The 110,913-nt window shown below is 65.7% G+C and carries 116 protein-coding genes, 1 tRNA gene and 3 other RNA genes (2 of these 120 only partly in view); 74 read left to right on the top strand and 46 right to left on the bottom strand.

Annotated elements, in window-relative coordinates; all coding sequences use genetic code 11:
• Window positions 1–865, top strand: partial view of an alanine--tRNA ligase gene (alaS, locus tag NYR55_RS03185; protein WP_260019795.1) — the 3' end only. It extends 1,796 nt beyond the left edge of the window; only the last 865 of its 2,661 coding nucleotides appear in the window; the start codon falls outside the window, past its left edge; its stop codon occupies window positions 863–865.
• 9 nt (window positions 866–874) lie between these two features.
• On the opposite strand, the gene NYR55_RS03180 is transcribed toward alaS, so the two are convergent.
• From NYR55_RS03180 to NYR55_RS03160, 5 genes are read right to left on the bottom strand one after another with little or no spacing between them, the layout of a single operon-like run.
• On the bottom strand, window positions 875–1,273 hold the full coding sequence (locus NYR55_RS03180) for a DUF4174 domain-containing protein (RefSeq protein WP_260019794.1): 399 nt from the start codon (window positions 1,271–1,273) through the stop codon (window positions 875–877).
• Window positions 1,274–1,288: 15 nt separating this feature from the next.
• Window positions 1,289–2,191 (bottom strand): acyl-CoA thioesterase II, encoded by a 903-nt coding sequence (locus NYR55_RS03175; RefSeq protein ID WP_260019793.1) that lies wholly within the window; start codon window positions 2,189–2,191, stop codon window positions 1,289–1,291.
• 13 nt (window positions 2,192–2,204) lie between these two features.
• Window positions 2,205–3,317 carry an acyl-CoA dehydrogenase gene (locus tag NYR55_RS03170; RefSeq protein ID WP_260019792.1) on the bottom strand — a complete coding sequence of 371 codons (1,113 nt, stop codon included), beginning with the start codon at window positions 3,315–3,317 and terminating at the stop codon, window positions 2,205–2,207.
• Between the two features lie 31 nt (window positions 3,318–3,348).
• On the bottom strand, window positions 3,349–4,533 hold the full coding sequence (locus tag NYR55_RS03165; protein ID WP_260019791.1) for an acyl-CoA dehydrogenase family protein: 1,185 nt from the start codon (window positions 4,531–4,533) through the stop codon (window positions 3,349–3,351).
• A 43-nt stretch (window positions 4,534–4,576) separates the two neighbouring features.
• Complete coding sequence (locus NYR55_RS03160; protein ID WP_260019790.1) at window positions 4,577–6,616, bottom strand: 3-hydroxyacyl-CoA dehydrogenase NAD-binding domain-containing protein; 2,040 nt, start codon at window positions 6,614–6,616, stop codon at window positions 4,577–4,579.
• A gap of 237 nt (window positions 6,617–6,853) precedes the next feature.
• On the opposite strand from NYR55_RS03160, the gene NYR55_RS03155 reads away from it, so the two are divergent.
• A complete protein-coding gene (locus NYR55_RS03155; RefSeq protein ID WP_260021534.1) occupies window positions 6,854–8,554 on the top strand; it encodes a class I adenylate-forming enzyme family protein in 1,701 nt (566 codons plus the stop codon).
• Here NYR55_RS03155 and NYR55_RS03150 read toward each other — a convergent pair.
• Window positions 8,551–10,605 carry a TonB-dependent receptor gene (locus NYR55_RS03150; RefSeq protein WP_260019789.1) on the bottom strand — a complete coding sequence of 685 codons (2,055 nt, stop codon included), beginning with the start codon at window positions 10,603–10,605 and terminating at the stop codon, window positions 8,551–8,553. The two genes, NYR55_RS03155 and NYR55_RS03150, sit on opposite strands and share 4 nt — an antisense overlap.
• 98 nt (window positions 10,606–10,703) lie before the next feature.
• Complete coding sequence (locus NYR55_RS03145; RefSeq protein ID WP_260019788.1) at window positions 10,704–11,234, bottom strand: cytochrome b; 531 nt, start codon at window positions 11,232–11,234, stop codon at window positions 10,704–10,706.
• Window positions 11,235–11,317: 83 nt separating this feature from the next.
• Here NYR55_RS03145 and NYR55_RS03140 point away from each other — a divergent pair, with 83 nt between their 5' ends.
• The 3 genes from NYR55_RS03140 (at window position 11,318) to NYR55_RS03130 (ending at window position 12,703) form a co-directional block, all read left to right on the top strand.
• Entirely contained in the window at window positions 11,318–11,761 is a 444-nt protein-coding gene (locus NYR55_RS03140) for a hypothetical protein (protein ID WP_260019787.1), read from the top strand.
• A 74-nt stretch (window positions 11,762–11,835) separates the two neighbouring features.
• Window positions 11,836–12,186: an arsenate reductase gene (locus tag NYR55_RS03135; RefSeq protein ID WP_260019786.1), complete on the top strand. Its 351-nt coding sequence runs from the start codon at window positions 11,836–11,838 to the stop codon at window positions 12,184–12,186.
• A 79-nt stretch (window positions 12,187–12,265) separates the two neighbouring features.
• On the top strand, window positions 12,266–12,703 hold the full coding sequence (locus NYR55_RS03130; RefSeq protein ID WP_260019785.1) for a sugar transporter: 438 nt from the start codon (window positions 12,266–12,268) through the stop codon (window positions 12,701–12,703).
• A gap of 9 nt (window positions 12,704–12,712) precedes the next feature.
• Here the strand turns inward: NYR55_RS03130 and NYR55_RS03125 are convergent, their stop codons facing one another.
• Complete coding sequence (locus NYR55_RS03125) at window positions 12,713–12,931, bottom strand: helix-turn-helix transcriptional regulator (protein ID WP_260019784.1); 219 nt, start codon at window positions 12,929–12,931, stop codon at window positions 12,713–12,715.
• Window positions 12,932–12,933: 2 nt separating this feature from the next.
• Window positions 12,934–13,350, bottom strand: coding sequence for a hypothetical protein (locus tag NYR55_RS03120; protein ID WP_260019783.1), 417 nt, complete (start codon window positions 13,348–13,350; stop codon window positions 12,934–12,936).
• Between the two features lie 124 nt (window positions 13,351–13,474).
• On the opposite strand from NYR55_RS03120, the gene panB reads away from it, so the two are divergent.
• The 6 genes from panB (at window position 13,475) to NYR55_RS03090 (ending at window position 18,570) form a co-directional block, all read left to right on the top strand.
• The gene (panB, locus tag NYR55_RS03115) at window positions 13,475–14,341 is read left to right on the top strand and encodes a 3-methyl-2-oxobutanoate hydroxymethyltransferase (RefSeq protein WP_260019782.1); all 867 of its coding nucleotides are present in this window, start codon (window positions 13,475–13,477) and stop codon (window positions 14,339–14,341) included.
• Window positions 14,342–14,414: 73 nt separating this feature from the next.
• Window positions 14,415–15,164, top strand: coding sequence for a tetratricopeptide repeat protein (locus NYR55_RS03110; RefSeq protein ID WP_260019781.1), 750 nt, complete (start codon window positions 14,415–14,417; stop codon window positions 15,162–15,164).
• The gene (locus NYR55_RS03105; RefSeq protein ID WP_260019780.1) at window positions 15,161–16,489 is read left to right on the top strand and encodes a PQQ-binding-like beta-propeller repeat protein; all 1,329 of its coding nucleotides are present in this window, start codon (window positions 15,161–15,163) and stop codon (window positions 16,487–16,489) included. The genes NYR55_RS03110 and NYR55_RS03105 overlap by 4 nt, the downstream gene beginning before the upstream one ends.
• 22 nt (window positions 16,490–16,511) lie before the next feature.
• Entirely contained in the window at window positions 16,512–17,873 is a 1,362-nt protein-coding gene (gene der / locus NYR55_RS03100; protein WP_260019779.1) for a ribosome biogenesis GTPase Der, read from the top strand.
• The gene (locus NYR55_RS03095; protein ID WP_260019778.1) at window positions 17,870–18,070 is read left to right on the top strand and encodes a sulfurtransferase TusA family protein; all 201 of its coding nucleotides are present in this window, start codon (window positions 17,870–17,872) and stop codon (window positions 18,068–18,070) included. Before der ends, NYR55_RS03095 begins: the two co-directional genes overlap by 4 nt.
• 65 nt (window positions 18,071–18,135) lie before the next feature.
• A complete protein-coding gene (locus tag NYR55_RS03090) occupies window positions 18,136–18,570 on the top strand; it encodes an Hpt domain-containing protein (RefSeq protein ID WP_260019777.1) in 435 nt (144 codons plus the stop codon).
• Between the two features lie 30 nt (window positions 18,571–18,600).
• On the opposite strand, the gene bfr is transcribed toward NYR55_RS03090, so the two are convergent.
• The 4 genes from bfr to NYR55_RS03070 all read right to left on the bottom strand — a co-directional run bounded on the left by bfr (window position 18,601) and on the right by NYR55_RS03070 (window position 23,426).
• Window positions 18,601–19,080: a bacterioferritin gene (bfr, locus tag NYR55_RS03085; RefSeq protein ID WP_260019776.1), complete on the bottom strand. Its 480-nt coding sequence runs from the start codon at window positions 19,078–19,080 to the stop codon at window positions 18,601–18,603.
• A gap of 76 nt (window positions 19,081–19,156) precedes the next feature.
• A complete protein-coding gene (locus tag NYR55_RS03080; RefSeq protein ID WP_260019775.1) occupies window positions 19,157–19,354 on the bottom strand; it encodes a (2Fe-2S)-binding protein in 198 nt (65 codons plus the stop codon).
• 85 nt (window positions 19,355–19,439) lie between these two features.
• Entirely contained in the window at window positions 19,440–20,672 is a 1,233-nt protein-coding gene (locus NYR55_RS03075; protein WP_260019774.1) for a DUF418 domain-containing protein, read from the bottom strand.
• A gap of 114 nt (window positions 20,673–20,786) precedes the next feature.
• Window positions 20,787–23,426: a TonB-dependent receptor gene (locus tag NYR55_RS03070; RefSeq protein ID WP_260019773.1), complete on the bottom strand. Its 2,640-nt coding sequence runs from the start codon at window positions 23,424–23,426 to the stop codon at window positions 20,787–20,789.
• 224 nt (window positions 23,427–23,650) lie between these two features.
• Between NYR55_RS03070 and folE the strand changes: the two genes are divergently transcribed.
• Window positions 23,651–24,277, top strand: a complete 627-nt coding sequence (gene folE / locus NYR55_RS03065; RefSeq protein WP_260019772.1) for a GTP cyclohydrolase I FolE — start codon at window positions 23,651–23,653, stop codon at window positions 24,275–24,277.
• A 40-nt stretch (window positions 24,278–24,317) separates the two neighbouring features.
• Here folE and leuA read toward each other — a convergent pair whose 3' ends face one another.
• Together leuA and NYR55_RS03055 are read right to left on the bottom strand one after the other, a co-directional pair.
• On the bottom strand, window positions 24,318–25,985 hold the full coding sequence (leuA, locus tag NYR55_RS03060) for a 2-isopropylmalate synthase (protein ID WP_260021532.1): 1,668 nt from the start codon (window positions 25,983–25,985) through the stop codon (window positions 24,318–24,320).
• 298 nt (window positions 25,986–26,283) lie between these two features.
• Complete coding sequence (locus NYR55_RS03055) at window positions 26,284–26,916, bottom strand: YceI family protein (protein ID WP_260019771.1); 633 nt, start codon at window positions 26,914–26,916, stop codon at window positions 26,284–26,286.
• Window positions 26,917–27,103: 187 nt separating this feature from the next.
• On the opposite strand from NYR55_RS03055, the gene NYR55_RS03050 reads away from it, so the two are divergent.
• Entirely contained in the window at window positions 27,104–27,502 is a 399-nt protein-coding gene (locus tag NYR55_RS03050; RefSeq protein ID WP_260019770.1) for a BLUF domain-containing protein, read from the top strand.
• Window positions 27,503–27,547: 45 nt separating this feature from the next.
• On the opposite strand, the gene ilvC is transcribed toward NYR55_RS03050, so the two are convergent.
• The 5 genes from ilvC to miaA all read right to left on the bottom strand — a co-directional run bounded on the left by ilvC (window position 27,548) and on the right by miaA (window position 32,177).
• Window positions 27,548–28,567, bottom strand: coding sequence for a ketol-acid reductoisomerase (gene ilvC / locus NYR55_RS03045; protein ID WP_260019769.1), 1,020 nt, complete (start codon window positions 28,565–28,567; stop codon window positions 27,548–27,550).
• 133 nt (window positions 28,568–28,700) lie between these two features.
• Complete coding sequence (gene ilvN, locus NYR55_RS03040) at window positions 28,701–29,216, bottom strand: acetolactate synthase small subunit (protein ID WP_260019768.1); 516 nt, start codon at window positions 29,214–29,216, stop codon at window positions 28,701–28,703.
• On the bottom strand, window positions 29,216–29,398 hold the full coding sequence (locus NYR55_RS03035; protein ID WP_260019767.1) for a hypothetical protein: 183 nt from the start codon (window positions 29,396–29,398) through the stop codon (window positions 29,216–29,218). The genes ilvN and NYR55_RS03035 overlap by 1 nt, the downstream gene beginning before the upstream one ends.
• The gene (locus NYR55_RS03030; protein ID WP_260019766.1) at window positions 29,398–31,161 is read right to left on the bottom strand and encodes an acetolactate synthase 3 large subunit; all 1,764 of its coding nucleotides are present in this window, start codon (window positions 31,159–31,161) and stop codon (window positions 29,398–29,400) included. Before NYR55_RS03030 ends, NYR55_RS03035 begins: the two co-directional genes overlap by 1 nt.
• A gap of 80 nt (window positions 31,162–31,241) precedes the next feature.
• Complete coding sequence (gene miaA, locus NYR55_RS03025) at window positions 31,242–32,177, bottom strand: tRNA (adenosine(37)-N6)-dimethylallyltransferase MiaA (protein ID WP_260019765.1); 936 nt, start codon at window positions 32,175–32,177, stop codon at window positions 31,242–31,244.
• Here miaA and serB point away from each other — a divergent pair.
• Entirely contained in the window at window positions 32,170–33,054 is an 885-nt protein-coding gene (serB, locus tag NYR55_RS03020) for a phosphoserine phosphatase SerB (protein ID WP_260019764.1), read from the top strand. The two genes, miaA and serB, sit on opposite strands and share 8 nt — an antisense overlap.
• Before the next feature lie 6 nt (window positions 33,055–33,060).
• Here serB and NYR55_RS03015 read toward each other — a convergent pair whose 3' ends face one another.
• From NYR55_RS03015 to bioB, 6 genes are all read right to left on the bottom strand, one after another.
• Window positions 33,061–35,076, bottom strand: coding sequence for an acetyl/propionyl/methylcrotonyl-CoA carboxylase subunit alpha (locus NYR55_RS03015; RefSeq protein ID WP_260019763.1), 2,016 nt, complete (start codon window positions 35,074–35,076; stop codon window positions 33,061–33,063).
• Complete coding sequence (locus NYR55_RS03010) at window positions 35,076–35,900, bottom strand: alpha/beta hydrolase-fold protein (RefSeq protein ID WP_260019762.1); 825 nt, start codon at window positions 35,898–35,900, stop codon at window positions 35,076–35,078. The genes NYR55_RS03015 and NYR55_RS03010 overlap by 1 nt, the downstream gene beginning before the upstream one ends.
• On the bottom strand, window positions 35,897–38,035 hold the full coding sequence (gene scpA, locus NYR55_RS03005; RefSeq protein ID WP_260019761.1) for a methylmalonyl-CoA mutase: 2,139 nt from the start codon (window positions 38,033–38,035) through the stop codon (window positions 35,897–35,899). The genes NYR55_RS03010 and scpA overlap by 4 nt, the downstream gene beginning before the upstream one ends.
• Window positions 38,035–38,454 (bottom strand): methylmalonyl-CoA epimerase, encoded by a 420-nt coding sequence (gene mce / locus NYR55_RS03000; protein WP_260019760.1) that lies wholly within the window; start codon window positions 38,452–38,454, stop codon window positions 38,035–38,037. Before mce ends, scpA begins: the two co-directional genes overlap by 1 nt.
• Before the next feature lie 94 nt (window positions 38,455–38,548).
• A complete protein-coding gene (locus tag NYR55_RS02995) occupies window positions 38,549–40,075 on the bottom strand; it encodes an acyl-CoA carboxylase subunit beta (RefSeq protein ID WP_260021531.1) in 1,527 nt (508 codons plus the stop codon).
• Window positions 40,076–40,081: 6 nt separating this feature from the next.
• Window positions 40,082–41,083 carry a biotin synthase BioB gene (gene bioB, locus NYR55_RS02990; RefSeq protein ID WP_260019759.1) on the bottom strand — a complete coding sequence of 334 codons (1,002 nt, stop codon included), beginning with the start codon at window positions 41,081–41,083 and terminating at the stop codon, window positions 40,082–40,084.
• A 190-nt stretch (window positions 41,084–41,273) separates the two neighbouring features.
• Here bioB and trxB point away from each other — a divergent pair, with 190 nt between their 5' ends.
• The gene (gene trxB, locus NYR55_RS02985) at window positions 41,274–42,239 is read left to right on the top strand and encodes a thioredoxin-disulfide reductase (RefSeq protein WP_260019758.1); all 966 of its coding nucleotides are present in this window, start codon (window positions 41,274–41,276) and stop codon (window positions 42,237–42,239) included.
• A 4-nt stretch (window positions 42,240–42,243) separates the two neighbouring features.
• Here the strand turns inward: trxB and NYR55_RS02980 are convergent, their stop codons facing one another.
• From NYR55_RS02980 to NYR55_RS02970, 3 genes are read right to left on the bottom strand one after another with little or no spacing between them, the layout of a single operon-like run.
• The gene (locus NYR55_RS02980) at window positions 42,244–43,038 is read right to left on the bottom strand and encodes a hydrolase 1, exosortase A system-associated (RefSeq protein ID WP_260019757.1); all 795 of its coding nucleotides are present in this window, start codon (window positions 43,036–43,038) and stop codon (window positions 42,244–42,246) included.
• Window positions 43,026–43,799 (bottom strand): hypothetical protein, encoded by a 774-nt coding sequence (locus NYR55_RS02975; protein WP_260019756.1) that lies wholly within the window; start codon window positions 43,797–43,799, stop codon window positions 43,026–43,028. Before NYR55_RS02975 ends, NYR55_RS02980 begins: the two co-directional genes overlap by 13 nt.
• A complete protein-coding gene (locus tag NYR55_RS02970) occupies window positions 43,796–44,068 on the bottom strand; it encodes an acyl carrier protein (RefSeq protein WP_260019755.1) in 273 nt (90 codons plus the stop codon). Before NYR55_RS02970 ends, NYR55_RS02975 begins: the two co-directional genes overlap by 4 nt.
• A 130-nt stretch (window positions 44,069–44,198) precedes the next feature.
• On the opposite strand from NYR55_RS02970, the gene NYR55_RS02965 reads away from it, so the two are divergent.
• The 12 genes from NYR55_RS02965 to NYR55_RS02910 all read left to right on the top strand — a co-directional run bounded on the left by NYR55_RS02965 (window position 44,199) and on the right by NYR55_RS02910 (window position 59,502).
• The gene (locus NYR55_RS02965; protein ID WP_260019754.1) at window positions 44,199–45,710 is read left to right on the top strand and encodes an acyl-CoA ligase (AMP-forming), exosortase A system-associated; all 1,512 of its coding nucleotides are present in this window, start codon (window positions 44,199–44,201) and stop codon (window positions 45,708–45,710) included.
• Window positions 45,707–46,933, top strand: a complete 1,227-nt coding sequence (locus tag NYR55_RS02960; RefSeq protein WP_260019753.1) for a pyridoxal-dependent decarboxylase, exosortase A system-associated — start codon at window positions 45,707–45,709, stop codon at window positions 46,931–46,933. The genes NYR55_RS02965 and NYR55_RS02960 overlap by 4 nt, the downstream gene beginning before the upstream one ends.
• A gap of 113 nt (window positions 46,934–47,046) precedes the next feature.
• Window positions 47,047–47,691: an XrtA/PEP-CTERM system exopolysaccharide export protein gene (locus NYR55_RS02955; protein ID WP_260019752.1), complete on the top strand. Its 645-nt coding sequence runs from the start codon at window positions 47,047–47,049 to the stop codon at window positions 47,689–47,691.
• Window positions 47,692–47,701: 10 nt separating this feature from the next.
• Window positions 47,702–49,246: an XrtA system polysaccharide chain length determinant gene (locus NYR55_RS02950; RefSeq protein WP_260019751.1), complete on the top strand. Its 1,545-nt coding sequence runs from the start codon at window positions 47,702–47,704 to the stop codon at window positions 49,244–49,246.
• Window positions 49,247–49,256: 10 nt separating this feature from the next.
• Complete coding sequence (locus tag NYR55_RS02945; protein WP_260019750.1) at window positions 49,257–50,231, top strand: AAA family ATPase; 975 nt, start codon at window positions 49,257–49,259, stop codon at window positions 50,229–50,231.
• Window positions 50,228–51,838: a hypothetical protein gene (locus NYR55_RS02940; protein WP_260019749.1), complete on the top strand. Its 1,611-nt coding sequence runs from the start codon at window positions 50,228–50,230 to the stop codon at window positions 51,836–51,838. Before NYR55_RS02945 ends, NYR55_RS02940 begins: the two co-directional genes overlap by 4 nt.
• Window positions 51,839–51,870: 32 nt before the next feature.
• Window positions 51,871–52,935 carry an AAA family ATPase gene (locus tag NYR55_RS02935; protein ID WP_260019748.1) on the top strand — a complete coding sequence of 355 codons (1,065 nt, stop codon included), beginning with the start codon at window positions 51,871–51,873 and terminating at the stop codon, window positions 52,933–52,935.
• A gap of 16 nt (window positions 52,936–52,951) precedes the next feature.
• On the top strand, window positions 52,952–53,824 hold the full coding sequence (locus tag NYR55_RS02930) for an XrtA system polysaccharide deacetylase (RefSeq protein ID WP_260019747.1): 873 nt from the start codon (window positions 52,952–52,954) through the stop codon (window positions 53,822–53,824).
• Window positions 53,821–54,894, top strand: coding sequence for a FemAB family XrtA/PEP-CTERM system-associated protein (locus NYR55_RS02925; protein ID WP_260019746.1), 1,074 nt, complete (start codon window positions 53,821–53,823; stop codon window positions 54,892–54,894). Before NYR55_RS02930 ends, NYR55_RS02925 begins: the two co-directional genes overlap by 4 nt.
• The gene (locus NYR55_RS02920) at window positions 54,894–56,093 is read left to right on the top strand and encodes a TIGR03087 family PEP-CTERM/XrtA system glycosyltransferase (protein ID WP_260019745.1); all 1,200 of its coding nucleotides are present in this window, start codon (window positions 54,894–54,896) and stop codon (window positions 56,091–56,093) included. The genes NYR55_RS02925 and NYR55_RS02920 overlap by 1 nt, the downstream gene beginning before the upstream one ends.
• Window positions 56,090–57,616 (top strand): exosortase A, encoded by a 1,527-nt coding sequence (gene xrtA, locus NYR55_RS02915; RefSeq protein ID WP_260019744.1) that lies wholly within the window; start codon window positions 56,090–56,092, stop codon window positions 57,614–57,616. Before NYR55_RS02920 ends, xrtA begins: the two co-directional genes overlap by 4 nt.
• Window positions 57,616–59,502 (top strand): XrtA/PEP-CTERM system amidotransferase, encoded by a 1,887-nt coding sequence (locus NYR55_RS02910; RefSeq protein ID WP_260019743.1) that lies wholly within the window; start codon window positions 57,616–57,618, stop codon window positions 59,500–59,502. The genes xrtA and NYR55_RS02910 overlap by 1 nt, the downstream gene beginning before the upstream one ends.
• 14 nt (window positions 59,503–59,516) lie before the next feature.
• On the opposite strand, the gene NYR55_RS02905 is transcribed toward NYR55_RS02910, so the two are convergent.
• The 4 genes from NYR55_RS02905 to NYR55_RS02890 form a co-directional block, all read right to left on the bottom strand.
• The gene (locus NYR55_RS02905) at window positions 59,517–60,503 is read right to left on the bottom strand and encodes an alpha/beta hydrolase (RefSeq protein ID WP_260019742.1); all 987 of its coding nucleotides are present in this window, start codon (window positions 60,501–60,503) and stop codon (window positions 59,517–59,519) included.
• Window positions 60,504–60,519: 16 nt separating this feature from the next.
• Window positions 60,520–60,963 carry an MAPEG family protein gene (locus tag NYR55_RS02900; protein ID WP_260019741.1) on the bottom strand — a complete coding sequence of 148 codons (444 nt, stop codon included), beginning with the start codon at window positions 60,961–60,963 and terminating at the stop codon, window positions 60,520–60,522.
• 62 nt (window positions 60,964–61,025) lie between these two features.
• Window positions 61,026–62,078 (bottom strand): deoxyhypusine synthase, encoded by a 1,053-nt coding sequence (locus NYR55_RS02895; RefSeq protein ID WP_260019740.1) that lies wholly within the window; start codon window positions 62,076–62,078, stop codon window positions 61,026–61,028.
• Between the two features lie 112 nt (window positions 62,079–62,190).
• Window positions 62,191–63,381 carry a type III PLP-dependent enzyme gene (locus tag NYR55_RS02890; protein ID WP_260019739.1) on the bottom strand — a complete coding sequence of 397 codons (1,191 nt, stop codon included), beginning with the start codon at window positions 63,379–63,381 and terminating at the stop codon, window positions 62,191–62,193.
• A gap of 152 nt (window positions 63,382–63,533) precedes the next feature.
• Between NYR55_RS02890 and NYR55_RS02885 the strand changes: the two genes are divergently transcribed.
• Window positions 63,534–64,502 (top strand): threonine/serine dehydratase, encoded by a 969-nt coding sequence (locus NYR55_RS02885; RefSeq protein ID WP_260019738.1) that lies wholly within the window; start codon window positions 63,534–63,536, stop codon window positions 64,500–64,502.
• A gap of 17 nt (window positions 64,503–64,519) precedes the next feature.
• Window positions 64,520–64,714 (top strand): hypothetical protein, encoded by a 195-nt coding sequence (locus tag NYR55_RS02880; RefSeq protein ID WP_260019737.1) that lies wholly within the window; start codon window positions 64,520–64,522, stop codon window positions 64,712–64,714.
• 21 nt (window positions 64,715–64,735) lie between these two features.
• On the opposite strand, the gene NYR55_RS02875 is transcribed toward NYR55_RS02880, so the two are convergent.
• The gene (locus NYR55_RS02875) at window positions 64,736–65,392 is read right to left on the bottom strand and encodes an alpha/beta hydrolase (RefSeq protein ID WP_260019736.1); all 657 of its coding nucleotides are present in this window, start codon (window positions 65,390–65,392) and stop codon (window positions 64,736–64,738) included.
• Between the two features lie 107 nt (window positions 65,393–65,499).
• Between NYR55_RS02875 and NYR55_RS02870 the strand changes: the two genes are divergently transcribed.
• The 8 genes from NYR55_RS02870 (at window position 65,500) to NYR55_RS02835 (ending at window position 71,438) form a co-directional block, all read left to right on the top strand.
• Window positions 65,500–66,606 carry an aminotransferase class V-fold PLP-dependent enzyme gene (locus NYR55_RS02870; RefSeq protein WP_260019735.1) on the top strand — a complete coding sequence of 369 codons (1,107 nt, stop codon included), beginning with the start codon at window positions 65,500–65,502 and terminating at the stop codon, window positions 66,604–66,606.
• Window positions 66,603–67,697: a cysteine desulfurase family protein gene (locus tag NYR55_RS02865; protein WP_260019734.1), complete on the top strand. Its 1,095-nt coding sequence runs from the start codon at window positions 66,603–66,605 to the stop codon at window positions 67,695–67,697. Before NYR55_RS02870 ends, NYR55_RS02865 begins: the two co-directional genes overlap by 4 nt.
• On the top strand, window positions 67,694–68,029 hold the full coding sequence (locus tag NYR55_RS02860) for a 2Fe-2S iron-sulfur cluster-binding protein (RefSeq protein WP_260019733.1): 336 nt from the start codon (window positions 67,694–67,696) through the stop codon (window positions 68,027–68,029). The genes NYR55_RS02865 and NYR55_RS02860 overlap by 4 nt, the downstream gene beginning before the upstream one ends.
• Before the next feature lie 14 nt (window positions 68,030–68,043).
• Window positions 68,044–68,913, top strand: coding sequence for a class A beta-lactamase (gene bla / locus NYR55_RS02855; protein WP_260019732.1), 870 nt, complete (start codon window positions 68,044–68,046; stop codon window positions 68,911–68,913).
• Window positions 68,914–68,978: 65 nt separating this feature from the next.
• Window positions 68,979–69,076, top strand: an RNA gene (gene ffs, locus NYR55_RS02850) — signal recognition particle sRNA small type.
• A gap of 47 nt (window positions 69,077–69,123) precedes the next feature.
• Window positions 69,124–70,785: a DNA polymerase III subunit gamma/tau gene (locus tag NYR55_RS02845; RefSeq protein WP_260019731.1), complete on the top strand. Its 1,662-nt coding sequence runs from the start codon at window positions 69,124–69,126 to the stop codon at window positions 70,783–70,785.
• Between the two features lie 26 nt (window positions 70,786–70,811).
• Window positions 70,812–71,135, top strand: coding sequence for a YbaB/EbfC family nucleoid-associated protein (locus NYR55_RS02840; RefSeq protein ID WP_260019730.1), 324 nt, complete (start codon window positions 70,812–70,814; stop codon window positions 71,133–71,135).
• 60 nt (window positions 71,136–71,195) lie between these two features.
• On the top strand, window positions 71,196–71,438 hold the full coding sequence (locus NYR55_RS02835; protein WP_260019729.1) for a hypothetical protein: 243 nt from the start codon (window positions 71,196–71,198) through the stop codon (window positions 71,436–71,438).
• 3 nt (window positions 71,439–71,441) lie between these two features.
• Here the strand turns inward: NYR55_RS02835 and NYR55_RS02830 are convergent, their stop codons facing one another.
• Window positions 71,442–72,089, bottom strand: a complete 648-nt coding sequence (locus NYR55_RS02830; protein WP_260019728.1) for a CAP domain-containing protein — start codon at window positions 72,087–72,089, stop codon at window positions 71,442–71,444.
• The gene (gene mtgA, locus NYR55_RS02825) at window positions 72,086–72,736 is read right to left on the bottom strand and encodes a monofunctional biosynthetic peptidoglycan transglycosylase (RefSeq protein WP_260021530.1); all 651 of its coding nucleotides are present in this window, start codon (window positions 72,734–72,736) and stop codon (window positions 72,086–72,088) included. Before mtgA ends, NYR55_RS02830 begins: the two co-directional genes overlap by 4 nt.
• A gap of 198 nt (window positions 72,737–72,934) precedes the next feature.
• Here mtgA and NYR55_RS02820 point away from each other — a divergent pair, with 198 nt between their 5' ends.
• Together NYR55_RS02820 and NYR55_RS02815 are read left to right on the top strand one after the other, a co-directional pair.
• Window positions 72,935–73,753, top strand: coding sequence for a sterol desaturase family protein (locus tag NYR55_RS02820; protein ID WP_260019727.1), 819 nt, complete (start codon window positions 72,935–72,937; stop codon window positions 73,751–73,753).
• Complete coding sequence (locus tag NYR55_RS02815) at window positions 73,750–74,928, top strand: acyltransferase family protein (RefSeq protein ID WP_260019726.1); 1,179 nt, start codon at window positions 73,750–73,752, stop codon at window positions 74,926–74,928. Before NYR55_RS02820 ends, NYR55_RS02815 begins: the two co-directional genes overlap by 4 nt.
• Window positions 74,929–75,025: 97 nt before the next feature.
• Here NYR55_RS02815 and rpoH read toward each other — a convergent pair whose 3' ends face one another.
• Window positions 75,026–75,928 carry an RNA polymerase sigma factor RpoH gene (gene rpoH, locus NYR55_RS02810; RefSeq protein ID WP_260019725.1) on the bottom strand — a complete coding sequence of 301 codons (903 nt, stop codon included), beginning with the start codon at window positions 75,926–75,928 and terminating at the stop codon, window positions 75,026–75,028.
• Between the two features lie 77 nt (window positions 75,929–76,005).
• Window positions 76,006–76,953 carry an RluA family pseudouridine synthase gene (locus NYR55_RS02805; protein ID WP_260019724.1) on the bottom strand — a complete coding sequence of 316 codons (948 nt, stop codon included), beginning with the start codon at window positions 76,951–76,953 and terminating at the stop codon, window positions 76,006–76,008.
• A 39-nt stretch (window positions 76,954–76,992) separates the two neighbouring features.
• On the opposite strand from NYR55_RS02805, the gene NYR55_RS02800 reads away from it, so the two are divergent.
• From NYR55_RS02800 to rnpB, 9 genes are all read left to right on the top strand, one after another.
• A complete protein-coding gene (locus tag NYR55_RS02800; RefSeq protein ID WP_260019723.1) occupies window positions 76,993–77,376 on the top strand; it encodes a M67 family metallopeptidase in 384 nt (127 codons plus the stop codon).
• A 63-nt stretch (window positions 77,377–77,439) separates the two neighbouring features.
• Entirely contained in the window at window positions 77,440–78,081 is a 642-nt protein-coding gene (locus NYR55_RS02795; RefSeq protein WP_260019722.1) for a histidine phosphotransferase family protein, read from the top strand.
• A gap of 56 nt (window positions 78,082–78,137) precedes the next feature.
• Window positions 78,138–80,477, top strand: a complete 2,340-nt coding sequence (locus NYR55_RS02790) for a chemotaxis protein CheW (protein WP_260019721.1) — start codon at window positions 78,138–78,140, stop codon at window positions 80,475–80,477.
• Window positions 80,477–80,905 carry a chemotaxis protein CheW gene (locus tag NYR55_RS02785; protein ID WP_260019720.1) on the top strand — a complete coding sequence of 143 codons (429 nt, stop codon included), beginning with the start codon at window positions 80,477–80,479 and terminating at the stop codon, window positions 80,903–80,905. The genes NYR55_RS02790 and NYR55_RS02785 overlap by 1 nt, the downstream gene beginning before the upstream one ends.
• 81 nt (window positions 80,906–80,986) lie before the next feature.
• Window positions 80,987–81,352, top strand: coding sequence for a response regulator (locus NYR55_RS02780; RefSeq protein WP_260019719.1), 366 nt, complete (start codon window positions 80,987–80,989; stop codon window positions 81,350–81,352).
• Between the two features lie 25 nt (window positions 81,353–81,377).
• The gene (locus NYR55_RS02775; protein WP_260019718.1) at window positions 81,378–82,457 is read left to right on the top strand and encodes a chemotaxis protein CheB; all 1,080 of its coding nucleotides are present in this window, start codon (window positions 81,378–81,380) and stop codon (window positions 82,455–82,457) included.
• Entirely contained in the window at window positions 82,454–83,284 is an 831-nt protein-coding gene (locus NYR55_RS02770; RefSeq protein ID WP_260019717.1) for a protein-glutamate O-methyltransferase CheR, read from the top strand. Before NYR55_RS02775 ends, NYR55_RS02770 begins: the two co-directional genes overlap by 4 nt.
• A gap of 58 nt (window positions 83,285–83,342) precedes the next feature.
• Window positions 83,343–84,032, top strand: coding sequence for an N-acetylmuramoyl-L-alanine amidase (locus tag NYR55_RS02765; RefSeq protein WP_260019716.1), 690 nt, complete (start codon window positions 83,343–83,345; stop codon window positions 84,030–84,032).
• A gap of 11 nt (window positions 84,033–84,043) precedes the next feature.
• Window positions 84,044–84,438: RNase P RNA component class A (gene rnpB / locus NYR55_RS02760), an RNA gene on the top strand.
• A 2-nt stretch (window positions 84,439–84,440) separates the two neighbouring features.
• Here the strand turns inward: rnpB and NYR55_RS02755 are convergent.
• Both NYR55_RS02755 and NYR55_RS02750 read right to left on the bottom strand, forming a co-directional pair.
• The gene (locus tag NYR55_RS02755) at window positions 84,441–85,088 is read right to left on the bottom strand and encodes a carbonic anhydrase (RefSeq protein ID WP_260019715.1); all 648 of its coding nucleotides are present in this window, start codon (window positions 85,086–85,088) and stop codon (window positions 84,441–84,443) included.
• Complete coding sequence (locus tag NYR55_RS02750) at window positions 85,085–86,671, bottom strand: SulP family inorganic anion transporter (protein ID WP_260019714.1); 1,587 nt, start codon at window positions 86,669–86,671, stop codon at window positions 85,085–85,087. The genes NYR55_RS02755 and NYR55_RS02750 overlap by 4 nt, the downstream gene beginning before the upstream one ends.
• A gap of 183 nt (window positions 86,672–86,854) precedes the next feature.
• Here NYR55_RS02750 and NYR55_RS02745 point away from each other — a divergent pair, with 183 nt between their 5' ends.
• Entirely contained in the window at window positions 86,855–87,394 is a 540-nt protein-coding gene (locus NYR55_RS02745) for a J domain-containing protein (protein WP_260019713.1), read from the top strand.
• Window positions 87,391–87,708, top strand: coding sequence for a DUF1636 domain-containing protein (locus NYR55_RS02740; protein ID WP_260019712.1), 318 nt, complete (start codon window positions 87,391–87,393; stop codon window positions 87,706–87,708). Before NYR55_RS02745 ends, NYR55_RS02740 begins: the two co-directional genes overlap by 4 nt.
• Here NYR55_RS02740 and NYR55_RS02735 read toward each other — a convergent pair.
• On the bottom strand, window positions 87,705–89,195 hold the full coding sequence (locus NYR55_RS02735; RefSeq protein ID WP_260019711.1) for a glycerol kinase: 1,491 nt from the start codon (window positions 89,193–89,195) through the stop codon (window positions 87,705–87,707). The genes NYR55_RS02740 and NYR55_RS02735 overlap by 4 nt on opposite strands.
• A gap of 54 nt (window positions 89,196–89,249) precedes the next feature.
• Between NYR55_RS02735 and NYR55_RS02730 the strand changes: the two genes are divergently transcribed.
• The 3 genes from NYR55_RS02730 (at window position 89,250) to NYR55_RS02720 (ending at window position 91,075) form a co-directional block, all read left to right on the top strand.
• Window positions 89,250–90,455, top strand: a complete 1,206-nt coding sequence (locus NYR55_RS02730; RefSeq protein ID WP_260019710.1) for an AI-2E family transporter — start codon at window positions 89,250–89,252, stop codon at window positions 90,453–90,455.
• A 45-nt stretch (window positions 90,456–90,500) separates the two neighbouring features.
• Window positions 90,501–90,577, top strand: a tRNA-Asp gene (locus NYR55_RS02725).
• A 141-nt stretch (window positions 90,578–90,718) separates the two neighbouring features.
• Entirely contained in the window at window positions 90,719–91,075 is a 357-nt protein-coding gene (locus tag NYR55_RS02720; RefSeq protein ID WP_260019709.1) for a PRC-barrel domain-containing protein, read from the top strand.
• 43 nt (window positions 91,076–91,118) lie between these two features.
• Here the strand turns inward: NYR55_RS02720 and NYR55_RS02715 are convergent, their stop codons facing one another.
• The 5 genes from NYR55_RS02715 to NYR55_RS02695 form a co-directional block, all read right to left on the bottom strand.
• Window positions 91,119–91,337, bottom strand: coding sequence for a DUF2842 domain-containing protein (locus NYR55_RS02715; RefSeq protein WP_260019708.1), 219 nt, complete (start codon window positions 91,335–91,337; stop codon window positions 91,119–91,121).
• The gene (locus tag NYR55_RS02710; RefSeq protein WP_260019707.1) at window positions 91,334–91,894 is read right to left on the bottom strand and encodes a 5-formyltetrahydrofolate cyclo-ligase; all 561 of its coding nucleotides are present in this window, start codon (window positions 91,892–91,894) and stop codon (window positions 91,334–91,336) included. Before NYR55_RS02710 ends, NYR55_RS02715 begins: the two co-directional genes overlap by 4 nt.
• A gap of 28 nt (window positions 91,895–91,922) precedes the next feature.
• A non-coding RNA gene (gene ssrS, locus NYR55_RS02705) (6S RNA) lies at window positions 91,923–92,080 on the bottom strand.
• A gap of 11 nt (window positions 92,081–92,091) precedes the next feature.
• Window positions 92,092–92,394, bottom strand: a complete 303-nt coding sequence (locus NYR55_RS02700) for a cell division protein ZapA (protein WP_260019706.1) — start codon at window positions 92,392–92,394, stop codon at window positions 92,092–92,094.
• Entirely contained in the window at window positions 92,394–92,594 is a 201-nt protein-coding gene (locus NYR55_RS02695; protein ID WP_260019705.1) for a hypothetical protein, read from the bottom strand. The genes NYR55_RS02700 and NYR55_RS02695 overlap by 1 nt, the downstream gene beginning before the upstream one ends.
• 186 nt (window positions 92,595–92,780) lie before the next feature.
• Here NYR55_RS02695 and tkt point away from each other — a divergent pair, with 186 nt between their 5' ends.
• The 21 genes from tkt to nuoI all read left to right on the top strand — a co-directional run.
• Complete coding sequence (gene tkt, locus NYR55_RS02690; protein ID WP_260019704.1) at window positions 92,781–94,748, top strand: transketolase; 1,968 nt, start codon at window positions 92,781–92,783, stop codon at window positions 94,746–94,748.
• A gap of 32 nt (window positions 94,749–94,780) precedes the next feature.
• Entirely contained in the window at window positions 94,781–95,785 is a 1,005-nt protein-coding gene (gene gap / locus NYR55_RS02685; RefSeq protein ID WP_260019703.1) for a type I glyceraldehyde-3-phosphate dehydrogenase, read from the top strand.
• Window positions 95,786–95,790: 5 nt separating this feature from the next.
• Window positions 95,791–96,258: an MOSC domain-containing protein gene (locus NYR55_RS02680; protein ID WP_260019702.1), complete on the top strand. Its 468-nt coding sequence runs from the start codon at window positions 95,791–95,793 to the stop codon at window positions 96,256–96,258.
• A 48-nt stretch (window positions 96,259–96,306) separates the two neighbouring features.
• The gene (locus tag NYR55_RS02675) at window positions 96,307–97,500 is read left to right on the top strand and encodes a phosphoglycerate kinase (RefSeq protein WP_260019701.1); all 1,194 of its coding nucleotides are present in this window, start codon (window positions 96,307–96,309) and stop codon (window positions 97,498–97,500) included.
• A gap of 93 nt (window positions 97,501–97,593) precedes the next feature.
• The gene (locus tag NYR55_RS02670) at window positions 97,594–98,496 is read left to right on the top strand and encodes a fructose bisphosphate aldolase (RefSeq protein ID WP_260019700.1); all 903 of its coding nucleotides are present in this window, start codon (window positions 97,594–97,596) and stop codon (window positions 98,494–98,496) included.
• A gap of 71 nt (window positions 98,497–98,567) precedes the next feature.
• Window positions 98,568–99,263, top strand: a complete 696-nt coding sequence (gene thiE, locus NYR55_RS02665; RefSeq protein WP_260019699.1) for a thiamine phosphate synthase — start codon at window positions 98,568–98,570, stop codon at window positions 99,261–99,263.
• Window positions 99,256–99,669 carry a low affinity iron permease family protein gene (locus tag NYR55_RS02660; RefSeq protein ID WP_260019698.1) on the top strand — a complete coding sequence of 138 codons (414 nt, stop codon included), beginning with the start codon at window positions 99,256–99,258 and terminating at the stop codon, window positions 99,667–99,669. The genes thiE and NYR55_RS02660 overlap by 8 nt, the downstream gene beginning before the upstream one ends.
• Window positions 99,670–99,945: 276 nt before the next feature.
• Window positions 99,946–100,509 (top strand): elongation factor P, encoded by a 564-nt coding sequence (gene efp / locus NYR55_RS02655; protein ID WP_260019697.1) that lies wholly within the window; start codon window positions 99,946–99,948, stop codon window positions 100,507–100,509.
• Window positions 100,510–100,573: 64 nt separating this feature from the next.
• Window positions 100,574–101,395, top strand: a complete 822-nt coding sequence (locus NYR55_RS02650; protein ID WP_260019696.1) for an inositol monophosphatase family protein — start codon at window positions 100,574–100,576, stop codon at window positions 101,393–101,395.
• A 139-nt stretch (window positions 101,396–101,534) separates the two neighbouring features.
• Complete coding sequence (ndhC, locus tag NYR55_RS02645; protein ID WP_260019695.1) at window positions 101,535–101,909, top strand: NADH-quinone oxidoreductase subunit A; 375 nt, start codon at window positions 101,535–101,537, stop codon at window positions 101,907–101,909.
• Between the two features lie 27 nt (window positions 101,910–101,936).
• Complete coding sequence (locus NYR55_RS02640) at window positions 101,937–102,461, top strand: NADH-quinone oxidoreductase subunit B (RefSeq protein WP_260021529.1); 525 nt, start codon at window positions 101,937–101,939, stop codon at window positions 102,459–102,461.
• A gap of 5 nt (window positions 102,462–102,466) precedes the next feature.
• Window positions 102,467–103,384 (top strand): NADH-quinone oxidoreductase subunit C, encoded by a 918-nt coding sequence (locus NYR55_RS02635; RefSeq protein ID WP_260021528.1) that lies wholly within the window; start codon window positions 102,467–102,469, stop codon window positions 103,382–103,384.
• The gene (locus NYR55_RS02630) at window positions 103,384–104,613 is read left to right on the top strand and encodes an NADH-quinone oxidoreductase subunit D (protein WP_260019694.1); all 1,230 of its coding nucleotides are present in this window, start codon (window positions 103,384–103,386) and stop codon (window positions 104,611–104,613) included. The genes NYR55_RS02635 and NYR55_RS02630 overlap by 1 nt, the downstream gene beginning before the upstream one ends.
• Window positions 104,610–104,858, top strand: coding sequence for a hypothetical protein (locus NYR55_RS02625; protein WP_260019693.1), 249 nt, complete (start codon window positions 104,610–104,612; stop codon window positions 104,856–104,858). Before NYR55_RS02630 ends, NYR55_RS02625 begins: the two co-directional genes overlap by 4 nt.
• Window positions 104,851–105,522: an NAD(P)H-dependent oxidoreductase subunit E gene (locus NYR55_RS02620; RefSeq protein ID WP_260019692.1), complete on the top strand. Its 672-nt coding sequence runs from the start codon at window positions 104,851–104,853 to the stop codon at window positions 105,520–105,522. Before NYR55_RS02625 ends, NYR55_RS02620 begins: the two co-directional genes overlap by 8 nt.
• Window positions 105,513–105,686 carry a hypothetical protein gene (locus NYR55_RS02615; RefSeq protein ID WP_260019691.1) on the top strand — a complete coding sequence of 58 codons (174 nt, stop codon included), beginning with the start codon at window positions 105,513–105,515 and terminating at the stop codon, window positions 105,684–105,686. Before NYR55_RS02620 ends, NYR55_RS02615 begins: the two co-directional genes overlap by 10 nt.
• Complete coding sequence (gene nuoF, locus NYR55_RS02610) at window positions 105,683–106,984, top strand: NADH-quinone oxidoreductase subunit NuoF (protein ID WP_260019690.1); 1,302 nt, start codon at window positions 105,683–105,685, stop codon at window positions 106,982–106,984. Before NYR55_RS02615 ends, nuoF begins: the two co-directional genes overlap by 4 nt.
• Window positions 106,981–107,631, top strand: coding sequence for a hypothetical protein (locus tag NYR55_RS02605; RefSeq protein WP_260019689.1), 651 nt, complete (start codon window positions 106,981–106,983; stop codon window positions 107,629–107,631). The genes nuoF and NYR55_RS02605 overlap by 4 nt, the downstream gene beginning before the upstream one ends.
• A 3-nt stretch (window positions 107,632–107,634) precedes the next feature.
• The gene (nuoG, locus tag NYR55_RS02600; protein ID WP_260019688.1) at window positions 107,635–109,638 is read left to right on the top strand and encodes an NADH-quinone oxidoreductase subunit NuoG; all 2,004 of its coding nucleotides are present in this window, start codon (window positions 107,635–107,637) and stop codon (window positions 109,636–109,638) included.
• Complete coding sequence (nuoH, locus tag NYR55_RS02595) at window positions 109,635–110,693, top strand: NADH-quinone oxidoreductase subunit NuoH (RefSeq protein WP_260019687.1); 1,059 nt, start codon at window positions 109,635–109,637, stop codon at window positions 110,691–110,693. The genes nuoG and nuoH overlap by 4 nt, the downstream gene beginning before the upstream one ends.
• Window positions 110,690–110,913, top strand: the beginning of a protein-coding gene (nuoI, locus tag NYR55_RS02590; protein ID WP_260019686.1) for an NADH-quinone oxidoreductase subunit NuoI. 262 nt of this gene lie beyond the right edge of the window; only the first 224 of its 486 coding nucleotides appear in the window; its start codon is at window positions 110,690–110,692; the stop codon falls past the right edge of the window. The genes nuoH and nuoI overlap by 4 nt, the downstream gene beginning before the upstream one ends.

The following is a 110,913-nucleotide window of genomic DNA, read 5'->3' as shown; positions in this document are numbered from 1 at the left end:
CTCGCACCCCTCGGCGCTCAGCCCTCAGGAAATCGCGCTGATCGAGGCGGATGTGAACGCCGAAATCCGCGCCAACGAAACGGTCAGCACCCGGCTGATGACCCCCGACGACGCCATCGCCGCCGGTGCCATGGCGCTGTTCGGTGAGAAATATGGCGACGAGGTCCGCGTGCTGTCCATGGGCCGGCTGACCGACCGGCATTATTCGGTCGAGCTGTGCGGTGGCACTCATGTCCGCGCCACGGGCGACATTGCGGTGTTCAAGATCGTCAGCGAAAGCGCGGTTTCCTCTGGCGTCCGCCGGATCGAGGCGCTGACCGGGGAGGGCGCTCGTCTCTGGCTCGCCGACCGCGATGCCAAGCTGCGTGAGGCTGCGGCTGCGCTGAAGGCCGCGCCGGACGAGGTGCCCGCCCGCGTCGTCAGCCTGATGGAGGAACGCAAGCGGCTTGAGCGCGAGCTTGCCGAGGCGAAGAAGGCACTGGCGCTGGGCGGTGGCGGTGCGGCTGCGCCTGCCGGTCCCGAACAGGTTGCCGGTACCAGCTTCATCGGTCAGGTGCTCGACGGCCTCGACCCCAAGGCGCTGCGCGGTGCGGTGGACGAGGCAAAGGCGCGGGTCGGCAGCGGTGTTGTCGCGCTGGTCGCGGTCAATGACGGCCGCGCCTCCATCGCGGTTGGCGTCACGGACGATCTGGTCGGCCGGTTGAGCGCCGTCGATCTGGTCAAGGCGGGCGTGGCTGCGCTCGGCGGTCAGGGTGGCGGTGGCCGTCCCGACATGGCTCAGGGCGGCGGACCCGACGGGACCAGGGGCGCGGATGCGCTGGCAGCGGTAAAGTCTGCGATGGAGGGGGTCGCCGCGGCGGCCTGATCCGCCGGGTTAGAACGGGCTCTGGCGGACCTTTCCTTCGCTGGCCCGCATCGGCATGGCGTCGATCGTCTGGAACAGCTGGCGGGCGCTGACCGGCTCGGCCGAGCGGAGCTTTACGCCGCCGTCCTTGCCGATCAGGATCAGGGTGAACGGCCCCTCCGGTTTCAACCGGCGGCGCAGATCGTCCGCCGGCGTGCTGGTGCCGCTGACCCGATCACCGATCACCTCGATCAGGTGCAGGTCACGCTCCGCCATGCCCATCCGGTCGCTCAGCATCCCCCGCTGTCGCGCCGCGCTGCCTTCGTCGTCGGCAAACAGGACGATGACCCGCTTCTCCCACCGCATCGCCTCCAGCGTCGGGGCGGACTGCAGGGCGAGCGCGGCGATCAGGGTGGGAAGAGCGGTCATGGCGTCTTGAACGCCTCAGCCCGCCTGAGGCTCCGCATTGCGCATCCGGATCAGCCCTTCCTGGCTGACGCTGGCCACCATCCGTCCGTCGCGGGTGAAAATCTGCCCCCGGTTGAACCCCCGCGCCGCGCCTGCCCATGGACTGTCGCAGTCATAGAGCAGCCAGTCATCGGCGCGAAACGACTGATGAAACCACAGGGCGTGATCCAGGCTCGCCGTTTGAAACCCCTGCGTCATCCAGTTGACCCCGTGCGGCAGGGTACAGGTGCCCAGCAGCGTCATGTCGCTGGCATAGGCCAGGATCGCCCGGTGCAGCGCCGGATCGTCGGGCAGGGCAGTCGCGGTCTTCAGCCAGCTTGCCTGACGCGGCGGCCTGGGATCGGGGCGGAACCAGTCACGCGGCTGGCACGGGCGGATCTCGATCGGCCGGGCACGCAGAAAAAAGCGGCGCAGCTTTTCCGGCACCTGCGCCTCGATCTCGGCGCGCAATTCCCGCTCGGATCGCAGCGCCTCCGGCATCGGCACGTCGGGCATTGCATCCTGATGCGCCATGCCCGCTTCCTCGATCTGGAAGGATGCAATCATGTTCAGGATCGGCTGCCCGCCCTGCGATGCGATCACCCGGCGATTGGCGAAGCTGCGCCCTTCGAAATCGCGGACGACGCGATAGATGATCGGGTGCCGCTCGTCGCCGGGCCGCATGAAATAGGCGTGGAGGGAATGGCAGACCTTGTCCTCCACCGACCGCTGGGCAGCCTGCAAGGCCTGCGCGATCACCTGCCCGCCGAACACGCGGCCGACGCCCTCGGGCTGGCGCGCACCCCGATACAGGTCGGTGTCGATCCGTTCGACATCGAGCAGCGCGATCAGCTGGGCGACCAGCCCCTCGGCCGTATCAGCGCGCCGTTGGTCCGTCATGTCCGGTCCATGTTCAATATCCCTCAGCCTCGGCAAGGGCATTGGCATGGAAATTCGCATCGCCGAACAATTCGGCCAGCACGCGGGCGCGCTTCATGAAAAAGCCGACATCATATTCGTCGGTCATGCCAATGCCGCCATGCATCTGAACCGCCTCCTGCACCGACAGGGTGGTTGCCATGCCGGTCATTGCCTTGGCAACGGCGATGGCGTTTTCCGACTCGTCCGACCCGGTGTCGAGCAGCTGCTGCGCTTTCAGCACCGCGGCCCGCGCTACTTCCATCTCGGCGTAAAGATGTGCCGCGCGGTGCTGAAGCGCCTGAAAACTGCCGATCAGGGTGCCGAACTGCTTGCGCTGCTTCAGATAGTCGACGGTCATGTCCATCGCCCCTCCGCCCACACCGATCAGCTCGGCAGAGGCACCGGCGCGGCCGGCGGCGAGCAGGCGACGAAGCGGTCGATCGTCATCCACTTCGCCCACCACCGCGTCCGCATCCACCTCGACTCCGTCCAGCGTCAGGCGGCTGGCCAGGCTGGCATCGGCAAGCCGTTGGGGGTCGATGGTCAGTCCCGCCGCCTTTGGATCGACCACGAACAGCGTCGGCGCCGCGTCCTCCGCCGTGGTAGCGGCGATCAGCAGCAGGTCGGCGGCATGGGCGTGGTGGACAAACTGCTTGGTGCCCTTCAGGCGAAAGCCGTTGCCCGATCGTTCGGCGCGCATGGCGACCCGCCCTGTGAACTTTGCCCCTTCGTCCACGGCGATGGCAGCCACGGTCTCCCCCGCCACGATGCCGGGAAACCAGCGATCCGCGTGCGCCGAGCCTTTCATCGCCTCGACCGCGGCAACCGCAGTGGTCAGAAAGGGGGAGGGCGTCAGATTCCGCCCGATTTCCTCCAGCACCACGCCCGCCTCGACATGGCCCAGGCCCAATCCGCCCTGCGCCTCCGGCACCAGCATCCCGGCAAAGCCCATCTCACCGAACTGCCGCCACAGATCGCGGGAAAAGCCGGTCGCATCCTGTGCATCGCGCAGCGCCCGAAGGTGACTGACCGGCGCGGTTTCGCTAACGAACTGGCGTGCGGTATCGGCGAGCATCGCCTGTTCTTCGTTCAGAAACAACGGCATGGATCAGTTCCCGTGCATCCCGTCGCCCGGATCAGGCGCCGGGCAATTCCAGTATCCGCTTGGCGACGATGTTCAGCTGAATCTCGCTGGTGCCGCCCTCGATCGAATTGGCCTTGCTGCGCAGCCAGCCCCGCGCCTTTGCGCCGCCTGCCGATCGCTCGCTTTCCCATTCCAGCGCGTCGCTGCCGCCGGCCGACATCACCAGTTCCTGCCGCCGCTTGTTCAGCTCGGTACCGACATATTTCATCATGCTCGGCTGGGCAGGGTGAGCGCGCCCAGCCTTCAGCTCGTCGATGAAGCGTTCGGACATGGCGGAAAAGGCATGGGTCCGCACCCGGAACTCGGCGATGGCCGCCCGCAGCAGCGGATCGGCCAGCCGCCCGCGATCGTCCAGCCCGATGGTCGCGATCGCCCCGGCGATCAGCGGGTCGTCGCCGCCCGACTGGCCCAGGCCCATGCCGGAAATCATCTCCCGCTCATGGCCCAGCAGATATTTGGCGACGTCCCATCCCTTGTTCAGCGCGCCGACCAGATTGGCCTTTGGCACGCGCACATTGTCGAAAAAGGTTTCGCAGAATGGCGAATTGCCGCTGATCAGCAGGATGGGCTTGGTCGAAACGCCCGGCGTGTCCATGTCGAACAGGACGAAACTGATGCCGCCCTGCTTGCTGTCCCGAGACGTGCGAACCAGGCAGAAAATCCAGTCCGCCTGATCGGCATAGCTGGTCCACACCTTTTGTCCGTTGACGATGAAATGATCGCCCGCATCCTCCGCGCTGGTGGCAAGGCCGGCCAGGTCGCTGCCCGCGTTCGGCTCCGAATATCCCTGGCACCACCGGATTTCACCGCGCGCGATTTTGGGCAGGTGCTCCAGCTTTTGCGCCTCGGTCCCGTATTTCAGCAGCGCCGGGCCAAGCATGGATATGCCGAAACTGCGCAGCGGCAGTCGGCAGTTCAGCGCAGCCATTTCCTCGCGGAGCACCTTGGCCTCTGCGGGCGACAGGCCCCCGCCGCCATATTCGGTCGGCCAGTCCGGCACGGTCCAGCCGCGCGCGGCCATCGCATCCAGCCATTCCCGCTGACCCGGCTGATAAACCGCGCGGCGGCCGCCCCAGCAGATATCCTTTTCGGATCGCACGGGCGCACGCATTTCCGCCGGACAATTCGCCTCCAGCCAGGCACGAGTATCGGCGCGGAACTGGGTCAGGTCGGTCATGGACAGTCTCCCGGTCATATCCTGCAGGGGGATGGGCGATACCTCAGCGATTGAACCGCTCGCCCTTCTCCGCCTTTTCGCGCAGCAGCGGGGCGATCTCGAAGCCATGCTTTTCCATGCCGGCGACGATCTTTTTCGCGCCCTCCAGATCGGCCCAGAACATCGGTCCGCCGCGATAGGGGGGCCAGCCATAGCCATAGACCCAGACGACATCGATGTCCGACGCCCGCTGCGCCTTGCCCTCGGCCAGGATCAGCGCGCCTTCGTTCACCATCGGATACAGTGTCCGCTCGACAATTTCCTCATCGGTCACGTCGTGCTGCGGCGTGCCGGTCTTGTCGCGCCATTCCTGAATGATCTCGGCAACGCGCGGGCTGGGCGACGGATTGCGCTTGTCGTCATAGTCATAGAACCCGGCGCCTTTTTTCTGGCCCCAGCGTTCCTCGGCGCACAATTGGTCGCGAATATCCTCGATCCGGGTCGGGTCGCGGTGCCAGCCGATATCGACGCCTGCCAGGTCGGCCATCTGAAACGGCCCCATCGGCATGCCGAATTCGACATGGACCCGGTCGATCTGTTCCGGCGTCGCGCCTTCCAGCAACAGGCGGTTGGCCTCGATCTGGCGCGGCATCAGCATCCGGTTGCCGATAAAGCCGTGACAGACGCCGGCGACGACCGCCACCTTGCGGATCTTCTTGGCCACCGCCATCGCCGTTGCCAGCACATCGTCCGCCGTCTTGTCGCCGCGCACGACCTCCAGCAGCTTCATGATATTGGCGGGGGAAAAGAAGTGCAGGCCCAGCACATCCTGCGGCCGCGACGTGCTGGCCGCAATCTCGTTGACGTCCAGATAGCTGGTGTTGCTGGCTAGGATCGCGCCCGGCTTGGCAATCCGGTCCAGCTTGCCGAAAATGTCCTTCTTCACGTCCATGTTTTCATACACGGCCTCGATGATCAGGTCGCAATCGGCCAGGTCTTCCAGCGACAGGCTGGGCTTCAACAGGCCCATTGCGCCTTCCACCTGTTCGGCGGTCATCCGGCCCTTGGCGGCGGTCGCCTCGTAATTCTTGCGCATCGTGCCCGTGCCGCGATCCAGCGCGTCCTGCTGCATTTCCACGATGGTCACCGGGATGCCGGCGGACAGGAAGTTCATCGAAATGCCGCCGCCCATCGTGCCTGCGCCGATCACGCCGACGCGGTTCACCGGGCGCAGGGCGATATCCTCGGCAATGCCGTCGATCTTTGATGCCTTGCGCTCGGCAAAGAAGATGTGGCGCAGCGCCGCCGACTGCACGCCGAACATCAGCTTCATGAACGACTGGCGTTCGATCTGCACACCCTCGGCATAGGGCATCTTGGTCGCCGCCTCGACACAGGCGATGTTCGCCTCTGGCGCATCCAGGCCGCGGAAGCGCCGGGCATTGGCCTTGCGAAAGCCCTCGAACACCGCCGGGTCGTGCGCCAGCGGATTTTCGGAAACCCGCGGGATCGGGCGCACGTCCTTGACCTCATTGGCCAGCGCCAGGGCATCGGCGATAAGGCTGTCCTCGCCCGCCAGCAGATCGACCAGCCCCGCCTTGTGCGCATCGCCGGCCGAGATCGGATCACCCTTCGTCACCATTTCCAGGGCAAGTTCAACGCCCGCCGCACGCGGCAGCCGCTGCGTGCCGCCGGCACCGGGCAACAGGCCCAGCTTGACCTCTGGCGTACCCAGCTTGGCCGAAGGGACGGCGATCCGGTAATGGCTGGCCAGCGCAACTTCGCAGCCGCCGCCAAGCGCCGTTCCGTGGATCGCCGCGATCACCGGCTTGTCCAGCGCCTCGATCCGGTCGACCAGTTCGGGCAACAGGGGCTGGACCGGCGGCTTGGTGAATTCGGTGATGTCGGCACCGGCGAAAAACGTCTTGCCGCGACAGGCGATGATCACCGCCTTTACCCCATCGTCGGCCGCTGCCGCCTCGATCCCTTCGGCCAGGCCGATCCGCACCGCCGCGCCAAGGGCGTTCACCGGCGGATTGTCGGACCACAGCACCAGCACATCGCCATGCCGTTCCTGGGTGATGGGGGATGATTCGGTGGTCATGCACGCTCTCCGGTCAAAGGTCCCGCAGTCCGTAGCGTCAGCATACCCCGAATTCGAAAGGGCGTGTCGCGCCAACTGCGAAGTTGCATCATCTATCGCCTTGAGCTTGCCTAAAATCAACACTAGCCTTGGGTTGATAGGGCGAAAACGCCCATCGGCCCGATGGACTGGCAATGAAGTGGAGAGCGTGCCGTGCATTCCGAAACGCCGATTGCGATTCCCGATGGCTGGCCCCGCATGTCGCTGGATCAGGTCCGCGCACTGCTGACTGCGCCGGGTCAGAAGTTCGAGATGGCGACGGAGGTGATCCGCGGCGTGGAAACGCGCGTGTGGAAACAATGCCCGCCATCGCTGCCGATGCTGCTGCATTTTTCGCGCAGCCATGGCGCGCGGGAATGTGCGATCCTGAATGACGAACGGGTCACCTATGACGCGATGTTCCGCGCCTCTGCCCATCTGGCCACGCAATTGAAGGCGATGGGCGTGGAAAAGGGCGACCGGGTCGCCTTTGTCATGCGCAACCTGCCCGAATGGATCGCCATCTTCTTTGCCGTGACGGCCATCGGCGGTGTCGCCGTGCCGCTCAACGCTTGGTGGACGGGGACCGAGCTGGAATATGGCCTGACGGATTGCGGGGCAAAGGTCGCGATTACCGACGGTCGGCGGCACCGCGTGCTTGCCCCGCATTATGCGCACTGCCCGGATCTGACCCACGTCATCGTCACCCGTGCCAAGGATCCGCTGGTCCATGGCGAACTGGCGATGGAAACCCTGATCGGTGCGCCGAACGACTGGGCGGCGTTGCCCGATGTTCCGTTGCCGTTGGCCGATCTTCACCCCGATGACGACGCCACCATCTTTTACACCAGCGGCACCACCGGCGCGCCAAAGGGGGCGCTGGGCACGCATCGCAACATCCTGACCAACATCCATTCCACCTTTTATTCGGCGGCCCGCGCAATGCTGCGTCGGGGCGAAGTGCCGCCGCCGGTGCCGGAGCCAAAGACCGGCCTGCTCGTCATCCCGCTATTCCATGTCACCGCCTGTTCGGCGTTCCTGATGGCGAATATGGCGCTGGGCGGCACCATCGTGATGATGCGCAAATGGGATGCAGGCGAGGCGCTGGCCCTGATCGAGCGGGAGCGGATCCACGCGACGGGCGGCGTGCCGACCATCGCATGGCAGTTGCTGGAACATCCTGACCGCGACCGATATGATCTCTCCACGCTGGAGGGCATTTCCTATGGCGGGGCGCCTGCCGCGCCCGAACTGGTCCGCCGCATCCATGCCGAATTCGGCGCGCTGCCCGGCAATGGCTGGGGCATGACCGAAACGATGGCGACGGTGACCAATCATCAGGGGGAGGAATATCTGGCCCGGCCGGACAGTTGCGGCCTGCCGGTTGCCGTCGCGGACCTCAAGATCATGGCCCCGGACGGCAGCGCCGAACTGCCGGTGGGCGAAGTCGGCGAGCTGTGGGCGCGTGGCCCGATGATCGTAAAGGGATATTGGAACAAGCCGGAGGCGACGGCCGAAACCTTTGTCGATGGCTGGGTGCGCACCGGCGATCTTGCCCGGCTGGATGCCGATGGGTTCTGCTACATCGTGGACCGGGCCAAGGATATCGTCATCCGGGGCGGTGAGAACATCTATTCGACCGAGGTGGAAAGCGTGCTGTATGCCCATCCGGCCGTCACCGACTGCGCGCTGGTCGGCGTGCCGCACCGGACGCTTGGCGAGGAACCGGCAGCGGTCGTGCACCTGTGCCCCGGATGCACCGCAAGCGAGGCGGAGCTTCAGGCTTGGGTGCGTCAGCATCTGGCCGGGTTCAAGGTGCCGGTGGCGATCCGCTTTGTCGACGATGTCCTGCCCCGCAATGCGCAGGGCAAGATCCTGAAAACGGAACTGCGCGGCCTTTTTGCGCCGGCCGCCGCCTAAAGCCGTGCGGTAAATCCGGCCCAGAGCTGGCGGGGACGCGCCCGTTCCAGCGCCGCGCCGCTGAAGCCCGTTGGCACCAACGCGTCGAACAGGTTTTCGCCCCGCAGCCTCAGGCTCAGGCTGGGCAGCAGCGGCACGTCGACCACCGCGTCCACCGTCGTTGCCGCATCAAGCGAGCGGCTGTTCTGATCATCCTCGAACGCCGCGGCGACATGGCGCAGCGTTGTCGATATCATCGCCCCGCCGCGCTGCCAGCTGATCGTGCCGCTGAACTGATGCGGCGGCACCTGTGCCGGGGCCAGGCCATCCAGCGGCGCCGACAGGTCCGCCCCGCGGACCTCCGCATCGACATAGGCATAGGATAGCCGGGCGCCGAATGCGCCGAACCGGGCGCTGGCGTCCACCTCCACCCCCCGGCTTTCAATCGCGTCCAGATTGTCGCGGCGGCGATAAAAACCGGCGGCCGACACGAACCCGACGCCCGGGAAATTGCCCGGCCCGCGCGCCACCGTCACATTGGCGATGGCGTTATCGAGCCGGTTGGAAAAGGCGGTGGCCGACAATGTCACCCCCGCCGCGGGGCGAAGGTCGATCCCGGCTTCCACGCCCTCCAGCACTTCGGGATCAAGCAGCGCGTTGGCGGCCGTCGCGTCGGCGCCCGCACGAAACGGGCGATACAGCTCATTCGGGGTCGGCAAACGCCATGCGCGATACGCCGCGGTGCGCAGCGTGACGGCCTCGACCGGCAGCCAGGCAAGGCCGATCCGGCCCGTCGTCTGCGTGCCCGACCGGTCGGCGAACCGCGTGTCGGTCAGCGCCGGGCCGGTTGTGCCCAGCGTACGTTCGGTCAGCCGCCCGTTTTCGATCCACCAGCCATCGATGCGGGCATCGCCCTCGATCCGGACCGGGCCAAGGCGCGCGCCCAGCGTGACGAAACCGCCCAGCGTCTGCGTCCGCCCACCGGCAACGCGGCGGCGCGTCGGCGACCCGGCGACATAGGTGAACAGTTCCTGCGTCTCGCCGTCGATCGAGCGGACATCGGCACCCAGCGCCAGCGTGACGGCATCGCCCAGCGGGGGCAGGATTTCAATGCGACCGCCAAGGCCGGTGGCCGGCGTATTCGCCTGATCCAGCGTCTGCGTCACGGTGGTGCGCGCATCATTGACGCTGGCAAACTGGCTGGAAAAGCGCCGCGTCTGCAAATAGGCGAGCGCGGACCATCGCCATGCACCCCGGCCGACCAGGCGCAGGCTGGCATCCGCCCCGTCGCTGCCGATCGCGGTGAAATCCAGTCCCCGGTCGCGCCGGTCGATAAAGGCCTGAACCGTGCTTTGCAGTTCGACGGATGGCACAACGGCGATCACGCCGCGCAGCGCGACGTTGGCCTGTTCGAACGGCGCGGCGCGGTCCACTGGTCCCCGCTGATCCTCGACAATCGGGATAAAGCCGTCCCCGCGCGCATAGGCCGCGGACAGGGTGGCAAAGCCGGTGCCACCGCGCAGCAATGCGCTGGCGCTGGCATCCACGGCATTGCGCTCGCCATAGGCGATGTCGGTGGTCAGGGACGAAAGCTGATCGGGTGCCGCGCTTTCCATCTCGATCACGCCGCCGATCGCACCGGAGCCCCAGGTGCCGCTGCCGCCGCCGCGCGTCACCCGGATCGCGCCAATCCGGTCGCTGGCATAGGCGGGAAAGGCGATCCACCCGCCGAACGGGTCGGCCTGCGGCACGCCGTCCAGGATCAGCAGCGCCCGGCTGGCCGCATTGCCGCCAAGCCCGCGCAGTGTGATCCCCTGTGCCGTCGGATTGGCCGATCGCGAATCGGCACGGCGAAAGGATTGCAGCCCGGCAATATCGGCCAGCGCATCCTCCAGCCGCCCGCTGGCCGTCGCCTCGATCCGGCCCCGGTCGATGGTCGTTTCCGCATCGCTGTCGCGCTCGTCCAGGCGCAGGCCGCGCCCGGTGACGACGATATCCTGATCTGCGGGCTGCGGTGCAGCCTCCGGCGAACCGATCGCCAGGGCAGGGGCGGTAAGAAGCAGGGTAAGCATGACAGGGCCTGTTCGATGCCGCACGGGGCGGGGCTGGGACGGAATGCCCCATGGATTGCGCGGCGGCGGTTTGGCAAGCGCCAACCGGCGCTACCGGGTCAACCGATCATGCGGCGAAGCACGCCATCCTTCAGAATGAAATGATGACGCAGCGCCGCCAGGATATGGCCGATGGCCAGCGCACCCAGCGTCAGGCCCAGAATCTCGTGCCCCTCATGCGACAATTCGTACAACAGGGTATCGCGGGTGACGGGCAGCTTGGCGACCGGGAACAGGCCGAACCAGTCGAGCGGCCGATTGCCCGCCGACGACATGGCATAACCCGTCAACGGCACCAGGATCATCAGCGCATAGAGCGCCCAGTGAATGACGGGCGCAACGCGGCGCTCCAGCGCGCCCATGCCGGCAGGTTCGGGCGGGGCAGGGTGGCCCAGCCGCCAGACCAGCCGCGCAATGCTGAGCGCCAGCACGGTCAGGCCGATCGACTTGTGCGTCGGCATCACCGGCCCGGTCACCTGCTGGATCGCATCGCCGAACAGGCCGAGTGGCAGGTTGATCAGGATCGCCACGGCAATCGCCCAGTGAAAGGCGCGGGCGACGGAGCCATAACGGGCGGTTGCGATCGACATCGTGCGATGATGCACGGCGACGGGGTCCCGGTAAAGCGCCGATGCGGTGGCAATGACGCGGCTTGCCCGTTAGAGATGACGTCATGCGTATCCATCCTCTGCTCATCGCCCTGATCCTGCCGCTTGCCGCGTGTGACGGCGGAACGCCCGCTGCCGATAATGGGGTTGATCCCGCTGCCAATGAAGCGACACCCGCGCCGCCCGCCGCGGCTGCGCTTTCTCCTCAGATTCCCGATGCCTTTCAGGGGATGTGGGACAGCGATGCACGCGCCTGCGCCCAGGATGTCAGCGAAATGCGCTTGACCGTCGCGGCGGACGGACTGCGCTTTTACGAAAGCGTGGCCAAGGTCGATGCCGTCGGCCGGCCCGATCCCCGCCGGATCGAAGTGGATGCCGCGGTGGAGGCAGAGGGCATGACGCAGGGACGGCATTTCACGCTCGAACTGCGCGGCGACGACCGGCTGGCCACCACCATCGACGGTGCGACGGCAGTGCGGGTCCGCTGCGACGATGGCGGACCGAAATAGGGCCAGTGCAATAGGGCCAGCGCGCCCGCTTCGACGATCACCAGACAATTGGGCGAAAGGGCCTGTATCCCACAATGACTGACATCACCCTGTATGGCATCCCCAACTGCAACACTGTTAAAAAGGCGCGGTCGGCGCTGAACGCGCAGGGCACTGCCCATGATTTTCACGATTACAAGAAAGCAGGCGTTCCTGAGGACCATCTGCGGCAATGGGTCGCGGCGAGGGGCTGGGAAACGCTGCTGAACCGGGCGGGCACGACCTTTCGCAAGCTGCCGGACGCAGAGCGCGAAGGGCTGGATGCAGAGCGCGCCATTGCGATCATGCTGGCCCACCCCTCCACCATCAAGCGGCCGGTGATCGAGCATCCTGGCGGCCTGATCGTGGGGTTCGACGCGGCGGCAATCGCTGCGCTGAACGGCTGACGACCGATTCATCCCCCTCGGCAACGCGCCGCCCTGAGGTTATGCTGCGCGCAGGGGAACGGAGAGGGGAGAATGCAGCATGATCAAGGTCGCATCGCGGGCACCGGCCTGGTTCTGGCTGACGGCAGCAATCCTGCTGGTCTGGAATCTGTTCGGCGTCATGGCCTTTTACATGGATATCACTGTCGGTCCGGAGGAAAGGGCGGCCATGCCTGATTATGACCGGATGCTGATGGATGCACGGCCGGCATGGCAGCTCTGGGCCTATGGCACCGCGGTATGGGGCGGGTCGTTCGGCGCCGTGGCGCTGCTGCTTGGTCGCCGGATTGCGCTTGGCTTGTTCATTATCTCCGCAATCGGGGTCGTGTTTTCGATGGGCTGGGCGCTGGTCGCCACCGATCTGATTGCGGTCAAGGGCGTGGTGACTGCTGCGGCATTTCCGGCCTTCATCCTGGCCGTAGCGCTGGCGTCGATCTGGTTGGCACGATCTGCGGCTCGTCGCGGCTTTCTGAAATAGCGCCGGAGCCTAATCTGCGCGCCAGTGAAAGACCTCCTCCAGCGGCTTGCCGAACACTTCGGCGATGCGGAACGCTGCTTCCAGGGTGGGGGAATACCGGCCCTGTTCGATGGCGGCGATCGTCTGGCGCGTCACGCCGATCCGCTCGCCCAGTTCGGCCTGCGTCATTTCGCCGGCCATGAAGCGCAGCGTGCGGATATGGTTGGACAGGCGCGGCTGGTCGGCCATGCTCAGACGCCCCGGCGAAAGGCGATGGCGGCGCTGCCATACCGAACCGCCTCGGCCAGGATGAACGCCCCGGCCAGCGCAAAGATGACGTCCGGCCCGTGCAACCCGATGTGCAGACCGACGATGGTCGCCACCAGCCCGACGACCAGCACCAGATAGGCGGTTGCCGTCGCGCGGTTGCCGATCGCCTTTTCCCGCTCATCGGCCGGGGCGCTTGCCTCGTCCGGCGCGCGGATCGACCAATAGGCGGTCATCGCGATCATCACCGCCACCTGCACCAACACGGCCAGGATGAACGGCCCGATCATCGCCATGCCGCGCGCACTGTGCGGGCTGCCCAGCAGATAGAGGAAGAAGCCGCCCCAGACGATAACGGTGCTGACCAGGGACACCCAGGCCAGCTTTTCCCGAAACGACATTTCACCCTCCATGTTCAACTTATAACACGCGATGTTATATATATCTAACATGAAGTCAATCGGAAATAACGTTACCGGCGCTCATCCCTTGGCGGCGGTCGCAATGCCGCCTAAGGCGCGGGCCATGTCCACGACCTTCACGATCGACACGGCAACCAGCCGCGCCAATCCGACGCCGGCCCCGATGAAGCGGTTGACGGTGCCCGCGATCCGCAAGCGCAAGGGGCCGGATGCCGAACCGCTCGTCATGCTCACTGCCTATACGGTGCGCATGGCTCAGCTGCTCGATCCGCATTGCGACATGCTGCTGGTCGGCGACAGCCTGGGGCAGGTGATCTATGGCTTGCCCTCGACCGTCCCGGTCACGCTGGACATGATGGCGGCTCATGGGGCAGCGGTGGTGCGCGGCAGCTATCACGCGCTGGTCGTCATCGACATGCCGTTCGGCAGTTATGAAGCATCCCCCGAACAGGCCTTTGCCAGCGCAGCGCGGCTGATGAAGGAAACGGGTGCGGCGGCGGTGAAGCTTGAGGGCGGGGTGGCCATGGCCCCGACGGTGCGGTTCCTGACCGAACGGGGTATCCCGGTAATGGGTCATGTCGGCTTGACGCCTCAGGCGGTGAACCTGCTCGGCGGCTATGGTGCGCGCGGTCGCAGTGCAGCGGAAGCGGCCAAAATCACGGGTGATGCTCAGGCGGTGGCCGATGCCGGTGCCTTTGCGGTGGTGATCGAAGGGGTGATGGAATCGATCGCCATCGACATCACCCGCGACATTGCGTGCCCGACGATCGGCATCGGCGCATCGGCCCAATGCGATGGCCAGGTGCTGGTGGCCGAGGATATGCTGGGCATGTTCGACCGCGTTCCCCGTTTCGTAAAGCGGTTCGACGATGTCGCCGGCCGCATTTCCGCCGCCGTTGAAGGCTATGCCGCCGATGTCCGGGCCCGCCGTTTTCCCGGCGAGGAACAGATTTACCGACCAAAGGATTGAGCGGCTTTCGTTTGGCGGTCCGCGCGGCTAAGGTCCGCCGCCACCGGGCATTCCCGACGTTATGGAGCATCACTTGGCGCTGACACCTCAGAATAATGACGCTTTCCTGCGCGAAGTGGACGAAGAGCTGCGGCGCGAGCAGGCCGCCGCCATTTTCCGTCGTTGGGGCAAGATCATCATTGCCGTCGTGGTGCTGAGCCTGGCCGCCTTTGGCGGCTGGCTGTGGTGGCAGCATTATCAATCGACCCAGGCGGCGGAACAGGGCGTCGAGCTCAGCAAGGCGCTCGATTCGCTGGCCAAGGGCAAGGCGGACGAGGCGACCAAGCCGTTGGCGGAATTGGCCGGATCGAATGTCGATGGCTATCGCTTTGCGGCGGTGTTCACCCAGGCCGACATCATGCTGGCCAAGAATGACCTGAAGGGCGCGGCGGCAAAGTTTGCCGCAGTGGCCAACGATACGGATCAGCCAGAGGCGGTGCGCAACCTTGCCCTGCTGCGTCAGACGCTGGCCGAATATGACACGCTGAGCCCGGATCAGGTCATCAACCGGCTGAAACCGATGGCGACCAAGGAAAGCCCCTATTTCGGCACCGCCGGCGAACTGACCGCGATCGCGCTGATGAGCATGAAGCGAGAGGCAGAGGCGGGGCGTATCTTTGGCGAACTGGCCAAGTCCGAGGATGTGCCGGAAACCATCCGGCAACGCGCGGTTCAGATGGCGGGGCTATTGGGCGTCGATGCCATCGACCAGAGCGCCGCCCAAAAGGCCGAAGGCGATGCGCCGGCCGCTCCCACCCAGTCCGAGGAAAAGAACGCGAAATGAAGATGACGGGCAAGGTTCTGCTTGCGGCGACGGCGCTGGCGCTGTTGAGCGGCTGCGGCGTTTTCGGCGGCAAGGGCAAGAAGCGGACGCCGGTGGTGGGCCAGCGCGTCCCCATTCTGGTCAGCGAGAATGAGGTGAAGGCCGATCCGACGATTGCCGCCATCGAGATACTTGTGCCGCCCGCGGCGACCAACGCGTCCTGGAATCAGCCGGGCGGCAATGCGTCCAAGTCGATGGGCCACCCGGCATTGGGTCAGAGCCTGACCCGCGCTTGGTCGGTCACGATTCCCGGCACGACCAAGTTCGTCCGTCTGGCCGCCGCGCCGGTTGTGGTGGATGGCCGTCTGTATGTGATGGACAGCGATGCCGTGGTGCACGCCTTTGCCGCGGATACGGGTACCAAGGTCTGGTCGCAGCAGACCTCGACCGAGGATGCCAACAAGCGGTCGCGCTTTGGCGGCGGCGTGAGCGTCGATGGCGGCCGCGTCTATGCGACCAACGGTATCGGCGAAGTGGTGGCGATGGATGCCACCAATGGCGCCCAGGTCTGGCGGTCCAAGCCGGGCGGCCCGCTGCGCGGTGCACCGACGCTGGCCAATGGCAATGTCTATGCGCTCAGCCAGGACAATCAGCTGTTCGCCCTGTCGCAGGCGGATGGCTCCGTCGTGTGGACGCAGGCCGGGTCGCTTGAGCCGCAGGGCGTGTTCGGCGTGGCTGCGCCTGCCGTAGCGCAGGGAACGGTCGTCACCGGCTTTTCCTCCGGCGAACTGAACGCCTATCGCTATGAAAACGGCCGCTCGCTTTGGGCCGACACGCTTTCGCGCACCACGATTTCCACGTCGGTTTCGGCACTGGTCGATATCGATGCCGAACCAGTGATCGATCAGGGCCGCGTTTATGCGGTCGGGCAGGGCGGGCGGATGGTCGCCGTCGAAATCCTGAACGGCCAGCGGTTGTGGGAACAGAATATCGGCGGCATCGCCACGCCCTGGGTTGCCGGCGAATGGATTTTCGTCGTGACCAGCGAGGCGCGTCTGGCCGCCGTTGCGCGGGCCAATGGCAAGGTCCGCTGGATCACGCAGCTTCAGCGGTATCGCAACGAAAAAAGCCGCAAGGGACCGGTCAACTGGGTCGGGCCGGTGCTGGCCGGCGGTCGCCTGATCCTGCTCAATTCGCGCGGCGAAATGGCGCAGGTGTCACCCACGGACGGCAGCGTGATTTCGACGACCGAAGCGGACAAGGGCGGATATACCCTGCAGCCCGTCGTCGCCGGCGACACCCTGTACACCCTGTCCGATGACGGTCGCCTGACCGCCTGGCGCTGAACCCGGCGCAAAGGCAGCAATCATGGCGCATCTTTTGCCCGTCGTGGCCATCATCGGTCGGCCCAATGTCGGCAAGTCCACGCTGTTCAACCGGCTGGTGGGCAAACGGCTGGCGCTCGTCGATGATCAGCCGGGCGTGACCCGCGACCGGCGTGAGGGCGAGGCGAGCCTGCTTGGTCTCGACTTCATGGTCATGGACACCGCGGGCTATGAAACCGAGGATGCGGCAACGCTTCCCGGCCGGATGCGCGCGCAGACCGAGGCGGCGGTGCGCGATGCCGATGTCGCCCTGTTCATGATCGATGCCCGTGCCGGCCTGACCCCGCTGGACGAGGAAATCGCGCGCTGGTTGCGCGTGTCCGACACCCCCGTCGTGCTGATCGCCAACAAGGCGGAGGGGCGAGCAGGCGAATCCGGCGTGATCGAGGCGATGGCGCTGGGCATTGGCGACCCGATCCCGATGTCCGCCGAACATGGCGAAGGCGTGGTCGACCTGTTCGAGGCGCTGCGCCCCTATTGCGAGCGGCCGGACGAGGATGGCGAGCCGGAGGAGCCGGAAGATCCCGATTCCGCGCCGCTGAAGCTGGCGATCGTCGGCCGCCCGAACGCCGGCAAATCCACGCTGATCAACCGCATCCTGGGCGAGGACCGCCTGATCACCGGGCCGGAGGCAGGGATTACGCGCGATTCCATTGCCGTGGACTGGTCATGGCAGGGGCGGCCGGTTCGCCTGATCGACACGGCGGGAATGCGCAAAAAGGCGCGGGTTCAGGAAAAGCTGGAAAAGCTGTCCGTTGCCGATGCGCTGCGGGCGATCGATTTTGCCGAGGTCGTCGTGCTGCTGCTCGACGCGACCAAGGGGCTGGAGCTTCAGGATCTGAAGATCGCGGACCGCGTGCTTCAGGAAGGACGCGCGCTGATCATCGCCCTGAACAAATGGGACGTGGCGGACGATGCCTCCAGCCTGTTCAACGGGGTGAAGGCTGCGCTGGACGAGGGGCTGGCACAGGCAAAGGGTATTCCGCTGCTGACCGTGTCGGCAGTGACGGGCAAGGGTATCGATACGCTGATCAAGGTGGCGTTCGAAACGCGTGAGGCATGGTCGCGCCGCGTCTCCACCGGCCAGCTTAACCGCTGGTTCGAACGGGCGATCGATGCCAACCCGCCGCCTGCACCGGGCGGCCGCCGGATCAAGCCGCGCTACATCACCCAGAACAAGACGCGCCCCCCGGCGTTCGTGCTGTTCGGGACGCGTGTCGATCAGTTGCCGGAAAGCTATCGCCGCTATCTGGTCAATGGCCTGCGCCGCGAATTCGGCTTTGGTGCCGTGCCGGTGCGCCTATCGCTGCGCGCGCCGAAGAACCCGTTCGACGACAAGGGATGACCCACCGGATCGACGCGCGCGGGCTGCGCTGTCCGTGGCCCGCGATCCGGCTAAGCCGTGCGCTGCGCGACGGCATGACCCCGCCCATCGAGATCGAAGCCGACGATCCCGCGGCAGAGGGCGAGATCCGGCTGGTCGCCAATCAGCATGGCCATGCAGTTGAAAAGATCGCAACCGGGCATTTCCGCCTGCCCTGATCCGTTGCCCTTAACCGTCTGATTACGCTTTTGGCGTTACACCGGCTGAGGTTTTAGACACGCGGATGGAGTATCCGATGGGGGAAAACGGGCCGGACGCCCTGGTTGACTGGACCGCCTTTTCTCAGGCGCGGACGGAACTTGGCGCCAATTTCGTCCGCATCCTCGGCTATTTCCGTGAAGACGGGACCAAGTCCGTCGCGGCGATCGAAGCGGCGATGCGGGCGCAAAATGCCACCGCCATGGTCATCCCCGCCCACACGCTGAAGGGAGAATCCCGTCAGTTTGGCGCAGAGCCGCTGGGCGAGCTTGCCGAAACGATCGAATCCATCGCCCGGCTCAGCGTCGAAAACCAGGACAGCCCGACTGCGGCGCTGGAACATATCGTCCAGCTGCGCCCACTGTTCGAGGCGACGCTGGCCCTGCTGGAGCGAGAGGCCAACCCGCTCGTCATGCGCAAGCCGCAGGGGTTCGGGCGGCGGGCGATGCCCACCGCCTGATCGTTCGGGGCCTTTACCGGGTCTGCCGGTTCAAGCTTCTTCCGCCTTTGAATTGAGCTGAATGTAATTCTGAAGCCCCATGCGTTCGATCATCTCGAACTGGGTTTCCAGCGTGTCGATATGCTCTTCCTCGCTGTCGAGGATGCGGCGGAACAGGTCGCGGCTGACATAATCGCGGACGCTTTCGGAATGTTCGATCGCGTCCTTCAAATCCTTGACCGCATCATATTCCAGCGCAAGGTCGGCCTTCAGGATTTCCTCCACCGTCTCGCCGATGCGCAGCCGGCCGAGCATCTGGAAATTGGGCAGGCCGTCCAGGAACAGGATGCGTTCGGACACCCAGTCAGCGTGCTTCATCTCGTCGATGGATTCGTGCCGCTCGTAATCAGCCAGCTTCTTGACGCCCCAGTGCGACAACAGCCGGTAATGCAGCCAGTACTGGTTGATCGCGGTCAGCTCGTTCTTGAGCACCGTGTTCAGAAATTCGATGACCTTGGGATCACCCTTCATTGCGCCGATATCCTTGCTGTTACGGCGCGTATCCTAGCGGCGATGTCGGGCAAAAAACAGCCCGAAAATGGCGGATTCAAGCCACTTTCTGAAGCTGAGACTGGCAATCAGTTGCACGCGCGCAATCGATAATCTGACGTGCGAAGCAAGTGCATTGACCGCATTTCGCCTGCTTGCCCAGCGCGCGATAGGCCTGTGCAACCGTTCCGGCACCCATCCGGGCGACCTGTTCCAGTTCGGTTTCGCGGATGACATTGCAGACGCAGACGATCATCGAATCCCTCGCTTGTTGAGGGAACGCTAACGCTACTGCGATCTTCTCGCAAGAAGAAATGAGAGGCGTTATCAATAATTCCGGCTCAGGCGATGGCTGGTCCGCGCATCGGCTGAACCTGCCAGCGCGCCAGGCTGCGCCACGCCCATTCGAACGGTCCGAACCGATACCGGCTAAGCCAGAGCGGCGACCAGATCAGCATGGCTGCCCACATGCCCAGCACGGGAATATAGATCTGCCAGCGGTTCAGATAGCCGAACAGGCCAAAGCCATAGCCATAGAACAGCGTCGTCATCACGATGCTGGTCATCAGGTAATTGGTGAACGCCATCCGGCCGGTGGCAGCCAGGCGGCGGGTCAGCGGCCCGTCACGGCTGGTCAGGTCGACGATGACACAGGCCCAGCCCAGGATCATCAGGGGGCGGAACGGCACCGTCAGCACGTTCGCCGCGCCGATCACGGGCACCATGCCGAAATCATAATGCACCATGATGTAGGCAATGCCGACATACGCGGGCAGGCCGATGCCAAAGCCGATCAGCGCCGTGCGCCGCAGCCGCGATGCGGGCCATTCGCCGGTCAAAAGGCCGGATTTGAACGCCGCCATGCCGAACATCATATAGGCCAGCGTCTCCCAGCCGAATTGCAGCAGGCCGCCGATGGGGGTGAACAGGAACTTGTCGATCCGATAGGCGATCAGGCCGGCATAGCTGCCCCGGTTAAGCGCAAGGGCATCGGCAATCTCGCCAGGCAGCGGGACGCCGAAAGACTGGCGCAGTTCGCCTGCAACCTTGGCCACTTCCGGTGCGGCGTCAGGCTGGGTGACGGCCGCTGCAATCCCGAGCAGCAGCAGAACGACGAGCAGCTGGACGACCAACAGGCCGACGCCGCCCCAGATCAGCCGCCGCACGCTGAAATAGCGCATCAGAAAGGCGATGCAGCCGATCAGCGCATAATGGTTCAGAATATCGCCCCACCAGATCAGCAGCAGATGCGCCATGCCAAAGGCGAACAGCCACGCCATGCGCAGATAATGGGTGCGAGCGGCGCTACCACCGGTTTCGGCAGCGCGTTTGGCGATCAACAGCATCGACGCGCCGAACAGGAAAGAGAACAGACCGCGCATCTTGCCATCGAACAGCACGAAATTGACGAGATAGACGCCCAGGTTGACCGGATCCGTCCCGCCATAGGCATAGGGGTTGAAATAGGCCGCCTGAGGCATGGAAAAGGCGACGATGTTCATCAAAAGGATGCCCATCACCGCGACACCGCGCACGGCATCCAGCCCAGAATAGCGCGCTGCGCCCGTCGTCATTCCACCATCCCCCCGTAATGCGGGGTCGAATTACGCACTAATCAGGGATGGATACAAGAGAGGGCGCGCCGCAGTGGCGCGCCCTTCCTGTCTGGTCGGTGCTGACTGCCCGGTTCAGAAGCCGAAGCGAGCCTGGATCCCGTAAAAGCGGGGCAGGCCGGGATAGCCGGCGATATTTCCCGTCTGCTCCGGCACGGGGAAGCTGGTGATGTAGTAGAATTCGTTCGTCAGGTTCTCGACAAAGAATTCAAGGCCGCGCGAGCCATCGCTGTTCTGGATGCCAAGGCGGGCATTGATCAGCGGATAGCCCTGATTGCGCAGCGCCGTCTCGCCCGTCACCGGGTTGGGCGCGGTCGAATTCAGGTTCACCTCTGAATTATAGCGCATGTCGGCATGGACCAGAGCGTGAACGCCATTGCCGATCTCCGGGGTCCAGGTGGTGGCGATGGTCACCGTATGCTTGGGCTGGTTGAGCAGCTGAAGCCCTTCCTGACCCTGCAACGGGGTGCCGGCGAAATCGTTGCTCTCGTCATACTTGGCATCGATATAGCTGTAGCCCCAGCGGATCAGCAGGTTGCGATCGGGCTGGATCGTGGTTTCCACCTCGACGCCCTTGCTGGTCGTGCTGTCGACATTCTGGACGACGAAATTGTTGCCGCTGAACACCAGCGACTGCAGGTTGTTGAACTTGGAATAAAAGCCCGCGATGTTGAAGGTCAGGCCGCGCAGCGGCGATGTCTTCAGGCCGATTTCATAGGCATCGACGGTTTCCCCGTCGAACTGCAGGTCGCTGGCCTGCGCGCCGTTGCCGCCCAGCTGCACGCTGTCGAACGTGGCCTGATCCATGTTGTAGCCGCCGGATTTGAACCCGCGGTCATAACCACCGTACAGCAGGACATCGTCGTTGATCTTGTACGCCAGCTTGGCCGTACCCGTGATCTGGCTGTCGCTGAAATCGTCGCTGTAGGTGCCGTTGAATTCGCTGTTCAGCGCCGGGTTGCAGCTCAGCAGGAACAGATTGTTGTACACGCCCAGCTGGCGCAGCACGAACGCATAGGCATTGGCGGCTGCGTTGCCGCTACGCACCTGATTGAAAAAGCCGCAGCTGCCCGTGTTGCTGTTGATCGTCGCGTCCAGCTCCTTCTTTTCATAATTCCAGCGCGCGCCGAGCGTCAGCGACAGCTTGTCCGTGAAATTGATGATATTGTGGGTGAACAGCGCGACGGCGTTGGTCTTGACGCGGAAATCGTCATTGTTGTTGCCCTGACCGGCAACGGCGGCGGGCAGGGGCGATGTCGCCAGCGCCAGCAGGCCGGGGATCGGCGTTACGCCGGGCACCGCCTGAACGCCCGCCTGCCCCTTGAACAGGGTGACCAGCGGCTGCAGCGCGGCGGGGAAGTTGCCGGTCGGCGTGCCGAGCAGCGCCTGGCCGAGCAGCGGCGTGCCCGGAAGCGATCCATAGAATTGCAGCGGCGTGCCAAAGCTGGCGCGCAGGCCGTTGGCAAAGATCGAATCGACATATCGATTGGCGTCGTTGCCGACCCGCACCGTATCGCGCAGCTTGTTGGTTTCGTTCAGATAAAAGCCGCCGACCAGCCAGTCGAGGCCGCCGTCGAATGCCGAACCCTGCAGGCGCAGTTCCTGCGTGATGGTGCCCAGTTCGTTGAGATAATCCTCACGATAGGCGCGATCGATGCCGGAGAAATCAATGTCCTGATCGCGCAGCGCCCGCCACTGGCGATAGGCGGTGATCGAGGTAAGCGATACGCCGCCCAGATCCCAGTTCAGTTCGCCGGAAACGCCATAGTCGCGGACCTTTTCGGTAAAGGCGCGGTTCGGCGACACGGCCATGCGGCGTTCCGACGGATCGCCGGTGTACACGCCGTCCAGCCCCTGTGCCCCGGCGATCGCGTCGATCAGCGGGGTCGGGTTGGCCGCCCCGCCGACCCGTGCTGCACTCACGGCGCCGCAGCAATTTTCATCGGTTTCGTAATAATCGCCGATCAGGCGGAAAGTGACGTCGGTCGTTTCGAACAGGGCCTGACCGCGGACATAATAGCGATTGATGTCGTTGATCGACCGGTCGCTGTTCACATCCTCGATATACCCGTCGCGCTTGCGATAGCCGCCATCGATGCGCAGGGCGATCGTTTCCGAAATCGGCCCGGTGACGGCGCCTTCCAGTTCGATCTGGTTGTAATTGCCATAGGTCGCCTGAGCATAGCCACCCAGGTCAAAGCTCGGCTTGGCAGTAAAGATGGAGAGAGCGCCGGCAGAGGTGTTGCGGCCGAACAGCGTCCCCTGCGGTCCGCGCAGCACCTCGACCCGCTCCAGCTGCGGTAGTTCGGACACGGCGACGCCGGCCCGCGCGCGATAGACGCCGTCGATGAACACGCCGACCGCCGGTTCGAACCCCGGATTGTCGCCTGCCGTGGTGATGCCGCGGATGAACAGGGTGGTGCCGGTGGCCGATGACTGGCCGGTCGACGACTGGATGGATGGGGCAAGCTGCTCCAGCCCGCGAATATCCTGAACGCCCGCATTCTGCAGCAGCGATTGCGGGACGGCGGTCACCGCGATCGGGATTTCCTGGATCGACTGCTCGCGGCGCGTCGCCGTGACGATGATGTCGCCGGCGGATTCAAATTCCTCTTCCTGCGGCACGGGGGCGGTTGCTTCCTGTGCAGCCGCAGGGGCTGCGGCGAATGCGAGCAGGGCCATCGTGCTGACTGCGACATAATGACGGGTTTTCATGCGGCGTCCTCTCTGCTGTCGGCCGCCTGGGATCTGTCGCCCGGTCGGCTGCTTCTGGTGATTGTCGCGCAGCTAACGCGCGAAAAATTGACAGGTCAATGGAATTTAGCATGTGGAAAATACGACGTTTTCCCGATGTTTCCCGGTCGCGACAGTTGCATTTGCGAAACCACTGCCCATCTGCCGCCCTGCCGTAGCGGCAGTTGCCAGCAGGAGTGCATAATTTGGCGGATCATGATGAAGACGGTTTTGGCAACGGCGATCTGGTCGCTTCGCCGCCCAAGATTCCCGTACCGGACGATGTCGCCGCGGCGGTCGCCACGCTGATTCGCTGGGCTGGCGACGATCCGACCCGTGAAGGCCTGCAGGATACGCCGAAACGGGTGGCCCGTGCCTGGCGGGAATATTGCGCCGGTTATGCCGAGGATCCGGCCCATCACCTGTCGCGGGTGTTCGAGGAAGTGGGCGGCTATGACGATATCGTGCTGCTGCGGGACATCCCGTTTCAGTCGCATTGCGAGCATCACATGGCCCCGATCATCGGCAAGGCGCACATCGCCTATCTGCCCCAGAACTGGGTGGTCGGGATTTCAAAGCTTGCCCGCGTCCTCCACGGCTATGCCCGGCGGCTTCAGGTGCAGGAACGCCTGACTGCCGAGGTCGCGGACTGCATCTGGAACAACCTGAAACCGCGCGGCGTCGCCGTGGTGATCGAGGCGACCCATGCCTGCATGACGGCGCGGGGCGTACGCACCCCCGGCGTGTCGATGAGCACGAGCCGGATGATGGGCGTGTTCCGCGACGACGAGCGCAGCCGCAAGGAAGTGCTCGCACTGATGGGCCAGGGTTAAGGGATGGTAGCCGGGCGGATCGGCCCGGCGATCGCCCCGGTTATTCGCGGGCAGCGTTCGCGGCGGAAATGACCGCGCGGACGCTGGCCGTTGCGATATCCTCGTCCACACCGACGCCCCAATGGGTACGGCCATCGGCGTCGACGCATTCGACATAGGCGGCAGCGCGGGTGCCCGACCCCTTGCCGATGGCGTGCTCGCTGTAATCCGCAACATCCAGCGACAGGCCGGCCGCTTCGTTCAGCGCCGCGACGACGGACGAGATCAGGCCATTGCCCCGGCCGCTGACCGACCGCAATTCGCCGCCCATGCCGACATGGCCGGCAAATACGCGGTCGCCATTGGGGGCGCGCGTTTCCTCATACGCTTCCAGCGTGAAATGCTGCGGCCCGGTCAGGCGATAGCTGTTCTGGAAACACCCCCAGATGTCGGCGGCGTTCAATTCGCGGCTGGTGGCATCGGCCAACGCCTGGACATGGCGGCTGAAATCGGCCTGCAGCCGCTTGGGCAGTTTCAGCCCCTGATCCTGTTCCAGCACCCACGCAACGCCGCCCTTGCCCGACTGGGAATTGACGCGGATCACCGCTTCATAACTGCGTCCCAGATCGGCCGGATCGATGGGCAGATAGGGCACTTCCCACAGGCCGTCGTTGCGCGCTTCCTGAGCCGCAAACCCTTTCTTGATCGCGTCCTGATGGCTGCCGGAAAAGGCGGTGAACACCAGGTCACCGGCATAGGGCGTGCGGGGGTGCACCGGGATGTTGGTGCAATATTGCACCGTGTTCACGATGGTATCGATGTCGGACAGGTCTAGCGCCGGATCGACACCTTGCGTGTAGAGGTTCAGCGCCACCGTCACCAGATCGCAATTGCCCGTCCGCTCGCCATTGCCCAGCAGGCACCCCTCGACCCGGTCGGCCCCGGCCATCAGCCCCAGCTCTGCCGCTGCCACCCCTGTGCCGCGGTCGTTATGGGTGTGCAGCGAAATGACCGCCGCATCCCGGTTGGGCAGGTTCCGGCAGAACCATTCGATCTGGTCGGCATAGACGTTCGGTGTTGCACATTCGACCGTGGCGGGCAGGTTGAGGATCAGCGGGCGATCCACCGTCGGCCGGATAACGTCCATCACGGCTGCGCACACCTCGACACTGAATTCCAGTTCGGCGGTCGAAAAGGTTTCGGGCGAATACTGAAAATGCCAGTCGGTGCCGGGGCGCGCTGCGGCATTGTCGACCAGCATCCGAGCGGCATCGACGGCGATCTGCTTCACCTGTGCGCGGTCCATGTTGAACACGATCCGCCGCCACGCGGGGCTCACCGCGTTATACACATGGACGATGGCGCGATGCACGCCGTCCAGGCTGTCGAAGCTCGCCTCGATCAGGTCGCGCCGCGCCTGGGTCAGCACCTGCACCGTCACATCGTCCGGGATGCGGCCCGAACGGACCAGCCCGGCGATGAAATCGAACTCGGTGGCACCGGCGCTGGGGAAACCGACCTCAATCTCCTTCAGTCCGATCCCGACCAGCAGGTCAAAGAAACGCTGCTTCTTCTCGCTGTCCATCGGATCGATCAGCGCCTGATTGCCGTCCCGCATGTCGGTGGACAGCCAGCGCGGGGCGCGGGTGATCGTCCGGCCCGGCCATTGCCGGTCGGGCAGGTCGATGGTGGGGAAGGGGCGGTATTTCGTCGAAGGATCGCGGAGCATGGTCATGGTGTTCCGTCATTGGCACGCGGCTGCGCCGTGCGAATGCGTTGCGGCTGATTGGCTCTTTCGATCATCCCCCAGGCGGCGCGACAGCGCGCGAAAACACACCGCCTAAGGGCGGATAAGTCGTAGGAGGGTGTTGAGCCGTGCCGCGATCATGCTCCGCGCTATGACGTGCGGGGGGCATTATTGTCCAGCCCGAAAATCTATCGGTGGGCAATTTTATGACGTCGATCCGTCATTTGGCGACATGATTTGAAACAGGGGGGTGGCGAAACGATCGCCACCCCCGATCCGATTACTGCTTTTCGAATGCGATCGAGATGTCCAGTTCAACCTCGTCCGACACGACCGGAAGCGCGTAGTTCACGCCGAAATCGCTCCGCTTGATGCTGGTTTCAGCTTCAAAGCCGATCGTTTCCTTCTTGTTGAACGGGTTGTTGCCGGCCCCGGTGAACTCGGCTTCGAACGTGACGGGCTTGGTCACGCCGTTCAGCGTCAGGTTGCCGGTGATCGTGGCCGACTTGCCATCGGCGCCCGGCACGACCTTGGTCGACACGAACTTGGCGTCGGCGGGATTGGCACCGAAGAAGTCCGGCTTGCCCCCGTCCTTGCCGGCGCGCAGCAGATGCCCGGTCAGGCCGGCACTGGCGGTCGTCACCTTGGACACCGGAATGGTCACGTCCACCTTGGCGGCGGCGGGGTTCTTGGGATCAAGCGTCAGCGTGCCCGACACATCACCAAAGATGCCGAAATAGTCGTTGAAGCCGAAGTGATTGACTTCCCAGCCGATCAGCGAATGGCCGGGATCGGCGGCATAGGTGCCCCCGGTGACGCGCGATGCGTCGACGGCGCCGGGCAGCTGCGGCGCGGACTGCGCCATCAGCGGGGCGGACGCGGCGAGCGCCGCAAGGATCAGGACTTTACGCATGGGGGAGCCTCTTGTTGATGAACCAGAAATCGGTATGTGTGGCACGCCATCCCATCCGTCCAGCCATGCCTTGGAAACTTGCTGTTTTCCGTCGTAGGCAATCGGTCGAATCCGCCGATCAACATGGTTTATTAACCGGTCGTCTGGCTAAATGCCTGGGCTGCGTTTAGTGCAAGGTCGGCCAGTCATGCTTCAGATCGTCTATGTCAGTTCGGTTCGCGCCAACCTTGGTACTCGCGACATTTCGGACATCCTGACGGTTTCGCGCAGAAACAACGAGCGCGATGGCATCACCGGCCTGCTCTATTCCGATGGCGGTCGATTTCTGCAGGTGCTGGAAGGGCCACAGGCCGCGGTAGAGGCCACCTTTGCCCGGATCAGTAAGGACGCGCGGCACCGCGCCACGGTCATCCTTGCCCGGGCTACAATCAGCGAACGCCAGTTTGGCAACTGGGCAATGGCGCATCTTCACGACAGGGTTGCCCGCGACGTGTTCGTCGAACGGGTCCATGCCATGGTCGCTCCGGCCTCACCCGCCGTCCGGGCGACGTTCGAGGGCTTTGCCCAGGCCCGCCGCGCCGCCTGATCCCAGCGGGGACAGGAAGGGCACGGCGAGCCAAGCTGCTTTTCCTCAGTTCTTGGCCTGATCGACCAGCTTGTTCGCACCGATCCACGGCATCATGCCGCGCAGCTTGCTGCCCACTTCCTCGATCTGGTGCCGACGGGCCGCGCCGCGGCTGGCCTTCAGCTCCGGCTGACCGGCGCGGTTGTCCAGCACGAAGTCGCGGACGAACCGGCCCGACTGAATATCGGCCAGCACGCGCTTCATTTCCTTCTTCGTCTCTTCGGTGATGATGCGCGGGCCGGTGCGGATGTCGCCGAACTCGGCGGTGTTGCTGATCGAATAGCGCATATTGGCGATCCCGCCTTCATACATCAGGTCGACGATCAGCTTCAGTTCGTGCAGGCACTCGAAATACGCCATTTCCGGGGCGTAACCGGCCTCGACCAGCGTTTCGAACCCGGCCTGGACCAGCGCGGTGGTGCCGCCGCACAGCACGGCCTGTTCGCCGAACAGGTCGGTTTCACATTCCTCGCGGAAATTCGTCTCGATGATCCCCGAACGCCCACCGCCGACGCCGCTGGCATAGGCAAGGGCGACGTCATGGGCATTGCCCGACACGTCCTGATGAATGGCAATCAGGCAGGGGACGCCGCCGCCCTTCAGATATTCGCCGCGCACGGTATGGCCGGGGCCCTTCGGCGCGATCATGATGACGTCCACATCGGCGCGCGGCTCGATCAGGCCGAAATGCACGTTCAGGCCATGGGCAAAGGCAAGCGCCGCGCCCGGCTTCAGATTGGCGTGCAGGTCCTTGGCATAAATGTCCGCCTGATGCTCGTCGGGCGCCAGGATCATCAGGATATCGGCCCATGCGGCGGCATCGGCATTGGCCATCACCTTGAACCCGGCGGCCTCCGCCTTCACCGCGCTCGGCGATCCGGGGCGCAGCGCAATGGCGACGTTGGGCACGCCGCTGTCGCGCAGGTTCTGCGCATGGGCGTGACCCTGTGATCCATAACCCAGGATAGCGATATTCTTGCCGGTGATCAGGTTCAGATCGGCGTCGGCATCATAATAGACACGCATTTGAAGTCAGTCCCCTTTGTGATGCCGTCATGCTGAACGTGTTTCAGCATCCATCGGTCCGCAGCGGCACAGCCGCATATGGCGGGATGGACCCTGAAACAAGTTCAGGGTGACGGCTGGTTTCAACAATAGATCAAGCCGCCTCTTTTCCCCGGGCGATGGCGACGATGCCGGTACGGGCAATCTCGACCAGGCCAAGCTCGCGCATCAGCTCCACGAACTTGTCGAGCTTTTCGGTGCCGCCCGTCACCTCGAACACAAAGCTTTCGGTCGTCGCATCGACCACGCGGGCACGATAGACTTCGGCGAGGCGCAGTGCCTCGATCCGGTGATCGCCCGTGCCGCGCACCTTTACCAGCGCCAGCTCGCGCTCGACGTGTGGGCCTAGCGCCGACAGGTCGGTCACCTTATGCACCGGCACCAGCCGGTCGAGCTGGGCGATGATCTGCTCCATCATCGGCGCCGACGCGCTGGTGACGATCGTGATCCGGCTGATCGCGTCGTCGTCGCTGATCTCGCTGACCGTCAGGCTTTCGATATTATAGCCGCGCGCGGTGAACAGCCCGGCGATCCGCGCCAGAATCCCCGGCTCGTTATCGACAATGACGGCGAGCGTGTGCCGCTCGGCAATTTCCTGTTTGATGTGCATCAGTTGCTCGGCAGTGTAATGGTGACGACCTGCTTCGGGAACGGGGCGGTCAAGATTCCCAATGCGCCAACGAACGCAGCACTCGCCCACCAGAAGCGTCGGGAACGCAATTCGACATAAGTTCGTACGACGCAGAGCACGAGCGCGACGAACAGTGCAAAGAACGACAGTAGCTCGAGCATCACACCAGCGCCTTCGCTTCGTCGTCCATGGTGCCCGACACCTCTGCCGCCTGCAGCAGCATTTCGGTGTGCGCCGCGCCCGACGGGATCATCGGGAAGCAGTTGGCGAGTTTTGCCACGCGGCAATCGACGATCACCGGACCGTCATGGTCCAGCATCGCGGCGATGCCGTCGTCCAGCTGATCCGGCCGTTCGATCAGGATGCCCTTCCAGCCATAGGCTTCGCCCAGCTTCACGAAATCGGGCAGGCTGTCCGAATAGCTCTCCGCATAGCGGCTTTCATAGGTCAGTTCCTGCCACTGGCGGACCATGCCCATATATTCGTTGTTCAGGATGAAGATCTTGACCGGCAGGCGATACTGCGTCGCCGTCGCCAGCTCCTGAATGTTCATCTGAATGGACGCCTCGCCCGCAATGTCGATGACGAGCGCGCCCGGATTGCCCAACTGCGCCCCGATGGCCGCGGGCAGACCATAGCCCATGGTGCCAAGGCCGCCACTGGTCAGCCATTTGTTCGGCGCGTCGAACCCGAAATGCTGGGCGGCCCACATCTGGTGCTGGCCCACCTCGGTCGTGATGATCGGCTGGCGCGCCTTGGTCGCCTCGTACAGCGCGCGGATCGCGTGCTGCGGCATGATCTCTTCGCGCGAAGCGGGGAAATCGAGGCAGCGGACCGCCCGCCATTCGGCAATGCGCGCCCACCATGCCGACAGGTCGGGTTTCGGCGTCTGCCGCGCCTTCCACACCTTCAGCATGTCTTCCATCGCCAGTCCGACATCACCGACGACGGGCAGGTCGACCCGGACGGTCTTGTTCATGCTCGACCGGTCGATATCGACATGGATCTTCTTGCTATTCGGCGCAAACGCGTCCAGCCGACCGGTCACCCGGTCGTCGAACCGCGCGCCCAGGCACAGGATCAGGTCCGCCTGGTTCATCGCCCAGTTGGACTCATAGGTGCCGTGCATGCCCAGCATGCCCAGCCACTGCTCGCCCGTCGCGGGATAGGCGCCCAGGCCCATCAGCGTGGAGGTGACCGGCGCACCGGTGATCCGGGCCAGTTCGCGCAGCAGCTGCGTTGCCGCCGGGCCGGAGTTGATGACGCCGCCGCCGGTATACAGGATCGGCCGTTCCGCCGCCGCCAGCATCTCGACCGCCGTCTCGATCAGGGCGGGATCGGCCTTCACCTGCGGGCGATATGTCTTGTGCTGGATCGGTCCGGGCTTGCGATATTTCGCCGTGGCGACCTGAACGTCCTTGGGAATGTCGATCACGACCGGGCCGGGCCGACCCTGGGTGGCGATGTGAAACGCCTCATGCACCACGTCGCCCAGCTTTGCCGGGTCCTTGACCAGATAATTGTGCTTCGAACAGTGGCGCGTGATGCCGACGGTATCGGCCTCCTGAAACGCGTCCGATCCGATCAGCGTCGTCGGCACCTGACCGGTGATGACGACCATGGGAATGGAATCCATCAGCGCGTCGGCAATGCCGGTCACCGCATTGGTCGCACCGGGGCCGGACGTGACCAGCACGACGCCGGGCTTGCCGGTGGACCGGGCATAGCCCTCTGCCGCGTGGGTGGCGGCCTGTTCGTGGCGGACCAGGATATGCTTGATCTGACGCCGGCCGGGGGCCGCATTCTGCTTGAACAGCGCATCATAGATGGGAAGCACCGCCCCGCCCGGATAGCCGAACACGACCTCCACGCCGAGGTCGATCAGCGCCTCGACCAGGATGTCGGCTCCACTCTTCTCGGTCACGGTACGCCTCCACAATTTCGCAGTTGCAATATCAGATGTGAGACCGCGCTGCTAATGACATAAAAAAAACGCGTCAACCTCTAAACGTGTAATTTAGTTTCAAAATAGCCAATGGCGACAGTTTTTTCATTCGTTTCGAGCCGATCCCACCCGGCGGGCGGCTGATTCCGGAACCAGGTATATTGCCGCTTGGCATATTGGCGGGTGGCCAGCATGGCGCGGTCCATCGCCTCTGCCCGGGTCATCGTGCCGTCCAGCATCGCGGCGATTTCCGGCACGCCGATCGCGCGCATGACGGGCAGGGCAGGGTCCAGCTGGCGCAGGCGCAGCCGCTCCACCTCGTCCACGCCGCCGCCATCGAACATCGCTGCCAGCCGGGCATCGCACCGTGCGGTCAGCCATTCCCGGTTGGGCAACAGGACGGCGGCGATCAGGGCGATGTGGCCCCCGATCCCGCCCTCCCGCTGCGCCTGCCATTCCGCCAGCGTCCGGCCGGTGGACAGTTTTACCTCCAGCGCGCGCGCGACCCGCGTCGTGTCGCCGGGGTGAAGGCGCGCCGCCGCGTCCGGGTCCGCCGCGGTCAGCCGGTCATGCGCCGCCGCAACGGACATGGCGCGCACCTCCGCCCGGATGGCGGCGTCGATCTCCGGCACCGGTGCTATCCCGTCGATCAGGGTACGCAGGTACAGCCCTGTGCCACCGACCAGGATCGGCAATCGACCGGCGGCGACCGCCTGGTCGATCGCCGCGCGCGCATCCGCGGCATAGCGCGCCGCGCTATAGGCATCCGCCCCGTCGACATGGCCGAACAGCCGATGCGGCGCCTGTGCTTCCTCGGCCTCGGTCGGTCGGGCGGACAGGATACGCAGATCGGCGTAGACCTGGCTCGCATCGGCGTTGATGACGACGCCGTTATGCCGCCGTGCCAGTTCCAGCGCGATTGCGCTCTTGCCGCTGGCGGTCGGCCCTGCGATGAGCGCGACGCGGGGAAGGGAAGGGCCGGAAGACATGTTCATCGCCACGCTGATAGCATCGGATCGTCTGAGCGAGGGGGATTTTTCCGCTGCGATGGATCGGCTGGCGGGGGCCGGCTGCGCTCCGTCCGTCCGGCAATGGATTGACGAGGGCGTGGCGGGTGACATCCGCTTCATGGTCAATCCCCATGCCGCGCGCCTGAACCTGGAACTTGCCTTTCCCGGCATCGACATCGCGGTGCAGCCCGATGGTCCGGACCGGCGCAAGCGGCTGATCGTCGCCGACATGGATTCCACCATGATCACGGTCGAGTGCATCGACGAACTGGCCGATTATGCCGGGATCAAGCCGCAGATTGCCGAAGTGACCGAGCGGGCGATGCGCGGCGAACTTGATTTTGCCGAGGCACTGGACGCGCGCGTCGCCCTGTTGGCCGGGCTGTCCGAAAGCGCCATCGAACAGTGCCTCGCCGAACGGGTGCGGATCATGCCCGGCGCACAGCAACTGGTCCGCACGATGCGCGGCTGGGGCGCGACGGCCATCCTTATCTCCGGCGGCTTTACCCGCTTTGCCGGGCCGGTGGCGGAGCGGATCGGGTTCAACCGGATGATCGCCAACGAACTGCTGATCGCGGACGGCAAGCTGACCGGGGCGGTGGCCAAACCCATCGTGGATTCGGCGACCAAGGAAGCGACCTTGGCCGCCGCGACGGCCGAACTGGGACTGAAGCCCGAACAGACGCTGGCCGTGGGCGACGGGGCGAACGACCTAGCGATGATCAAGCGGGCGGGGCTGGGCGTCGCCTATCATGCCAAGCCGGTGGTCGCTGCCGCCGCGCAGATGCGCGTCGATGCCGGTGACCTCACCGCCCTGCTTTATGCTCAGGGGGTCAGCCGGTGGGAATGGGCCGCCGGCTGAACCGGCCTATTCGAACTCCAGGATCGCGGCGTCGACGGCCAGGCTGTCGCCCGGCGCGAAGTTCGCAGCCTTCACCACCGCGCTTTTTTCGGCGCGCAGGATATTCTCCATCTTCATCGCCTCGATCACCGCCAGCGGCTGACCGGCCTCCACCTTGTCGCCGGGCGCGACGTGCAGCTGGGTCAGCAGGCCCGGCATCGGGCACAGCAGGAACCGGCTCATGTCCGGCGGGACCTTTTCGATCATGTGCCGGCGATAGGGGGCGATATGCGCGGGCAGCACCTCGACCCGGTGAACGGCACCGCGCGTCGTCAACAGCCATCCGGTGCGCGTGCGCTTGACCCTCACCGACAGTGTGTCGCCATTGGCCGTGGCGGTCACCATCCGGTCGCCCGGTTGCCAGTGCATCGTGCCTTCGACCCGTTCGCCATCGACCGTCGCATGGCCCTCAGCCAGGGTGACGGCGTGATCCTCCCCGCCGATCCTGACGGTCCAGTCGGATGAGGGCAGCGGCGCAGTGCCAAGCTGTCCCGAAATCTGTCGCGCGCGGCCCGCAGTCGTGAACGAAAGCCCAGCCGCAACCGCCGCCAGCGCGCGGGTCAGTTCGGCCGAAGTCGGTGCACCCGAGAATCCCTCCGGATACTCCTCTGCGATGAACCCGGTGGTCAGCGCGCCCGACCGGAATCGGGGATGCTGCATCAGCGCGGACAGGAAATCGATGTTCTGGCCCAGCCCCTCGATCTGAAACCCGTCCAGCGCCTGCACCTGCAGGTCGGCGGCCTCGTTGCGCGTGGGGGCCCAGGTGATCAGCTTGGCGATCATGGGATCATAGAACATCGATACCTCGCCGCCCTCGGCCACGCCGTCATCGACGCGGATATAGGCGCCGGCGGAATCCGGAGCGCCATAGGGCGTGGTGGATGCCGATGGCGGGGCATAGCGGACCAGCCGCCCGGTCGACGGCAGGAACCCGCGATACGGATCCTCGGCATAGACGCGGTTCTCGATCGCCCAGCCATTCAGCCGGATATCGTCCTGACCGAACGCCAGCCGCTCGCCGGCCGCAACGCGGATCATCTGTTCAACAAGGTCGATACCCGTCACCGCCTCGGTCACCGGATGCTCCACCTGAAGCCGGGTGTTCATTTCCAGGAAGTAGAAGCTCTTGCCGCTGGTATCCGCGCCGCTGACGATCAGTTCGACCGTCCCGGCCGAAAAATAGCCGACCGCGCGGGCCAGCGCGACCGCCTGTTCGCCCATCGCCCGGCGCATCTCCGGCGTGACAAAGGGGGAGGGCGCTTCCTCCACCACCTTCTGGTGCCGCCGCTGGATCGAACATTCGCGCTCGCCCAGATACAGGATGTTGCCATGCTGGTCGCCCAGTACCTGAATTTCGATGTGGCGCGGGCTTTCGATGAACTTTTCGATGAACACACGGTCGTCGCCGAAACTGGCCAGCCCCTCGCGCTTCGTCGCCTCGAACCCGTCGCGGACATCCTGTTCGGACCAGGCAAGGCGCATCCCCTTGCCGCCGCCGCCCGCCGATGCCTTCATCATCACCGGAAAGCCGATGTCGCTGGCGATCCGCACCGCCTCTTCGGTATCCGCGATCTCGCCCAGATAACCGGGCACGACGTTGACGCCCGCCGCCTTGGCCAGTTTCTTGGATTCGATCTTGTCGCCCATCGCCGCGATGGCGCCCGGCGGCGGCCCGACAAAGGCGATGCCCGCATCGGCGCAGGCGCGGGCAAAGCTTTCCCGCTCCGACAGAAAGCCATAGCCGGGATGGATGCAGTCCGCGCCCGTCGCCTGCGCCGCGGCCAGGATCAGGTCCGCCTTCAGATAGCTTTCGGCAGCAGGCGCCGGGCCGAGCCGCACTGCCTCGTCCGCCATCAGCACATGGGGGCTGCGTGCATCGGCATCGGAATAGACCGCGACCGTCGCAATCCCCATCCGCTTGGCCGTGCGGAACACCCGGCACGCGATTTCGCCGCGATTGGCGACCAGGATCTTCTTGAACATCATTCAGCCTCGGCTTGTGCAAACAGTTGGCGCAGCGCGATCATCGACGCGCCGTGATAAATGGTGGCATGGGTTTCGCCCGGCATCGGCGCGAACGTCCATGTCAGACCCTTTGGTGCGTTGGCGCGGAGCAGGTCGGCAAAGGGCGCAACGCCCATTCCCTGTTCATTGGCAACGCTCAGCCACAGGGTTTTGCCCGCCGTGCCCGGCAACATCGGCAGGGCGGCGGCCAGCAGCGACTGGTTGTCCCACCACAGGCTGGGGCTGATCGCGATATACTGATCGAACAGCGCGGGCTGACGCAGCAGCGTTTCGACGACGAACAGGCCGGCAAGCGATTCCCCCATCACCGTGTCCATGCCATCGGTCCGAAAGCTGCGCTCGACCCAGGGATTGACCTCCGCGGCGATGAACCGGCGGAACCGCGCGCTGTCTCCGGCGGTGGGATAGTCCGCCTTCAGCTTGGCATCCGTCGTGGGAAAGGCGAGTTCGTTGCGCCGGTCGACAGTCTCGATCCCCACGACAATGACGTCCCGCGTCGTCCCGTTGACGGAACCCAGCTGGACCAGCCCCGTGATGTGGTGGAAATCCTGATCAACCCCGCCGTCGATCAGATAGAGGACGGGATAGCGCCTGTTCCCGGCGGCATAGGATGGTGGCAGCCAGACATTGATCGTGCGCGGCGTGGGCATTGCCCGGCTGTCCAGCCGATAGGACTGACCGATGACGATCGGCGTCGCTGCCGGTTGCGTCTGCGCGTTGGCGGACGAGGCGCAGCAGGCCAGCGCCAGCAGCCAGAACGCATGGCGCAACGGGGCAATCACGCATCGACCTCCGCCGGCGGCATGTTGTGGCCCAGCAGGCGCAGGACATCGGCCGCACATTCGACGACGTTGCTGCCCGGGCCATAAATGCCCTGAACCCCCGCATCGCGCAGATAGTCGTAATCCTGGGGCGGAATGACGCCGCCGGCGATCACCTTGATATCGCTACGCCCCGCCTCGCGCAGTCCGGCGATCAGTGCGGGGATCAACGTCTTGTGGCCGGCCGCAAGGGATGACGCGCCGACCACATCGACCCCGCTGTCGAGTGCCAGGACGACGGTTTCCTCCGGCGTCTGGAACAGGGGGCCACTGACCACCTCGAACCCCAGATCGGCAAAGGCGGATGCGATCACGTTCGCGCCGCGATCATGCCCGTCCTGCCCCATCTTGGCGACCAGCAGACGGGGGCGGCGCCCCAGCCGCCGGGCGACGGCATCCACGCCCGCCGTCACCTGTGCCCAGCGGTCATCCTCCGCATAGGGCGCGGCATAGACGCCGCGAACCGGGGTCGGAACGGTAGCGTAGCGGCCGAACACATCCTCCATCGCGGCAGAGATTTCGCCAAGCGTCGCCCGCGCGCGCGCCGCCGTGACGGCGAGTGCCAGAAGGTTTCCATCGCCCCGCGCGCCGTCCCGAATGGCATTTAGCGCAGCCTCGACCGCCGTTTCGTCGCGCTTCGCCTTGACCGTGTTGATCCGGGCGATCTGCGATTCCCGCACCGCGGCGTTATCGACCTCCAGCGTTTCCAGCAGGTCCTCGTTCGCCAGCCGGTATTTGTTGACGCCGACGATCACATCCTCGGCCCGGTCGACCCGCGCCTGCCGGGCGGCGGCCGCTTCCTCGATCATCGCCTTGGGCCATCCGGCGGCAACCGCTTTCGCCATGCCGCCTTCCGCCTCGACCCGCTCGACGATTTCCCATGCCTTGTCGGCCAGTTCGCTGGTCAGCGCCTCGACATAGTAACTGCCGCCCAGCGGGTCGACCACGCGGGTCATGCCGGTTTCTTCCTGCAACACGATCTGGGTGTTGCGGGCAATACGGGCCGAAAAATCGGTGGGCAGCGCGATGGCTTCATCCAGCGCGTTGGTGTGCAGGCTCTGCGTCCCGCCCAGCATCGCCGCCATCGCCTCCACCGTCGTGCGGATGACGTTGTTGTACGGGTCCTGCTCGGTCAGCGAAACGCCGCTGGTCTGGCAATGCGTGCGCAGCATCTTGCTCCGCTCGTCCTTCGCCCCCAGCATCGTCATCGCCCGGTGCCACAACAAGCGGGCGGCGCGCAGTTTCGCCACCTCCATGAAGAAGTTCATGCCGATCGCGAAAAAGAACGAAAGCCGCCCGGCGAACGCATCGATATCCAGCCCGCTTTCCACCCCGCGCCGGACATATTCGATGCCGTCGGCGATGGTGAAGGCAAGCTCCTGCACCTGCGTCGCACCGGCCTCGTGCATGTGATAGCCGCTGATCGAGATCGAATTGAACTTCGGCATATGCGCCGAAGTATAGGCAAAGATGTCCGCAATGATCCGCATCGATGGCTCTGGCGGATAGATGTACGTGTTGCGGACCATGAACTCCTTGAGGATGTCGTTCTGGATCGTTCCGTCCAGCAGCCGCTGATCGACGCCCTGTTCCTCCGCCGCGACGATGAAGAAGGCGAGCACGGGGATCACCGCGCCGTTCATCGTCATGCTGACCGACATCTTGTCGAGCGGAATGCCGTCGAACAGGATCTTCATGTCCTCGACCGTGTCGATGGCCACGCCCGCCTTGCCGACGTCGCCGGTGACGCGCGGGTGATCGCTGTCATAGCCGCGATGGGTGGCCAGATCGAAGGCGACGGAGAGCCCCTTTTGCCCGGCGGCAAGGTTGCGGCGGTAAAAGGCGTTGGATTCCTCGGCCGTCGAAAATCCCGCATATTGCCGGATCGTCCATGGCCGGCCGGCATACATGCTGGCCCGCACCCCGCGCGTGAACGGCGCAAAGCCGGGCAGGCCGGGATCGATGCCGGCCACATCCTCGGCAGTGTAGAGCGGCTTGACCGCAATCCCCTCTGGCGTCTGCCAGGTGAGGTCGCGGCCCTTCACTTCCTTGTCGGCCAGCGCGGCCCAGTCGGCGGGGGTGGGTTTATCGGTCATCAATGATCGCCTTTCGGCGTCTCCATGATTTCGGTCAGCACGCCGCCCATGTCGCGCGGGTGGACGAAAAAGATCGGCGTGCCATGCGCGCCGATGCGCGGTTCGCCCAGCACGCGGGCGCCCTTCGCCTCGAACCATGCCTTGGCTTCGTGAATGTCGGGCACTTCATAGCACAGGTGATGCTGCCCCCCGGCCGGGTTCTTGGCCAGAAACCCGTGGATCGGCGAATCCGCGCCCAGCGGTTCGATCAGCTCGATCTGGGTATTGGGGGTGTCGACAAAACACACCTTCACCCCCTGTGCGGGCAGGTCGAAGGGTTCGTGGATCCGGCTCGCGCCCATCACCTCGCGGTAGAACGCGATGCTGTCCGCGATGGACGGCGTCGCAACGCCGATATGGTTCAGGCGACCGAGGATCATTCGACGGGGTCTCCGTGCATAAACATTCCGCTGTAAAACATCCGCGCAAAGGCCGCCGCGGTAAACAGCCTTACAATCAAACAACTGCGCTTATTCACAGCGGAATATTGTCATGCTTCTTCCACGGGTTTTCGAGGCTCTTGCCCCGCAGCTTGCGTAGCCCCAGCGCGATGCGCCGCCGTGTGGAGTGGGGCATGATCACCTCGTCGATGAACCCCTTGCTCGCCGCGACGAACGGGTTGGCGAAGCGGGCCTCGTACTCCGCCGTCCGCTCCGCGATCTCCTCCGGCGTTCGCCCGCGGAAGATGATCTCCACCGCGCCCTTTGCGCCCATCACTGCGATTTCGGCGGTGGGCCAGGCATAGTTGAGGTCCCCGCGCAGGTGCTTGGACGCCATCACGTCGTACGCGCCGCCATAGGCCTTGCGCGTGATGACGGTGATCTTGGGCACGGTCGCCTCGGCATAGGCGAACAGCAGCTTTGCGCCATGCTTGATGATGCCCGAATGTTCCTGACCCACGCCGGGCAGGAATCCGGGCACGTCGACAAACGTAACGATCGGGATTTCGAACGCATCGCAGAAGCGGACGAACCGTGCCGCCTTTTTGCTGGCGTTGATGTCGAGCACCCCGGCCAGCACCATCGGCTGATTGGCGACGATGCCCACCGTCCGCCCCTCGATCCGGCCGAGACCGATGATGATGTTGGCGGCATGCGCAGGCTGAAGCTCGAAAAACTCGCCCTCATCGACCGTCTTGGCGATCAGTTCGTGCATGTCATAGGGCTGGTTGGCTGATGGCGGGATCAGCGTGTCCAGGCTGTCCTCGATCCGGTCCCACGGGTCCGCGCACGGGCGCACCGGCGGCTCTTCGCGGTTCGATGCCGGCAGGAAGTCAAAGAAATCGCGCGCCGCCAGCAATGCCTCGATGTCATTGTCCAGCGCCAGGTCGGCGACCGCGCTCTTGGTCGTGTGCGTCACCGCGCCGCCCAGTTCCTCCTGCGTCACCACCTCGTTGGTCACCGTCTTGACCACGTCCGGGCCGGTGACGAACATGTAGCTTGAATCCTTCACCATGAAGATGAAGTCGGTCATGGCGGGCGAATAGACCGCACCGCCCGCGCATGGCCCCATGATCAGCGACAGCTGCGGCACGACGCCCGATGCCAGCACGTTGCGCTGAAACACCTCAGCATAGCCGCCCAGGCTGGCCACGCCCTCCTGAATGCGTGCCCCGCCCGAATCATTCAGGCCGATGACCGGCGCGCCGACCTTCATCGCCATGTCCATGATCTTGCAGATCTTTTGCGCATGGCGTTCGGACAGCGATCCGCCGAACACGGTGAAATCCTGGCTGAACACAAACACCAGCCGGCCGTTGATCGTACCCGATCCGGTCACCACGCCGTCGCCGGGGATCACCGTGTCGGGCATCCCGAAATCGACGCAGTTATGCTCGACATACATGTCCAGCTCTTCGAAGCTGCCGGGATCGAGTAGCACGTCCAGCCGCTCGCGCGCAGTCAGCTTGCCCTTGGCATGCTGGGCCTCGATCCGCTTCTGGCCGCCGCCCATCCGCGCGGCCTCCCGCCGGCGTTCCAGTTCCTCGATGGTGGAGGGCATTGCCACTTACTCCGCTGCCTGCAGTTCAGCCTTGGTTTCGGCCGCCATGGGCGTGACGCCCAGCCGGGCAAACAGGGCCGCGTCGCGATCATCCCCCGCATTGGCCGTGGTCAGCAGCCGGTCGCCGGTAAAGATGCTGTTCGCGCCCGCCATGAAACACAGCGCCTGCGCAGCATCGCTCATGCTCTCGCGCCCGGCGGACAGGCGGACCATGCTTTCCGGCATGGTGATGCGCGCCGCCGCCACGGTGCGGACGAACTCGATCTCGTCGATCCGGGCCAGCGGCGTATCGGCCAGCATATCGCCCAGCACCGTGCCCTTTACCGGCACCAGGGCGTTTAACGGCACGCTTTCCGGATGACGGGGCAGGGTAGCCAGCGCATGGATGAACCCGACCCGGTCGTCCCGCGTCTCGCCCATGCCGACGATCCCGCCGCAGCAGACATTGATGCCTGCACTGCGGACGTGCTCCAGCGTGTCCAGCCGGTCCTCGAACGTGCGGGTGGTGATGACGTCACCATAACGCTCGGGCGAGGTGTCGATATTGTGATTGTAATAATCGAGGCCCGCATCGGCCAGCATCGCCGCCTGGGCGGGGGTCAGCATCCCCAGCGTCATGCACGTTTCCATGCCCATCGCGCGCACGCCCTTCACCATCTCGACAATGGCGGGCATGTCGCGGTCCTTGGGATTGCGCCACGCCGCGCCCATGCAGAACCGGGTCGAGCCATGATCCTTTGCCTGCGCCGCGGATTGCAGCACGGCGCGCACGTCCATCAGCTTGGTCGCCTTCAGCCCCGTTTCGGCATGGGCGGACTGATTGCAATATCCGCAATCCTCGGGACAGCCGCCGGTCTTGATCGACAACAGGGTCGACATCTGGACCGTGTCGGGCTGGTGATGGGCACGGTGCACGGTCTGGGCGCGGAACAGAAGCTCGCCAAAGGGCAATTCGAACAGCGCGGCGATTTCCTCGCGGGTCCAATCGGTGCGGACGGATTCAGGCATGGGGGAAATGGGGGGTCTCCTCTCTTGGCGCCCTCTCTATCGGATCACGCGGACTTGTGAAGGGTGGGGGCAGCCGTGCTTTGGCCCGGAGCAGAAAAGCTATGGCTGAATGCAGGCGGTGCCTATCCCATGTTGCGCCGATGCCCTGCGTCACCCTAGATGCCGTCCAAACGAATCCGAAGGCGTGACGATGACAACTCATTCGACCCAGATGCTGATCCTTGGTTCCGGCCCCGCCGGCCTGACCGCCGCCATTTACGGCGCGCGCGCCAGCCTGAACCCCATCGTGGTGCAGGGCATCCAGCCGGGCGGCCAGCTGACCACGACTACGGATGTCGAAAACTATCCGGGCTTTGCAGAGGTCATTCAGGGCCCCTGGCTGATGCAGCAGATGCAGGCTCAGGCCGAACATGTCGGCACGCGGATGATGTACGACACCATCGTCGATATCGACCTGTCGCAGCGGCCGTTCCGCCTGATCGGCGATTCGGGCGATGTGTATGAGGGCGAGACGCTGGTCATCGCCACCGGCGCACAGGCAAAATGGCTGGGGCTGGAGAGCGAGGACCTGCTGAAGGGCAAGGGCGTGTCCGCCTGTGCTACCTGTGACGGGTTCTTCTATCGCGGCAAGAAGGTTGCGGTGATCGGCGGCGGCAATACCGCGGTCGAAGAGGCGCTGTACCTGACCAACCATTCGCCGGATGTCACGCTGATCCACCGCCGCGACAGCCTGCGCGCGGAAAAGATCCTGCAGCAGCGCCTGTTCGCCAGCGACCGGATCACGACCTTGTGGAACAAGGAAGTGGTTCGCTTCATCGACGGCGGCGGCATGGCCGGGCTGGTCGGCATGGAATTGCGCGACACCGTGACGGGTGAGCTGTCCACGATCGAGGTTGATGGCGGCTTCGTGGCGATCGGGCACAAGCCGGCAACCGACCTGTTCAAGGGGCATCTGGACCTGGACGAGGACGGGTATCTGAAGGTCGATGTCGGCAGCACGCGGACCAGCGTCCCCGGCGTGTTCGCCTGCGGCGACGTGATGGACAAGGTGTATCGTCAGGCGGTGACCGCCGCCGGCACCGGCTGCATGGCCGCGCTGGACGCCGAACGCTTTCTGGCCGCCGCCCATTTCGCGATGGCCGAGGCCGCCGAATAACCGCCTAGCCGCGAAGGGCGTCGAGCAGACGGTCGCGCAGCCATAGCTTGTCGGCGGGCTCGGCAAAGCTGTGGCTGGCAGTGTCGCACGTCAGGACGCTGGCCTCGCCGCGCAGCGGGGCAAAGGCGGGATCCCGCCATGCCTCGGCAAAGGCGATGGCGGTATTGTCCCCCCGCGCCAGCAACAGGGTCAGCGGTTTCCGGCCCGCAATCAGGGCAGCGGCGACGCGGTCGGCCAGCGCGTGATCCTTATTCCTTGTGCGAAGAAGGCTGCCTAAACCATTGAAAAGTTTTGTCAGGCTGATCTCGCCGCGGATCAGGCGCACCAACTGGCGCGGGTCGCGCATCCGTTCAACATAGCGGGCCTTGACCGCGGCGGGCGGGGGCAAGTCGCCATCGCCCGGAATGACCCAGGGATTGGCGAGGATCAGCGCATCCAGCCCCGCCCGCGCGTGAAACAGCGCCAGCGCGGTTGCCGCATCGCAATTGCCAAAGCCGATGATGCGCGTGACGTGCGGGCATTCGCGCCGGAACGCCGCTGCGGCCGCCTCGATATCCTCGCCGCTGGCCTGGAACCCGCCATTGGTGCCGGTGGAATCGCCGATGCCCCGCCGGTCGAACCGGAATACGGGATGGCCCGCCGCTGCCAGTTCACCGGCCAGCATCGCCATGCCGCGATGCGCGCCCCAGCGGACCTCATTGCCGCCGGAAACGATCAACAGGCCGGTGGTCCCATCCGCCGCATCGACGGTGCCGGCCAGCGTCTCCCCGGCGCAGGAAAAGGAGATCAGCCGGCGCATCGGCGGACCCATTCGGCTACATCGGCTGAGAGCGCGGCGGCCAGCGCCGCATCCTGATGCGGTTCCGCCCGTCGCCACAGGGGCGCACCCGCAAACCGGACGTCCGCTGCCCCGCCATCGCCGGACAGGCGTGCGACCCGCCGTGCGATCGGCGCTTCATCCTCCGTTTCGGCGGACAGGGCGTGACCATGGTTCAGTTGCGCCAGCAGGTCGCCGGGAATGGCATTGCCGGCCAGCATCACGGGCGGCAACGGCCCCTCCGGCGCAGGGCCGGACAACAGGGCGTCCATCTCCGCCTCGAACGCCGCATCCGTCCCGGCAACCCGGCGCGCGCGGATCAGATCGCGCACCAGCGACGATCCCTCGACCGGCGCGAACTGATACAGGCTGATCGCCGGGGTCCAACTGGTCAGCAGCGCGCCGCCCCGGATGGTCAGCAGATGCGGCTGGTTCCCCTTGGCCGCTTGATGCGCGGCTTCAGCAAAGGCCGATAACCACAACAGATAATTGGCTTTATCGGTCTGCGTTTCGCTTTCGCCTGTGCCCGGCAGGTCGGGCAGGGCGCTGGCAATGCCCATCCCCGCCAGATCGCGCATCACCGCCAGGATGAACGCACGCATCCGGTTCGCCTCCTCGAACAGGGGCTGGGCGATCACGACCATCGGCCCGTCATCGGGGCCAAGGCGGATCAGGGGTTCGGTGCTGCCCGGCCAGGGATAGCCCGGCCAGTGATGGGGTTTGACGGTGTAGCTGCCGATCACACCAGCGCCCGGGCGGCGGCAAATCGGGTCAGGCTGCCGAACGTCTCCATCATGTCGGCATCCACATCCTCGTCATCGATGACGATGCCCAGCCGGTCCTCGATCTCGGTCAGCACGCCCGCCACCGCCAGCGAATCCAGTTCGGGCATCGCGCCGAACAGCGGCGTCGTTGCGTCCAGATCGGCGACACGCGCCGCGTTCAGCGCCAGCACGTCCCGCAGCACGTCCCGAACCACGCCTTCGACCCGTTGATAGTCTTCGTCAGGCACGTCTCAATCCCATGATGGCCGGAACCCGCGATGGCCCGCGCCTTTACTGGTGGCGCGGTTACCCGCTGATGCACGCAATGCCAAGCCTGCCCTTGGCGCGGGCCGTGCCGGCGCGCTATCAGGGGCGCCGATGATCCAGCTCGATCCGCATCCCCGTCCGATCGATCACCTGACGCTTCGCGGCGATGCGGGGCGGCTGGCGCTGGCCGGGCGGGTTGGGGAACTGGACTATGCCGGACTGGAGCACGCGGTTGCCAGGCTGGCGGGCTTTCTGGCGGGTCAGGGATTTGCGCCGGGCGACCGGGTGGCCAGCTGGCTGCCAAAGACGCTGCTGGCCAGCATCCTGCCGCTGGCCGCGCCGCGCGCGGGGCTGGTCCATGTCCCGATCAATCCGCAGCTCAAGCGGGGGCAGGTTTCGCACATTCTGGCCGACAGCGGCGCCCGGCTGCTGATTACCCAGACCGCCCGGCTGCCCCTGCTGGAACGGGGCGATGTGCCGCACGGCACCCGGGCCATCGCGGATGAGGCGGTGCTGGCGGGCGGCGATCCTGTGCCGCCATCGGATGCCGATCCCGATGCGCTGGCCGCCATCCTCTACACCTCCGGGTCCACCGGGCGGCCAAAGGGGGTGATGCTGTCCCACGCCAATCTCTGGCTGGGGGCGATCAGCGTTGCGCATTACCTGCGACTTGAGCCAGCCGACCGGGTGCTGGCGGTGCTCCCGCTCAGTTTCGATTACGGGCAGAGCCAGCTGCTCTCCACCTGGGCTGCGGGCGCCTGTGCGGTGCCGATGGACTATCTGTTGCCGCGCGACGTGATAAAGGCGGTTGCGCGCGATGCGATCACCACGCTGGCCGGCGTCCCCCCGCTCTGGGTGCAGCTGTTGGAAGGCGACTGGCCGCAGGAGACGGCAACGGCGCTGCGCCGGATTACCAATTCGGGCGGCGCACTGACCCCCGCCATGGTCCGCCAGTTGCGGGAACGGTTTCCCAATGCCGACCTCTATCCGATGTACGGCCTGACCGAGGCATTTCGATCGACCTATCTCGACCCCGATCTGGTCGACCGGCATCCGGAATCGATCGGGCGGGCGATTCCCTTTGCCGAGGTAATGGTGGTCGCCCCCGATGGCACCCGCGCGGCACCGGGGGAACCGGGCGAGCTGGTCCATGCCGGGCCGCTGGTCGCGCATGGATACTGGCGCGATCCGGCCCGAACCGCCGAACGGTTCCGCCCGGCGCCCGCCTGGTCCGACAGCGGCGGCATGGCCGTGTGGTCGGGCGACACCGTGGTCATCGAACCGCACGGCCTGCTGCGCTTTGTCGGGCGCGGGGACGAGATGATCAAGGTTTCGGGCAATCGGGTCAGCCCGACCGAGGTCGAGGAGGCTGCACTGGCCGGCGGGGAACTGGCCGAGGCGGTGGCCATCGGGGTGCCCGATGCGCGGACGGGACAGGCAATCCACCTGATCGCCCGGGCGAGGGGCGCGCCAGAGGCGGTCGAGCCGCGGCTTCGCGAGCGATTGCGCCGTGACCTGCCGGGGTTCATGCAGCCTGCCGAGATCATCTGGCGTCAGGCACTGCCCCGCAACGCCAACGGAAAGCTGGATCGCGCTGCCCTGCGCCGGGAGTTGACGTCATGAAGCCGACCGGTCCGTTGCCGCCCGAATTTGCGGGGCAGGATCGCCTGACCATCGGCGGCCTGTCGGTCGGTGCGCTGATCGGGCGGGCGGGGTCCACCCCCTGTTTCGTCTATGACATGGCCATCGTCCGGGCGCGGATCGCCCGGTTGCGTGCCGCGATGCCCGATGGGCTGGATGTGCATTATGCGATCAAGGCCAATCCGCACCCCGACCTGCTCGCCGCCATCGCGCCGCTGGTCGACGGGCTGGACGTTGCGTCGGCGGGCGAGCTTCACCGTGCGCTGTCGGTCAAGCCGGCCACCGCGATCAGCTTTGCCGGGCCGGGCAAGCGGGATGCGGAGCTTGAGGCCGCGATCCGGGCCGGCGCGACGCTGAATGCCGAATCGGCGGGGGAGGTGCGCCGTGCACTGGCGGTTGCCGAACGGATCGGCGTGCCCGCCCATATCGCGGTGCGGGTGAACCCGGATTTCGAACTGCGCGGATCGGGGATGCGGATGGGTGGCCGCGCCTCGCCCTTTGGCGTCGATGCGGAACAGGTGCCCGCGCTGGTCCGCGCCATCATCGATGGCGGGGCTTTGTGGCAGGGTTTCCATGTCTATGCCGGGTCCCAGTCGCTGGATGCCGATGCGCTGGGCGATACGATGGCCGGGGTGATCGCGCTGGCCGCGCGCCTGGCCGACGCGGTGGGCACGGCGCCGCCGCTGGTCAATCTGGGCGGCGGCTTCGGCATCCCCTATTTCGCGGGCGACGTGCCGCTGGATATCGAACGGATCGGCCGACGGCTGGCCGATGCCCTGAACCAGCGCCCGGAAATCCTTGGCAACAGCCGGTTTGCGATCGAGCTTGGCCGCTGGCTGGTCGGGGAATGCGGCGTCTATCTGACCCGCATCATCGACGTGAAGCAGAGCCAGGGCGAAATATTCTATGTCGTCGATGGCGGCCTGCATCATCAACTTGCGGCCAGCGGCAATTTCGGCACGGTCGTGCGCCGCAACTATCCGGTCGCGCTGGCGGATCGGATGCAGGCGGCGGGCGACGTCACGGCGTCGGTCGTCGGTTGCCTGTGCACGCCGCTCGACCGCCTGGCCGATCGGGTCGCCCTGCCACCGGCGGAGGAGGGCGATGTCGTCGCCCTGTTCCTGGCCGGTGCCTATGGTGCGACGGCCAGCCCGTCCGCCTTTCTGGGCCATCCGCCAGCGCCGGAAATCCTGATCGACGGCTAGGGCGCGGCCCGCTCGCCTAACGCGATTTTAACCTGTCAGCGCCATCACGGCCCATGAATAGCCGTGTGTGCACCGGGACGCCGGTGCGACGCACGCCATGGAGGCTGGGCGTAATGCGCGTGAATGTTCGAACCCGATTGCTGGCCGCAACGGCGATCCTGGCAACCCTGCCAAGCGGTTGTGCCACCACCGCGCGCAACGAACTGCCCCCCGCCGGGTTCGTCGCCGCGCGCGAGGCGCCCAGCGAGGAATATGTCATCGGCCCGCTGGATCAGCTCGATATCTTTGTCTGGCGTAACCCCGAACTGTCGGCAAAGGGCGTGCAGGTGCGCCCCGATGGCCGCATCTCGACCCCGCTGATTTCGGACATGCCGGCGGTGGGCAAGACGCCATCGATGCTGGCCGACGATATGAAGATCGCGCTGGGCGAATATATCAAGGACCCGATCGTATCGGTCATCGTCCAGAATTTTGCCGGCACGTTCAGCCAGCAGGTGCGGATCGTCGGTGCCACCGAAAAGCCCGCATCGATCCCCTATCGCGCGAACATGACCGTGCTTGACGCCATGATCTCGGTCGGCGGCCTGTCGGAATTTGCGGCGGGCAACCGGGCGCGGCTGGTCCGGTACGACCGGGCGACGGGCAAGCAGACCGAATACAAGCTGCGGCTGTCCAGCCTGCTGAAGGATGGCGATACCCGCGCCAATGTCCGGCTGGAGCCGGGTGACGTCATCATCATCCCCGAATCCATGTTCTGAGGCGCGCGGGATGGACGGCATCTATGACGAAATCCGCGCTGCGATCCACGGCATCTGGCACCGCCGGTGGCTGGCGCTGGCCGTCGCCTGGGCAATCTGCCTGGCCGGCTGGTTCGCGGTGTCGCTGATCCCGTCGAAATATGAATCGACCGCGCGCGTGCTGGTGCAATCGCCCAACCTGCTGCCGAACGAGGCGGCGGGCGCACAGGCGCGGATGGATCAGGCGCGCGAGGTGGAGCGGGTGCGCCAGACGCTGACCTCTGCCATCAATCTGGAAAAGGTGGTGCGCGGCACCGAGCTTGCCCGCCGGGCGACGACCCCCGGCGCCATCGCGGGCGAGGCAGCGCGCCTGCAAAAGGCGGTCAAGATCACGGCACAGCAGGACAATCTGTTCGAGGTGACGGCATCGATCAGCAACCCGGACATGACCGATGGTCAGAATGCCCGGCTGGCCCGCGCGGTCGTTCAGAAGATGATCGACATTTTCGTCGAGGATAACCTGTCCCAGTCGCGCGACGGCACGGGCCAGTCGCTCCGGTTTCTGGACGAACAGATCGCGCTGCGTCAGCGTCAGTTGCAGGACAAGGAAAACCAGCTCGCCGATTTCAACAACCGGTTTCTGTCCGGCCTGCCCGGCACCGGATCGCTGAGCGACCGGATCGGTCAGGCGCGCACTGCGCTCGCCGATGTCGATGCCCAGCTTGCGGGCGCCAGCTCCAGCCTGTCGGCGGTCAATGCCCAGATGGGTGGCACGCCCGCCATGGTTGCCGGAGCCGCTGGTGCGCCCATGGCCGGCCCGGCCCGTGCCCGGCTGGCCGCGATCGAAAGCCAGCTGGCCGAGGGGCGTTCGCGCGGCTGGACCGATTCCCATCCCGACATGCGCGCCCTGAACAGTCAGCTGGCCCAGGCCCGCACGGCTGCCGCGCGCGAGGGGACCGGCGGCGCTGTCGCCGGTCAGCCCAATCCCGTCTATATCGGCCTGCGCACGCAGCAGGCGGAGCGCGAGGCGCGCGTCGCCGAACTCAGCCAGCGCAAGGGGATGCTGGAGGGCCAGTTGTCGCAGCTTCAGCGAAAGCTGGACGCCGATCCCAATGCCGCGGCGGCACAGGCCCAGCTTGATCGCGATATCGACGCCCTGCGCGAAACCTATCGGCGGCTGGTCGAGGACCGCGAACAGGTGCGCCTGACCGGACAGGTGCAGGCCGAAACGGCACCGGTCCGGTTCAAGGTGATCGACCCGCCGACCGTGCCGGGTGCGCCAGCATCGCCCAACCGCCCGCTGTTGCTGGCCGCGGTGCTGATCGCCGGTATCGGCGGCGGTGCGGCAGCGGCCTTTGCCTTCAGCCGTATTCAGACGACATGGCCGACCGCCGACCGGCTGGAACGATCCACCGGCCTGCCCGTGATCGGATCGATCAGCGAAGTGGTGCTGGCATCGCAGACGCCCCTGCGGCGCAAGCGGCTGATGCTGTTTGCGGGCGGCGCGGGCGGTCTGTTCGTCGCCTTTGTCGCGCTGATCGGGGTCAACCTGATCACCATTGGCATGATGGCGTGAGGAACGGCAAATGAACGAACCGCGCCGCATACAGGGATCGCTGCTGGAACGGGCCGCAGGGCTGAACGCCTTTGCGCCGCCGCCGCGCGCGCCCATTCCCATCAAGGCTGAACCGGTGGTGCCCCCGCCGGCCGCGCCGCCCGTACCGTCGCCCGTTATCCCGGCGCCAGCGCCCCAGGCTGCAACCGCACCTGCACCGGCACCCGCACCGATTGCGCCGCCACCGGCCGCAATCCGTTCCGCGCCCCGCGCCCGCGTGGCGATCGACCGGGCGATGCTGGCCGAACAGGGGCTGCTGGTCCCCGGATCGCCCGTGGACGTGCTGGCCGAGGAGTTTCGTCTGGCCAAGCGACAGGTGCTGCTGACCGCGGACAAGGTTGCGGCCAGCGACGATTCCCGCGCGCGCATGGTGCTGATCAGTTCGGCCCGCCCGAATGAGGGCAAGACATTCTCCGCGATCAACCTCGCCATCTCGCTGGCGGCGGAAAAGGATGTGCAGGTGCTGCTGGTCGATGCCGATCTGGCCAAGCCCGATGTGCCGCGGCGGCTGGGCATCGACACCGCGCCCGGCCTGCTCGACGCGCTGGCCGATCCGGATCTGGATGCAGAAACGCTGATCCTGGATACCGACATCCCCAACCTGTCGGTGCTTCAGGCCGGGATGCTGCGCGCCAACGACACCGAATTGCTGGCCAGCCAGCGGGCGCGCCAGGTGCTGGACGCGCTGGTTCAGGCCGATCCGCGCCGCATCGTGATTTTCGATTCCCCGCCCGCACTGGCCGCATCGCCGGCATCGGTGCTGGCTCTGCATGTCGGCCAGACGCTGCTGGTCGTGCGCGCCGACCGCACGACAGAGGGCGATCTGCGCGAAACGGTCGCGCTGCTGGATGGATGCGAGCACCTTCAGCTGATCCTCAACAGCGTCACTTTCCAGCGAAGCGGCCCCCGCTTCGGCAGCTATTACGGACAGGAGTCCCAGAAATGAGCCGGTTCGTCCTGATCGCATCGGGCGCCATCGCGATGACCGCTGCCGCCCCGGCGGCGGCGCAGTCCGAACAGCGCACGATCATTTCCCCCTATATTCAGGTGGGCCAGATCCTGACCGCCGATCTGCGCGAAAATGACGTGCTGACCTATTCCACCGTCACCGCCGGGATCGACGCCAGCATCCAGACCCGCCGGGTCGAGGTGCAGCTGAACTATCAGTATGAACGGCGCCTTTCCTGGGACGACCGGCTTCAGGACGGCGACGTTCATTCCGGCCTTGCCCGCGCCGCGGTGCAGATCGTGCCCGGCCTGTCGGTCGAGGCAGGCGGCATCGCCACCCGGTCGCGTTTCGACAGCCGGGGCGATGCGCCGCTGAACCTTGTCGGCAATGTCGGCAACACGGTTCAGGTCTATTCGGCCTATGCCGGTCCCAGCTTTGCCCGCCAGTTCGGCCCGGCATCGGTCAGCGCGGGCTATCGCTTCGGCTATACCCGTGTCGAGGCGCCGGACGTTGCCGCGTTTGATCCCACCCTGCCGCCGATCGACGTCTATGACGAAGCGCGCAGCCATCTCGCCATCGGCAGCGTCAGCACGCGCGCGGGCAGCGTGCTGCCCTTTGGCCTGACGATCAGCGGCGCGTGGCAGCGGGAAACCGCCGATCAGCTGGATCAGCGGTATGAGGGGCTGTACGGCCGCGCCGACGCGGTACAGCCGGTCAGCCGGACCGTCGCCCTGCTGGCCGGTATCGGCTATGAACGGATCGACATTACCCAGCGCGATGCGCTGCTGGATGCCGATGGCTTTCCGGTGGTGGACGGCAATGGCCGCTTCGTCACCGATCCCGCCTCGCCGCGGCGAGAGGCATTCGCCTTTGACGGCGTCTATTATGATGGCGGCATCCTGTGGCGGCCCAGCCCCCGGCTGACGCTGGAGGCGCGGGTGGGCGAACGCTATGGCACGCTCAGCGCTACCGGCTCGCTCAGCTGGCAGACCGGGGCCGGGTCCGGCCTGCAGATCGGCGTGTATGACAGCGTGCAGAGCTTTGGCCGTCAGCTGAACAGCGCAATCGACCGGCTGCCGCGACAGATCACGAACACGGGCGATCCGTTCAGCGACAACTATAATGGCTGCATCTTCGGGTCCGGCAACGGGGCCGGGGGCGGCTGCCTGAATGGGGTGTTCCAGTCGGTGACGACCGCCAATTTCCGGGCGCGGGGCGTCGATGCGGTCTGGTCTGCGACGCGGGGCGGCACGCAGTTCGGCCTGGGTGGCGGCTATGCCCATCGCCGTTTCTATGTGCCCGACGTGCCGGTCGGCGCGGTGGTTGACGGGACCAGCGATCAGGCCTGGTACGCTCAGCTGTTCGCCGCCCGCGCGCTGGACAGCCAGTCGAGCGTCACCGGCAACATCTATGGCAATTATTACGACAGCGGCATCGCCGGGGGCGGCGATGTGTGGGGGATCGGCGCGAATGCCGCCTATTCCCGCAATTTCGGCCGCGTGAACGCACAGATTGTCGGCGGGATCGACACGTTCGATTCCTCCAACGCGGTCCGCTCCGATGTGATTGCCCAGGCGCTGGTGGCGCTCGGATACCGGTTCTGAACGGGCGCTGCGACGCGCGACGGAGAGTAGCTATGTACGATGTCCATTATGGATTGAGCGGACGCCCGTTTCAGCTGACGCCCGATCCGGCCTTCTGGTTCGACACCGGCACGCATCGCAAGGCGATGGCGTATCTGGGCTATGGCCTCAGCCAGGGGGAGGGCTTTGTCGTCATCACCGGGGAACCGGGCACGGGTAAGACGACGCTGGTCGCCCATCTGCTGGCGACAGCGGATGTCGATCAACTTCACGTGGTGCGCATCGTCACGACCCAGGTCGATGCCGCCGATCTCCTTCATCTGGTCGCCGACGGGCTGGGCGCGGAAACGCGCGGCCTTGCCAAATCCGATGTGCTGAAGGCGATCGAGCGGGCGCTGCATGGCGTCGCTCGCGCGGGCAAGCGTACGCTGCTGATCGTCGATGAATCCCAGTCGCTGCCGGTCGACAGCTTGGAAGAGCTGCGGATGCTCTCCAACTTTCAGGCGGGCGGCTATCCCCTGTTGCAGATTCTTCTGCTCGGCCAGCCGGAATTTCGGGAACTGCTGACCGGGTCCGGCCGGCTGGAACAGCTGCGCCAGCGGGTGATTGCGATGCACCACCTGACGCCGATGGAGCCCGAAGAGGTCGGCCCCTATCTCGCACACCGCCTCGCCTGTGTCGGCTGGACCGGCCGCCCGGATTTCGAGGGTGAGGCAATTGCCGCCATGTTCGCCTGGTCCGGCGGCATCCCGCGCCGCCTGAACCAACTGGCAAGCCGCGTGCTGCTGTACGGCGCGGTTGAGGGGATCGACCGCTTTACCGACCGGCACATCGCCGATGTCGTTGCCGATCTGGACGCCGATGCGCGCCCGGCTGTGGCCCCCGTGCCAGCGCCCGTATCCGCCGAGCCGTCCGTCCTGCCCGTCGAAGCGCCCGTCGCGGCGGCACCGGTTGCCGCCATGCCCGATCCCGCAATCCTCGACCGGCTGACCGCGATGGAAGCGCGGCTGGAGGAACAGGAGGCTGCGCTGCGCCGGGTGCTGACCCTGCTCGTCGACTGGATCGAGGCGGATCAGCGGCGCGGGGACCCTGCGCCGATTCACTCCAACGCCGCCTGAAGGGGGGCCGGTTTCGATGATCGAGGGACAGATCGCCCCCGGCCCGGTGCTCAACGGCATGTCGGTCGATGTCGAGGACTGGTTTCAGGTCGGCGCATTCGAAACCGTGATCGATCCCGACAGCTGGGACGGCCTGCAACATCGGGTCGAACGCAATACCGATGCCGTGCTGGCGCTGTTCGCCGATGCGGGCGTTCACGCGACATTCTTCACCCTTGGCTGGGTGGCGGAGCGGAACCCTGCGCTGATGCGGCGGATCGTTGAACAGGGGCATGAACTGGCCAGCCATGGCTGGGCGCATGGCCGGGTGTTCCGCATGACGCCCGACGATTTCCGCGCCGATATCGACCGCGCGCGAAAGGTGCTGGAGGATGCGGGCGGCGTTGCCGTCACCGGGTATCGCGCGCCCAGTTTTTCGATCGACGCGCGTACCCCCTGGGCGCACCCGATCCTGGCCGAACGCGGCTATACCTATTCGTCCAGCGTCGCGCCGGTGGCGACCGATCATTATGGCTGGGCCGATGCGCCGCGCCGCGCATGGCGCCCGGTGGCGGGCAGCCCGCTGGTCGAGGTGCCAATCACCATCGGCAGTCTGTTCGGCAAGCCGACCCCGGCAGGCGGCGGCTTTTTCCGGCTGTTCCCCGGCAGTTTCACCGCGCGCGCCGTGCGCGATGCCAATGCCGACGATGCCCGCCCGGCCATGTTCTATTTCCACCCATGGGAAATCGATCCCGATCAGCCGCGCGTTGCCGATGCGCCGCTGAAATCCCGGCTGCGCCATTATGCCCGGCTGGGCGCGATGGCTGGCAAGCTGCGCACGCTGCTGCGCGATCATCGCTGGGGGCGGTGCGATGCCGTGGCGGCGGCAGAGGCCGCCCGGCTGCCATGAATGCACCCGCCTTTCCAACCCGCGTCCACGTTCACGCCGCCGACCTGACGGATGCAGCGGTTCGGGCGCGGATCGACGGTTTTGTCGCCGATCACCCGGATGCCACGCCGTTTCACCGAACGGCATGGACCATCGCGACGGCGCGCGGCGCGGGCCAGCGGCCGCATCTGCTGATCGCCGAAAGCGGGGAGGGGGTGCTGCGCGGCATCCTGCCGCTGACCGAAACGCATTCGCCGCTGTTCGGCCGTGCGCTGGTATCGACGGGGTTCGGCGTCGATGGCGGCATCCTGGCCGAAAGCGATCGTTGGGCGCAGCCGCTGGCCGATGCTGCCGTCATGCTGTCGCACAGCCTGACGTGCCCGACGGTCGAATTGCGCGGCGGCTTGGCCCCGGGTGAGGGCTGGCTGGTCGATGGCCACACCTATCTTGGCCATGTCCGCCCGCTTGCCGCCGATGACGCGGCCGAACTGCTTGCCATTCCGCGCAAGCAGCGGGCAGAGGTGCGAAAGGGGCTGGACCGGGGCCTTGGCGTGCGGACCGGCGTGTCTGCCGCCGACCGCGCGGCTCATTACGCCGTCTATGCCGAATCCGTCCGCAACCTCGGCACGCCGGTGTTTCCGCGCGCCCTGTTCGATGCAGTGCTGGATGCGTTCGGCCCGGATGCGGATATCCTGACCATTCTGGACGGCGATCGGCCGGTGGCCAGCGTGCTGTCGCTTTACTGGCGCGGCACGGTCTATCCCTATTGGGGCGGCGGAACCCACGCGGCCCGCGCGCTTCGGGCCAACGACATCCTCTATTATGCACTGATGGGCCATGCCCGTGCGCGCGGCTGCACCCGCTTCGATTTCGGGCGGTCAAAGGCGGGAACCGGCGCTGCGGCGTTCAAGAAGAACTGGGGCTTTGATCCGCAACCGTTGGCCTATTTCAAGCGGGGCTGGCCGGGCGTGCCGCTGCGTGAGGTCAATCCGCTCAGCCCGCGCTACCGGTTGCAGGTGGCAGCATGGCAGCGTCTGCCGCTGGGCATTGCCAACCGGGTCGGGCCATGGATCGCCCGGGGCCTGGGCTGATGGGCGACATCCTGTTCCTGGCGCACCGCGTGCCCTTTCCCCCCGATCGGGGCGACAAGATCCGCAGCTATCACCAGCTGGTGCATCTGGCGCGCAGCCACCGGGTGCATCTGATCGCGTTTGCCGACGATCCCCGCGATCTGGCGCATGGCGCGGCGCTCGACGACCTTGTCGCCAGCCACCGCATCCTGCCCAGGACGAAGGGCCGTGCCCGTGCAGCGGCCGAGGCGCTGGCCACCGGCCGGCCGGTGTCACTGACCGCCTTTGCCGATCCGGCGATGCGTGCGGCGGTCGATGCAGTGCTGAGCCGTGAGCCGATTGACGCCATCTTCGTCTATTCCGGCCAGATGGCCCAGTATCTGCCCGCCTCGGGCGGACCGCGCGTCATCATGGACTTTGTCGACATGGATTCGGCCAAGTTCGGCGATTACGCCGCCACCGCGCGCGGGCCGATGGCCTGGATGATGCAGCGTGAGGCGCGGATGATGCAGGCGTTCGAGGCCGCGATCGCCGACCGTGTCGAGGCCAGCCTGTTCGTCAGCGATGCAGAGGCCGCGCTGTTCCGCCAGCGGACCGGGGCAAGCCGCGTCCACGCGATCGAAAACGGCATCGACACCGTCCGGTTCGATCCCGCTACTGTTCAGCCGGTCGGCGGCGCCGGGCCGCTGGTCGTCTTTACCGGCCAGATGGATTACCGGCCCAATGTCGACGCGGTGTCCTGGTTCGCCCGGTCGGTGATGCCCGCCATCCGGGGCCGGGTGCCGGATACCCGCTTTGCCATTGTCGGCCGCGCGCCGACCGACACGGTGCGCGCGCTGGGCGATCTGCCCGGTGTCGAGGTGACGGGCGAGGTGCCCGACACCCGCGGCTGGCTGGCTGCCGCATCGGTCGTCGTCGCGCCGCTCGCCATCGCCCGCGGCGTGCAGAACAAGGTGCTGGAGGCGATGGCCATGGCCCGGCCCGTGGTGGTCAGCCCGGCGGCGGCACAGGGCATCGATCATGGCGGCACGATCCGCATTGCCGATGGCGTCGATGCGACCGTCAGCGCGGTGACGGCACTCATCGGCGATCCGGCCGCCGCCCTGCTTGGACGGCGCGCGCGGGAACAGGTGATCGCCCGCTATGGCTGGGCCGCGCGGCTCGCCCCGCTCGATGCGCTGTTGTCCCTTGCCCCGGATCGGGCAAGGGATGCGGCATGACGCTGGCATGGCCCCGGCCGGTCGCTGACGACGGGCTGGCCGCGTGGCGACGCCATGCCGCCGCGCTTGCCCTGTGCTGGGCATCGCTGCTGATCCTGTTCCACCGCGATGTCGCCGATCTGGCCGGCATTTACTGGAACTCGACGACGTTCGGCCATTGCCTGTTCGTGCCCCCGATCCTGGGCTGGCTGGTGTGGCAGCGCCGGGCCGAACTGGTTCGGGTGGCCCCCGCCGGCTGGTGGCCCGCGCTGATCCCGATGGCCGGCGCTGCATTCGTCTGGATGCTGGGCGAGGCGGCGGGCGTCGCCCTGGTGCGCCATGTCGCGCTGGTCGCCATGCTTCAGTCCGCCGTGCTGGCGGTGCTCGGCCCCAATGTCGCCCGCGGCCTGATCTTTCCGCTCGCCTACATGATCTTCCTCGTGCCGTTCGGCGAGTTCATGGAAGCGCCGCTGCAAACGGTGACGGTGGACATGGTGATGGCGCTGCTCCACCTGTTTCAGGTGCCGGCCAGCGTCGACGGCGTCCTCATCACCACCAGCAACGGCTTTTTCGAAGTGGCAGAGGCGTGTTCGGGCAACAAGTTCCTGATCGCCATGCTGGCCTATGGCTCGCTGGTCGCCAATGTTTGTTATGTCCGCTGGCGGCGGCGCGCGGCCTTCATGGCCATGGCGCTGACCGTGCCGATCCTTGCCAATGGCGTGCGCGCGTTCGGCACCATCTATGCCGCCTGGTGGACCAGTGTGGAGGCGGCGACGGGGTTCGACCACATCGTCTATGGCTTTGTCTTCTTCGCGGTCGTGATGATTGCGGTGATCGCCATCGGCTGGCGCTGGTTCGACCGCGACCCGGCCGCGCCGTGGTTCGATCCAGACCTATTGCAGACGCCCGTGACGCGGGCAATGGACCGCTGGACCGCCACCGGCGCGGTCATGGGTCTGGCCGTGCTGGCTGCTGCGGCCGGATGGGCTGCCGATCGCCGGACACAGCCTGTACCGGCGCGGATCGACCTGCCCCAAGTGCCGGGCTGGACCCGCGCTGCGCCCAGCCGGATCGCGCCGTGGGAGCCCAATTTTTCGACCGCCGACCACCGCCTGTTCGGCCGCTATACCGACGGGGTCGGCCGCGCGGTCGATCTGTCCATCATCGTCTATGCCGGGCAGCGCGAGGGGCATGAACTGGTCGCGCATGGACAAGGGGCGATCCGCGAAAACGACGTCTGGGTAAGGATCGAGGATCTGCCCCCGGTGGAGGGTGGATCGGCTCTGCGCATGATCGGTCCCAACCGGGTGGAGCGGGAAGTGGTGACATGGTATCGCGTCGGCGACATGGTTACCGCCAGCCCCCGCACCGTGAAGCTTCAGACCCTGCGTGCCAAGCTGTTCGGCGGGCCACAGGCCGCCGTCGCCATCCTGATTTCCGCCGAACGCGGCGATCAGGACAGCCGCCGCGCCATCCGCGATTTCCTGGCCGCAATGGGTCCGGTTGACCGGGTGGCCGACCGCGCCGTCGGAGCCACGCCCTGATGTGCGGCATTGCCGGGCTGTACCACCCCCAGACGCCAAAGCCGATCGATCCCGCCCGCATCGCCCTGATGACGGACGCGATCGCGCATCGCGGGCCGGACGGGTCGGGGGTGTGGACCGCGCCAGGGGTCGGCCTTGGCCATCGCCGGCTGTCGATCATCGACCTTGCCGGCGGGGCACAGCCCATGGCGTTGCCCGGCGAAAGCCATGTCGTGGTGTTCAACGGCGAGATCTACAATTTTCAGGACGTCCGCCGCGAGCTGGAGGAACTGGGCGCCCGCTTCCGATCGAACAGCGATACCGAGGTGCTGCTGCACGGCTGGCGCGTCTGGGGGCCGGAGGTGCTGCGCAGGCTGAACGGCATGTTCGCCTTTGCCCTGTATGACGCCGACCGGCGCTGCCTGTTCCTCGCCCGCGACCGGATGGGGGTAAAGCCGCTTTTCTACACCGAACTGGCCGATGGCGCGGTCGCCTTTGCGTCTGAACTCAAGGGGTTGATGGCGCATCCTCTGTTCCGGCGTCAGGTCGATGCCCGCGCGATCGAGGATTTCATGGGCCTTGGCTATGTGCCCGATGACGCCTCGATCCTGTCGGGCGTGCGCAAGCTGCCGGCCGGTCAGTTCCTGCTTCTCGAACGGGGGCGGCCCGTGCCCCGGCCGATGCGGTGGTGGGATGTCGACTTTTCCCGCCGGGCAAAAGGGTCGGCGGCCGATCTTCAGGCCGAACTGACCCATCACCTGCGCGAAGGCGTCCGTTCGCGCATGGTTGCTGACGTGCCGCTGGGTGCGTTCCTGTCCGGCGGAGTCGACAGCTCTGCCGTTGTCGCGCTGATGGCAGAGGCCAGCCGTCAGCCTGTGAAAACCTGCACCATCGGCTTTGCTCAGGCCGATCACGACGAAACCGCCTATGCTCAGGCGATTGCGGACCGGTTCGCGACCGATCATCGCACGCGCCGGGTGGACGCCGATGACTTCGGTCTGATCGACACGCTGGTCGCTGCGTTCGACGAGCCCTTTGCCGATCCGTCCGCCCTGCCGACCTATCGCGTTTGCGAGCTGGCGCGCGAACAGGTCACGGTCGCACTATCGGGCGACGGCGCGGACGAGGCGATGGCCGGATATCGCCGCTATCGCTTTCACGCGGCGGAAGAGCGGGTGCGCGGCCTGATCCCCGAAAGCATCCGGTCGGGCGTGTTCGGCACGGCCGGGCGGCTCTATCCAAAGGCGGATTGGGCACCCCGGCTGTTCCGGGCAAAGACGACCCTGCTCGCCCTGTCGGAAGGGGGAGCCGCCGCCTATGCCAAGGCGGTTGGCGTCACGACGCCAGCCTTGCGCGACCGGCTGTATGGCGATGCGATGCGCCGTGCCATCGGCGGGCACCGGGCCGAACAACGCTATCTGGATGCCATGGCGACGGCCCCCGCGCGCGATCCGCTGGACCGGGCGCAATATGCCGATTTCCGGCACTGGCTGCCCGGCGATATCCTGACCAAGGTGGACCGGACCAGCATGGCCGTCAGCCTTGAGGCGCGCGAGCCGCTGCTCGACCATCGCCTGATCGAGTTTGCCGCGACCCTGCCGGTGTCGATGCGACTGCGCGGCGGGCAGGGCAAATGGCTGATGAAACGGGCGATGCAGGCGCATCTGCCGCGCGACATCCTGTATCGCCCCAAACAGGGGTTCGATGTGCCGATCGCCGCGTGGTTCCGCGGTTCGCTGGCTGATGAAGCGGCGGCGCTGGCGACCAGCCCGGTGCTGCTGCACTGGTTCGATGGCAAGGCGCTGGCCCGGCTGGCCGCCGATCACCGGGCCGGGCGCGCCGACCATGACCGGACGCTGTGGCAACTGATGATCCTGGACCGCAGCCTGCGCCGCCTGCTCGGCTGAGTCCGCGCCCCGGTTCAGGCCAGATGCCGGCCCAGAAACCGGGCGAACATGTTGCCCCATCCATGCGCCGGATGCGTGCTGTTCAGCGCCATGCCGAACCCGTGGCCGCCCAGTTCATAGAGGTGCAGCTCCGCCTTGGTCCCCACGCTGCGGGCGGCGGCGAAAATACCCAGGCTCATGTCGACCGGCACCAGCCCGTCGTCCACCGCATGGACCAGCAGCACCGGCGGCATCCCGGTCGCGATCCGCTTGTCCGACGAATAGCGCGCGACGGCAGCAGCCGGCGGGTTCGGCCCAAGCAGGTTGATCGCCGACTGCCCTTTCAGGCCGCTGCCCGGCGCGACGGTGGACACGGGATAGACGAGGCCAAGGCAGTCCGGCCGGGCGGGCAAGCGATCGGCATTGTCCACCGGCCGGTACAGCGCATCGGCATGGCCCACCGCCAGCGACAGCGCCAGGTGACCGCCAGCGGAAAAGCCGATCACGCCCACCCGCCGCGGGTCGATATTATATTCGCTCCAACGCGACCGGATGATCCGCATCGCGCGCTGGGCATCCTGCATCGGCACGTCCCAGCGGGTCGTCCATCCCTCGCCCGGCAGGCGATAGGTCAGGACGAACACGGTATAGCCCAGCGCGTTCAGCGACCGGGCGACGTTCACGCCCTCATTTTCCACCGAGACAAAGGCATAGCCCCCCCCGGGGATGACCAGCACCGCGCGGCCATTGGCCTTGGCGGGGCGAAACACCGCCAGCGTCGGCATGGCGATGCCGCGTCCCCATAGCTGGCGGTCATTGGGCGCGCCGTTGATCGAATTGTTGGGCGGCGGCAGGTTGGCCGGCGAATGGGGCGGCTTTCCCGGCCAGAGCGGGATGGCACCGGCGGGCGGCCAGCTGGTCAGCGCCGGGCCGGCCTGCGCCAGGGCAGGGGCGGCGCCGGATACGCCCGCCAGGCCGATGGCCCCGCCAATCACGCCGCGCCGGTCCAGGGTCAGGGTCATGTCGTGTCCTTGTGCTTCAACGGAACAGGGCGATTGCCGCGTGCAGGGTCAGCGCCGCCAGCGCCAGGGTGGCCAGGGTAAACAGCGCAAACCGGATGATCACCCGGTTGACCGTCACCTGCACCAGCGAATGTGCAATCCGCAACCCCACATATGCCCATGCGATGCCGGCATTCACCCCGCCGCCCTGATGGATCATCGCCAGCGTCAGGGCGATGGCATAAAACAGCACGGGCTGTTCCAGCAGGTGATTGTAATTGTCGGCGGGCCACTGGCTTTTCGGCTCGATCCGCTGGCGCAGGTCAGCGCCGGTGCCGCCGGTCAGGTTCGCCACGTCGATGCCCGCCCGGCGCATCGCGGGGATGCGGGCCGCATACATCCACCCCCACATCACCAGCGTCCATCCGACCAGCGCGACGACGGGTTGCAGGATGGCGATGCCGCCAAGCTCCGGATTCATGAAAAAAGCCTCCCCCGAATATCTCCGGGGGAGGCTGGATCAGTCGAACCTGCTTTGCAAGATCAGCCGAAGATGCTGGCCCAGCGGCGCTTGGCCCGGTCCTTCCATGCGCCGCGGTGATAGGCGTCGCTGGCCAGCAGGGGCATCACGCTGCCCGCTTCGGCGAACACCATCTGCTCATGCACCGTCTGCACCTTGCCCCAGCTGGCCGCTTCCTGCAGCGTCGAGGACGAGCACGCGCCGTCGCGCACGTCTGCAACGGTGATCTGCACCGCATACTTGTGCATGGCGACATCGTCATGGCCCAGGATTTCGGCGCAGACGACGGTGTCCTGCACAAAGTTCTTGGGTACGCCGCCGCCGATCATCAGCAGGCCCGATGCGCCCGCCTTGATCTTGATGTCGGTCAGCTCGCGGAAATCCGCGATTGCGTCCAGCATCATGTACGGCTTGCCTTCCTTGGCCCGGTCGACCTGATGCTTGACCAGGCCAAAGCCGGCCGACGAGTCGACAAAGGCGGGGCAAAAGATCGGCACGTCATGCTCATAGGCGAGCTTGACCAGGCTGTTGTCCTTCTTGCCGTGCTCGACCAGGTACTTGCCCATGTGCTTGATGAACTCGCGGCTGGAATAGCCGCGCGGCTCCAGGCTGTCGGCGATCTTGCCGATGGTGTGGTCGCAATCCTGCAACGCCACCTCGTCGATATAGGTGTCGTAGATGCGGTCGATATACAGCGAACGCAGCGTGTTATCGTCCGGGATTTCAAGCGCCTGATAGTGCTTGTGACCAAGCCCTTCGAAGAAATCCATGTCGACGATGGTGGCGCCGGTGGCGACCACGGCATCGACCATGTTCGACCGGACCAGTTCCGCATACAGGTCCATGCAGCCGCCGGCCGAGGTGGAACCGGCGATGACCAGGAAGATGGTGCAGTCCGGATCTTCCAGCATCATGTTGTAGATGCCGGTCGCGCGAGCGAGGTCGCGGCTGGTAAAGCTCATCTTGCCCATCGCTTCCACGATCGGGCGCGCATCGAAACTGGTGATGTCGATATGCTCGACCTGCTTGGACAGCAGTTCCGCCTTGCGGGTGTCGTTGATTGGGGTGTCGGTCATGGTTGGTCTCTCGATCAATCACGCAGTCATTGGGGTCGGGGACGCGCAAACCCAAAAGCAAATGCCGTCATGCCAGCACACACCGGCATGACGGCATTCAATGGCAGTGCTGTTACAGCTTGACGACGTTGGATGCCACTGCGTCGCGGTCATCCGCCTCGACATACAGGCTGGTCATCGGTTCATCGTCGACGGCGACCGTGGTATCGGAGCCAAAGCCGTTGAACGCGGTCCGCATCGCCGCGCCATAGGCGCCCAGCATCCCGACCTCGATATAATCGCCTGCACGCACATCGGCCGGCAGCATGAACGGGCCGGTCATGTGGTCCAGATCGTCGCAGGTCGGGCCGTAAAAGCTGAACGCCATGTCGCGGGCATTGCTGTCCGGCTCGCGCAGCAGGCGGACCGGAAAGCGCCAGCCGATATGGGCCGCATCGAACAACGCGCCATAGGCACCGTCGTTGATGTACAATTCGTCCCCGCGGCGCTTTTCCACGCGCACGATGATCGAGCTGTATTCGGCGCACAGCGCACGGCCCGGCTCGCACCACAATTCGGCGGAATAGCTGATCGGCAGGCTTTCGAACGCGCGGTGGATCGTCGCGAAATACCGCTCCAGCGGCGGCGGCTCCATGCCGGGATAGCTGGACGGAAAGCCTCCGCCCACATCCACCACGTCCACGGTCACGCCCGCCTCGACAATCGCGATGCGCACGCGCTCCATGGCGTTGGCATAGGCTTCCGGGCTCATCGCCTGGCTGCCGACATGGAAACAGATGCCCAGCGCGTCCGCCACCTGGCGGGTCGCCATCAGCAGTTCCTTGGCCTCGCCCGGCGCAGCGCCGAACTTGGCGGCAAGGCTCAGCTTGGAATGATCGGACGACACGCGCAGCCGGACGCACAGCGTCAGGTCGGTCGCCCCGCGCGTAGCCCGGACGATCTTTTCCAGCTCCTCGACCGTGTCGAGCGAGAAGGTGCGGACGCCATGCGTGAAATACGCCTCTTCGATCGCTTCCTCGGCCTTGACCGGGTGCATGAAACACAGGGTCGCTCCCGGCACTTCGCGGGCGACAAGGCGCACCTCGCCGATGGAGGCGACGTCGAAATGCGTCACCCCGGCATCGAACAGGATGCGGAGCAGATCGGGCGACGGGTTCGCCTTGACCGCATACATCGACCGCCCCGGAAACTTCTCGACAAAGAAGCGGGCGGCACGCGATGCTGCGTGCGGGCGAACGAGCGTGACCGGAGCAACCGGCCGATTGGAGACAGCTAGCCCCAGCGCGCTATGATGCTTGTGCAATTCAAGGGACCTCCAAATGCCTTGCGGCAAACATTGACGAAAAGCTGCCTTGCGGTTGGAAGTCCCATGGGGCAGCGGAGGCGCGGACATATGCAGAATGACCCCGGCTGTAAAGACACATGCACCGGGTTTTTTCGGGTCAGGATGATGGTGTGACATTAATTAGACAGCCAACCCGGGCCGGGGTGCGCGACGCCGCCGCAAAAATTGCCGCAATCCTGCCGCCGACGCCGCTGTTTTCGGCGGACGTCCGGGGTGTGGAGGTGCAGTTCAAGGCGGAATGTCTGCAACCCATCGGCGCGTTCAAACTGCGCGGCGCATGGCACCGGCTGACCGCGATCGATCCGTCGGCGCGCGCTGCCGGGGTCGTCGCTTTTTCCTCCGGCAACCATGCTCAGGGCGTGGCCTGGGCTGCGCGGCGGCTGAACATGCCGGCCGTCATCGTGATGCCCGCCGATGCGCCGCGGGTGAAGCGCGATGCAACGCTGGCGCTGGGGGCAGAGGTCGTCACCTATGACCGCGCCACCGAATCGCGGGAAAAGATCGCCGCGCACCTTGCCCATGCCCGCGGCGCGACGCTGGTACCCAGTTTCGACGACCCCTGGGTGATCGAGGGGCAGGGCAGTGTGGGGATCGAGGCGATGAGCCAGATGGTCGAACAGCGGCTGCCCGATCCGTCGCATGTGCTGGTGCCCTGTGGCGGCGGCGGGCTGGCCGCCGGGCTCGCGCTCGCGCTGCCCGACGTGCCGATCACGCTGGCCGAGCCGGAGGGGTGGGACGATATGCGCCGCAGCCTGGAGGCGGGGTGGATCGAACCCGTCGGCCCGGATGCGCCGCCCACGGCGTGCGATTCGCTTCAGACGCCGCGCGTTGCCGAACGGACGTTCGAGGTGCTGGCCCGGCGCGGCGCGACCGGCGTTGCGGTCAGCGAGGCAGAGGTGCGGGCGGCGCAACGCTGGGCCGCGGCCCGCCTGCGGCTGGTCGTCGAACCGGGCGGTGCGGCGGCGCTGGCGGCATTGCTGGCCGGAAAGGTCGATCCGGTGCCGGGGATGCTGGTGATCCTGTCCGGCGGCAATACGGACATGGATGCGTTCGCACGGGTGCTGGCTGAATCGGACTGATCGGCTAAAGCGCGTTGATGCCGAACGCTGTCACCGCCATCGGAAATGCCGCGCCTGCCGTCGCGATGATCGCCGTCTTTGCGCTGGTGATCGGCGCAGTCGCCCTGTTGCGGCGGGGCGGACCGCGCCGGAAACCGGTGCTGATGCTGATCCTGGCGGCGATCCTGTTCGCCAATGTCCTGATCTGGTCGCTGCCCCCGCCCGCTGCGTGACGGGGACAGCCCGGGCGTCGGTCAGCGGATCGGGCAGGAAGGATCCAGCCGGAAATCCAGATACTTGTCCACGCTGCCCATCAGGTCGTCCATCTCGTTCTGAAAGAAATGGTTCGCCCCGCGAATCGTGTCGTGGTGGATGGTGATGTGCTTTTGCGTGCGCAGCTTTTCGACCAGCTTCAGCGTCGCGCCCGGCGTCACCACCTCGTCTGCATCGCCCTGAATGATGATGCCCGATGACGGGCAGGGGGCAAGGAAGGTGAAATCATACATGTTCGCCGGCGGGGCGATCGAGATGAAGCCGCGGATTTCCGGACGGCGCATCAGCAGCTGCATCCCGATCCACGCGCCAAAGCTGTATCCCGCGACCCAGGTGGTCTGTGCCTCGGGGTGAAAGCTCTGAACCCAATCCAGCGCGGCGGCGGCGTCGGACAATTCGCCGATGCCGTTGTCGAACACGCCCTGGCTCTTGCCGACGCCCCGGAAATTGAACCGGAGCGTGGCAAAGCCGCGCCGCTGGAACGTCTTGTACAATTCCTGCACGATGCGGTTGTTCATCGTGCCACCCGATTGCGGATGGGGGTGCAGGATCATGGCCACCGGTGCGCGGGGGCGCGGGCCGGGGGCAAAACGGCCTTCAAGACGGCCTTCGGGGCCGGGGAAGATGACTTCGGGCATGGCAACTCGCGAAAATGGCTGGGCACGCTGGCGCGGGCGAAGTGCCCGGCTATATAGGCGGTTGAGCCGCACACGCAATCATTGCCGGTGCGCGAATGGAATTGCCGATGGCTAGCCGCGTCTATCTGGATCATGCCGCAACCACGCCCATCCTGCCGGCGGCCCGGGCGGCAATGGCCGATGCGCTGGGCGAATGGGCCAATCCGTCCTCGCCCCATGCCGAGGGCCGCCGTGCCCGCGCGCGGCTTGAACAGGCGCGCGCGTCGATCGCCGCCGCCTATGCCTGGCCCCATGACGTGATCCTGACCAGCGGCGCGACAGAGGCGATCCGCATCGTCCTGCGCCGCGCTCAGGCCGGGCGACGACTGATCGGCGTGACCGAACATGATGCGGTGATGCGCGCGGCCAGCGATCCCGTGATGCTGCCCGTCGATCCGGACGGAGAGGTCGATCTGGACCGGCTCGAATCGCTATTGGCCGATGCCGGGGAACGGCCGCTGGTCGTGGTTCAGTGGGGCAACAACGAAACCGGCGTTCTGCAACCGCTGGCTGCGGTGGCGGAACGGGTGCGCGCCGTCGACGGCCTGTTGTTCGTGGATGCGGCACAGATGCCGTCGGGCTGGTCGGATGCCGATCGTCCGCAGGACCATGCCGATTTCATTGCGGTTTCGGGGCACAAGCGCGGCGGCCCGCCGGGCGTCGGCGCGCTGCTGGTCCGCAATCTCGGTCAGTTGCTGCCGACGGGCGGGCAGGAGCGGGGCTATCGTGGCGGGACCGAAAACCTGCCAGCCGCCCTTGGCTTTGCCGCCGCCCTGGCCGAGCCGGAGCCGATCGACCATCTGACCGATCTTCGCGAGCGGCTTGAAAACGCGATCCAGGATGCCGGGGGCGAGGTCATTGGCGAGGATGCCGGCCGGCGTTCGCCGCTGATCGGTGCCTATCGGATGCCGGGGATGAAGGCGACGACGCAGCTGATCCGGTTCGACATGGCCGGGATCGCGGTGTCGGCGGGCAGCGCCTGTTCGTCGGGATCGATGCGGCCCAGCCATGTGCTGGCCCATATGGGCATTGACGGGGACGAGGCGGGGGAAGTGATCCGCATCAGTTTCGGCCGGGATACCAGCGATGCCGATGTCGATGCCGTCATCGCCGCCTGGCGCGATATCGGCTGTCAGCCCGATTGCCCGGACGAGGACGATCAGGCGGCGGCATGATCTATCTGGATTATCAGGCGACAACGCCGCTGGCGCCGGAGGCGCTGGACGCGATGCTGCCCTGGCTGACCGGTGACGGCTTTGCCAATCCGCACTCGCCCCACGCGCCCGGCCGCCGCGCCCGTGCCGCGGTGGAGGTGGCGCGCGCCGAAATCGCCGCCCTGTTGCCGCCGGGCGGCAGCGTCAGCTTCACCAGCGGCGCGACAGAGGCGCTGAACTGGGCGATCCGCGGCACCAGCGGCCCGATCGTGACATTGGCAAGCGAGCACGCCGCCGTGCTTGATACTGTCGCGGCCGAACAGCGCGCTGGCCGGCCGGTCACCATCCTGCCGGTCGGCTCGGACGGGCGGGTCGATCTGGACCGTGCGGCACAGGCGATCCGGCCGGGCACCGGGCTGGTCGCGGTGATGGCGGTCAATAACGAAATTGGCGTCATTCAGCCGCTGGAGCCGCTGGCCCGCATCGCGGCCGATGCCGGCGCACTGATGCTGATCGACGCGGTACAGGCGGCGGGCAAGCTGTCGCTGCCCTCGGTCGGCGATCTGATCGCGGTGTCCGCGCACAAGATGTACGGGCCAAAGGGGATCGGCGCCCTGTGGATCCGGGATGGCGTGACCCTGTCGCCGCTGATCCATGGCGGGGGGCAGGAGGCGGCGGGCCGTTCCGGCACGCTGTCGCCCGCGCTGTGTGCCGGGTTCGGCGCGGCCGCCCGCGTGTCGGCCCAGCGGATGGGCACCGATGCGACGCGCATTGATGCCCTGTTCCGCCTGTTCCTCGAGCGGTTGGGGCCGGGCTGGACGCTGAACGGATCGGCCACGGATCGCTGGCGCGGCAATCTCAATGTCCGCCATGCCGGGCTGGATGTCGCCCGGTTGATGAGCGACCTTCGCCACATCGCCTTTTCTGCCGGTTCCGCTTGTGCAAGCGGGTCCGGACGGCCAAGTCATGTGCTTAAGGCGATCGGGCTTGACGATGCCGAGGCGCGGTCGAGCATCCGCATCGGCCTTGGCCGCATGACCAGCGAGGAAGAAGTGATGACCGCAACCGGCAATATCCTCGATGCAGTCCGCGCCCAGCGGATCGCCGCATGATTACCGTCCGCTTCGTCGCGCCCGACGGGGAAACGGTGCGCGAGGCTGAGGCCGCGCCCGGCGCCCGGCTGCTGGAGGTGGCGCAGGCCGCCGGTCAGCCGCTGGAGGGAACGTGCGAGGGGCAGATGGCGTGCAGCACCTGTCACGTCATCGTCGCCGCCGACCATTTCGATCGCTTGCCGCCCCCCGTCGAGGAGGAAGAGGATATGCTCGACCTTGCCCTTGGGGCGACCCGTCACAGCCGGCTTGCGTGCCAGATCGTGCTGACCGATGCGCTGGACGGCCTGACCGTCCGGATTCCGGGCGGCCATCGGGACATGCAGGGCCGATAGGAAAGGACGATATGATGCCGACCCGTCGCCAGTTGATCGTCGGGGGCGCGATCGCCACCGTTACCGGCCTGTCCACGCCCGCATGGGCACAGGCGCGCGATCCGATCGCGGCATTGCTGGAGGGGACGGACGGGCGCATCGGCGTTGCCGCGCTCAACACCAATACCGGCCAGCGGCTGATGATCGATGCAGAGGCGCGCTATCCGCTGCTTTCCACCTTCAAACTGGTGCTGGCCGCCGCCGTTCTGGCCCGCGTCGAACGGGGCCAGATGGCTCTGACGGACAAGGTGCGCTTTACCGCCGCCGACCTGCTCGAATACGCCCCGGTGGTCCGCGCGGCCGCCGCGACGGGGGAACTGAGCGTCGAAGCATTGTGCGCAGCCGCCGTCGAACAATCGGACAACAGCGCCGCCAACCTGCTGCTCATGAAAATCGGTGGGCCGGGCGGGCTGACCCGCTTCATCCGTCAATCGGGCGATCCGGCAACGCGCCTTGACCGGATGGAGCCGGAACTGAACCGCTTCGCCGCCGGCGGCGAGCTGGATACCACCATCCCCTATGCCATGGCCCGGCTGACCAAGCAGCTGCTGACCGGGGGCGAGGTGTTGAGCGCCGCATCCCGGCAAAGGCTGATCGGATGGATGGTCGCATCCCAGACCGGGCTGAAGCGGCTGCGCGCGGGGCTGCCCGCCAACTGGGTGGTCGGGGACAAGACGGGCACCAGCGGGCGGGGACAGTGGAACGATGTCGCCATCGCCACGCCGCCGGGCCGCAAGCCGATCATCATCGCCAGCTATCTCGACGCCCCCGGCCTTGACCCGGCAAAGGCGGATGCCGTGCATGTCGAGGTGGGCAAACTGATCGGCGCGATCTGGGCGCGATAGCGCCGCTGCCGGGCGGCCCGCGGGGGCGGCGCTTGCATCGCGCGCGCCCTTGGCCCATATGCCCGCACGGGAGTCGGGCGGACGTGGTCGTCGCGAACCGGGTCAGGTCCTGACGGAAGCAGCCACAGTGATTTCGCTACGGGTCGTTCCGGCTCCCACCCTATCAACATCCTTCGACATCATCGGCCGCTGTCGCTAGACAGTCGGGCAATGTCCGATTCCTTCGACCTTGGTGAGCCCCCACAGCCGCGCGACGCCGCCTATCGCGTGCTCGCCCGCAAATACCGGCCCCAGACGTTCAGCCAGCTGATCGGCCAGGATGCGATGGTTCAAACGCTGGGCAATGCCATCCGGCGCGACCGGCTGGCTCATGCCTTTCTGCTGACCGGCGTTCGCGGGGTCGGCAAGACATCGACGGCGCGGCTGATCGCAAAGGCGCTGAACTGCGTCGGCCCGGACGGGCAGGGCGGGCCGACCATCGACCCGTGCGGGGTGTGCAGTCATTGCATCAATATTGCGGCAGGTCGTGATATGGATGTTATTGAGATGGATGCGGCGAGTAATCGGGGCATCGACGGGGTTCGAGAAGTCATAAACATAGTACGCACCGGGCCAAATATAGCTCGATTTCTTGTCTACATTATTGATGAAGTCCACATGATGACAAAAGAAGCGTTTAACGCTCTTTTGAAAACACTTGAGGAGCCGCCGTCACGGGTTAAGTTTCTTTTTGCAACTACAGAAGTTGACAAGGTGCCGGTCACCGTCCTGTCGCGGTGCCAGCGGTTCGACCTGCGCCGGATTCCCGCGGAATTGCTGGCCGAACATTTTCAAAAGGTCACCGCGGCCGAGGGGTTCGAGGCGGAGCCGGAGGCGCTGGGCCTGATCGCCCGCGCAGCCGAGGGGTCGGCGCGCGACGGCCTGTCGATCCTGGATCAGGCGATTGCCCATGCCGGGATGGAGGGCGGCGGCGTGTCGGCAGAGGCGGTTCGCCAGATGCTGGGCCTGTCCGATCGCGGGGCGATCCGCGCACTGCTGGGGCACCTCTTGGCCGGCGATGCGCAGGCCGCGCTGGCCGGCCTTCGCGGGCAATATGATCTGGGCGTCGATCCGCTCGCCGTGCTGCGCACCCTTCTGGAAACGGTGCACGCCGTTACGCTGACCAAGATCGGCGCGGACAGCGGCGTTGCCCGTTCGGCGGAGGAACAGGCCGCGCTGGAGGAATGGGCGGCAGGCCTGACCCATGCCCGGCTCCACCGGCTGTGGCAGCTGTTGCTGCGCGCGCATGACGAGGTGACGCGCGCCGCCCTGCCGATCGAGGCGTGCGAAATGGCGCTGCTGCGGATCGTCCATGCCGCCGAACTGCCCGATCCCGGCACGCTGGCTCGGATGATCCGGGGCGGAGAGGTCACCCTGCCGGCCGAGGCGCCAGCCGTGCCCGCCGCCGCCGCCGCACCATCGGCCCGCGCGGCCGAACCGGCACCTGCCGCTGCCGCTACTGCCGCCACCGATCCGGCAATGCCTCCCTTGCCGGCGACGCTGGCCGACATGGTCGACCTCCTCACCGATCGCGGTTTTGGCCAGATCGCGGCACAGGTTCGCAACCTGTTGCGCCCGGTCCGCTATGCGCCGCCCGCGCTGGAAATCAGCAGCGCCCGCCCGCTGCCCGCCGAACTGGTCGGCGAACTGACCCGTGCATTGCGCGACAGCACATCGACTGCATGGTCGGTGACGCTTGTCGCGGCAGAGGGAGACCCCACATTGCGGGAGCAGGAGGAGCAGGCGGCCGACGCCCGGCGGGCGGCCATCCTGGCATCGCCGCTGGTTGCGGCGGCGATGGCGGCGTTTCCGGGGGCAAAGCTGGTCGATTGACCGCAAATCGGATGGACAGGTGAAGTATGAAATCGCTCGAAGACATCATGGCCATGGCGCAGAACGTCCAGAACGAACTGGAAAAGGCGCAGGCTAATCTGGACGGGATCGAGGTTGAGGGCGCCGCCGGTGGCGGCCTCGTTAAGGTGCGCGCCAGTGCAAAGGGCCGCATCATCGGCATCGACATCGACGATTCGCTGCTGGCCCCGACCGAAAAGACCATGCTGGAGGATCTGATCACCGCCGCCATGAACGACGCGCGAGCAAAGGCGGATGCGGCGGCACAGGGCGAAATGTCGAAACTCAGCGCGGGCATCCCGTTGCCGCCGGGTTTCAAGCTGCCCTTCTGATCGAAGGAACCATAACGGTTTGCCGGATGTTGCAACCTCCATCAACAAGGAGGGAACATCATGGATAATCAGACGAATCCGCAGCCGACGCATACGACGGTGATCGAAAAGCGCGGCGGCGGCGGCACGATCCTGATCGGCATCGCGCTGCTGCTGGCGGTCGTGATCGGCGCGTTCTATCTGATCAATCAGAACAACCAGGAATCTGCAAAGACCGAAGCAGTCACCGAAGCCGCCAAATCGGTCGGAGACGCCGCCGACAAGGCGGGTGACGCCATCGAAAAGGCCGTGCCCGGCGAATAACCCTTACGGACCGGGCGGGACGTACTGGCCGTCCCGCCCGCTCGACAGGTCGATTACGCAGACGATACGATACCGGCTGTGCGGCGCGCAGCCGACGCCCGCAAACCGGTTCTGCCGATCCAGCAGTGTGACCCGGTGCCCGCGGCGACCGACCCCATCATCGATCAATAGCGCCATGATCACGTCGCGCGCGCTGACATGGCCATAGCTGATCACTTCGGCGACAAAGATATCGCCGCCCAGTGCCCTAACCCGTTCGCCCGGCCCGCGCCCCATCCGGTCGCGATGGCCGATCGCGCCGCTTGCCGCCTGTTCGCGGGCAAGCTGCATCGCGCCTGCATTCAGTTTTGGCGACGGCGACAGCAGCGGCATCGGCGTCACCCGGCGCAGGGCATCCGCCGCTTCGCGCACCGCCGCTGGCCCTTCGAGCGTCAGGATGCCGACCGGATCGCCGGGCGGGCGATAGACGCGCGCATCCACGAACCAGCGGGCGCGCTCGCCAATCGCATCGCCATATCGCCCGGGATCGGAACGCATCCGGTTCAGTTCGGCCAGTACCGCCTCCCCGCTTGGCGGCTCGGGCGGGTCTTGCGCGACGGACGGTGCGGCCCATGCCAGCATCGCCGCCAATGCCGCCCGGCAAAGCGTCACCGCAGGCAGGAATCCATGCCCTCGTTCGCGACCACGCCGATTCGCGCCGCGATCCGGTTGCCATACCGGCGGGTCCAGCCGCTGGGCGCGCTGCCCGGCCGTTTTTTGGGCAGCGGCAGGACGGCGGCAATGCGTGCCGCCTCGGTCCGGCTCAACCGGTCGGCACCATGCTTGAAATATCGCCGCGCCCCCGCTTCGACGCCATAGGTGCCGATGCCGGTTTCCGCGACGTTCAGATAGACTTCCATGATCCGCTGCTTGCCCCAGATCGTTTCGATCAGCAGCGTGAACCACGCCTCCAGCGCCTTGCGAAACAGGCCGCCGCCCTGCCACAGGAACACGTTCTTGGCGGTCTGCTGACTGATCGTCGATCCACCGCGCAGGACGCCCCGGCCGGTTGCGTTGCGTGCCGCCGCAGCAGCAATCGCCTTGTAATCAAACCCGTAATGCGAACAGAAGCGCGCGTCTTCGCCAGCGATCACCGCGCGCGCCATGTCGCGGTCGATGCGGTCCAGCGATCGCCACTGCTTTTCCACCCCATGCCCGGCCAGTGCATCGCCGATCATCGTCCAGGTGATCGGGACGGGGACAAAGCGATAGATGACGACCATCAGCAGGGACAGCGCGACGAAGGCGCCAATGGCCATCCCGATCCAGCGGAGCAATCGCCCGAACCATCGCTGTTGCGCCACCCGTCCCACATCCCGCTCATAACGCGGCCGGGCACGCTCGTCACCGGCAAACTGACCCAAACAGCGGCACCAGGGCGCGCCGTAAACCCGGGAAAACTGCGTGCGAAATGGCTGAAATATGCGTATGATGCACTGCGAAATTGGGGGATTTCGATGGATCTGAATTTCTATCTGACCTGGTTCGGCGTCATTACGCTGGGCGAAACGGTGCGCTATCTGCTGGTGGCGGGGGGGATGTTCCTGGCCTTTCTGGCGCTGTCCCGCTGGCTGGCACCGCGCAAGATTCAGGACAAGCCACTGAAGTTCAAGGATGTTCGCCGCGAGATTGCAGCATCGCTGGTTTCCTGCGTCGTCTTTGCCGGGGTCATCACGCTGACCATCGTCGGCCTGTACACGGGCGTGCTGACTTGGCGGTCCTTTCAGCTGTCTGTCGGTGCGACGATCCTGTTTCAGATCGCCATGGCCATTGGTCATGACACTTATTTCTACTGGACCCACCGGATGATGCACGGACGGCGGCTGTTCCGCACCGTTCACCTGACCCATCATCAGTCCAAGGCGCCGACCGCGCTGGCCAGCTATGCCTTCTCGCCGATCGAGGCTGCGGTTCAGGTCGGTTTCGTGCCGCTTTGGGTGCTGCTGGTGCCGACGGCGCCCGAAAATGTCGGGTTTTTCGTGGCGCATCAGGTGATCCACAACGCGTTCGGCCATTCCGGATATGAACTGGCCTGGCCCGGCTTTGCGCGCGGCCGCATCACGCAATGGTTTGCCACGACGACGCATCACGACCTGCATCACAGCGAGGGGCGCTACAATTTCGGGCTGTGGTTCACCTGGTGGGACCGGATGATGGGCACCGAGCATCCCCACTATCGCGAACGCTTCGATGCCAATGCCCGCCCGCTGTTCCGCCGTCGCGGCACGGCTCAGGCGGCGCCGGTCGCCGCCGCCGGTTCGCAGGGCAACGCATGACCGCCGCCGCGCCCCAGCGCCTGTACGGGCTGGACGTTGCCCGGATCGTCCTCGTCATCCTGGTCGTCATGGCCCATGTCGGCATGACCTATATCTCGCTGCCCGTCTGGGCGGCGTATGACGGGTTCGACATGATCGTCGCGCTTCAGGTTTTCCTGGCGCAGCTGTCGATCATGATCACCTTTTTCCTGATCAGCGGGTTTGCCGCACGTGCCCTGTTCGTGGGAAAGGGGGAGGCGTTTTTCATCCGCGACCGGCTGATCCGCATCGTCCTGCCCCTGATCGTGTTCGGCCTTGGCTATTATGCGGTGGTGCCGTTCATCTGGCGGTTGGGCGACCGCGCCATCACCCGGTATGGCACGGGGGTTGCCGACGGCTTCAATCCCGTCATCCAGTTTCCGCTGACCCATTTGTGGTTTCTGTACGTCATCGCGATTTTCTATGCGCTGACCGTTGCGCTGGTGCGGGTCCGGTCGACCATCCCGGCGTGGATCGACCGCTGGATGGCGCTGGCCGTGAACAGCTGGATCACGCCGCTGCTGTTCGGCCTGCCGATCGCGGCGGCGATGACGCTGTTCCGCGGGTGGGACCCGATGACCTCAATCCCGCCATCGACCCTGGTGCCCAGCGTGCATGTGCTGGTCGCCTTTGGTGCTGCCTATCTGTATGGCTGGTACTGCCATCGCCAGCCCGAATTGCTGGGCGTGCTGGCGCGGCGCTGGGCCTGGCTGCTGGCGGGCGCGCTACTGATGCTGCCGCTCTATTTTGCGGTCGTGTGGACCTGGCCGATCGACATCTGGACGTCGCGAAAGCTGGAACGGCTGCCCTATGCGCTCGCGTTCGGCGTCCTGTCGTGGACCGTATCGCTGGCCGGCCTGTCCGCCGCGCTTCGCTTTGCCCGGCGGCCCGGCCCGGTCGTACGGTTCCTGTCGGCCAGCTCCTACTGGGTCTATATCGCCCATATGATCCCGGCGCTGCTGTTGCCCATCCTGATGCTGCCGCTGCCATTGCCGCCTTTGGTCAAATATCTGATCGCGTCGGCGGGCAGCATGGCGCTGTTGCTGGTCAGCTATCGCTGGCTGATCCGGGGTGGCCCCATCGACCGTTGGCTGAACGGACCGGCAAAGCTGGCCAGGCCCGCTACTCCGGCCGCCAGTCCTGCGACGGCTGCCTGACCGATCCGCCGCACAACAAAACGGCCGGCTGTTTCCGACCGCGAATGCGGGACTGGAACAGCCGGCCGGTATCGTCCGGGTTATCGGTTGACGGGCGTCAGGCGGTGATCAGCCGCCGCTCCCCGGCCAGCCGCATCATCGCCTTTTGCAGCTTTTCGAACGCGCGTACCTCGATCTGGCGAACCCGCTCGCGGCTGACGTTATAAACCTGGCTCAGCTCTTCCAGCGTCTTGGGATCGTCGGTCAGCCGCCGCTCGGTCAGGATGTGCCGCTCGCGCTCGTTCAGGTCGTCCATCGCCTCGATCAGCAGCGCGTGGCGAACATCCGCCTCCTGCGCTTCGGCGACCCGCTCGTCCTGCAACGGACCTTCATCGGCCAGCCAATCCTGCCACTGGCTTTCGGAATCGTCGCGCATCGACACGTTGAGCGAGGTATCCCCGCCCATCGCCATGCGGCGGTTCATGGAGGTTACTTCCTCCTCGGTCACGCCCAGGTCGTGCGCGATCTTGGCCACGTCCTCGGGCCGCAGATCGCCGTCCTCGAACGCGTCCAGCTTGGCCTTCATCCGGCGCAGGTTGAAGAACAGCTTCTTCTGCGCCGCCGTGGTGCCCATCTTGACCAGGCTCCACGACCGCAGGATGAACTCCTGAATGCTCGCGCGGATCCACCACATGGCATAGGTTGCGAGGCGGAAACCCCGGTCGGGCTCGAACTTCTTCACGCCCTGCATCAGCCCGATATTCCCTTCGGAAATCAGCTCGCTGACCGGCAGACCATAGCCGCGATACCCCATGGCAATCTTGGCCACCAGCCGCAGGTGGCTGGTCACCAGCTGCGCCGCCGCCTCTGGATCGCCATGCTCCTGAAACCGCTTGGCGAGCATATATTCCTGCTCGGGCGCCAGGATCGGGAATTTCTTGATCTCCGACAGATAGCGGCTCAGGCTCGCCTCGCCGCCAAGCGCCGGGATCGTCGCCGGGACATTGCTCGATTTTGCCATAACCAGGACTCCCTTTCCGCCGGATTAGGGCAGGTCCGCGATCTTCGCGCCACCTGCCTCTTCAGCCGTATTGAATTTCAACCGCCAAGATGAACGATCAGTTCCTGAATGTCAGCGGGAGCATCGCTATCGAACGACAAAGCGTTCTTTGTGACAGGATGAATGAACCCCAACCGCGCTGCGTGCAAGGCCTGACGCCTGAAACCGATGGTTTCCAGCATCCGATGATGCCGGCCACCCGCCCGGCCATACACCGGATCGCCGATCAGCGCGTGGCCGAGCGATGCCATGTGGACCCGAACCTGATGCGTCCGCCCGGTTTCCAGCCGACATTCGACCAGCCCTGCATGATCCAGCGGCCGGATCATCCGCCAATGCGTCACCGCCCGCTTGCCGCTGGCCACGATGGCCACCTTCTTGCGATTGACCGGCGATCGCGCCAGCGGCGCATCGACCGTCCCGGCCGCCGCCTTGGGTACACCGTTCACGACCGCCAGATAGCGCCGGTCGATTGAATGGTCCTTGAACTGCTTGGCCAGGCCGACATGCGCCCGGTCGGTCTTTGCCGCCACCATCAGGCCGCTGGTATCCTTGTCGATGCGGTGCACGATCCCCGGCCGCGCGACGCCGCCGATGCCGGACAGCGATCCCCCGCAATGATGGAGCAGCGCGTTGACCAGCGTGCCGTCGGGATTGCCCGCCGCCGGGTGCACGACCAGCCCCGCCTGCTTGTCGATCACGATCAGGTGCTCGTCCTCGAACACGACGTTCAGGGCAATGGCCTGCGCCTCGTTATGGGCGGGTGCGGGGTCGGGTATGGTCACCGAAAAGGGCGTGCCGGCCGCCGCCTTGCGCTTGGCATCGCGGACCGGGCCATCGGGTCCGATCACCGCACCGGCGGCAATCAGCGTCTTCAACCGTTCGCGCGACAAGGTGGGCAGGGCGTCCGCCAAAGCGCGGTCCAGCCGCCATCCATCGGCGTCTGCCGAAATGCGTGCTTGAAGAGTGGAGATCCCCCGATCCATTGTGAGCGCGATATGGGATCGAAAATCGCCATTTCAAGGATGATAGTGAACGCGATCGTTCACGAATCGGCTATGGCCGCGCCCGATGAGGCGTGCGGGCTTTTGTTCGGCAGCGTCGATCGCGTGACCGCATGGTCCGCAACGCCGAATGTGGCCGCCGAACCGCATCGCCATTTCGAAATCGATCCCGCCGCGCTGATCGCCGCTTATCGTGCCGAGCGGGCGGGTGGGCCGGTCCTCATCGGCTGGTGGCATTCCCATCCCGGCGGCGATGCGGCACCGTCGCCAACGGATGCCGCGATGGCTGTTCCCGACGGCCGGCTGTGGCTGATCGTGGGGGCGGGCGGGGTGGCGGCCTGGCGCGCGTTGAATGGCGGCACCGTGCATGGCCGCTTCGATCCCGTGACCATCGAACTGGCCTGATCGCTTGCGATTCAGGCGCACGGCGGACTAAGGACGGTCAAGGGGATCAGGAGTTTGCCAGTCTTGAACATCAGCGCCACCGATTTCGCCAGCCTGCTTTGTTCGCGCCTTTGCCATGACCTGCTGTCGCCGGTCGGCGCACTCAACAACGGTCTGGAACTGCTGGCCGACGAGACGGACCCGGAGATGCGGGCGCGCTGCATGGAACTGCTCAGCGACAGCGCGCGGGCATCGGCCAACAAACTGAAATTCTTTCGCCTGGCGTTCGGCGCGGCTGGCGGCTTTGGCGACTCGGTCGATGTGCGAGAGGCGAAACAGGCGCTGGAGGGGCTGTTTTCCGATCACAAGCGGCTGACCATCGGCTGGATGATCGACGCGCAGAGCCTGCCCAAGGTGGCGGTCAAGGTGATGCTGAACCTCGCGCTGATCGGCGGCGATGCCCTGATCCGCGGCGGCCAGTTGGATATCGGCGCGGAAATCGAGCGGGAGCAGGTGGAAATCGTGGTGCGCGCGACGGGTGACCGCATCGTCCTGGACAGCGAACTGCGCGCCGTCCTGTCCGGGGAACCAGTGGAAGCGGTGACGCCGCGCGCGGCCGCTGCGCATCTGGTCCGGCATCTGGTCAGCGATGCGGGCGGCACCGTGATGATTTCGCCCGCCGACGCCGATGTGCTGCTGTTCGGGGCATCGCTGCACGCCGCATAACGCGGAATTAACCCTCTCCCGTCCATGGTAGTGCCGCAAATCCGCCGCGGGGACCAATGGACGATCTGCTCGTAGAATTCATCGCCGAGACCCGGGAAACGCTTGAATCGCTTTCCGGGGAAATCATCGCGTGGGAAGCCAATCCCGATGATCGTGCCCGGCTGGATGCCATTTTCCGCTTTGTCCACACGGTCAAGGGAAGCTGCGGGTTCCTGGATCTGCCCCGTCTTGCCCGGCTGAGCCATGCGGCAGAGGACGTGCTGGCCGATGTGCGCGATGGCAAGCGGCGGCCGGACCCCTCGCTGGTCAACGCCGTGCTGTCGGTGGTCGACCGGATCGGAGAGATTGTCGAGGCGATCGATGCTGGCGCTGCGCTGGACGATTCCGGCGAAGACCTGCTGATCGCTGCCCTGGCCGAAGGGGGAATCGGTCCGCAGCCGCCCGCCATCCCGGTGGTTCAGGGCTTTCGCTCTGCCGCGCGCTCGGTCCGGCTCAACGTCGATCTGCTCGACCGGATGATGAGCGGCATGTCGGACATGGTGCTGGCCCGCAACGAACTTGCCCGGCGGCTGCGCGACCATGACGTTGATCCGGCGATCGAGGCATCGCTGGAGCGGCTGTCCGCCACCGTGGCCGAAATGCGCGACACCGTGACGCGCACCCGGATGCAGAAGGTGGAGGCGCTGTTTTCGCCGCTGCCACGCATGGTGCGCGACACGGCGGCTGCCTGCGCCAAGTCGGTGACGCTGAATGTCGAGGGGTCGGAGGTCGAGCTGGACCGCGAGATGATCGAGCTGATGCGCGATCCGCTGGTCCACATCATCCGCAACGCCATCGACCATGGCATTGAATCGCCGATGGAACGCCGCGCCGCCGGCAAGCGCGAGAACGGCCGGTTGACCGTCTCCGCCCGTCAGTCCGGCAACCAGATCGTGATCGACATTGCCGATGACGGTCGCGGCATCGACCCCGAACGGCTGATCGCCAAGCTGGTCCGGGCCGGGCGCAGCGAAAGCGAACTGCGCGCGCTGTCGCCGCGTGAACGGCTCGAACTGATCTTCGAACCCGGTCTGTCGACCAAGGACGAGGTGACCGAAATTTCCGGCCGCGGGGTCGGCATGGACGTGGTGCGCGCCTGTATCGAACAGATTGGCGGCCGCATCCTCCTCGACAATATGCCCGGCCACGGCCTGCGCGTGTCGATCCATGTGCCGCTCACCCTGTCCATCATCCCGACCATCGTCGTGGGCCTCGGCGGTCAGCGGTTCGCCATGCCGCGCCAGACGATCGAGGAAATCGTCATGCTGCGCGGCGACACCATCCGCATCGACCGGCTGGGCGATCAGGATGTAGCAACGGTGCGCGGCCGCCGCCTGCCGCTCGTCAATCTGTGTGCGATGCTCGGCCTGAACTGCACTGGGCGGATGGATGGCGATGGCAAGCTGGTGATCGTCAGCGTCGGGACCACCAGCTATGTCGTGGCGGTCGATTCCGTGCTCGACAACGAAGAACTGGTCATCAAACCTGCGGCGCCCGCGATCATGGCCTGCGGTCTGTTCGCCGGACAGACGCTGCCCGACAATGGCGTGCCGATGTTGATCCTCGACTGTGCCGGGATTGCCGCTGCGGCGGGGGTCGCCGGCAGCGGAACGGTCATGGCAGATTCCGACGGTGCTGCCGATGACGATGCTGGGGAGCGGGGCTATCCGGCGCTGCTGATCCACGATCTGGACGGCGCCCGCCGCATCGTCCCGCTGGCCGCCGTCGACCGGGTCGAACAGGTGACGACCGATGCCATCCGCGAAAGCGCCGGGCGGCTGCGCATGACGATCGACGGCACCATCATCCCGCTGGCCACGGTTGCGCCGGTCGACGGGCTGGATCGGGTCAGCGTCCTTCGGCTCCATGACGGCGCAACTGAAATCGGCTATGCTGTCCGCGAAAGCGTGGACATCGTGCAGGTCACTGAACCGCTGGTCCCGGCTGCTGCGCCGGGCCATGTGGCTGGCGTCACTCTGGTCGATGGCGAACCGACCGAACTGCTCGACCTGATCTGGCTGTTCGCCACGCATGGCGATCATCACCATCCGGCGGCCGCCGTTCAGCCGCTGTGCCTGATCGGCGACGATGCCTCCGGCTGGACGCAGACCTTTCTGCGGCCGATCATCGAGGGGATGGGCTTTCGCGTGACCCAGCGGCTGCGCGGTGGAGAGCGGGCGGACCTGTTGATCCTGTCCGACGACACCCCCGTGCCCGCCGATGGTCCGGCGCAAACGGTCGTCACGCTTCGCGCTGCGCCCGAACCCGATCCGGCGCGGCCCGAAAGCGTCTGGCGTTACGACCGCGAAGCCGTGGTCGCTGCCGTGAAACAGTCGCTGCGGCGAAAGGGGGCGTGATGAACGAACGGCTTTACCTGCTGGCCCAGCTTGATGGCCGCACCGTCGCGATCGATTCCGACCAGGTGGAATCGGTGGTCGATCTTGGCGATATCACCCCGGTGCCCTGCGCCCCGGCCGGCGTCTGCGGCCTTGCTGCCCTGCGCAGCCGGGTGGTGACCGTCATCGACAGCCGCGTGGCGCTTGGTCTGGCCGGTGTCACTGAATCGCGACGGGCGATCATCATCCGGTACGACAATCACCACTATGCGATGCTGGTCGATGCCCTGGACGATATCGTGCCGCTGGCGATGACCGCGCTCAACGCCGCGCTTCCGATTGCGGGGGAATGGAGCCGTGCGGCAACCGGCGTCATCGATCATTCGGGCGAACCGGTGCTGGTGATCAACCTGGCCGCGCTGGTGCCCAGTCACGCGCTTGCCGCCTGAAGTGCGGCATCTGGCGATTAACGTCGTGGTTACTCCCGGCGTGCCACAAGAATTGACCGATAAGTATACGGGAAGCGACGCATGAAGACCTGTCTGGTGGTCGACGATTCCAAGGTGATCCGCAAGGTCGCCCGGCATATCCTCGAGACGCTGAACTTTACGGTGCGCGAGGCCGGGGACGGGCGCGAGGCGCTGGAATCCTGCATGGCCACGCCGCCGGACGTGATCCTGCTCGATTGGAACATGCCGATCATGAGCGGCATGGATTTCCTGCGCGCGCTCAAGGAAAGCGGCCTCGCCCAAAAGCCCAAGGTCGTGTTCTGCACCACCGAAAACGGCATGGCCTATATCCGCGCCGCGATCGAGGCGGGGGCCGACGAATATGTCATGAAACCGTTCGACCGCGACACGTTGCAAAGCAAGCTTCAGATCGTCGGCATGGCCTGATCGCCTTTTCCGGCAACGCACGGCAATGCACCCGCCCACACCCTTGAAGGCTCCAGAACCGGACGCTTCGGCCACGCTTCGGCGCGTTTTGATCGTCGATGATTCGGTTGTCGCGCGATCGGTGATCGAACGGCTGGTGCAAAGCCTGCCGGACTTCGTCATCGCCGGCGCGGTGCCGGATGCGGCGCGTGCCCTGCAATTCCTGGCGCAGAATACCGTCGACATCATCCTGCTCGACCTCGAACTGCCCGGTATCAGCGGACTGGCCGCCTTGCCCCGGCTGATCGATGCGGGCGTTGGCGCGCGGGTGCTGATCGTCTCGTCCGCCGCATCGGACGGCGCTGCATCGTCGCTTCAGGCGCTGGCGCTGGGCGCGGCCGACACGCTGGTCAAGCCGGGCCTGGGCAGCATCGGCAGCCGTTTTGCCGAACAACTGGCCGAAAAACTGGTTCGCCTGGCTGATCCCGCGCCGGTTGACGCGGCGGCACCCGATGCCGTGCTGCCCCTGCCACCCAACGCGATCGGACAGTTCGACGTGGTGGCCATCGGTGCATCGACCGGCGGCATTCACGCGCTCAGCGGGATGCTGCGCGAAATCCCGCCAAGCATGGATGCCCCCATCCTGATCACCCAGCATCTGCCCGAAAGCTTCATGACCTATTTCGCCGCGCAAATCGCGGTGATGGCCGGCCGCCCGTGCGAGGTGGCGTGCGATCACCTGCGCGTGCGGCCGGGCCGCATCGTGATCGCGCCGGGCAATGCCCATATCGAATGTGTAAAGATGGCGGATGGCGTTTCCATCCGCCTGTCGACCGCACCGGCGCCCAGCGGCTGCATGCCGTCGGTCGATCCGATGTTCCAGTCGGTCGGCGATGTCTATGGCGACCGCGCGCTCGCCGTTCTGCTCAGCGGCATGGGCCGGGACGGGACGCGCGGGGCAAAGGAGCTGGTGACGCGCGGCGGACGACTCATCGCTCAGGATCAGGCAAGTTCGGTCGTATGGGGCATGCCGGGATCGGCGGTTCAGGCCGGGCTGGCCCGCCTGGTCCTGCCGCCCGAAGAGATCGGGCGCATGGTCGCCCGTCGGCGGGCAGCGCAACGATGATCCAATCGCCCATCGCCTCGGTCCGGTCGATCTCGACCATCACCAACCTGCTGGAACAGCGAACGGGCCAGCAGATTGCGCAGGGGCGCGTGTGGCGCATCGAAACCGCGCTGAAACCGGTGATGCGCGATCACGGCGTGACCACGCTGGATCAGCTTGCCCTTGCCGTGTCCACCGGGCCGCGCTCGGTCGGCGATGCGGTGGTGGAGGCATTGCTGAACCACGAAACCTCCTTCTTCCGCGATGGCCCGCTGTTCGAACATCTGGTCGAGGCGGTGGCCGAACGGGCGCGCGCGTTTCCGGAACGACGGCTGCGCATCTGGTCGGTCGGCTGCTCCTATGGTCAGGAGCCGCTGTCGCTGGCGATGCTGTTTGCCGATCATCCCGACCTGTCCGGGTCCCGCTTTCCGGAAATTACCGGCACCGACGTGTCATCGGTGGCGATCGATCGCGCGCGGGAGGGGCGCTATACCCAGTTCGAGGTGCAGCGCGGCCTGCCGATCCGCCGGTTGATGCAGTGGTTCAGCGAAGGCGACACGGATCAGGAATGGCACGCCAATCCCGAACTCGTTGCCCGGATCCGCTATCGCCAGCATCATGTGGTGACCGACGAGCCGCCGGCCGGGCGGTTCGACCTGATCCTGTGCCGCAACCTCCTCATCTATTTCGCGCCGGACCTTCGCCAGCGGGTGTTCGATCGCCTGGCCGATGCGCTGCGTCCCGATGGCCTGCTTGTCCTTGGCGCGGGCGAAACCGTGATCGGTCAGACCGACGCGCTGGTGCCCAGCCGCCGCCATCGCGGCTATTACGAGCGTCGCCCGGCCTGACTTGCCTTTTCGGCACCGGCACCGCATCCCCCTGTGCCTGAGGGGAATGTGCTGCGTCATGGACTGGATTGAATCGCCGTCGCCCAACTTCAACGACCGGCTGCTGCCGATCACGATGATCGTGCTGCACTATACCGGAATGCCCGATGCTGCCGGTGCGCTGGCCCGGCTGCGCGATCCGGATGCTCAGGTGTCGGCCCATTATCTGGTCGAGGAGGATGGCCGCATCCATCGCTTGGTTGATGAGGAAAAGCGCGCCTGGCACGCCGGCCGATCGCACTGGCGCGGCGTGACGGACGTGAACAGCGCCAGCATTGGCATCGAAATCGTCAATCCGGGGCATGAATTCGGCTATCGCCCCTTTCCCGACGAACAGGTCGCATCGGTCATCCGCCTTGTCCACGCGATCAAGGATCGGCACGAAATCACGCGCGGCAATATCGTCGGCCATTCCGACATTGCGCCTGCCCGCAAACAGGATCCGGGCGAGCTGTTTCCCTGGGGCAAGCTCGCCCGGCTGCGGCTGGCGCTGCCGCGTCCGACGCGCAATCTGGTCGATCCCGGCTGGCCCGATGGCGGATTCCTGCTGGCGCTGGAACGGTTCGGCTATGACGTCAGCGATGCAGAAGCGGCTGTGACCGCGTTTCAGCGGCGGTTCAGGCCGGAAATGATCGACGGGATCATCGATGCCGAATGCCGAATGATCCTGCTCGCGCTGCTGCTTCCCAAACCGCAGGGAGACGATTAGGGAAGGCCGCGTCAGAGGGCCGGGCGGCCGCGGCCTCCGCATTGCGGGGGGCGAGGAAAGTCCGGGCTCCACGGAACGGCGATGCCGGGTAACGCCCGGCGGCACCGGCTTTCAGCCGGGGTCAGGGAAAGTGCCACAGAGAGCAGACGGCGCAGGGGCTTCGGCCCCGATGCTTCGGCAGCGTCACGGTGAAAGGGTGCGGCAAGAGCGCACCGCGCGCCCGGCAACGGGGGCGGCACGGCAAACCCCATCGGGAGCAAGACCGAATAGGGACGCCATATGGGCCTCGTTCCGGCCCGGCGTCCGGGTTGGTTGCTTGAGGCGGCGCGCAAGCGTCGTCCTAGAGGAATGGCCGCCCATCCCCGAAAGGGGTGGACAGAACCCGGCTTACAGGCCCTCTGACGCCTTTTACGCCGCCGGCGACAGCACCCGGTCCGGCGCGCCCAGCGTGTCCAGGTTGGTATCCGCCTCAATGTCCAGCAGCGGCTTGATCAGCCCGTCGCGCAGGTCATAGACCCAGCCGTGCAGATGCAGCCGCTGGCCCGATGCGAACGCCGCCTGCACGATATCCGTGCGGGCCAGATCGACCAGCTGATCGCGGACATTGCATTCGACCAGGCGGTTCAGCTTGGCCTCGGCATCCGGCTCGCTATCGATTTCGTGCCGGTGATTGGCATGGACGTCCGCCGCATTCTTCAGCCATTCGCCGATATGACCGTCGGGCGCACCGTTCAGCGTCGCGTGCAGGCCGCCACAGCCATAATGGCCACAGATGATGATATGCCCGACCTTCAGCACCGTGACCGCGAATTGCAGGACGGACATGAAATTGTCGTCGGTCGTATGGACCAGATTGGCGATGTTCCGGTGGATGAACAATTCGCCCGGCTGCGTCCGCGTGATCTGTTCCGGCGACACGCGGCTGTCGGAACAGCCGATCCACAGCACGTCGGGCTTCTGGCCCTCGGTCTGACGCAGGAAATAATCGGGATCCTGCTCGGTCAGTTCCTGCGACCAGGCACGATTGGCGAGGATCAGCTGATGATAGGTTCTCATGCGTACACCACGTCCTTGGGTTCGGCCTTGATCTGCGGGCCGGCGCGTCGCGGCGTGTCGCCGCGCACGAACAGGTCGATATTGCGGAACCGCGCGCCCTCGCTGAACCCGTTGATGATATCGATATTATCGGGATCGACGAAATCTGCGGCGGTCAGGTCGATGATGACATTGGCACCGTCGGGCACCCGGTCGAACGCCTTCTGCAATTCGTACTTGTGGATGAAATACAGGTTGCGGCGGGCGCGGACCAGCACATTGCCATGCTCGTCATCGACATAGGTGACGGCCGGGCGGAAATTGCGCGCGATGACAAAGGCGAAACCGATGGCCAGACCGACGGCAATCCCCTTCAGCAGGTCGGTAAACAGGATCGCTGCGACGGTGGCAAAGAACGGGATGAACTGCGCCCAGCCCAGTTTCCAGAACTTCACGTACAGCGCCGGCTTGTTCAGCTTGTATCCCGTCTGGATCAGGATCGCGGCCAGCACCGACAGCGGGATCAGGTTGATGATCGTCGGAATGACGACGACGCTGAGCAGCAACCAAAAGCCGTGCAGGATCGTCGACAGCTTGGAATTGGCGTTCGAATCGACATTGGCCGACGACCGGACGATGACTGACGTGACCGGCAGGCCGCCGATCAGTCCGGAAATCAGGTTGCCGCTGCCTTGTGCCAGCAATTCGCGGTTCTTGTCCGTCGTGCGCCGTTCCGGATCGATCGTGTCGATCGCCTTGACGCTCAACAGCGATTCAAGGCTGGCGACCAGCGCCAGCGTGACCGCGGCGGTCCACACGGCGGGCAGGGTGATCGCGCTGAAATCGGGGAACGAGAAAAAGCTGAAGAACTCGGCCACCGACCCGGCGACCGGCACCTGCACCAGATGGGTCTTTTCGATGACCAGGCCGGGTGCGGCCGATGCGAACACCGCATTGGCGACGACGGCGAACACCACCACGACCAGCGGGCCGGGCAACAGGCGCAGCATCCCGTCCTTGGGCTTGTTCGCATCCCACCAGAACAGGAATATCAGCGATACCAGCGCGATGATCGCCGCGCCCCACTGAATGCTGTTCGCCAGCGTGTACCAGATGGTCGACAACGTGTTCATGCCGTCCGTCTGCAGGAACGCGAAATCCCCCTCGACATCGCCGTCATAGCCGAGCGCATGCGGGATCTGCTTCAGGATCAGGATCAGGCCGATCGCGGCCAGCATGCCCGTCGTCACCGACGTCGGCACGAATTCACCCAGAATGCCGCCCTTGGTAAAGGAAAACGCGATCTGAAGCACGCCGGCCAGCACCACGGCCAGCAGGAACGCCTGATAGCTGGGCACCGATTCGATCGCCGTCAGGACGATCACCGTCAGGCCGGCCGCAGGGCCGCTGACCGACAGCGGGGATTTGGAAATGATACCGACGACGATGCCGCCGACGATCCCGGCGATCAGTCCGGAAAAGAGCGGCGCACCCGATGCCAGCGCAATGCCGAGGCAGAGCGGCACCGCGACCAGGAAAACGACGATGGAGGCGGGAAAGTCCCGACGCCAATTTTCAGCCAGGGAAGCGAGGTTCTGCGACATAAACACTCATCGGCAATAAGGGGCCTTATGGGATGATTGCATTCCATGCCCGGATCAAGCGCCGCGATTGCAATTCCCGGCATTATAGCGGTGGGCTATCGGTCAAATAACGCACCGCTATAAAATGTCTTTGGCCGGACATCGCTTGGCGATCCCGCCCCGCGTGCCTATGTGCGGGCCAAGATGGTACGATCCACCCGCTCCAATGACTGGGGATTTCCGCGCTGGCGCGGTTATGGCTCCTCGCGTGAGGCAAAGCCCGTTCGCCTGTGCGACCGGGACGGTTGCGACCGGCCGGGCGACCGCCCCGCGCCAAAGGCACCGAATTTGCCCGACCGCTGGTATTTCTGCGAAGAGCACGCCGCGGAATACAACCGCAACTGGAATTACTTCGAGGGGCTGAACGAGGCGGAGGCCCGCCAGCGGGAGGAGGCCGAACGGCGCACCGCCAATGGCTATGCCGAATCGTCGCATTACGCCTGGTCCGGTCCGGGCGATGGCACGCGCAGCCGCGATGAAATGCGCGCGCTGTCCGTTCTCGAACTCGATCCCGATGCCGATTTCGATGCGGTGCGCGTCGCGTGGCGGCGGATGGCCAAGGCCAATCATCCCGATGTGTGCCCCGGCGATGCGGATGCGGCCAAGCGGTTTCAGGCGATCCAGACGGCGTACGAGGTGCTGAAGGCGGCAGAGGACCGGCGTCAGCTGCGCCCCGCACCGTGAAGGACCGGGTTCGCGCCAACTGGTCGGACGCCATCCTGGTCTGCGCAAAATGTTCGAAAAAGCTGGACGGCGGCTTCGGCGACAAGGGCCGCCAGCCGCTCGCCAAGGCGCTGCGCAAGCATCTTGGCACCGGAAAGGGGCGCAAGGGCAGGCTGGGGATCGTCGAGGTCAAGTGTCTGGGCGTCTGTCCGCGCGGCGCGGTGACGGTCATCAACGGACGGGAACCCGGCGTGTGGCAACTGGTCCCTGGGGGCACTGACCTCGATGATGTCGCCGATGCCCTTGGCCTCGGCACGCAGGAGGGCGGGGATTAGGGCAGGGCGCTGCCGCCCGGATCGGCCAGCACCGACCGTACTGCCGCTGCCCATCCGGTCAGCCGCTCCCGCCGTCGTTCCTCGTCCAGCATCGGGGTGAACCGGCTGGCCGTGCCGCGCATCGCCGCCGCCGCATCCGGCAAGGACGGGTAAAGCCCCGCGCCGACCGCCGCCAGCATCGCCGCGCCCAGCGCCGTCGTCTCCACCATCGCCGGCCGCTCGACCGGCACTGCCAGCATGTCGGCCAGATCCTGCGCCATCCAGTCGTTTGACGCCATGCCGCCATCGATGCGGATCGTCGCCCAGTCGGCATGATCGGCGGCAAAGGCGCGTTTCAGGTCGTGCGCCTGATACGCCATTGCCTCCAGCGCCGCCCGCACCAGATGCGCGCGCCCCGTGGCAAAGCTGAGGCCGGTCATCGCGCCGCGCGCCTCCGGCCGCCACCATGGCGCACCCAGCCCGGACAGGGCAGGCACGCAGTAGACGCCGCCGGTATCGCTGACCGATGCGGCCAGCCCGGCGGTCTGCGCCGACGCCTCGATCAGGCCCATCTGGTCGCGCAGCCACTGGATCAGGCTGCCTGCGACAAAGATCGACCCTTCCAGCGCATAGGCGCGCGTCCCCGCCACCTGCCACGCCACGGTGGACAGCAGCCGGTGCCGCGATACCGGGGGCGTCGTCCCGCTATGCGTCAGGATGAATGCGCCCGTGCCGAATGTCGCCTTGGTCTCGCCCGCCTTCAGGCATGCCTGCCCGATGGCCGCCGCCTGCTGATCGCCGGCCAGCCCGCAAATCGGGATGGGCGCGCCGAACAGCCGCGTTTCGCCACATCTGCCCGCACTGTCGATGATCGCGGGCAGCGCGCGGCGGGGCACGCCGAACAGGTCGACCAACCCGTCGTCCCACGCCCCCGATCCCAGCCCCATCAACAGCGTGCGAGAGGCATTGGTCGCATCCGTCACATGCGCCCCGCCGGTCAGTTTCCAGACCAGCCAGCTTTCCACCGTACCGATGGCCAGCCGCTCGCCCGCCTCTGCCACCGCGGGCCAGTGGTCCAGCGCCCACCGGATCTTGGTCGCCGAAAAATACGGATCGAGCAGCAGGCCGGTGCGCGCCTGCACCCCGGGTTCCTCGCCCGCCTCGATCAGCTGGCGACAGGTGGCGGCCGTCCGCCGGTCCTGCCACACAATGGCCGGGGCCAGCGGGGCGCCGCTGATGCGGTCCCAGAACAGGATCGTCTCACGCTGGTTGGCGATGCCGATGGCCGCGATTCCCGCAGCCCCGCCCGCATCCGCGATGGCCCGTTCGGCGGCATCGCGCGTCAGGCGCCAGATCTCGTCCGCATCCTGCTCCACCCGGCCTGGTGCCGGGTAATGCTGGGTAACCGGATGCGCTGCGCTGGCGACTACTGCGCCTTGCGGATCGAACACCAGCGCGCGGGTAGAGGTGGTGCCTGCGTCCAGCACCAGGATCAGGGGATCGGCCATCGCACAACGCTAATCGGGATTACAGCCGCTGGGAATGGCGGTAGGGATGGGGGCATGGTTGCACAGCCCCCGCCCGACCCGACCAATGGCGACGCGAAAGCGGTGCAGGCCCCGCCGCCACTGGCGGGCGACGAAACCCGGCGGGATCGCCTGCTTGCCGCGCTGACGCTGATCGCCGGCATGGGGCTGATGCTGGCGACACCCTTTGCATTGCAGGCGGGCGCGCCCTTCTTTCTGCCGCTCACAGCCGCGCTGGTGATCGCGGTTGCGCTGGTGCCGATGCTCGAATGGCTGGAACGGCGGCGGGTGCCGTCCGGCCTTGCCGCGTTCCTGTGCCTGGTGCTGTTTCTGGCCATTGCCAATGTCGCGCTGGCATCGATCGTCGTGCCGGCATCGGGCTGGGTGCGCGAACTTCCCGCCCGGATCGGCCGGATACAGGCCAATGTGAAACCGGTGATCGACACCTATGCCCAGCTGGAGGCGTTCGTGAACCGCCTGATCGCCGAAGTGGCCGCCGCGCCCGCCCGCACGGCACAGGCGAATGTCGGCACGCCGCCCACCTCGCTGATCGATCTGGTCGGCACCAGCGCGCCGTCCGCGCTGATCGAGATGTTCTTTGCCATCCTCGTCATCTACTTCGTGCTGTCGGGGTGGAGCCGGCTGCGCGCCCGCGCGATCACGGCGCGGCGCAGCTTTGATGGCGCGATGGCGACCGCGCGGGTGATCCAGAATGTCGTCGACGATACCTCGGCCTATCTTGGCACCATCACCGTCATCAACCTGTCGCTCGGTCTGACCGTGGCGGCCGCCCTGTGGGCGATCGGGATGCCGACCCCGTTGATGTGGGGCGGGATCGTCGCGCTGCTCAACTACATCCCCTATCTCGGCCCCATCCTTGCCGCCGCGCTGCTGGCGCTGGGCGGGCTGATGACCTTTGATGACCTGTTCTGGGCGCTGCTGCCATCGGCGATCATGATCGGCGCCCATCTGATCGAGGCGAATCTGGTGACGCCGATGATCGTCGGGCACCGGCTGACCATCCATCCGGTACTGATTCTCGTCTCGCTCAGTTTCTGGGGATGGGTATGGGGGCTGACCGGGGCGCTGCTGGCCGTGCCGCTGCTGATCATCATTCAAACGGTGCTGAACGCCGCTGGAAAGCCGGATATCGCGGGATTTCTGTTCGAACGCGGGATGCTGGTGCGCCCTCCGACGGCCCCCGGATCGATTGATCGCAATTCGGTCGATCAGGACGGTTGACAGGCCCCGGCCCCTCCCTTAGAGGCCGCGCTCTCGCAAGCGAATGCGGGTGTAGCTCAGTTGGTTAGAGCGCCGGCCTGTCACGCCGGAGGTCGCGGGTTCGAGCCCCGTCACTCGCGCCATCCCCCTTGGGTGGCGCATCGCACGATCCCCCGAAAACAACGTCCTGCCGCTTCGGCGCGGTGCCACGCAACCCGTCGGCATTGCACGGGTTCCTTGATCATCACGCCAGTTCGGGCGTGCAACATCGAGGAGGGAAGCCGATGGATATCGATACGCGCGAAACGTCGCAGCTTATTGCTTCGGACAAGGTCGAGGGGACGTCCGTCTACAGTCCCGATGGCGAAAAGCTGGGCCATGTCGAACGCTTCATGGTCGACAAGGTGTCGGGCAAGGCCGAATATGCCGTGCTCGCCTTTGGCGGCCTGTTCGGCATCGGCCACCGCCATTACCCGCTGCCGTGGCAGGCGCTGGCCTATGACACGGCAAAGGGCGGCTATGTCGTCAATGTCAGCCGCGACCAGATCGAAGGCGCGCCGTCCTATGAGGATGAAGAACCCGCCTTCGACCGTGCCTATGGGCAACAGGTCTATGGCCATTACGGCATGACCTATATGTAAGGCGCATCGGCCCTCGCCCCAACCGGGCGGGGGCCGCTTGTTCCTACCGCCAGCGGCCCGTTTCCATCCAGCGGAGCAGCGGCTTCAGCGGCAGGATCCAGACGATCCCCGCGATCAGGTAAAATACGGCCTGCACCGGCCACCACAGCATCGCCAGATACTCCGACAGGCTGGCGATCAGCACGATCCAGATCAGGATGATCCCGATGATCGACAGGGCGCCGACCGGCTTTCGCCAGCTGGGAAGGTCGTCGTCGTTCATTCGGCCATCTCCTGGTGGCGGATCGATCCCTGTTCGGTCACCACGGCGTGCAGCGGCACGTCCCATGGATCGGTCGGTACGGCCGGCACCTGTTGCACGGACCAGGCGACGCCGATGCGCATGGCATCGGGATATCGGGCAAAGGCGCGGTCATAATGGCCGGCCCCCTGGCCCAGACGGTGCAGGCTGGCGTCGAACGCGATCAGCGGGGCGAGGATCATCTGCGGCTCCACCTCTTGTGCACCCTCATCCGGCTGCAACAGGCCGAACGGCCCCTCGATCAGCGGGTCGCCCGGCACCCAGGACAGGAACCGGATGGGCGATGCACGGCCGGTGACATGGGGCAGGGCGATCCGCGCCTGCCGGGCCATCGCCGCCTCGATCAGCAGCTCGCATCCCGCCTCGCTGCCGATCGCGCGATAGGCGGCGACCACCATGTCGCGGTGAATCTGCTCGATCATCCAGTGCGGCGCGACAATGGCGGAAGGGCAGGCGGCGACGAAACCGTCGCGGCGATCGCGCAGCGTGGCGCGCAGATCGCGTTTGCCAATCGTCATCCCGGTCTCCGCCCGCTGCCGATGGGGTGGCGGAACCACCATGGGCCGTTTGCTTGAATATCCTCTGACGCCAGTAACGTCAGGTGGGGGCCATATGCATCGGACCAGGGTCCGAACAGGGACAGCTCCCATGGAGATTTAATCGCCTCAGGGATAATCGCTAAAGCGCGCACCGGGCAGTCCCGCCATCATCCTATCTAGGGGGTCGGCGCCGGTTCCTCAAGCACTTCGGCAATCCGTTCCAGCCGCTCGGCAATCTGGTCCAGCAGCGCGGGCGGCAGGCCGGTGGGCGGGTTACGCTCCGTCTCGACCAGCTTGTCCGCCATGATCAGCGCCAGCAGCAGCAGCGTGCGCTCATTGGCGATGCCGCCCGATGCGCGGATGGCGACATCGGCTTCGGCATTCAGCCGGTCGGCCAGCATCTTCAGATGCCCTTCCTCGCCATCGCGGCACTGGACGATATGGGTCTTGCCCGCGACGGTCAGCGATATCTGGCCCATCAGTCGCGGCCCTCCGCCTCGGCCTGACGCGCGATCAGGCTGTCCAGCGCGGTCACCGCCTCGGCCAGTCCGTCGCGCAGGGTGGCGTGGCGGCGCGCCAGCTGCTCGGTCGCTGCGGTGCGCGCGGCGGCGGCGCGTTCGATGCGCGCCAATGCGGCATCGATCCGGGACAGGTCTGCTTTGGTCGGGGTTTCGGACATGGTCGTCCGATAGGGCGGGGCGAACCTGCCTGCAAGCCATCCTCTTGGCGGCGGCGCGGCAGGTTGACGTTGGCACACGCCGGTTCCAAAGGGGCGGCGTTCACGACTCGCCGATCCCGCCGGGGCCGGGGCGGCGATTGTTCCGGGCACTGCCGTGCCCCGCGCCGATGGGAGAAAACCACGCCGATGTCCGTGCAACCAAGCGCAATGGCGAACGCCATCCGGGTGCTGACCATGGACGCGGTTCAGGCGGCCAATAGCGGTCATCCGGGCATGCCGATGGGCATGGCCGATGCCGCAACGGTCCTGTGGACCCGGTATCTGAAATTCGATCCGGCCGATCCGCACTGGGCCGACCGCGACCGCTTCGTCCTGTCCGCCGGCCACGGGTCGATGCTGATCTACAGCCTGCTGCACCTGACCGGCTTTGCCCGTCCGACGATGGACGACATCCGCTCGTTCCGCCAACTGCACAGCCCGTGCGCCGGGCACCCGGAAAATTTTGAACTGCCGGGCGTCGAAACGACCACCGGTCCGCTGGGTCAGGGGCTGGCCACCGCGGTCGGCATGGCGATTGCCGAACGGCACCTCAATGCCTTGTTCGGCGACGATCTGGTCGATCACCGCACCTGGGTGGTCGCCGGTGACGGCTGCCTGATGGAAGGGATCAATCACGAGGCGATCGGCCTGGCCGGGCATCTGGGCCTTGGCCGTCTGATCGTGCTGTGGGACGATAACGACATCACCATCGACGGCAATGTGTCGCTGTCGTCCAGCGAGGATATCCCGGCCCGCTATGCCGCAACCGGCTGGCATGTCGAGGCGTGCGACGGGCACGACATGGCCGATGTCGCCCGCGCGATCGAGGCGGCGATGGCTGATGACCGCCCCAGCCTGATCCGGTGCAAGACCGTGATCGGCAAGGGCGCACCGAACAAGCAGGGGACGAACAAGACGCACGGCGCTCCGCTGGGCGCGGACGAGGTGACGGCCACCCGCGCTGCCCTTGGCTGGGATCTGCCCGCCTTCGAAATTCCCGGCGACGTGCGCGCTGCCTGGCTGGATGCCGGAAAGCGGTCGGCGGATGTTCGCGCCGCATGGCAGGAACGGCTGGCAAGCCATTCCGATCGTTCGGAATTTGAGCGCCGCATGGCCGGCGATCTGCCCGCGTCCTTCTCGATGCAGGCGCATCTCGACGGCCTGATCGCCGCCCCGCAAAAGGTGGCGACGCGCAAGGCGTCGGAACTGGCGCTGGCGGCGATCAATGCGCAGCTGCCCGAAACCATCGGCGGGTCGGCCGATCTGACCGGATCGAACCTGACGCAGACCAAGGAAACGACGGCCTTTTCGCCCGCCGACTATGCGGGCCGCTACGTCAACTATGGCATCCGCGAATTCGGCATGGCCGCCGCAATGAACGGCATGGCGCTGCACGGCGGCGTGATCCCCTATGGCGGCACGTTCCTGGTCTTTGCCGATTATTGCCGCGCCGCCATCCGCCTGTCCGCGCTTCAGGGCGCGCGCGTCGCCTATGTGATGACGCATGACAGCATCGGGGTGGGCGAGGATGGCCCGACGCATCAGCCGATCGAGCATGTGATGAGCCTGCGCCTCATCCCCAATCTCGACGTGATGCGCCCGTGCGACACGATCGAGACGGCGGAATGTTGGGACCTCGCGATCCGCCGCGCCGACGGCCCGTCGCTGCTGGCGCTCAGCCGCCAGAACCTGCCGCAGCTGCGCACCGATGCCGCCGAAAACCGCTCGGCGCGCGGTGCCTATCGGCTGGTCGCCGCCACTGCCCCGCGCCGGGTCGTGCTGATCGCCAGCGGGTCAGAGGTCGAGATTGCGGTCGGCGTCGCTGCCCTGCTTGAAGCGGACGGCGTGGGTGCCGATGTGGTGTCCATGCCCAGCTGGTTCCGCTTCGACGCGCAGGACGCGGCCTATCGCCGCGACGTCCTGCCCGCCGACGCGCTCAAGGTGTCGATCGAGGCGGGGGTGACGACCGGCTGGCAACGCTATACCGGGCTGGATGGCCTGAATATCGGCATCGACCGGTTCGGCACCTCTGCGCCGGGCAGCGATGCCTACGCCTATTTCGGACTGACGCCGGCCGATATCGCGCCGCGCGTGCTGGCGGCGCTGAACGGATAAGCGCGGCCACCGCCAATCAAGGGAGAAACTGCATGACCAGAGTTGCGATCAATGGCTTCGGACGCATCGGCCGGCTGGTGGCGCGTGCCATCCTGGAACGGGCGGACAGCGGCCTTGAACTGGTGACGATCAACGACCTGGCCGATGCCAAGGCGAATGCCTGGCTGTTTTCCCGCGATTCCGTGCACGGCCGTTATCCGGGCGAGGTGTCGGCCGATGGCAGCGACCTGATCGTCGATGGCAAGCGGATCAAGGTGACGGCGGAGCGTGATCCCGCCAACCTGCCGCACGGCGACAATGGCGTCGACATCGTGCTGGAATGCACCGGTTTCTTCACCGACCGGGCGGCCTGCGAAAAGCATCTGGCGGGCGGCGCCAAGCGCGTGCTCATCTCTGCACCCGGCAAGAATGTCGACCTGACCGTCGTTTATGGCGTCAATCATGACAAGCTGACCGCCGATCACGTCATCGTTTCCAACGCATCGTGCACCACCAACTGCCTGGCCCCCGTCGCCAAGGTGCTGAACGACAGCGTCGGCATCGAACGCGGCCTGATGACGACGGTCCATGCCTATACCAACGATCAGAAGATCCTGGATCAGATCCACCCCGATCTGCGCCGCGCACGGGCGGCTGCGATGAACATCATCCCGACCACCACCGGCGCTGCCCGCGCGGTGGGCGAAGTGCTGCCGGAACTGAAGGGCAAGCTGGACGGATCGGCCGTGCGCGTGCCCGTGCCGGACGGCAGCCTGGTCGACCTGACGTTCCAGCCCAAGCGCGATACCAGCGTCGAAGAGATCAACGCGCTGCTCAAGGCCGCTGCCGATGGTCCGATGAAGGGCGTGCTGGAATACAGCACGGATCCCCTGGTGTCGGCCGACATCGTCCACACGCCGTTCTCGTCCACGGTGGACAGCCTGGAAACCGCGGTGATCGACGGCAAGCTGGTCCGCGTCGTTTCGTGGTACGACAATGAATGGGGCTTTTCCAACCGGATGGTCGATACCGCCGGTGCCATGGCAAAGTTCCTGTAATCCCGATGGGCCGCATCGCCGGCATTGCCCGCCATGCGCGCTCGCGCGGCCCGATCGAGCGGATCGATCGGGCCAGCGTGTCGGTCGAGGGCGGCATCGCCGGCGACCTGCGCGGCGCGCGCAAGCCCGGCGGCACCGGCAAGCGTCAGGTTTCGCTGATGGAGGCGGGCGACTGGGCCGCCGCCATGGCGGAAACGGGCCACAACCTGCCCTGGTGGCACCGCCGCGCCAATTTGCTCGTTGAGGATTTCGACCTGCCGCAGACGCCCGGCACGCTGCTGGCGATCGGCGACACGGTGCTGATGGAACTGACCGTCGAATGCGATCCCTGTTCCCGGATGGACGAGATTGTCGACGGCCTTCGCGCCGCGCTGACGCCGGACTGGCGGGGCGGGGCGCTGGCACGGGTCATCCGCGGCGGGGACATTGCGGTGGGCGATGCGATCCGCATTGTTGAAAAACCGCCCATCTGAACGATCCGGCCGGACCGGTCCGGCCACATGACAAAGGGAACAGCCGACATGGCACGCAGCTTCAGCACGCTCGACGACATGGGCGACATCACCGGCAAGCGGGTGCTGGTGCGCGAGGATCTGAACGTGCCGATGGCCGATGGCTCGGTCACGGACGACACCCGCCTGCGCGCTGCCGTATCGACCATTGCCGAACTGGCCGATCGCGGCGCGCGCGTGGTCGTGCTGGCCCATTTCGGCCGGCCAAAGGGACGGCCCGACCCGACCCAGAGCCTGAGCCAGGTGACCGGCGCGCTTGCCGCCGTGCTGGGCCGCGAAGTGCGCTTCATCCCCCACAGCGCCGCGCCGGAAGCGGTCGCCATGCTCCGCCCCGGCGATATCGGCCTGCTGGAAAACACCCGGTTCGATCCGGGCGAGGAAAAGAACGCGCCTGAAACCGTTGCATGGCTGGCCGCGCTTGGCGACCTGTACGTCAACGACGCCTTTTCCGCCGCGCACCGCGCCCATGCCTCGACCGAGGGGCTGGCCCGCGCGCTGCCCGCCTTTGCCGGGCGGCAGATGGAGGCGGAACTGGACGCGCTCGACAAGGCGTTGGGCAATCCCGAACACCCCGTCGCCGCCGTGGTCGGCGGGGCAAAGGTGTCGACCAAGCTCGATGTGCTCAAGCATCTGGTCGCCCGCGTCGATCATCTGATCATCGGCGGCGGCATGGCCAACACCTTCCTTGCCGCGCGCGGCGTGGATGTGGGCAAAAGCCTGTGCGAGCATGACCTGACCGGGACGGCCGAGGAGATCCTGGACGCAGCCGATGCGGCCAACTGCACCGTTCACCTGCCCTATGACGTGGTGGTGTCAAAGGAATTTGCCGCCAATCCGCCGTCCCTGCGCACCGTCAATGTGCACGAGGTCGCGGCCGATGAAATGATCCTGGATACCGGCCCCGCCGCCACCGAGGCGCTGGCCGATGTCCTGAAAACCTGCCGCACGCTCGTCTGGAACGGGCCGATGGGCGCGTTCGAAACTCCGCCCTTCGATGCCGCCACGGTGGCGCTGGCCCGCACGGCGGCCGCGCTGACCAAGGAAGGGTCGCTGGTGTCGGTCGCCGGCGGCGGCGATACCGTTGCGGCGCTCAATCAGGCCGGGGTGGCGGGGGATTTCACCTTCGTCTCCACCGCAGGCGGCGCGTTCCTGGAATGGATGGAGGGCAAGGAATTGCCCGGCGTCGCCGCGCTGTCGCGCTGAATCCCCAGCAATGATGGTTTACGCTGTTGCGGCGCAGCACCAGTCCGGCTAGGGGCATCCGCATACGTATGTGATCCAGCCGAGGGATGCGCCATGAGCCTTGATATGACTGCCAAGATCGCCACCGGCCACGGCTTCATCGCCGCGCTGGATCAGTCGGGCGGTTCGACGCCAAAGGCGCTGCAGGGCTATGGCATCGACGCGGGCGCATGGTCGTCGGATGAAGAGATGTTCGCGCTGATCCACGACATGCGCGCCCGGATTATCCGCTCGCCCGCGTTTGGCGGGGACAAGGTGATTGGCGCCATCCTGTTCGAACGGACGATGGACGGCGATGTCGATGGCGTTCCGGTGCCGACGGCGCTGGTGCAAAAGGGGATCGTCCCGTTCCTCAAGATCGACAAGGGGCTGGAGGCAGAGGCGAACGGCGTTCAGTTGATGAAGCCGATGCCCGGCCTGTCCGATCTGCTCGCCCGTGCGGCCACGCTTGGCGTGTTCGGGACCAAGGAACGCTCGGTCGTCAATCTGGCCAATCCGGTCGGCATCGACGCGGTGGTGGATCAGCAGTTCGAGGTGGCGCGCCATGTCCTGGCCGCTGGCCTTGTCCCGATCATCGAACCGGAAGTGAACATCAAATCGCCGGAACGGGCCGATGCCGATGTGCTGCTGCGCGATGCCATCCTGCGCGCGCTGGATGCGATGCCGGGCACCGACCGGGTGATGCTGAAACTGTCCATCCCGGCACAGCCCGGCCTGTTCGATCCGCTGGTCGATCATCCGCGCGTCCTGCGCGTGGTTGCGCTGTCCGGCGGCTTTGCGCGGACCGAGGCGTGCGCCGAGCTGGCGAAGAATCGGGGCATGATCGCCAGCTTCAGCCGCGCGCTGCTCAACGATCTGCGTCACGGCATGACCGATGCCGAATTCGATGCCGCTCTGGGTCAGGCGATTGACGAAATTTACACCGCTTCGGTCGAAAAGGACGCGGTTGCGGCCTGAACGGTTTGGAGAGGGAGCGGAGCACGCGCGCGGGCATGGCATCCGCGCGCGGCTCTCGCTACAGCGTCGGCATGACGCTTGATGATGATCCGCTTGGCCCGCTCGATCCCAATTTTGCCGCGCAGTTCGTGCGCGATGATCGCCGCCCCGCCTGTCAGCTGTATCTGATCTCTCCGCCCGATGTCGGCGGCGATTATCCCGACCGGCTGGCCCGCGCGCTCGATTCCGGGCCGGTTGCGGCCTTTCAGTTCCGGGTAAAGGGGGTGGACCAGCATCAGGCCGCGCGCCTTGCCGAGCCGCTGCAACGGCTGTGTGCCGACCGCGATGTCGCGTTCATCGTCAATGATTCGATCAGCCTGGCCAAGCGGCTCGGCGCCGACGGCGTGCATCTGGGCCAGGGCGACGGCGATCCGCGGGAGGCGCGGGCGATGCTCGGGCCACAGGCGCAGATCGGGGTCACCTGTCACGACAGCCGCCATCTGGCGATGGAGGCGGGCGAGGCGGGGGCCGATTATGTCGCGTTCGGCGCGTTCTATCCCACCACGACCAAGGCGGTTCGCCATGTCCCCGAACCGGTGATCCTGTCCTGGTGGACCGCCCTGTTCGAACTGCCCTGCGTCGCGATCGGCGGCATCACGCCCGACAATGCAGCGCCGCTGGTTGCGGCGGGCGCGGATTTCCTCGCCGTATGCGGGGCGGTGTGGAACGGGGACGAGGCGGCGGCCGTGCGGGCCTTTGCCGACCTGCTGGGCGGCGGCGATGCTTGACCGGGTGTTCACCCGGCTCGCTGGGCTGACCTCCCGGCTGGCGGGGCAGCCCGTCACCTTTGCCGCGGCGCTCGGCGTGATCCTGCTATGGCTCGTCACCGGGCCGCTGTTCAACTATTCCGACACCTGGCAGCTGGTGGTGAACACCGCGACCACGATCATCACCTTTCTGATGGTGTTCCTGATCCAGAATTCGCAGAACCGCGATGCCGCCGCCATGCAGGCCAAGCTCGACGAGCTGATCCGCGCCAATGCGGAGGCGCGCAATGCCTTTATTGGCATCGAACACCGCACGGACCGGGAGATCGAGGCGATCCGCACCGCACTGGAGCGGGAAGTGGGCGATTCGATGCCCGATGACGAACATCCTGCAACCAGTGTGGAGCGGCTAAGGGAACGGTTCTAACGTGCCCCGCGCCAACGCCGGTCGGGGCTGGCAAAGTAGGATTTGGCGTGCTTGATCTGGCTGAATGACAGCCTTGCCGCCCCGTTCATCCCGTCCCGCGACAGACGCAACGACTGTCAGCCGTGGTCCTGTAAAACCGGGTCATTCTGTCCAAACTGTCAACCGTCCTGTCAACCGGGGCCGCTCCGTCAACCGGTCCGCGCCCGTCTTGCCCCGCCGCGCGCCAGCCGCTATGGCCCCGCCTTCTTTCTCATCCTTGGCAGGCAGGCGATCGCTATGAAGATCAGCGGTGTGGACATCCGTCCCGGCAACATCATCGAATATGAAGGCGGCATCTGGCGCGCTGTGAAGATTCAGCACACCCAGCCGGGCAAGGGCGGTGCCTATATGCAGGTTGAGCTGAAGAACCTGCGCGATGGCCGCAAGAACAACGTCCGTTTCCGCTCTGCCGAAACGGTCGAGCGTGTCCGCCTCGACACCAAGGATTTCCAGTTCCTGTATCCCGAAGGCGACGGCCTCGTCTTTATGGACAAGGAAACCTATGACCAGGTGACGCTGCCCCGCGATCTGCTGGGCGATGCGGCCGCGTTCCTGCAGGACGGCATGGACGTCGTCATGGAACTCTATGACGAAGAAGCGATCAGCGTTCAGCTGCCCGACACGATCGAGGCAACGATTGTCGAGGCGGATGCGGTGGTAAAGGGGCAGACCGCCTCGTCCAGCTACAAGCCCGCGGTGCTCGACAATGGCGTGCGCATCATGGTGCCGCCGCACATCGCATCGGGCACGCGCATCGTCGTCGATGTGTACGAACAGACCTATGTCCGCCGCGCGGACTGACGCCTCATTCCCTCTCCCGACCCTCTCCCCGCCGAAAAGCGGGGGAGGGGGCTAAAGGTTTATCATGGTAGCCCATTCCGGCCTGATCACTGTCATCGACCGCGCCGCCCGTCGGGCAGCGCCGCGCCTGCGCCGCGATTTCAACGAGGTGCAGCAGCTTCAGGTCAGCCGCAAGGGACCGGCGGACTTCGTCTCCATCGCCGACAAGCGCGCCGAACAGACGATCGTCGAGGAACTGCAAAAGGCGCGGCCCGACTGGGGTCTGGTGCTTGAGGAAGGCGGCGTGATCGCCGGCGATCCCGACAAGCCCCGCTTCATCGTCGATCCGCTGGATGGCACCAGCAATTTCCTGCACGGCATCCCGCACTTCGCGATCTCGATTGCGGTCGAGGATCCGCGCGGTGCGGGCGGCAAGCCGGAAATCACCCATGGCATCGTCTATCAGCCGCTGACGGACGAAAGCTTCTGGGCCGAAAAGGGGCGGGGCGCCTGGGTTCAGTCGGAACGGCTGCGCGTATCCGCCCGCCGCGATCTTGCCGATGCGCTGATCGCCACGGGCATCCCGTTCCTCGGCCATGGCAATTTTGCCGAATGGACCCGAATCTTCGGGGCGGTCGCCCCGGAAGTGGCGGGCATCCGCCGCTTCGGCTCCGCCGCGCTCGACCTCGCCTGGGTCGCTGCCGGCCGCTATGACGGCTTCTGGGAAAGCGGGCTGAAAAGCTGGGACATCGCGGCCGGCCTGTTGCTGGTCAAGGAAGCGGGCGGCTTTGTCACCGACTTCCGCGGAACCGATCAGGCGCTGGCCAAGGGCCAGGTGCTGGCCGCCAACGACACGCTCCATTCCAAGCTTCACAAGCTTGTGGCGGGCTCGCTGCGGAACCTGTGACCGGTTTGCATCCGGTCATCGGATTTTCCGTTCAACGCCGGACGGAAATACCAGCGATTATCGCTGGTCCGGCCCTTGCGGGGCGGGGGGCATCGGCCTAGAAGCCACCCCAATCCATACCGCAAGCGCGAGAAGAAAGTTGGTCGATCTCAGCCAATATCTGCCGATCCTGTTGTTTCTGGGTGTCGCGCTGCTCCTGTCCGGCGCATTCGTGTTCCTGCCGATGCTGGTGTCCCGCCTGACCGGCGCGCACAAGCCCAGCCCGGAAAAGCTGACCGAATATGAATGCGGTTTCCCCGCGTTCGAGGACAGCCGGAGCCAGTTCGACGTCCGCTTCTACCTCGTCGCCATCCTGTTCATCATCTTTGATCTGGAAGCGGCCTTTATCTACCCCTGGGCAGTCAGCGTGTTCGACCTCGGCTGGGTCGCCTGGACTTCGATGATGATCTTCATCGCCGAACTCGCGCTGGGCCTGGTCTATGCGTGGAAGGTCGGCGCACTGGATTGGGAATAAGCCATGAATCAGACCTCTCCCATCCTGATGCCGCAGGGCGGCGCCGTGACCCCGCCCGATCAGCAGTTCTTCAACGACCTGAACGGTGAACTGACCGACAAGGGCTTTCTGGTCACATCGACCGAAGACCTGTTCACCTGGGCGCGCACCGGCTCGCTGTGGTGGATGACGTTCGGCCTCGCCTGCTGCGCGGTCGAGATGATCCACGTCAACATGCCGCGCTATGACATGGAGCGGTTCGGTGCCGCGCCCCGCGCCTCTCCGCGCCAGTCGGACGTGATGATCGTGGCCGGCACGCTGTGCAACAAGATGGCCCCTGCGCTGCGCCGCGTCTATGACCAGATGTCTGAGCCGAAATACGTCATTTCGATGGGCAGCTGCGCCAATGGCGGCGGCTATTATCACTACAGCTATTCGGTGGTGCGCGGCTGCGACCGTATCGTTCCGGTGGACATCTATGTCCCCGGGTGCCCGCCGACTGCCGAGGCGCTGCTGTACGGTGTCATGCAGCTGCAACGGAAAATCCGCCGCGTAGGGACGATTGAACGTTGAGCACGCTGACCGCCCCCCGCTATGCCCCGAATGACGGGGTGATCGACACCGCCCGCGCGGCGCTTGGCGATATGCTGGTCGATGCGATCGATCATGTCGGCGAAGTGTCGTTGACCGTGGTCCGCGACCGGCTGATCGACGCCATGGTCGTCCTGCGCGATACGCCCGGCCTTGAATATCAGCAATGCATGGAAATCGCCGGGGTGGACTATCCCGAGCGGGCCGAGCGGTTCGATGTGTGCTATCACCTGCTCAGCCTGACGCGGAACCACCGCGTCCGCGTGCGCGTGACCACCGATGAGGTGCAGGCCGTGCCCAGCGTCACCGGCATCTGGCCCGTCGCCGGATGGCTGGAGCGCGAGGTGTACGACATGTACGGCGTGCTGTTCAGCGGCAACCCGGACCTTCGCCGGATCCTGACCGATTACGGGTTTCGCGGCCATCCGCTGCGCAAGGATTTCCCGCTGACCGGCTATGTCGAGCTGCGTTATTCCGAGGAATCGAAGCGCGTGGTGTATGAGCCGGTGCAGCTGGCCCAGGATTTCCGCAGCTTCGATTTCATGTCGCCCTGGGAAGGGGCGCAGTATGTCCTGCCCGGCGATGAAAAGGCGCCGCAGCCAGAAGCAAAGGGTGCGCCGACTCCTGCGCCCGCCGCTGCCGTTGCCAAGGCGGACGACAAGGGGCCGACCCCGGCCGCTGTCGACAAGCCCAAGACCACGGATGGCCCGGCCGATACGGGCGCTGGCAAGGCTGATCCGGGCGACAATGCCGCGGACAAGCCGGCGGCTGACACGGCTGCCGAACCGGAAACGCCGAAGGCCAAGCGTGCGCCGCGCGCCAAGGCCGCTGATCCAGACGCCGCTGCCGAGCCGGCGGCAAAACGCACCCGCAAGCCCAAGGCTGAACCGGAAGGGGGCGAATGATGGCTGAAACCATGGAAGCCCAGTCGAGCAACGCCGTCGTTGCCGAAGGCGGCGATGTCGAAATTCAGAACTACACGATCAACTTCGGGCCGCAGCACCCGGCCGCGCACGGCGTGCTGCGCCTGGTCATGGAACTGGACGGCGAGATCGTCGAGCGGCTCGACCCGCATGTAGGCCTGCTCCATCGCGGCACCGAAAAGCTGATCGAGTACAAGACCTATACCCAGGCGCTGCCCTATATGGACCGGCTGGATTACTGCTCGCCGCTGTGCATGGAGCACAGCTTTGTGCTGGCGGTGGAAAAGCTGCTTGGCCTCGAAGTGCCGCTGCGCGCCCAGTATCTTCGCGTGTTCTTTGCCGAACTGACGCGCATTTCCAACCATATGCTGAACCTTGGTTCGCATGTGATGGACGTTGGCGCGATGACGCCGAACCTGTGGATGTTCGAAGTCCGCGAGGATTGCCTCAACTTCTTCGAACGCGCATCGGGCGCGCGGATGCACTCCAACTATTTCCGCGTCGGCGGTGTGCATCAGGACGTGCCGCTGAAGTTGCTGACGGACATTGCGGAATGGCTGGATACGCGCCTGCCGCAGCTGTTCGGCGATGCGATCAGCCTGGTCGCGGAAAACCGCATCTTCAAGCAGCGCAATGTCGATATCGCCGTGGTCAGCCGCGACGACGCGATCAAATGGGGCTTTTCCGGCCCAATGATCCGCGCCGCCGGCATCCCGTGGGATATCCGCAAGGCGCAACCCTATGACGTTTATGACCGCATGGAGTTCGACGTGCCGGTGGGGACGAAGGGCGATTGCTATGACCGGTTCATGGTCCGCGTCGAGGAAGTGTGGCAGTCCGCCCGCATCATGAAGCAGTGCCTGGCGCAGATGCCCGAAGGCCCGATCATGACTGAGGACCGCAAGGTCGGCCCGCCCAAGCGCGCCGAGATGAAGCAGTCGATGGAAGCCCTGATCCACCACTTCAAGCTCTATACCGAGGGATATCACGTCCCCGCCGGTGAAGTGTATGTCGCGACCGAAAGCCCCAAGGGCGAATTCGGCATCTACATGGTGTCCGACGGGTCGAACAAACCGTATCGCTGCAAGATCCGTCCGACCGCGTTCAGCCACCTTCAGGCCATGGACTTCATGTCGCGCGGCCACATGCTGGCGGATACGACCGCGATCCTGGGCGCGATGGACATCGTGTTCGGGGAGTGCGACCGGTGAGCCGTGCAATGAACGGGAAGTCGGTTTCTCCGGAAGTTCAGCGTTTCCGCGATCGAAACAATCGTATCGCCTTGTGGGGACTGGCATGTCTGGTGCTGCTCCTCGGTGTCGTAAAGACCTTTGGGCTGGCTGAGCACGGCGACGGCACAACCGTGATCTTGTCCGCGCTTGGTTGTTTGAGTTTGGCTGGGCTGTTTGCCTGGCAGGCACACCAGTTGCGTGACACGGGAAAAATCGATGGCTGACGCACCCAACATCCCCTCCGAGGCCGAGACCCGCGCGCGCTGGGGCGCGTTTGCGTGGAACGAGGCGAACGCCGCCAAGGCGAAGGAGATCATCGCCCGCTATCCCGCCGGTCGGCAGATGTCGGCCACGCTGCCGCTGCTCGATCTGGCCCAGCGTCAGGTGGGGGCGGAAACGCAGACTCAGGGCTGGCTGCCCGTGCCGGTGATCGAATTCGTCGCCCGTACGCTCGACCTGCCCTATATCCGCGTGTTCGAGGTCGCGACCTTCTACACCATGTTCAACCTCGCGCCGGTCGGCCGCTATCATGTGCAGGTCTGCGGCACGACGCCGTGCATGCTGCGCGGATCGGACGACGTAATGGCGGCGTGCAAGAACAAGGGGCTGATCAAGGGCAAGACGACGCCTGACGGCCTGTTCACGCTGACCGAGGTCGAGTGCATGGGCAATTGCTCATCCGCGCCGATGGTCCAGATCAACGACGACAATTACGAAGATCTGGACTATGATCGCACGGTCGCGATCCTGGATGCGCTGGCCCGCGGCGAAAGCCCGAAGACCGGGACGCAGGAGCCGGGCCGGCACACGGTCGAGCCGCTGGGCGGGCCGACCACACTGACCGCGATGGTGACCGAAAACCACGATTACCGGGGTGAATGGGCATGAAGAACCAAAGCCTGCTCGTCACCATCCTCGCCATCATCGGCGGGATCGTGGTGCTCGGTTGGGCGCTCAAGCTGACGTTCAAGCTGATGGGGCCGCTGCTCATCATCGGCCTGGGCGTCGTGATCTACCTCATGTTTTTCAAAGGCAAGGGCGGCGTACGATGAGCCTGTCTGACAAGGATCGGATCTTCACGAACCTCTATGGCTATCAGTCATGGCGGATCGATGCGGCCATACAACGTGGCGACTGGGACAATACCAAGGCGCTGCTGGCACTTGGCCAGGATACGATCATCGAAAAGATCAAGGCATCGGGCCTGCGCGGGCGCGGCGGGGCGGGCTTCCCAACAGGCATGAAGTGGAGCTTCATGCCCAAGGAGCCGAAGCCGGATCGCCCGAGCTTTCTGGTCATCAATGCCGATGAATCCGAACCCGGGTCGTGCAAGGACCGGGAAATCATCCGCCACGATCCGCACAAGCTGATCGAGGGTGCGCTGGTCGCTGGTTTCGCGATGCGCGCGCGCGCCGCCTACATCTACATTCGCGGTGAATATATCCGCGAGGCGGAGACATTGTTCGCCGCCGTGGCTGAGGCGTATGACAAGGGCTTTCTGGGCAAGAACGCCTGCGGCTCCGGCTACGACTTCGACGTGTTCGTCCATCGCGGCGCGGGCGCCTATATCTGCGGTGAAGAAACCGCGATGATCGAGAGCCTGGAGGGGAAGAAGGGCCAACCGCGCCTGAAGCCCCCCTTCCCGGCGGGTGCTGGCCTGTATGGCTGCCCCACCACGGTCAACAATGTGGAATCGATCGCGGTTGCGCCGACGATCCTGCGGCGCGGGCCGGAATGGTTCTCCAGCTTTGGGCGGGAGAATAACAAGGGCACCAAGCTGTTCCAGATCAGCGGCCATGTGGAAAAGCCGTGCGTGGTCGAGGAAGCGATGAGCATCCCGTTCCGCGAGTTGATCGAAAAGCATTGCGGCGGCATTCGCGGAGGCTGGGACAATCTGCTCGCCGTCATCCCCGGCGGGTCGTCCGTGCCGCTGGTGCCGGCGGAGCAGATCATGGACGCGCCGATGGATTTCGACGGCCTGCGCGCGCTCGGTTCGGGCCTGGGCACCGCCGCGGTCATCGTCATGGACAAGTCCACCGATATCGTCCGCGCCATCAGCCGCCTGTCCTATTTCTACAAGCATGAAAGCTGCGGCCAGTGCACGCCGTGCCGCGAAGGCACCGGCTGGATGTGGCGCGTGATGGAGCGGATGCGGACTGGGGATGCCGATGTCAGCGAAATCGACACGCTCTATAACGTGACCAAGCAGGTGGAAGGGCACACGATCTGCGCCCTTGGCGATGCCGCCGCCTGGCCGATCCAGGGCCTGATCCGCCACTTCCGCCCCGAAATGGAGCGTCGCATCGCCGAGCGCCGTGGCGGCAGCGACATGCTGGAGGCGGCGGAGTGATCGCCGCGCTTCTTCTGTTGGCCGCTGTCCAGCAGCAGGCTTCACCGCCGCTGCGGACGGATGCACGTCCTGCAACCTGGCCCGATCCGGTCAGCGATGGTCAGGATGAACGGGCGACGATGGATCGCGGCCGTCGCCGGATTTTCGAATTCGGTACCTGTGTTGCTCGGCGCAGTCCGGAAAAGGCGGCTGCGACCCTTCGCCAGGATTTCCGTAGCAAAAGCTATGCGTCGGGCATGGCGCAGCTGGTGGAATCGAACATGGATGCCTGCCGGACGGCTCGCCGTGGGCGGTTGCGGGCGGCTAATTTGCTCGGTGCGGGTGCGATGGCCGAACAATTGCTGGAATCCAGCCCGGTCGCGGTGAATGTCCGCCTGGCCCGGGCGGCCGCGCTGCCTGCCGTGGCTTCGTTCAGCCCGTCGGATGCGATTGCGGTTTGCGTGGTTCGCTCCGTGCCCGATGAGGTCGCCGCGCTGTTCGGGACGGAAATCGAAACTCCGGCGGAAAGTGCAGCCGCCGCCAAGCTGAATTTCGCCATGACGCGCTGTTCGAGCCCGGCGACCCGGGTGGAAACGTCCGTTTCGGGATTGCGATCAATGCTGGCCACGGCCGCGTTTCGCAGCGCCGATGCGGCGGAGAAGAAGTAAGCCATGCCTAAGCTGACTGTAGATGGTATCGAAGTGGAAGTGCCGCAGGGGGCAACCGTGCTCCAGGCGTGCGAGGCCGCGGGCAAGGAAATCCCGCGCTTCTGCTATCATGAACGGCTGAGCATCGCGGGCAATTGCCGGATGTGCCTTGTCGAGGTGAAGCCCGGGCCGCCCAAGCCGCAGGCGTCATGCGCCCTGCCGGCGGGTGAGGGACAGGAAATCCGCACCGACAGCCCGATGGTCAAGGCCGCGCGCGAAGGCGTGATGGAGTTCCTGCTGATCAACCACCCGCTCGATTGCCCGATCTGCGATCAGGGCGGCGAGTGCGACCTGCAGGACCAGTCCGTCGCCTATGGCAAGGGGCAGAGCCGCTATGCCGAAAACAAGCGGGCGGTGACCGAGAAATATATGGGTCCCATCGTCAAGACGGTGATGACCCGCTGCATCCATTGCACCCGCTGCGTCCGCTTTTCCGAGGAAGTCGCGGGCGTCGAGGAAATCGGCGCGATCTATCGCGGCGAAAACATGCAGATCACCAGCTATCTGGAAAAGGCGGTTACGTCCGAACTGTCGGGCAATGTCGTCGATCTGTGCCCCGTGGGCGCGCTGACCAGTCGCCCCTATGCGTTCGAGGCGCGGCCATGGGAGCTGAAAAAGACCATGGCGATCGACGTCATGGACGCGGTTGGCACCAATATCCGGCTGGACAGCCGCGGGCGGGCGGTGCTGCGCGCGCTGCCCCGGATCAATGAGGACGTGAACGAGGAATGGGCGCACGACAAGACGCGCCACGCCGTTGACGGGCTGGCGCATCGCCGCCTTGACCGGCCGTTCGTCCGTAAGGACGGCAAGCTGCAGCCGGCAAGCTGGGCAGAAGCATTCGCCGCGATCAAGGCGGTTGAAGCAGGGTCCAGCGTCGCGGCGATCGCGGGCGACCTGCTCGACTGCGAAACCATGTTTGCGGCGAAGAAGCTGGTTCAGGCGATGGGCTCCTCGCTGCTTGAGGGGCGTCAGACGGGCATGGCCTATGACGTCACCAGCCTGGGCGCGGTGGCGTTCAATTCGACCATTGCGGGCATCGAGACGGCGGACGTCATCCTGATCGTCGGTAGCAACCTTCGCTGGGAAGCGCCGCTGATCAACACCCGGATTCGCAAGGCGGTGCGCAAGCGCGGGGCAAAGGTGTTCGCGATCGGGCCGCAGGTCGATCTGACCTATCCGGTCGAATGGCTGGGCAATGATCTGGGCCTGCTCGGCAAGCTGCCGGCAAATGTCGCAGAGGCGGTGGATGGTGCCGAGCGTCCGGCAGTGATTGTCGGCCCCGGCGCGCTGAAGAACGGCCATGGCGCAGCGCTCAAGCTGGCCAGCGACGGCAAATTCGTTCGCGATGGCTGGAACGGCTTCAACGTTGTGCATACCGCCGCTGCCCGCATGGGCGCGCTGATGCTGGGCTATGCACAGACGGGCGGCATTGCCGATATCGTTGCGGCCAAGCCGAAGCTGGCCTTCTTCCTTGGCGCGGACGAGGTGGATTTCACCGCCTTTGCCGACAGCTTCAAGGTGTATGTCGGCCATCACGGCGACAAGGGCGCGGCGCGGGCCGATGTCGTCCTGCCCGCCGCCAGCTATGCCGAAAAGCCCGGCACCTATGTGAACCTGGAGGGGCGCGTTCAGCGCGGCGACCGCGCCGTGTTCCCGCCAGGCGATGCACGCGACGACTGGGCGATTTTCCGCGCCCTGTCCGATGTGCTGGGCCATACCCTGCCGTTCGACAGCTTTGACGGGCTGCGGTCTGCAATGATCGCCGAAGTGCCCGCGCTGGGCGAGGAAGGGCTTGTCGGCTATGACTGGAGCCCGCCGTCGCTGCCCGCTGAGGCAAGCGGGGAAGTGACCTATCCCGTCGCCGATTTCTACCTGACCAATGCGATCTGCCGGGCCAGCCCGACGATGCAGCGTTGCTCGGCCGAACTGGTCCACGGCCAGGATTTTGCGGAGGCGGCGGAATGACCGAGTTTTTCCAGTCGCTCGGCCTGAATTACGAGGCCGCTTGGTTCACTGCGACCATCGCAGGCATCCTGCTGATTGCGTTTCCCGTCATGCTGGCGGTGGCGCTGATCATCTATGCCGATCGCAAGATCTGGGCGTCGATGGCGTTGCGCCGTGGGCCGAACGTGGTCGGCCCGCTGGGCCTGCTTCAGTCGTTCGCTGACGGTTTGAAGGTGTTCCTGCAGGAAACCATCATCCCGACCGGCGCGAACAAGGGGCTGTTCCTGCTTGCCCCGATCATCACCTTCACGGTCGCGCTGATCGTATGGGCGGTGGTGCCGTTCGACGTCGGCGTTGTCCTGTCCGACATCAATGTCGGCCTGCTCTACATCTTGGCCGCATCGTCGCTGGGCGTGTATGGCATCATTCTGGCCGGATGGGCATCCAACTCCAAATATCCCTTCTATTCCGCTATTCGCGCCGCGGCGCAGATGGTCAGTTATGAAGTCTCCATCGGCTTCGTTCTGATCGCGGTGGTGCTGTGGACCGGCAGCTTCAACCTGTCGGAGATTGTCGGCAATCAGCAGGGGCATGTACTGGGCGTCATCAACGCCTATGGCCTCAATCCGCTGTTGTTCCCGATGGCGGTGGTGTTCTTCATCTCCTCGCTGGCCGAAACGCAGCGCGCGCCGTTCGACTTGACCGAGGCGGAGAGCGAGCTGGTCGCGGGATATCAGACCGAATATTCGTCCATGGCGTTCGCGCTCTACTGGCTGGGCGAATATGCCAATGTGATCCTGATGTGCGCGCTGAACGCCATCTTGTTCTGGGGCGGCTATCTGCCGCCGCTGAACATCGACCTGATCCCGTGGTTCGATATTCCGGGCATCATCTGGCTGTTTGCCAAGATCCTGTTCTTCTTCTTCCTGTTCAGCTGGGTGAAGGCGACGGTGCCGCGCTATCGCTATGACCAGCTGATGCGGCTGGGCTGGAAAATCTTCCTGCCGCTCAGCCTCGTCTTTGTGTTCCTTGTCTCCGGCTATCTGATGCTGGACCGGGTTGGAGTTCCCGCATGAGCGTCGCACAGACCCTCAAATCCTTCACCCTCTGGGAGTTCGTGAAGGCGCACGCCCTGACGCTGAAGTACTTCTTCAAGCCCAAGGCGACGATCAACTATCCGTTCGAAAAGAACCCGATCAGCCCGCGTTTCCGCGGCGAGCACGCGCTGCGTCGCTATCCCAACGGGGAGGAACGCTGCATCGCGTGCAAGCTGTGCGAGGCGATCTGTCCGGCGCT

This window comes from Sphingomonas sp. BGYR3 (genome assembly GCF_025153455.1).
In the GTDB taxonomy this organism is placed as follows: domain Bacteria; phylum Pseudomonadota; class Alphaproteobacteria; order Sphingomonadales; family Sphingomonadaceae; genus Sphingomonas.
The sequence above is the reverse complement of the archived record's forward strand: the minus strand, read 5'-3'. Positions and strand labels throughout refer to the sequence as shown.

Excerpts from the sequence above, each read along its gene's own strand:
- NYR55_RS03180 (WP_260019794.1), bottom strand. The coding sequence starts at position 1,273 with ATGACCGCTCTTCCCACCCTGATCGCCGCGCTCGCCCTGCAGTCCGCC.
- NYR55_RS03175 (WP_260019793.1), bottom strand. The coding sequence starts at position 2,191 with ATGACGGACCAACGGCGCGCTGATACGGCCGAGGGGCTGGTCGCCCAG.
- NYR55_RS03170 (WP_260019792.1), bottom strand. The coding sequence starts at position 3,317 with ATGCCGTTGTTTCTGAACGAAGAACAGGCGATGCTCGCCGATACCGCA.
- NYR55_RS03165 (WP_260019791.1), bottom strand. The coding sequence starts at position 4,533 with ATGACCGACCTGACCCAGTTCCGCGCCGATACTCGTGCCTGGCTGGAG.
- NYR55_RS03160 (WP_260019790.1), bottom strand. The coding sequence starts at position 6,616 with ATGACCACCGAATCATCCCCCATCACCCAGGAACGGCATGGCGATGTG.
- NYR55_RS03155 (WP_260021534.1), top strand. The coding sequence starts at position 6,854 with ATGTCGCTGGATCAGGTCCGCGCACTGCTGACTGCGCCGGGTCAGAAG.
- NYR55_RS03150 (WP_260019789.1), bottom strand. The coding sequence starts at position 10,605 with ATGCTTACCCTGCTTCTTACCGCCCCTGCCCTGGCGATCGGTTCGCCG.
- NYR55_RS03145 (WP_260019788.1), bottom strand. The coding sequence starts at position 11,234 with ATGTCGATCGCAACCGCCCGTTATGGCTCCGTCGCCCGCGCCTTTCAC.
- NYR55_RS03140 (WP_260019787.1), top strand. The coding sequence starts at position 11,318 with ATGCGTATCCATCCTCTGCTCATCGCCCTGATCCTGCCGCTTGCCGCG.
- NYR55_RS03135 (WP_260019786.1), top strand. The coding sequence starts at position 11,836 with ATGACTGACATCACCCTGTATGGCATCCCCAACTGCAACACTGTTAAA.
- NYR55_RS03130 (WP_260019785.1), top strand. The coding sequence starts at position 12,266 with ATGATCAAGGTCGCATCGCGGGCACCGGCCTGGTTCTGGCTGACGGCA.
- NYR55_RS03125 (WP_260019784.1), bottom strand. The coding sequence starts at position 12,931 with ATGGCCGACCAGCCGCGCCTGTCCAACCATATCCGCACGCTGCGCTTC.
- NYR55_RS03120 (WP_260019783.1), bottom strand. The coding sequence starts at position 13,350 with ATGTCGTTTCGGGAAAAGCTGGCCTGGGTGTCCCTGGTCAGCACCGTT.
- panB (WP_260019782.1), top strand. The coding sequence starts at position 13,475 with ATGTCCACGACCTTCACGATCGACACGGCAACCAGCCGCGCCAATCCG.
- NYR55_RS03105 (WP_260019780.1), top strand. The coding sequence starts at position 15,161 with ATGAAGATGACGGGCAAGGTTCTGCTTGCGGCGACGGCGCTGGCGCTG.
- der (WP_260019779.1), top strand. The coding sequence starts at position 16,512 with ATGGCGCATCTTTTGCCCGTCGTGGCCATCATCGGTCGGCCCAATGTC.
- NYR55_RS03095 (WP_260019778.1), top strand. The coding sequence starts at position 17,870 with ATGACCCACCGGATCGACGCGCGCGGGCTGCGCTGTCCGTGGCCCGCG.
- NYR55_RS03090 (WP_260019777.1), top strand. The coding sequence starts at position 18,136 with ATGGAGTATCCGATGGGGGAAAACGGGCCGGACGCCCTGGTTGACTGG.
- bfr (WP_260019776.1), bottom strand. The coding sequence starts at position 19,080 with ATGAAGGGTGATCCCAAGGTCATCGAATTTCTGAACACGGTGCTCAAG.
- NYR55_RS03080 (WP_260019775.1), bottom strand. The coding sequence starts at position 19,354 with ATGATCGTCTGCGTCTGCAATGTCATCCGCGAAACCGAACTGGAACAG.
- NYR55_RS03075 (WP_260019774.1), bottom strand. The coding sequence starts at position 20,672 with ATGACGACGGGCGCAGCGCGCTATTCTGGGCTGGATGCCGTGCGCGGT.
- NYR55_RS03070 (WP_260019773.1), bottom strand. The coding sequence starts at position 23,426 with ATGAAAACCCGTCATTATGTCGCAGTCAGCACGATGGCCCTGCTCGCA.
- leuA (WP_260021532.1), bottom strand. The coding sequence starts at position 25,985 with ATGCTCCGCGATCCTTCGACGAAATACCGCCCCTTCCCCACCATCGAC.
- NYR55_RS03055 (WP_260019771.1), bottom strand. The coding sequence starts at position 26,916 with ATGCGTAAAGTCCTGATCCTTGCGGCGCTCGCCGCGTCCGCCCCGCTG.
- NYR55_RS03050 (WP_260019770.1), top strand. The coding sequence starts at position 27,104 with ATGCTTCAGATCGTCTATGTCAGTTCGGTTCGCGCCAACCTTGGTACT.
- ilvC (WP_260019769.1), bottom strand. The coding sequence starts at position 28,567 with ATGCGTGTCTATTATGATGCCGACGCCGATCTGAACCTGATCACCGGC.
- ilvN (WP_260019768.1), bottom strand. The coding sequence starts at position 29,216 with ATGCACATCAAACAGGAAATTGCCGAGCGGCACACGCTCGCCGTCATT.
- NYR55_RS03035 (WP_260019767.1), bottom strand. The coding sequence starts at position 29,398 with ATGCTCGAGCTACTGTCGTTCTTTGCACTGTTCGTCGCGCTCGTGCTC.
- serB (WP_260019764.1), top strand. The coding sequence starts at position 32,170 with ATGTTCATCGCCACGCTGATAGCATCGGATCGTCTGAGCGAGGGGGAT.
- miaA (WP_260019765.1), bottom strand. The coding sequence starts at position 32,177 with ATGAACATGTCTTCCGGCCCTTCCCTTCCCCGCGTCGCGCTCATCGCA.
- NYR55_RS03015 (WP_260019763.1), bottom strand. The coding sequence starts at position 35,076 with ATGTTCAAGAAGATCCTGGTCGCCAATCGCGGCGAAATCGCGTGCCGG.
- scpA (WP_260019761.1), bottom strand. The coding sequence starts at position 38,035 with ATGACCGATAAACCCACCCCCGCCGACTGGGCCGCGCTGGCCGACAAG.
- mce (WP_260019760.1), bottom strand. The coding sequence starts at position 38,454 with ATGATCCTCGGTCGCCTGAACCATATCGGCGTTGCGACGCCGTCCATC.
- NYR55_RS02995 (WP_260021531.1), bottom strand. The coding sequence starts at position 40,075 with ATGCCCTCCACCATCGAGGAACTGGAACGCCGGCGGGAGGCCGCGCGG.
- bioB (WP_260019759.1), bottom strand. The coding sequence starts at position 41,083 with ATGCCTGAATCCGTCCGCACCGATTGGACCCGCGAGGAAATCGCCGCG.
- trxB (WP_260019758.1), top strand. The coding sequence starts at position 41,274 with ATGACAACTCATTCGACCCAGATGCTGATCCTTGGTTCCGGCCCCGCC.
- NYR55_RS02980 (WP_260019757.1), bottom strand. The coding sequence starts at position 43,038 with ATGCGCCGGCTGATCTCCTTTTCCTGCGCCGGGGAGACGCTGGCCGGC.
- NYR55_RS02965 (WP_260019754.1), top strand. The coding sequence starts at position 44,199 with ATGATCCAGCTCGATCCGCATCCCCGTCCGATCGATCACCTGACGCTT.
- NYR55_RS02960 (WP_260019753.1), top strand. The coding sequence starts at position 45,707 with ATGAAGCCGACCGGTCCGTTGCCGCCCGAATTTGCGGGGCAGGATCGC.
- NYR55_RS02955 (WP_260019752.1), top strand. The coding sequence starts at position 47,047 with ATGCGCGTGAATGTTCGAACCCGATTGCTGGCCGCAACGGCGATCCTG.
- NYR55_RS02950 (WP_260019751.1), top strand. The coding sequence starts at position 47,702 with ATGGACGGCATCTATGACGAAATCCGCGCTGCGATCCACGGCATCTGG.
- NYR55_RS02945 (WP_260019750.1), top strand. The coding sequence starts at position 49,257 with ATGAACGAACCGCGCCGCATACAGGGATCGCTGCTGGAACGGGCCGCA.
- NYR55_RS02940 (WP_260019749.1), top strand. The coding sequence starts at position 50,228 with ATGAGCCGGTTCGTCCTGATCGCATCGGGCGCCATCGCGATGACCGCT.
- NYR55_RS02935 (WP_260019748.1), top strand. The coding sequence starts at position 51,871 with ATGTACGATGTCCATTATGGATTGAGCGGACGCCCGTTTCAGCTGACG.
- NYR55_RS02930 (WP_260019747.1), top strand. The coding sequence starts at position 52,952 with ATGATCGAGGGACAGATCGCCCCCGGCCCGGTGCTCAACGGCATGTCG.
- NYR55_RS02925 (WP_260019746.1), top strand. The coding sequence starts at position 53,821 with ATGAATGCACCCGCCTTTCCAACCCGCGTCCACGTTCACGCCGCCGAC.
- NYR55_RS02920 (WP_260019745.1), top strand. The coding sequence starts at position 54,894 with ATGGGCGACATCCTGTTCCTGGCGCACCGCGTGCCCTTTCCCCCCGAT.
- xrtA (WP_260019744.1), top strand. The coding sequence starts at position 56,090 with ATGACGCTGGCATGGCCCCGGCCGGTCGCTGACGACGGGCTGGCCGCG.
- NYR55_RS02910 (WP_260019743.1), top strand. The coding sequence starts at position 57,616 with ATGTGCGGCATTGCCGGGCTGTACCACCCCCAGACGCCAAAGCCGATC.
- NYR55_RS02905 (WP_260019742.1), bottom strand. The coding sequence starts at position 60,503 with ATGACCCTGACCCTGGACCGGCGCGGCGTGATTGGCGGGGCCATCGGC.
- NYR55_RS02900 (WP_260019741.1), bottom strand. The coding sequence starts at position 60,963 with ATGAATCCGGAGCTTGGCGGCATCGCCATCCTGCAACCCGTCGTCGCG.
- NYR55_RS02895 (WP_260019740.1), bottom strand. The coding sequence starts at position 62,078 with ATGACCGACACCCCAATCAACGACACCCGCAAGGCGGAACTGCTGTCC.
- NYR55_RS02880 (WP_260019737.1), top strand. The coding sequence starts at position 64,520 with ATGCCGAACGCTGTCACCGCCATCGGAAATGCCGCGCCTGCCGTCGCG.
- NYR55_RS02875 (WP_260019736.1), bottom strand. The coding sequence starts at position 65,392 with ATGCCCGAAGTCATCTTCCCCGGCCCCGAAGGCCGTCTTGAAGGCCGT.
- NYR55_RS02870 (WP_260019735.1), top strand. The coding sequence starts at position 65,500 with ATGGCTAGCCGCGTCTATCTGGATCATGCCGCAACCACGCCCATCCTG.
- NYR55_RS02865 (WP_260019734.1), top strand. The coding sequence starts at position 66,603 with ATGATCTATCTGGATTATCAGGCGACAACGCCGCTGGCGCCGGAGGCG.
- NYR55_RS02860 (WP_260019733.1), top strand. The coding sequence starts at position 67,694 with ATGATTACCGTCCGCTTCGTCGCGCCCGACGGGGAAACGGTGCGCGAG.
- bla (WP_260019732.1), top strand. The coding sequence starts at position 68,044 with ATGCCGACCCGTCGCCAGTTGATCGTCGGGGGCGCGATCGCCACCGTT.
- NYR55_RS02845 (WP_260019731.1), top strand. The coding sequence starts at position 69,124 with ATGTCCGATTCCTTCGACCTTGGTGAGCCCCCACAGCCGCGCGACGCC.
- NYR55_RS02840 (WP_260019730.1), top strand. The coding sequence starts at position 70,812 with ATGAAATCGCTCGAAGACATCATGGCCATGGCGCAGAACGTCCAGAAC.
- NYR55_RS02835 (WP_260019729.1), top strand. The coding sequence starts at position 71,196 with ATGGATAATCAGACGAATCCGCAGCCGACGCATACGACGGTGATCGAA.
- mtgA (WP_260021530.1), bottom strand. The coding sequence starts at position 72,736 with ATGGCCATTGGCGCCTTCGTCGCGCTGTCCCTGCTGATGGTCGTCATC.
- NYR55_RS02820 (WP_260019727.1), top strand. The coding sequence starts at position 72,935 with ATGGATCTGAATTTCTATCTGACCTGGTTCGGCGTCATTACGCTGGGC.
- NYR55_RS02815 (WP_260019726.1), top strand. The coding sequence starts at position 73,750 with ATGACCGCCGCCGCGCCCCAGCGCCTGTACGGGCTGGACGTTGCCCGG.
- rpoH (WP_260019725.1), bottom strand. The coding sequence starts at position 75,928 with ATGGCAAAATCGAGCAATGTCCCGGCGACGATCCCGGCGCTTGGCGGC.
- NYR55_RS02805 (WP_260019724.1), bottom strand. The coding sequence starts at position 76,953 with ATGGATCGGGGGATCTCCACTCTTCAAGCACGCATTTCGGCAGACGCC.
- NYR55_RS02800 (WP_260019723.1), top strand. The coding sequence starts at position 76,993 with ATGATAGTGAACGCGATCGTTCACGAATCGGCTATGGCCGCGCCCGAT.
- NYR55_RS02790 (WP_260019721.1), top strand. The coding sequence starts at position 78,138 with ATGGACGATCTGCTCGTAGAATTCATCGCCGAGACCCGGGAAACGCTT.
- NYR55_RS02785 (WP_260019720.1), top strand. The coding sequence starts at position 80,477 with ATGAACGAACGGCTTTACCTGCTGGCCCAGCTTGATGGCCGCACCGTC.
- NYR55_RS02780 (WP_260019719.1), top strand. The coding sequence starts at position 80,987 with ATGAAGACCTGTCTGGTGGTCGACGATTCCAAGGTGATCCGCAAGGTC.
- NYR55_RS02775 (WP_260019718.1), top strand. The coding sequence starts at position 81,378 with ATGCACCCGCCCACACCCTTGAAGGCTCCAGAACCGGACGCTTCGGCC.
- NYR55_RS02770 (WP_260019717.1), top strand. The coding sequence starts at position 82,454 with ATGATCCAATCGCCCATCGCCTCGGTCCGGTCGATCTCGACCATCACC.
- NYR55_RS02765 (WP_260019716.1), top strand. The coding sequence starts at position 83,343 with ATGGACTGGATTGAATCGCCGTCGCCCAACTTCAACGACCGGCTGCTG.
- NYR55_RS02755 (WP_260019715.1), bottom strand. The coding sequence starts at position 85,088 with ATGAGAACCTATCATCAGCTGATCCTCGCCAATCGTGCCTGGTCGCAG.
- NYR55_RS02750 (WP_260019714.1), bottom strand. The coding sequence starts at position 86,671 with ATGTCGCAGAACCTCGCTTCCCTGGCTGAAAATTGGCGTCGGGACTTT.
- NYR55_RS02745 (WP_260019713.1), top strand. The coding sequence starts at position 86,855 with ATGGTACGATCCACCCGCTCCAATGACTGGGGATTTCCGCGCTGGCGC.
- NYR55_RS02735 (WP_260019711.1), bottom strand. The coding sequence starts at position 89,195 with ATGGCCGATCCCCTGATCCTGGTGCTGGACGCAGGCACCACCTCTACC.
- NYR55_RS02730 (WP_260019710.1), top strand. The coding sequence starts at position 89,250 with ATGGTTGCACAGCCCCCGCCCGACCCGACCAATGGCGACGCGAAAGCG.
- NYR55_RS02720 (WP_260019709.1), top strand. The coding sequence starts at position 90,719 with ATGGATATCGATACGCGCGAAACGTCGCAGCTTATTGCTTCGGACAAG.
- NYR55_RS02715 (WP_260019708.1), bottom strand. The coding sequence starts at position 91,337 with ATGAACGACGACGACCTTCCCAGCTGGCGAAAGCCGGTCGGCGCCCTG.
- NYR55_RS02710 (WP_260019707.1), bottom strand. The coding sequence starts at position 91,894 with ATGACGATTGGCAAACGCGATCTGCGCGCCACGCTGCGCGATCGCCGC.
- NYR55_RS02700 (WP_260019706.1), bottom strand. The coding sequence starts at position 92,394 with ATGGGCCAGATATCGCTGACCGTCGCGGGCAAGACCCATATCGTCCAG.
- NYR55_RS02695 (WP_260019705.1), bottom strand. The coding sequence starts at position 92,594 with ATGTCCGAAACCCCGACCAAAGCAGACCTGTCCCGGATCGATGCCGCA.
- tkt (WP_260019704.1), top strand. The coding sequence starts at position 92,781 with ATGTCCGTGCAACCAAGCGCAATGGCGAACGCCATCCGGGTGCTGACC.
- gap (WP_260019703.1), top strand. The coding sequence starts at position 94,781 with ATGACCAGAGTTGCGATCAATGGCTTCGGACGCATCGGCCGGCTGGTG.
- NYR55_RS02680 (WP_260019702.1), top strand. The coding sequence starts at position 95,791 with ATGGGCCGCATCGCCGGCATTGCCCGCCATGCGCGCTCGCGCGGCCCG.
- NYR55_RS02675 (WP_260019701.1), top strand. The coding sequence starts at position 96,307 with ATGGCACGCAGCTTCAGCACGCTCGACGACATGGGCGACATCACCGGC.
- NYR55_RS02670 (WP_260019700.1), top strand. The coding sequence starts at position 97,594 with ATGAGCCTTGATATGACTGCCAAGATCGCCACCGGCCACGGCTTCATC.
- thiE (WP_260019699.1), top strand. The coding sequence starts at position 98,568 with ATGACGCTTGATGATGATCCGCTTGGCCCGCTCGATCCCAATTTTGCC.
- NYR55_RS02660 (WP_260019698.1), top strand. The coding sequence starts at position 99,256 with ATGCTTGACCGGGTGTTCACCCGGCTCGCTGGGCTGACCTCCCGGCTG.
- efp (WP_260019697.1), top strand. The coding sequence starts at position 99,946 with ATGAAGATCAGCGGTGTGGACATCCGTCCCGGCAACATCATCGAATAT.
- NYR55_RS02650 (WP_260019696.1), top strand. The coding sequence starts at position 100,574 with ATGGTAGCCCATTCCGGCCTGATCACTGTCATCGACCGCGCCGCCCGT.
- NYR55_RS02640 (WP_260021529.1), top strand. The coding sequence starts at position 101,937 with ATGCCGCAGGGCGGCGCCGTGACCCCGCCCGATCAGCAGTTCTTCAAC.
- NYR55_RS02630 (WP_260019694.1), top strand. The coding sequence starts at position 103,384 with ATGGCTGAAACCATGGAAGCCCAGTCGAGCAACGCCGTCGTTGCCGAA.
- NYR55_RS02620 (WP_260019692.1), top strand. The coding sequence starts at position 104,851 with ATGGCTGACGCACCCAACATCCCCTCCGAGGCCGAGACCCGCGCGCGC.
- NYR55_RS02615 (WP_260019691.1), top strand. The coding sequence starts at position 105,513 with ATGGGCATGAAGAACCAAAGCCTGCTCGTCACCATCCTCGCCATCATC.
- nuoF (WP_260019690.1), top strand. The coding sequence starts at position 105,683 with ATGAGCCTGTCTGACAAGGATCGGATCTTCACGAACCTCTATGGCTAT.
- nuoG (WP_260019688.1), top strand. The coding sequence starts at position 107,635 with ATGCCTAAGCTGACTGTAGATGGTATCGAAGTGGAAGTGCCGCAGGGG.
- nuoH (WP_260019687.1), top strand. The coding sequence starts at position 109,635 with ATGACCGAGTTTTTCCAGTCGCTCGGCCTGAATTACGAGGCCGCTTGG.